Below are 114923 nucleotides of genomic sequence, written 5' to 3'. Positions count from 1 at the left end.
TTATTGGTGCCCCCTTTAATGTTGGCGCTGTTGAGCGAAGAACGCGCCATTAGCCTGGCGCCGGAACATGTGCGCGTCGAGTTTCATGAGTCAGGCCGCGCCGCCTGTTTCTGGATTGATGTTCATTCAGCAGGTACTTCCCCGACAGAGTCCGCGCAGTCCCGGATGGAAAAGCTGGTCACCACGGCTTTACAACCCGTCGTGCAGGCGCTTGAAGCCACCGGCGATATTAATGGCAAACTTATCTGGAACAATACTGGCTACCTGATTAACTGGTATCTGGGAGAAATGAAAACGTTGCTGGGAGATGAAAAAGTGGCCGCTCTGCGCCAGCGCTGCTTCTTCGAAAAACAGCTATCCAACGGCGAGGATAATCCGCTGTGGCGAACCGTGGTTTTACGTGAAGGACAGCTTGTGCGCCGCACCTGCTGCCAGCGCTATCGCCTGCCGGATGTGCAGCAGTGCGGGGACTGCACGCTGAAATGATCTTTTGATAACGACAACGGGCGGCTATTTCAGCCGCCCGTTTGCTTTTATGCCGTCTGCTGGCTCTCTTCCGCAATGCGCTGCGCCTCTTCGGCCTCCTGCGCTAACAGCTGTTTCTCATAAACCTTGAAGAAGGGGAAGTAGATAATCGCGGAAACGCACGCGAGGACAACCACCAGAATCGCCGCCCGGAAATCCCAACCCAGCGCCCATGCGCCGCCAATCGGTGCCGGGGCGGTCCACGGCACAACCGAAATCACCCGACCAATGAGATCCATCTTCATGGCAGCCCAGGCCAGTACGGCGTTAACCATCGGCGCCAGCAGGAAGGGAATAAAGAACACCGGGTTCATCACAATAGGCGTGCCAAAAATGACCGGTTCGTTGATGTTAAACAGGCTTGGCACCACGCTCAGGCGGCCAATCGACCGCAGATGCGCGGAGCGGCTACGCAGATAACAGAACACCAGCCCCATCGTCGCTCCTGAACCGCCAATCACAATAAAAAATGTCCAGAACGCTTCCATAAAGATATGCGGCAGCGGCGCCCCCTGCGCCAAAGCCTGCTGGTTCATGCCGAGGTTAGTGAGCCAGAACATCTGCAGCATGCCGGAAACAATAGCCGCACCGTGGATACCCGCAAACCACAGCAGGTGGCCCACCAGAACCGCCAATAAAATGGCGGGTAACGAGTCGGCTGCGGAAACCAGCGGTTTAAAGATAGCCATGATGGCCTGAGGGATCAGCATATCAAAATGATGCTGAATAAGCAGGCTCAGGGGATATAGCGTCAGGACGACAACCAGTACCGGGATCAGCAGATCAAATGAGTTTTTGATCATCGGCGGCACCTGATCCGGCAGGCGAATACCAATATTATGCGCTTTCAGGAAACGCATCATTTCAACGCAGTAGACCGCTACAAGAATCGCCGTAAATATCCCGGTTCCTCCTAGGCTATCTACCGGCAGGTTGCCGTTCGTTTTTGGCGCCGCCACCAGCAGGAAGGCCATAATCGACAGCATGGCGCACATAAAGGGGTCGAGCTGATCGGTTTTTTCGTAATGCTTGCCGAGGTTATAGGCGATCGCGGCGCAAATGTAGATCGACATAATACCCATCGTCATATCGAACGGCGTCAGAATTCGCCCTTCAAACTCTTTTGCCAGATCCAGCCAGGCGCGGGCAAATCCCCATGTGGTATCCGGTGAAAACGGCGGATAAGCGAATACCAGCAGAAAAGAGCCGACAATCATAAACGGCATGGCGGAGATAAAACCGTCGCGGATAGCCATCACATGGCGCTGAGATGAGATGCGCCCGGCGACAGGGCTGATGTAATTTTCTACGAAGCGAAATATCAGATTAAATGCAGCATGGTTAGCAGACATAGCAGCCCTCCTGACAGGCTAGATGAACAGGCCCAACAACGATTATCCTGCCGCTGTGATGAATCTGCTTCTGCGAGTGGGCGACCAGATTTGATAACCCGCAGGCTTTAGTGCTCAGGTACGTTCGATTCATCTTCGGCTCTTTTGTTATAGGTGACGCAGGGAAGTTACCTTGTCAGTATTCATGTCTCCATGAATAACCGCAACCGGTTACAGTAACCGGTTGCGGCGAATGTGAAGGAGATCCAGAAATTAGAAAGAATCTTGATTATCAACGAGAGATATTTACACTTTGCGAAGCTTGTGACAGATTTTTAACAAGCCTTAATCAGGAGATTCCAATGAGTCTGCAGTCCGTGCGGCAGTTTTTTGCTGAGCGCGCCCCCGATATCGAAATCATCGAACTTACTCAGAGCACGGCCACGGTAGCGTTAGCCGCAGCGGCACATAATGTTGAACCCGGCCAAATAGCCAAGACCCTGTCTTTAAAAATAAAAGAAAGGGTTGTGCTCGTTGTCGCAAAAGGCGATGCACGCCTGGATAATAAAAAACTAAAGGAGGCATTTGGCGCCAAAGCGCGCATGCTCAGCAGCGATGAGGTCATTACGCTAACGGGACACCCCATTGGCGGCGTGTGCCCCTTTGGTCTGGAAGTTCCGCTGGCGGTGTACTGCGATATCTCACTGAGGCAGTACCCGGAAGTGCTGCCAGCAGCAGGATCAATTCATAGCGCCGTTCGCATTTCACCCGAGCGGATGGCGCAGTTGACTGATGCTAAGTGGATTGATGTTTGTCTTTAATAGACCATTGGCGCTACTGAGCAAGGCGCATAACTCTGGCATCGTCATTATTCGCCGACAGGCGCATTAAAATGTCTGCCGCGCTCAGTAGTCCTATATCAGAACTGACGCCAAGCTTGGTCATGGCATTGAACTTATGGGCCCGAATCGTTTTAATATTTCTTTCCAGCTGTGTCGCTATTTCAGGTAATGAGTAGCCATAAGACATATATCGTAGGATGGTATGTTCCGTTGGGCTCAAAATTTGGCTAGAAATGTTCTGCTTTTGACATACCGATCCCTCATTAGTCTGGTAGCTATGTTCGAGAAGCTGAAGCAAATATTCCTGCAGTTGGATCCGACAGGCCGATTTATTCAGAATGCCGTGTAAACGGGAAGGCGTCAAATGGCTAACCAAACGCATTTCCGCTTCATCATTAGCCAGGACAATTCTTTGCGTTTCGGGGCAATAACGCGCGATCTCATGGAGAAAGAGCAAACTTTCAAGACGGGACCTGCGGTTCCCTGAAAGGGAAAAAATAATCGCAGAAAAATCTTCAGACTGGAACTCTCGTTTTAATGCTTTAGTATCTTTAAAAAATTGAATACGATAATTCTTACCACTTTCATTAAGTAAGATGTGGCGAAGAGCCACTTCCGTCATCGCACATTTCTCTACGATAGCGATATATCGTGTTGTGACGTCTTTTTCCATTCTGTTTGATCTCCATAGGCTGAATAAATATTCAGCTCCTTCATTCCCTGTGCACTATTAATCCAGGCATACATCTCTGCATTACTACGCAGAGATAAGCGGCGCATAGCACTATTTTTCTGCGCACTTATGGTTTTATTGCTCTTCTTCAATAAAGCAGCAATTTGATTAATTCCCCACCCTTTTGCAAGCAGCCTCAATACCTTACGCTCAGAAAGAGTCAAAATGACCATCTTTTGCTGTTCTTCACCGATGCGTTCAACTTCAGGAGAAAACAACGTCTGGCTAATACGCTCAGCGGCAAGACCACCGGCGCGAACCACTTCGATAAGGCGTTTTACCGGCTCGCTGTCTGAAATTAACGTACTTTCGGGACGCATTAATAATTGAACGGCTAACGGAAAACAGGTGCTACCTACCATAAAGACCCAGTGTATATCCCTGTATTGGGTCATTAAAGAGTAGTAGTGTTCACAAATATTTCCTGGATGCTCTATTTCACCGGAAAGATCAGCGATAACCAACACTGCGCGGCGCAATTGCAGCAGGGTTAGCTCATCCTGAGAACGACAAAAACTCAATTCATAATCAGGGAGATGCTCCCCAACGATGGCCTTCAAACCGGACTGCATCACCGGTATTCTACTGATAATAATGCCGAACTTACCCTGTCCTGGTAACATAAACCCTCCGCTTCCTGTCGAAGATTCACCGCCGGCGCAAAACAATCGGATGAATAATTTAATAGCCATCATAATTATTTTGCCAAAATGAATCTTTATCGTCCCTGGCGGGTACGCTATTTCGCACCCTAAAGCCAACTTATATAATGAGGAGTAACATATTGCTGTTATCCATGCCAATGATTAACATTAACACAGGTGGTTGTCATCAATAAATTAGAAATGGTTAACATCGTCGTTAGATACGCTAACTTAAGATATATTAAATAAAGATTTCTTTATTTTATTTTTTTCCTAAATGCTTTTGGGGATTCACCGCTATAGCGACGAAAGAAACGAGAAAAATAGGCCGCGTCATTAAACCCCAAGTAATCAGAAAGTTGCGCAATAGTCATGCTGGTATACTGCAGGTTGCGCCGCGCCTCAAGCATCAACCTTTGATGTAAAACGCCCAGCGCACTGCAGCCATAAAATTCATGGCACAAATAATTTAAATGGGTCGCGGATACCCCCACCCGACTGGCATATCCGGCTAAGGGCAGATGTTCGCGATAATGGCTTTCTATAAGACGAGAGAAATGGCGCATCACGCTACGCTTGCGTTCCGCTTTGTCCTCCGCTATCGGCTGCGGGCGATATTGCCGATTCAGCCAGACCAACAGCGCTCCCAACAGTGAATGCAGCATCATTTCACGCGCATCATATTCCTCACGGTACTCTTCTCGCAAAGCGGTAAACAGCGCCCGAATATGGCCTCGGGAGGCTTTTACCGGCACACACTGCGGCTGGCCGAGGAGATCCAACTGGCGACCAAACTGATTCTCAACCCTCCTGAGCAGGGGTAACGCCAGGGATAAAACGTATCCTTCCGTGCCCGGCGAAAATCGAAATCCATGAATACATAGCGCCGGAACAACCTGAATACAGGATTCCACCATCACGGTGGTTGTTCCTTCGATTTCAATTTCCGCCCGCCCTTTATGCAGGTACAGCAGTTGCACCAGCTCAGCATGCTGATGCACGCGGATATGCCATTCATAAAGATGGCTGCGCTGGAGTATCGACTCACAGTGCAGAAGTTCGGGCGTTGGCCAGCCCTGCTCTTCGCCATACAATTTGAAAACGGGAATGGTGCTCACTGCCTGCATCACGCCTCCTGATATTTTGGGTGTTACACCACGCGCTCCATCGGCAGACCAACATAGTTTTCAGCGATAGTGGTTAGCCCCGCGCGTGATTGCAGATAATAACGACGATCCGCCGCCTGCATTTTTCTGTCGAACTCGCTTTGCTGCGGAAAATCATGCAGCAGACGCGTCATAAACCAGCTGAATCGCTCCCCCTTCCACACCCGATCCAGCGCCAAACGCGAGTAGCTGGCTAAGAGGTCAACGCGGCCATGGTGATAATACTCGCGCAGGATCCGCCATAAATAGTTCACGTCGGACGCCGCGAGATTCAGCCCTTTTGCCCCGGTAGGCGGTACGATATGCGCCGCATCTCCCAGCAGAAATAGTTTGCCGTACTGCATCGGCTCTACCACATAGCTGCGCAGCGGCGCGATGCTCTTCTCCAGTGAGTGACCCGTTACTAACTTGCTGGACAACTCATCAGGGAGACGCCGTTTAAGCTCATTCCAGAAGCACTCATCAGACCAGGACTCTACCTTTTCGCTAAGCGGTACCTGCAGATAATAGCGGCTTCTGGTTAGTGAGCGCTGACTACACAACACAAACCCGCGTTCGTGGTGAGCGTAAATCAGCTCCGGATTTACCGGCGGCGTGTCGGCCAGCAGTCCCAGCCAGCCAAACGGCCAGACGCTCTCGTACTCTTTCAGAACCCCTGCCGGAATGCTCTGCCGGGACACGCCGTGAAAGCCGTCGCAACCGGCAATAAAATCGCACTCCAGGCGGTGGTTTTCTCCGTTACAGGCAAAAGAGACCGACGGTCTATCGCTTTTGGCATCATTAATTGTGACGTCGCTAACGCCATAAATCGTCGGGGCGCCACTTTCCGCCCGCGCCGCCATTAAATCCCGCGTCACCTCAGTCTGGCCGTATACCATCACGCTTTTGCCTTCCGTCAGCTCCGTCAGCGCAACCGGTACGCGTTTGCCTTCAAACAGAAACTCGACCCCATGATGGATCAGGCCTTCAGCATCCATTCGCCGGGCCGCCCCGGCTTCGCGCAGCAGCTCTACCGTTCCGCTTTCCAGAATGCCCGCGCGGATCCTCCCCAGTACATACTCTGGCGTCTGCCGCTCAAGGATCACGGTCTGAATCCCGGCGTGATGTAATAGCTGCCCCAACAGGAGCCCGGATGGACCCGCGCCGATAATCGCCACCTGTGTTTTCATAGGATTGCCTCAGCAAGGTTAATTATTTGTTTGTTTTTTGTTTATTAAAAGTTTGAATTTGCATTTTTGATAAGTCTGCCGGGAAAAAGAAGGGAGAAAATGGCGCAAAAATTGTACTTTTCACCAATTTTACGGAAGTGTGGCTGAGTTCAAATTTTCACGGAGCCCGCAGAGCGGGTGTTTTTTTACACATTGTTTGATCCTGACCGCTCAGAGAAAGCACGACTTCAGGTAAAAGTATCGCCAGACACTACGGCATCGGGCATCACGGACAGCAGGTATTTATGCAAGCAGATCGGGCAACCCAGCGCGCAATCACGCGCTTGTGCATTCAATGTGGTCTTTTCTTATTACAGCATGGCGCGGAAAGCGCGCTGGTTGAGGAGCTTTCAACTCGTCTGGGCCTGGCGTTGGGGATGGATAGCGTTGAAAGCGCCATCTCTTCCAATGCGATTGTGCTCACCACCATCAAAGATGGCGAATGCCTGACTTCAACGCGAAAAAACACCGATCGCGGCATCAACATGCACGTCGTCACGGAAGTTCAGCATATTGTGATTATGGCGGAGCATAAGCTGCTGGATTATAAGGATGTCGAAAAACGATTCGCGCAAATAAAGCCGCTGCGCTATCCACGCTGGCTGCTGGTGTTAATGGTCGGCCTCTCCTGCGCCTGCTTTTGCAAGCTTAACAACGGCGGCTGGGACGGCGCGCTGGTCACCTTCTGCGCCAGTACGATAGCCATGTATATTCGTCAGGTACTCACCCATCGCTCCATGCATCCGCAAATCAATTTCTGCCTCACCGCCTTCGTCGCAACGACCATCTCCGGACTGATGCTGCGCCTGCCCGCTTTCGCCAGCACGCCGACGATAGCCATGGCCGCCAGCGTACTGCTGCTGGTGCCCGGTTTTCCGCTGATCAACGCCGTTGCCGACATGTTTAAAGGGCATATCAATACCGGCCTGGCGCGCTGGGCCATTGCCAGTCTGCTCACGCTCGCCACCTGTATTGGCGTGGTGATGGCGATGACGATGTGGGGGCTACGCGGATGGGCATAATTATGTATCTCTACGCGCTGGCGCAGGATATGGCTCTGGCAGCCATCCCCGCCGTTGGGTTCGCCATGGTATTCAACGTCCCGCAGCGGGCGCTGCGCTGGTGCGCGCTACTGGGGGCTATCGGCCACGGCTCGCGCATGGTCATGATGACGGCGGGTTTTAATATCGAGTGGGCAACGTTCATGGCCGCCCTGCTGGTTGGCAGCATTGGGATCCAGTGGTCCCGTTGGTATCTGGCGCACCCGAAGATTTTCACCGTAGCGGCGGTGATCCCGATGTTCCCCGGTATCTCCGCCTATACCGCGATGATTTCAGCGGTCAAAATCAGTCATTTCGGCTACTCGGAAGAGATGATGATTATGCTGCTGAGTAACTTTCTCAAGGCTTCATCCATCGTTGGCGCATTATCGATCGGCCTTTCTATCCCGGGGCTTTGGCTGTATCGCAAGCGTCCGCGCGTTTAATTCACCGCGCCGCCGGGTTACCTGCGGCGCTCCTTCCTGAGCGACCTCTATGCTACTATGTGTGCAGCTACCCCTCTCCTTTTAGTTGTTCAGAGTTGAGATTGATTTATGTCTTCACGAATATTAACTACCGATTTTAGCGGTCTGGATGACTTCATGCAGGATCACGCAGCGGTACTGGCAAAATCGGCCGGCGGCGCCGTCGCCGTGTTTGCCAACAATGCCCCCGCCTTCTATGCGCTGACGCCGGAGCGTCTGGCGCAGCTGCTGGAGCTGGAAGCCAAACTGGCGCGCCCCAATAGCGATATCGCCCTCGACGCGCAGTTTTTTGACGAGCCGACGGCGGTTCCCGTTGCGGTACCGATGGGGAAATTCCCGATGTACGCCGACTGGCAGCCGGACGCCGATTTCCAGCGTCTGGCCGCGCTGTGGGGCATCGCCCTGAGCCAGCCCGTTACGCCGGAAGAGCTGGCCGCATTTGTCGCCTACTGGCAGGCGGAAGGTAAAGTCTTTCATCACGTCCAGTGGCAGCAGAAGCTGGCGCGCAGCGTACAGATTGGCCGGGCCAGCAACGGCGGCCAGCCGCGGCGTGACGTCAACGCAATTAGCGAACCTGAAAATCATATTCCACGAGGATTCCGAGGATGAGCATGAAAAATGTCGGCGATTTAATGAAGCGCCTGCAAAAAATGATGCCAGCCCATGTCGAACCCGCGTTTAAGACAGGTGAGGAGCTGCTGGCATGGCAAAAAGAACAGGGCAAGCTGCGGTCTGAAGCGCTGGAACGCGAAAACCGCGCCATGAAAATGCAGCGTACCTTTAACCGCTCCGGCATCCGACCGCTGCACCAGAACTGCTCGCTGGATAACTACCGGGTTGAGTGTGAAGGCCAGATGATTGCGCTGTCCCGAGCGCGCCAGTACGTCGAGGAGTTCGACGGCAATATCGCCAGCTTTATCTTCTCCGGCAAACCGGGCACCGGAAAAAACCACCTCGCCGCCGCTATCTGCAACGAACTGCTACTGCGGGGTAAGTCGGTGTTGATTATTACCGTCGCCGATATCATGTCAGCGATGAAAGATACCTTCGGCAACCGGGAAACCAGCGAAGAGCAGCTTCTCACCGACCTGAGCAAGGTCGACCTGCTGGTGATTGACGAAATCGGGATGCAAACGGAATCACGCTACGAAAAGGTAATCATTAACCAGATCGTCGATCGCCGCTCTTCGTCAAAGCGCCCCACCGGTATGCTGACTAACAGCACCATGGACGAGATGAACAAGCTGCTTGGAGAACGCGTCATGGACCGCATGCGGCTGGGCAATAGTCTGTGGGTCAACTTCAACTGGGACAGCTACCGCGATCGCGTGACCGGCAAAGAGTATTAAGATATTTCTGAACACTGCCGGCGTTATAATCAGGGCATTGTTCACTCACGGCGAAGAGTATGTCTATGAAATCGGTAAAAACGTTATTCCGCACGGCGATGGTGGCCGGCGCACTATTGACCTTCGGCGCTCACGCCACCTCCTGGCAGGATTCTCTTTCCAGCGCCGCGAACCAGCTCAGCAGCCAGAGCGGTAGCCAGCAAAGCGGCGGCATGTCCCTCTCTTCGCTGACCGGTTTGCTCAACGGCGGCAGCCAGTCGTTGACTTCCAGCAGTATGAATAATGCCGCCGGGATTATGTCTTATTGCGCGAAACAGAAACTGACCTCGGTAACCAATACCGAAAACATTAAAAATCAGGTTCTGGATAAGCTGGGTCTCAGCGCGCCGGAAAAACAAAAAGAAGACACCAACTATCTTGATGGCCTTCAGGGCTTGCTGAGTAGCAAAGACGGTCAGCAGCTGAATTTGAATAGCCTCGGCAGTAGCCCGCTGGCGGAAAAAGTGAAAACCAAAGCCTGCGACCTGGTATTAAAACAGGGCGTTAGCTTCCTCTCCTGATCCTGGCCGCATAATGCCGCGTTTGGCGCTTTACCCTGGCCAGCGCGGCCGCAACCTCTGTTTTTTAACATCTCTCCTTCTGAACCCCTGGCAGACAAGATGTGAAGCGGGTCAAAAATGGCGATTTCTAAACCAATTCTGAACCACAGCACAAATTCATGACGATACAATTGCGGCAATATTGCGCTGCAATTACAGTGTAGCGTGAAAAAAGATCTATCTGGCCAGCCGACAGCTGGCGTGAATGAGGATGAGCTGTGTCAGAGTTGTTATCCATCGCCCTGTTTGTTGCCTCGGTGATGATTTACGCGTTAAAAGCCGGTCGTAATACCTGGTGGTTCGCCGCCACGCTCACGGTGCTGGGCCTGTTCGTTATTCTGAATATTACCCTCTACGCCAGTAATTACTTCACCGGCGACGGTATCAATGACGCGGTACTTTATACGTTGACCAACAGCCTGACGGGCGCTGGCGTGGGCAAATATATTCTGCCGGGCGTTGGGCTGGTCGTGGCGCTGGTCGCGGTATTTGGCGCACTCGGCTGGGTGCTGCGCCGCCGCCGTCATCATCCTCATCACTTTGGTTACAGCCTGGTGGCGCTGGTCCTGGCGCTGGCGTCCGTGGACGCCAGCCCGGCCTTCCGCCAGATTAGCGAACTGGTCAAATCCCAGTCCCGCGATGGCGACCCTGACTTCGTGGCTTACTACAAAGAGCCGTCAAAGAGCATCGCGAACCCAAAACTGAACCTGGTGTACATCTACGGCGAAAGCCTTGAGCGCACCTATTTTGATAACGACGCGTTCCCGGATCTGACCCCGGAGCTCGGTAAAGTGAAAAGCGAGGGGCTGGATTTCAGCAATACCGCCCAGCTACCCGGCACCGACTACACGATTGCCGGAATGGTCGCTTCCCAGTGCGGGATCCCGCTGTTCGCGCCGTTCGAAGGCAACGCCTCGGCCTCGGTTTCCAGCTTTTTCCCGCAGAATATCTGTCTGGGCGATATCCTGAAAAACTCCGGTTACGAAAACTACTTCGTCCAGGGGGCGAACCTGCGCTTCGCCGGGAAAGATGTCTTCCTGAAATCGCACGGCTTCGATCATCTCTACGGCGCGGAGGAACTAAAAACCACGGTCGCCGACCCAGCTTATCGTAACGACTGGGGCTTCTACGACGATACCGTCCTTGATGAGACGTGGAAAAAATTTGAGGCGCTTTCGCAATCCGGAAAACGCTTCTCGCTGTTCGCTCTGACGGTCGATACCCATCATCCGGATGGGTTTATCTCCCGTACCTGCCAGCGCAAAAGCTACGATATGGACGGTAAAAAGAACCTCTCTTTCAGCGCCGTTTCCTGTAGCCAGGAGCATATCGCGGCGTTAATCGAGAAGATTAAAGCCTCGCCGTGGTTCAAAAATACGGTCATCGTGGTCTCATCCGATCACCTGGCGATGAAAAACAGCGCCTGGGATTATCTGAATAAGCAGGATCGCAGCAATCTGTTTTTCATCCTGCGCGGCGATCAACCCCAGCAGGATACGCTGGCCGTCAAACGTAATACCATGGATAACGGCGCGACGGTGCTCGATATTCTCGGCGGCGATAACTTTATTGGTCTTGGCCGCAGCAGCCTTTCCGGGGAGTCGCTTTCAACCGTTTTCCTCAATATGAAAGAGAAGGTTATGGCGTGGAAGCCGGATATCATCCGCCTGTGGAATTTCCCCAAAGAGATGAAGAATTTCACCGTCGATTCGCAGAAGAATATGATCTCCTTCTCCGGCAGCCATTTCCGCCTGCCGCTGCTGCTGCGCATCTCCGATAAGCGCGTTGAGCCGCTGCCGGAGAGCGAATACTCCGCGCCGCTGCGCTTCCAGCTGGCCGACTTCGCGCCGCGCGATAACTTCGTCTGGGTCGACCGCTGCTACAAAATGGGCCAGCTATGGTCGCCGGAGCTGGCGCTCTCCACCGACTGGTGCGTATCGCAGGGCCAGTTGGGCGGCGAACAACAGGTCCAGCGCGTTGACAAGGCCCTGTGGCAGGGTAAAACCGCCTTTAAAGATACCCTTATCGATATGGAACGTTATAAGGGCAACGTCGATACGCTGAAGATTGTCGATAACGATATTCGCTATAAAGCCGACAGTTTCCTGTTCAACGTGGCCGGCGCGCCGGAAGAGGTGAAGCAATTCAGCGGCATCTCTCGCCCGGAATCATGGGGACGCTGGTCTAACGCGCAGCTCGGCAGTGAAGTGAAAATTGAATATAAAGAGCCGCTGCCTGAGAAATTCGACCTGGTGATTACTGCCAAAGCCTACGGGCCGAACGCCAATAAACCGATTCCGGTACGCGTGGGCAACAGCGAACAAACGCTCACTTTGGCGAACGATGTCACCACCACTACCCTGCATTTCGATAACCCGGCGCACAGCAATACGCTAACGATTGCCCCGCCGGATCCGCAGTCGACCAACGAGGGGAATATTCTCGGCCACTCCCCACGCCAGCTCGGTATCGGCATGGTTGAAATCAAAGTGGTGAAAAGCGAAGGATAAAACAAGCGCGCCCGGCGGCTTTTTACGCCGGGCCATAGTATCAGGGGCAGGATATCAACAATGCAGCGGCTTTAATTCATCCGCCGAAAGCCCGGTGATCCGCTGTACCGTCTCTTTATCTAAGCCGTCCTGCAGCATGCTGCTGGCAATGCGTAGCGCCTCCCGTCGGCTCCCTTCCTGCAGGCCTTCCTGGCGACCTTCTTGTATCCCTTCCCGCATCCCCTCCTGCTTCCCCTCTTGCCAACCTTCCTGCTTAAGTTTTTGAGCGATAGACATCAACCTCTCCTCATACTGTGGCAGACGGCGGGCCAACCGGCGGAGAAACACGCTCGGGTCGGCGGTATTGCCGTACTGCAGCATATAGTGAAACAGCACTCGCAACTGTCTGCGGTTAGTGTATCCCAGCATCACAAGGGTCGCCAACGACTCCGTGATCCCGCTGAGATCGCGCTGGCGAATATGCTTTTGCATCAGCTCCAGCAGCGCGACCCGTCGATGCTGGACGATCTCGTCATCCGGCATCGCCGTAACGTCAATCAGCGGAAACGGGCGGCCATACAGCGTCTTAGCCATCTGCGGGTCGGCAAATTCATCCAGCCAGTTCAGGGAGAAAGGATAGGGACTGGTCGCGCCATGATAGAAAAGCATCGGCACCACCAGCGGCAGCTCTTTATGCCCGGCGTCGAGGTGGCGCTGCATCGCGGCAATCGCATAGCGCATCAGGCGAAACGCCATATGATTATCCGGCGAGCTTTGATGCTCTATCACCACATAGACATACCCCGGGCCGGAGGTGGTTTGTACCGACCACAGCACATCAGAGTACCAGGCGCGCAGATCTTCATCGACAAAGCTCGCCGACTCCAGGCGCAGGGTGGCAAAATCACACTGCTGGCGGATTTCCTCCGGCAGGTACAGCGTGAGGAAATCATTCGCCGTCTCCGGGTGGCGAAGAAATCGTTTAAACACCGCATCATGCGGCGTCGAGGTCATTCGTTTTTTCATGGCCATCCGCTTGCCTGAAAGAGAAGGAAAGCCGGACTCTACCACCGGTTTTTATCCGGTTGGGATTGGCGATGATTTTCTGGGAAGCGCCTCGGAGAATAGCGTAGCGGCCAGCCGGGCTGGCCGCTACAGGCAAGAGTTAGTAATCAAACTGACGGTAATAACGGCGGATATTCAGATCGTGGCCAGTGTGATGTTCAAAGTGGGCCGCCAGCCTGTCCACCAGCAGGGTCGACACCACGCACGGCGCCATAATCCAGCGGAAGGCGTCATCAATACCGTTCAGCGGATAGTCGCGCGGGTCGATCACCACCAGATGGTCGGTGATCTTCTCAGCGAAGCGCTCGACGCGCTCATCCAGCGCCCGGCATTTACCCTCGCCTTTGACCAGGAACAGCGGGACCTCTTTTTCCAGCAGCTCGAGCGTGCCGTGGAAAAACTCGGCCGAACTCACCGACTTGGTCCGCTTCCACTGCATCTCTTCCAGAATACACATCGAGAACAGATAAACCTCGCCCCACATTTCCGCGCCGCCAATCCACATCATGTAATCACTGGTATGATATTGAGCGGCGATTTTATCCGCCTGCGGATCGAACTGGCGTTTAGCCTGCAACAAATTTTCCGGCAGTAATTCCAGCTGGCTGGCAAAACGATCGTAATCGGCAAAGTCGCCGTGACGATAAATCACGCGGAAGAATAACCAGTACAGCAGCATATATTCATATTCCACGCCGTTCTTGTGGCACATCGGAATATGCCAGCTGGCGGCCTCGGCTAATGGCGAATCGGCATTACGGGTAATGGCCACCACGCGAATCCCCTGCGCTTTGCACCATTCTGCAATGGCTACCGACTCTTTGGTATCGCCGGACTTGGATAGCGTCACCACCACCGCATCTTTATTTAATTTTTTGTGTCCACGATGAATTAATTCCGCCGCCTGCTCAAGGTAAACCGGCACGCTGGTTAATTCTTTTGCAAACTCATTTATTGCCATCATCGGCGCCAAAGAACCGCCTACCGAGGCGAAAAATAACGCGCTACAGCCGCTGCGATAAATATCGTCGGCGACGGCTTCCGCCTGTTTGCGCGCAGCGATGATCTCGCGAGCACTGGTCAGGTACTCGTCCTGATTAAAACCCAACATAGTTTTCTCCTGAATAATCAGATTTTACTTTTTAATACGCGGTCAAAATCGTCAAATATACGTTTCGCCAGATCGATGCCTTTCAGTCCGGCAGTATGCCAGGCAAGCATCTGGACAGGGACAATCAGCAGCAGCGGCGCGAGGTGATGCTCACAAGGGCAGTTTAGCGCCAGCGTGTGCGCATTCTCTTCGTCGCTCAGCGTCAGCGTAAAGGCCCGGGCAATCGACGGCGCCATATAGTCCCGCAGCGCGCGAGTACGAATATCCGGCGCATCTTCAATAAACAGCATCACATGACGGGCATTCGCCTCCAGATAGGGGCCGTGCATATAGGCCTCAAGCTCAAAGCCGCTGGAAGGCACGCGCACCGTCTCGGTAAATTTGGTTTCGAACTCCTTCGCCACGCCAACCAGCGCGCCATAGCCGGTGGCGACAAAGCGCTCGCCGCCCCGCAGCGTTTCGCCATGCCGCTCGATAAACCGCGAGGTGCGGGCTATCACATCCGGGATCGCCGCCGCCAGCCGTTGTAATTCATCAAGATAATGCTGCTCCTCGGCCTCGCTGGCTTTCCCCTGGCTGCGGGCGATCATCAGCGCCATCAGCAGCAAATTCAGCACCGTCGCGCTAAATCCGCGGGTGACAAACCCCACGCTCTCAATGCCGGTATTGATATCCAGAACGCCATCGCAGGCCAGGGCTATCGGGCTTTGCGGGTCGGAGGTCAGGGCAAAAACCGGCAGGCTCAATGCCTGGACCTTACGCATCGCCTCCAGCGTCGAGGCGCTTTTTCCGCTTTGTGAAATCGCCACCACCAGATCGGTATGCGGATCGACCGCCTCATAATGCGTAAAGTTGTACGGCTCTTTAATCTCCACCAGCACGCCGAAACGCTGTTCAAAGAAATAGCGCGCGCACAGGGCGGCGTTGAGCGACGATCCGGTCGCCAGCAGCAGAATGCGGCGCACCGGGTGCTGGCGGGCAAAGTCCTCAATCGCCGCCAGCTTTTGCCGGTAATCGCGCAGGATCTGCGTCAGACAGGCCGACTCTTCGCTGATATAGGTCATCATCGTTGGTACCATTTTCGCCTCCCGTTAAAACAAGCCAATCCACGAACCCACAATGCCCACCAGCGCCATGCCGCCGATAATCGAGAGCGGCTTAACCTTGCGCCCCAGCAGCCAGTAGACGATGCCGAAACTCACCAGCGGCAACATGCAGGGCAGAATGTCGTTGATAATGTCCTGCACCTGGGTTTTCGCCTCCCCGGCGCCGAAGGAGACAGGAATAGTGATATCAATCATTGAGGCGGTCATCGCCCCCACCACCATCAGGCCGATAATCGACGCCCCGTAGGTCAGGCTCTCCATCATTCCGCTCTTCTGGATCCGCTGCAGCACCCCGGTGCCCAGCACATAGCCCCAGCGGGTAAAGAACCAGCGCACCAGGATATGGGGCACGTTAAACACCAGCAGAAACAAGATTGGCCCGAGAATATTGCCCTTCAGCGCCAGACTGGTGCCGATGCCGGTGGCTATAAGGCGCAGCGTGCCCCAGAAAAAGGAGTCCCCCAGCCCGGCCAGCGGCCCCATCAGCGACGCTTTAACGTTATCAATCGCGTTGGCGTCCATATTTTTCTGCTGGCTGTTTTTCTCCTCCATCGCCGTGGTGATCCCCAGCAGCAACGTGACGATATGCGGCGTGGTATTGAAGAACACCAGATGCCGTTTCAACGCTGCGGCCAGCTCCTCTTTGCGCGGATAGAGCTTTTTCAGCACCGGAATCAGCGCGTAAACAAAGGCGAGATTCATCTGCCGCTCATAGTTCCACGAGAACTCCATCTGGAAGGAGCGCCAGAACACCCGGCGTAGATCGCGCGGCGTAATGCGAGTTTCGTCCTGCTCCTGCGGCTGCAGGGTCTCTTCAGAAATCATCTTCGTCGTCATCGCTGACTCCTTGTTCTGTCGTCGTACGAGTTGCGCGCAGCGCGGTAACGTTAACCATCACCACCGCCACGATAGCGCCGAGAATGGCGATGCCGGTCACCGGGATTTTCAGGTAGGCCATCAGCACGAAGCCAAGGAAAAAATACGGCGCGACTTTCTTGTTAATCAGCAGCCTGGCGAGCATCGCGAAGCCGAGGGCCGGAATGATGCCGGTAGCGACGCTGAGCCCGTGTTTGATAAATTCCGGGATGGTATCGAGCAGGGATTTCACCGCGTTGCTGCCGACCAGGAATGAAACGGTCACCACCGTGGCCAGCATCAGCGACAGCCCGAAGCCGGCAATCAGATGCATCCGCTCAATGCCCCGCGTATCCGCCCGTTCCGCGTAGCCGTCAGCCTTCTGGCTAAGCATCGGGATAAACATCCCCAGATAAACGTTTTTCAGGATCAGCGTCAGGGTGGCGATAGGCAGGCCAAGCAGCAGCGCCGTTTCCGTTCCCGCGCCGGAGGTAATGGCGAACGCCACCCCGAGAATGCCGCCGGTCACCACGTCAGGCGGTATCGACGCGCCGACGGAGAAAGATCCGATAAACGCCAGCTCGAGCGTCGCGCCCATGATCACGCCGGTCTGCACATCCCCCAGCACCAGCCCGGTCAGCAGCCCGGTGACGATTGGCCGCGAAATCAGCGACGTCCCTAATGCATATTCCGATTGCGCGATAAACGCCACCAGACCCAGTAAGAGAGCCTCTACCATAATCTGTCCTCCGGAATTAAACGCATTCCGCAAAAAGCTGTTTGCGATCGTTAGGGACCTGGCGGATCTCAACCTCGACGCCTTTCCCGACCAGTTGCTGCAGCTGCTCTATCTCTTCCGGGAGTAAATTAATCGCCTTAGAGATATTTTTACTGCCCTCTTTAGCCTTAATCCCACCGAGATTAATGCTTTTTATTTCCGCGACGGCGCTGGCAATACGCCAAGCGTCATTCACCGACTCCACGACGATAAAGAGATTATATTTATCCGTAACGCCGCTTTTTATCGCCTCAATAGCGTCGTCAATATTTTTAATCACCAGCTTTACCGAAGGCGGCTTGGCGAGCTTAATCGTGGTTTTTCGCAGCTCATCGGTGGGGACATTATCGTTGGCAATTAAAATGCAATCGGCCCCGACATACTGGGTCCAGGAAAAGGCGACCTGGCCGTGGAGTAATCGATGGTCTACCCTTAATAGCGTAATCATGGTGTTCCCTCATTTCAGAAGTCTTTATCAACGGTCATCGCACTGGCAATCGTGTGATTGCAGTACTGAATGCTCTCTTTGGCGCTTATTAATGCTTCAGAAATTAATTTTTCGCTATTCTCTTCCCCTGCGGAAATGAGCAAATCAATAATTAGCGGCAGATTTAAACCGGACAATAAATGAAAGCGCGGACGCGATAAAAAGCGCACAAATTCATTATTGACGCTACCGGCGAAAATATCGGTAATCACGATCAGTTCATCCTCGGCGGGAAAACGCGCCAGCAGCGTCTCCACCTGCTGCGTCAGGTCGGCCTCCTCCTCCACATAGGCGCACAGAGTATGAATATCCGGCTGCTTACCGAGGATCAGCTCCACGGAGTTCAGCAGGCCGTTAGCAAAGGTGCCATGGCTGGCAAAAATATAGTGTCGTTTCATCCTTACCTCGAAAGCGCATTCCACTGCTTTCTTAATTGCAACCGGCGTGCCAGAAACAGTGGCGCGCCGGTTAGCGCAAGGACGAACGGAGGAAGGGAACTAAAACTCTTGATCTTCCTGAATAAATTCTGTTTCCCGCGTCAGGATATCGTGAATGTAATACAGCTCCACGGCGGGGATTTTGACACTATAACCGCTCTCAATGACACTAAAGGCCTCGCGCAGAATAACCAGCTCGCTCTCCGGACACTGCCTTCCGGAATAATGGGATGGCGACGCGTTGCGGATCAGGCGCTCAATCAGACAGCTGATATGCACGTACAGCGCCACCTTGCGATCGTTGGGCACGTCGCAGCCGGCCAGATGCTCATAGCGCAGTAAAAACTGCTCGACCTGATTGATCACTTTACCGGTATCAAGGATCGTCACCGACTCGATCACCCGGCGCAGCGAGAAATTTTTCAGGATCAGGTTATTGATCTCGCTGACCTGTTCAGAGGAGGCCAGCTCGCCGAAGATACGCATCAGCGGGCGGCTGCCCTGGCCGGAAATCAGCGAATCCAGCGAGATCCACGGCAGATCGGCAAGATGCGGATCGAGAGTACCGACGATAGCCAGCACCTCGTAGCGGCTGAGCATCGGCTCCCGCCGCGCGGGATCGGCGAGCGTGTCCACATCGCAGGCCACAATATCGATGCCGAGCGCTTCGGGAATACTGGCTTTTAACAGCGCCGACAGATTCGCCGCCGCCCCCAGGCCGGTGGCGCAGGTCGTGAGAATCGCCCGCGGTTTGTCCGCCTGCGGATAATAGAGCTGATGCTCAACCGCGAGGTCATCGCCAATCTCACGGACAATATCTTCCAGCATATCGCCCTGCAAAATCCGCTCCCCGACGTACATCGCCATCCCGGTCGAGACGTTATTAATAATCGCCACCGGCGTGGTCAGACGGCGGTTAAAGTGGCTGTGAATGGCGTTCAGCGATCCCATATCGACCAGGATGATCAGCCCGGAGGCCAGCGCGTGGCTCTCGATACAGGCCATCACCTGGTCGGCGATAGCCTCCGGCGTCACGTCGAGCGACATATCGAATGACTCAAACAGCTGGCTTTTCAGCAACCGGTTCGCCACGTTGGCGATGCTGCTGGCGGTGGCGTAGCCGTGGGCGAGAACGATCGCCCGGGTAACCTGCTGCTGGCTGATGGCGCCGTTTTTCTGTAACCACAGCACCAGCAGCAGCAGATCAATGCGCCGGGGTTCAATATCCAGCTTCAGCGCCAGCGCGGCGAGGATCTCTTCACAAAAGCGATACAGCAGCGGAAACTTTTGCGCCAGGAAATCCTCCAGCTGGCGGCTTTTCTCGGTGCTCATGGTGGAGTGCGCCTGACGAGAGCGATGTATCAGGTAGTGGCTAAGGGCGTAAATACAGTTGCCGTTAAACTGGATATTGAAGCGCTTTTCAAGGCGATAAAACTCTTCCCGCGCCTGATGAGTCAGCAGCAGCAGCAGATGCGAACTATTAGCATCGTGATTATCGAAAATCAGCCGATCGAAGAGGGTTTCAATCTCCTCGCCCATGCTTTTTTGCGCCTCTTCCCAGACCGTTTTTTTACTTAATACCGCTTCATATAGCGCCAGAACGCGGCACTGAGTATCGTAGATCAGCCCCTGAACCGGATCGCGCGCGCGCAGCAGCCAGACCAGACTGGTCTGCGGTTCGATAAGCAGCGGCTCCTGCTGGCCCATCGGTTCGCTGAGCGCTGGCGTCGCGGCCATGATATTTTCCGGCAGATCGTGCAGCGTGACGTTAAGCATCTCGCTGCCCGGACACCTGGCCCAGGCCGACGCAACGGCGTACTTCACCACATTCTTCAGCTCACCGACGTTACCGCGATAAACATAGTGCGTCAGCACCTGTAGCAGCCGGGGCGTCAGCTGCAGCCGGGCGGCCAACGTGCGCGCCTCCTGCCAGAAAAACTGCAGCGTTAACGCTTCTTTTTCGTGGCGGCTGCGGTTTTGTAAATCAGGCAGGCTAACGAGGATCGGAATACGGCGAATAAAGGTGGTCAGAAAAGTGCTGTGAATATCTTCGGTAGTGGCAAACACCAGCCGCAGAGAAATCGGCATCCCCTGCGCCGTTTCCCCCACCCGATAGATCTCCTTGCGATCCAGCCAGGTGAAGAGCTTCTCCTGCCCCTGCGCATCCAGACGATGGACTTCATCGAGAAACAGCACGCCGCCGTTTGCCGCCTCAAAGGCCCCGGCTTTATCCCCCTGCGCGCCGGTAAACGCGCCTTTAACGTAGCCAAACAGGTTGGCGGCCAGCAGCTCCGGATTACTGGCGTACTGGGCGCAGTTGAAGCTGACAAAGGGCGCATCGGGCGCCAGCAGTCCCTGGGCGATGGCAAACTCGTGCATCAGCTCCGCCATATAGCTCTTACCGGTACCGCTGTCGCCGGTAATCAGCAGCGGTAGGCCGCCGTTAGGATAAAACAGCGCGGTTTTCATCTGTTCGATAGGCTTGCGCAGGCTGCCGTCATGGCCGGTCAGCAATGAGAAATGATCCGCCTGCTCCGGCTGTCGGTCGCTCTCCGCCAGCAGCTCCGCCATGCTGACGTACTCGCTGCGCGAAAGAGGGAAAAACTGCTGGCAGAAGGCGGCCTTATGCAGAAAATAGACCGGCCGGGTATTGATCTTCACCAGCACATCCTGGGCCACCAGTTGATTCAGGTAGTGGCTGGCGGTGTTTCTTTGCATCGCAAAACGCCCGGCGAGATAGCTGGCGGTAAAGACCTCGCTCAGATTATCCGGATCAAAAAAATCGGTCTGATTTTGCAGAAAAGCCAACAGTTCCGTTTTACGCATCGCATCCCCCCTCTTCGCCTGTCAGGGGCTTATGATGCGGGAAATCCGCCAGGCGTTGGCGCTTAATTCATTTTTTGCGGTTCAGAGCACAAAAAAAAACGACGCCCAAATCCGCGGGCGCCGCACAACAAACCGACTACAGCCGCGACAGGGCCTCCCGCATCCCCGCGCTCAAAATCACTTCCAGATACCGCGTGACCTGTTCGGCAAGCCCCTGTATTGCCGTCAGATCCTCACCCCAGTGCGCGGTATCCTGCAAAACCTCCGTCACCAGCTCACCCAGCGGGCGGCCCTGGGCCACCTGTGCCCACCCTTCAGCAAAACGAGTTAACCAGACGTCATCATCCTGTAACGGATACGTCTGCCCGTCACGCTGGCCGCGGTAGAAGGCGATAAGCGCCGCCAGGGCGAAGGTTAAGCGCGGCGGAATGACGCCATGCTGGCGGGTATTCGCCAGCAGCTGCGGCAGGATCCGGGTGCGAAACTTGGTCATCCCGTTCAGGGCGATGGAGAGCAGCTGATGGCGGATAAACGGGTTGAGAAAGCGTCCGGTAACGGCATCAGCAAACTGGCGTAGCTCATCGGCGGGCAAATCCAGCGCCGGGATAATCTCCTCGTCGATGGTTTGCTGCACATAGTGGCGAATGGCTTCGTCGCGCATCGCTTCGCCGACGGTATCCACGCCGCACAGCCACGCCACCGGGACCAGCGCGGTGTGCGCGCCGTTAAGAATGGCGACTTTGCGCTCTTTGTAGGGCCGGATATCCTCTACGATATGAATATTGAGCGGGCAGCGGTCAAGCCGCAGCTTTTCCGCCAGCGCCCGCGGTCCCTGGATAACGAACAGCCAGAAATATTCGGCGGTATCGAGGAAAGCATCATGGTAGCCCAGCTCCGCCTCCAGCTTTTCTGCTTCATCACGCGGGTAGCCGGTGACGATGCGGTCAACCAGCGTTGAACAAAACGTATTGGCGGTCTCAACCCAGTCGCGAAAAGCCGCGGGCAATTGCCACTCTTCGGCGTAGCGCAGCACCAGCGCCTTCAGCGCTTCGCCGTTGTAGTCAATCAGCTCACACGGGATAATCGTCCAGCCCTTATCCGCTGCGCCGTTGAAATGGCGGAACCGTTCGAGCAGCAGCTGGGCCAGCTTCGCCGGGAAACTCACCGGCGGCTTATCGTCAGGCCGGTCTCCGGCGTGATAGCTGATGCCCGCTTCGGTGGTATTTGAAAATACGAACGCGATCGCCGGATTTCGAGCCAGCGCCAGATAGCTGGCAAAATCCTGCCAGGGATTAATTTCATTGTTTACGGAGCGAATAATCCGCGCCTCGCTCACCGCCTCGCCGCGTTCGTCCAGCCCACGGATCACCGTGGTGTAGAGTCCGTCCTGGGTATTGAGCGACGGCGGAAACTCGGTGTTGATCGGGCGAACGATGGTCACGCCTGCCGCCAGATCGGTTTTCTCATTCAACAGATCCAGCTGCCAGTCGATAAATGCCCGCAGGAAGTTGCCCTCGCCGAACTGAATCGCGCGCGTCGGGTACTGAGGCCCGGGAAAATCTTGTCTGTTTAACGATTTCATAAGCTTACCTGCTAAAAATGAATGACGCCTTTGATCAGCTGGCGATTATTAATCACTTCGCTTTCGTAAATGTCCGCCAGCGATCTGAAATCGTAACGGTGGGTCAGCATCATCCTGGCGGTGATTTTCCCCTCGGCCATCAGCCGCCCGACTTTGGCAAAATCCTCTTCCGTCGCATTGCGGCTGCCCATCATGGTGGTCTCTTTCTTATGAAATTCCGGGTCTGAGAACTGCAGTTCACCTTTAAACAGGCCAACGAATATGATGCTGCCGCCGTGGCGGATTAAATTCACCGTGTTGTTCATCGCATGCTGATTCCCGGTGGCGTCGATCACTTTTTGCGCCAGAGAACCGCCGAAGGCTGCGCACAGCTGTTCGATAAACTGCGGGTCGGAAGGATCGAGGGTGCTCAGGCCGAGATGCTGCGCCACGTGTTCGCGCCGCGCTGGACTGGTGTCCGCCACCACCACCTGCGCCCCGTCGGCTTTGGCGATAGCCGCCGCCCCAAGGCCGATGGGGCCCGCGCCAACCACCAGCACCTGCTCTCCCGCCCGGATAGCGGCGCGACGCACCGCGTGGGCGCTGATGGCGAAGGGTTCAATCAGCGCCGCGGCTTCCGGCTCGACGTCATCCACCACCAGCAGATTTTTGACCGGCACGCTGAGGTACTCGCTAAACCCGCCGTCCCGATGCACGCCGATAACGGAAATCTTCTCGCAGCAGTTTGTCCGGCCGCTCAGGCAGGCCGGACACTGGCGGCAGGCGACGTAGGGAATGACGGCAACCTGCTGGCCGCTTTTCAGATTAAGAATATTTTTACCAAGCCCGATTATCTCGCCGCATATTTCATGACCAAGAACGCGCGGATAGCTAAAAAAAGGTTGATTGCCGCCCCATGCGTGAATATCCGTGCCACAAATCCCCACCGTTTTTATTTTAATGAGAACCTCATCGTCACCGGGAATGGGAATCTGGCGTTTTTCCCAGTGAAATTTTTTGGGTTCTTGACACACTAGCGTATTCATCGACGTCATAATAATTGCCTCCGTATTTGTTGGCTTAGATATCGATGAAAAACAGAGGTGAGAATAAATTCATTGCAAAAATTGTGAAATCTCGCGCACAAAACTGTTTTAAATCCGGCTTTAATAGCGAAAAAACAGGAAACCTATTATGAGCCGCTCGCAAAATCTTCGTCACAACGTCATTAACCAGGTCATTAACGATATGGCGCGCGGCTTTCTCCCCTCGCCGCTACCCTCACAAAGCGCGCTGGCGGAGATGTACAACATCAGCCGCACCACCGTGCGCCACATCCTCAGCCACTTATGCGAGCGCGGCGTGCTGCACCAGGTCAAGCAGGATTACCAGATCCTCCGCCAGCCGGAGGTGCAGGACGGCTTCGATGGCGCCAGCGCCTCGCTGGCCGAACAGAATCGTCTCTTCGAACAGGCGTTTTTCACCATGATCAACCAGCGCCAACTGCGCGCCGGGGAGATGTTCTCCGAGCTACAGCTGGCGCGGGCGGCGGGCGTCAGCCCGGTGGTGGTCAGAGAGTTTTTGTTGAAATTCAGCCGCTACAACCTGATTGAAAGCGAAAAGCGCGGCCAGTGGAACATGAAGAAGTTTGAGTTATCCTGGGCCGAGCAGTTGTTCGAACTGCGGGAAATGCTGGAAACCCACGCGCTTCAGCACTTCCTCAACCTGCCGGATAACGACGCCCGCTGGCTGCAGGCCAGAACCCTGCTTGAGCGCCATCGCGCCCTGCGGGACAGCATCGGCGACAGCTTTCGTATGTTTTCGCAGCTCGATCGCGACTTTCATACGCTGCTGCTGTCCGCTGCGGAAAATATATTTTTTAATCAATCACTTGAAATTATTTCCGTGATCTTCCACTTTCACTATCAGTGGGATGAAAGCGATCTTAAACAGCGCAATATCATCGCCATTGATGAACATATGACCATCCTCAGCGCCCTCATCTGCCGCAGCGATCTGGACGCCAACCTGGCGCTGCGTAACCACCTGAACTCGGCGAAGCAATCGATGATTAACTCGCTCAAACAGAGCGAATCCCTGGCTCATTAAGTACCGATTAAAAACAGAAAATGATTATCAGCAGCACAAATCTCAAAACATAAACCAATGCCGTAAAAAAGGTTATTTATGCTGAAAACAAGTCGACTTACTTTACTGTGAAATAGGTGGGTGGTGTTTAAACCATTCGATGTCACTTGTCGTTCAAATAGAATAGCCAGGAGTCAGGCGTGGAACAACAAAATATAACTATCGACCCGCAGACAACCTTTAAAAAAGGGAAAGCGGAGACGATTTCAGTTCCGTTAGATAATACGTTAACGCGTAGCACTCGCATTAAAAAAATTCAGACAACGGCAATGATCCTGTTATTTCTTGCGGCGGTAATCAACTACCTCGACAGAAGTTCATTGTCCGTCGCGAACTTAACGATTCGCGAGGAGTTGGGGCTGAGCGCCACCGAAATCGGGGCGCTGCTGTCCGTTTTCTCGCTGGCCTACGGTATCGCCCAGCTCCCCTGCGGGCCGCTGCTGGACCGTAAAGGTCCGCGCATCATGCTCGGGCTGGGTATGTTTTTCTGGTCGCTGTTTCAGGCGGTCTCCGGAATGGTGCACAGCTTTACCCAGTTCGTGCTGGTGCGTATCGGCATGGGGATCGGCGAAGCGCCGATGAACCCCTGCGGCGTCAAGGTGATCAACGACTGGTTTAATATTAAAGAGCGCGGCCGCCCGATGGGTTTCTTTAACGCCGCGTCGACCATTGGCGTCGCCATCAGCCCGCCAATCCTGGCCGCCATGATGCTGATGATGGGCTGGCGCGGGATGTTTATCACCATCGGCTTGCTGGGGATCTTCGTCGCTATCGGCTGGTATATGCTCTATCGCAACCGGGAGGATATCGCTCTCACCGCCGACGAGCAGGCCTACCTTAACGCCGGGAGCGTCAACGTTCGCCGCGACCCGCTAAGCTTTGCCGAATGGCGCAGCCTGTTTAAAAACAAAACCATGTGGGGAATGATGCTGGGCTTCAGCGGCATCAACTATACCGCATGGCTGTATCTGGCCTGGCTGCCGGGCTACCTGCAAACGGCATATAACCTCGATCTGAAAAGTACCGGTTTTATGGCCGCCATTCCTTTCCTGTTCGGCGCCGCCGGGATGCTCATCAACGGCTACGTCACCGACTGGCTGGTCAAAGGCGGCATGGCGCCGATCAAAAGCCGCAAAATTTGCATTATTGCCGGGATGTTCTGCTCCGCCGCCTTTACCCTTGTTGTGCCGCAGGCCACCACCTCTATCGTCGCGGTGCTGTTAATCGGTATGGCGCTGTTCTGCATCCACTTTGCCGGCACCTCCTGCTGGGGATTGATTCACGTCGCGGTGGCCTCAAGGATGACCGCGTCCGTCGGCAGCATCCAGAACTTCGCCAGCTTTATCTGCGCCTCCTTTGCGCCGGTGGTGACCGGGTTTATCGTCGATACCACCCATTCATTCCAGCTGGCGCTGATTATCTGCGGCTGCGTGACCGCCCTCGGCGCGCTGGCCTATATTTTCCTGGTCCGACAGCCGATTAGCGACCCGCGTAACGGCTGAATCTTAACGCCCTGCCGACGGCAGGGCGCTCAAGGCCGCGCTCATCTCATACTGTTTTAATGCCATGGGCGTATAGCCGGCGGCGTGAAACAGCGGCGTAAAGCGCTCCGGGATGGTCACCGACGTCCCGAGGCCGGGAAAGCGTTGGGCGAGCGTCCTCAGCATTTCCTGTCCCAGCCCGCGCCCGCGGGCGGCGGGATCGACCCATAAAAACTGCAGCTGCGGCCTGCTGGATAAGGTCGCCAGCACGGCGAAAGCCTGCTGATGAAGGCTCAACGCCCGGCACGGGAGGGTGCTGAAGGTTAGCGGGTCCATCAGCCACGGCAGCTGGCCGTTAATCTCGGCGCCGGCCCTGCGCGTCAGCGCCAGCACGTCATACTCCTGCAATACGGATGACTCCCCGCTCGCGGCCTGCGCGCTCAGATAGCCGCACAGCCCGTGCCGCACCTCGAAGCCCAGCGATTGATACAGCGCCACCGCGGCATGGTTGTCGCGGATAACCTCCAGCCACATCCGCCGTACGCCCTGCGCGCGCAGCGCGTCGATAAGCGGCGTCATCAGCCGGCGGCCAACGCCCTTTCCGCGATACGCGGGCCGCACCGCGAACGCCGCCAGCCGGGCTTCATCGCCGCGTCGGGCGACGACCGCCATCGCGGCGGGGACATCACCATCCAGCCAGACGCGAGAATCCAGCAGGCTCAGCCCTTCGGCGCTAAAACGCTGGACAAAAACCTCCACCGACAGCGTGACGGGAACGAGATAATCTTCGAAACAGTCGCAGAGGATCGTCGTCAGCTGCTCAATGCTGAACTGGGTGGCGGGAACGGCGGTAAGCTCCATACATTTCTCCCGGAGGCTGCTATGCTGAGGTGATGAAAACTAACACTATAACCGCCGCCGCGACGTTACGCCTGACTGAGGAGAACGATATTCCCCTCCTGCCTGCGATTGAGCGCTCGGCGGCCCAGGCTTTTCGCCAGATCCCGGCGCTGGCATGGCTGGCGGAAAGCGATGTGATAAGCCCCGAGCGTCACCGGCTGTTTCTCGAAACGGACCACAGCCTGCTGGCCGTAGCCGATGAACACCCGATCGGCTTCGTGCTGACCGAACCGCTGGACGATGCGCTGTTTATCGTGGAGATCGCCGTCCATCAGGCGTGGCAGGGGCGAGGCGTTGGCCGCATGATGCTGGAGCAGGTTATAGCGACAGCCCGTCAGGCGGCGTATCCGGCGGTCACGCTCACCACCTTCCGCGACGTGCCGTGGAACGCGCCGTTCTACACGCGCCTCGGATTTTCAATGCTGAACGAGCTAAGGCTACCGGCAGGGCTGGCGGCGAAAAGAGATCTGGAGACGGAACACGGGCTAGCGCCGGAAACGCGCTGCGCCATGCGCTTAGCGCTGTAGCCTTCGTCGCTGCTTTCAGCGTCTGAATATGGTACAAAGTATCATTCCAAATTAACCCGTTGATACCCGTATGTCCTCGCCAATCGATATCATTTCCTGCATTACCGATCGCTTTGTTGAACTGACGGCGACCGAAAAGCGCATCGCGCAGTTTATTCTCGATGATGTCGCGGCGGCGGCGGCGCTGCCCATCGCGGAGATGGCGCGTCTGACCCATACCAGCCAGGCCTCGGTCACCCGCTTTGCCCGGGCGCTGGGCTGCAAAGACGTCCGCGAGCTGAAGATGAAGCTCGCGCAATCCCTCGCGGTCGGGCAGCGGTTTATCCTCGATGTGCCGGACCTTGAAGGCGTACAGGGGATCTACGAGTCGATCATCGGCGTGCTGGAGACCAACCGGCGGGCGCTGGATCTTGAGGCGCTGAAGCGTGCGGTGAGCTGGCTGAGCGACGCGCGGCAGATCCTCGCCCTCGGGATGGGCGGCGGCTCCACCATCTGCGCCCAGGAGATCCAGTATCGCCTGTTTCGCCTCGGCCTGCCGGTGGTCAGCCAGAATGACGGTCTGCTGGTGCGTATGATGAGCTCGGCGGTAACGCCAAAGGATGTGGTTATCGTGCTGTCCTTAGGCGGCTATACCCAGGAAATCATTGAAAGCGCGGCGATTGCCAGCCAGTACGGCGCGAAGGTGATTGCGATTACCCCTGCCGGAACGCCGCTGGCGGAACAGGCGGATCTGGTGCTGCCGCTGCTGGTGCGCGAAAACGACTATATCTTCAAGCCCAGCACTTCGCGCTATGCGATGCTGGCGATGGTTGACGTGCTGGCCACCGAACTGGCGATGGCCAACAAGACCCAGGCAAAAGGCAGGCTGCGCCGCATTAAGCTGGCGCTCGACAGCCACCGCGGCGGCGTCGACCGGCAGCCGCTGGGTGACTAAACCGCGCTGGCGGCGATAAACCTCTCCGCCTGCTGACGGGTACGCTCCACGGCCTGCCCGGCGCGATAAAGATCGCTTCCCAGACCGGCGCCGGCGCACCCCGCCCGCACCCAGCTCGCCAGATTCTCCGGCGTCACGCCGCCGACCGCCAGCACCGGTACCTTCGGCGGCAGCACCGCTTTCAGCGCCCGAATGTAGTCCGGGCCGAATGCGGAAGACGGGAAAATCTTCAGCCACTGCGCCCCGGCGTCCAGCGCGCTAAACGCCTCGGTCGCCGTGGCGCATCCGGCGCAGACCCGCATTCCGCGCGCCACCGCCCGGCGAATCACCTCCGGCTGAGTATTCGGCGTCACGATAAGCTTCGCCCCGGCGTCGGCCAGAAAATCGACCTGTTCAACCTTAAGCACCGTGCCCGCGCCAATCACCGCCCGTTCGCCAAAGCGCGCGACCATCTGCGGAATGCTCTGCCGCCAGTCCGGTGAATTAAGCGGGATTTCAATATAGCGGAAGCCCGCGCCCACCAGCGTCGCAATATGCTCCGCCGCCTCAGCGGGGCGGATGCCGCGTAAAATCGCCACCAGTTTAATCGTGTCCATGCATTATCCTCGCCATGCCGTTCAGCAATGCCTCATCGCCGCTGCAGCGGTTAACCGTCATTCCATGCGCCCTCATCGCCCGACTGTAGCGGGCGTTCAGCGCCGGGTCGCCGACCAGCGTGACGGTAGAGGGGCGGTAACGCTGGCCCATGACCGCCACCTCCGCGCCAATCAGCAAGCCGGAGAGATAGTCGCTGACCGAGGTCGCCGCCAGCGCCCCGAGTACCCTGGCGGCCCTGGCGACAAACAGTTCGCTCACCAACGACGGCTGCGCCAGCCCTTTTTCCAGCCCCCGCTCAAACGCCGCCTCGTCCGGCTGCTGGGCCGGTAGCCCTTTGCCGAGCAGCGACTGCGTCATCAGCAGATGATGCAGTTCCCCGGTCATCGCCGTGACAAAATGGCGCACCGCGCCGTCCTCCATCTGCACCCATTTACAGTGGGTGCCCGGCAGCACATAACACTCCGCCGGCGCCAGCTGCCAGGCCCCCAGCAGCTGCGTCTCTTCGCCGCGCATCACGTTGTAATCCCCGGCCTGGTCCATCTTGAGGCCGGGAATAATCCACACGTCTTCGGCCACGGCGCAAAGCTGCTGCCCCGGCGCGTCAATCGCCGCCGGGCAGGCAAGATAGGGCACCGCCTGCCAGCCGGCATCACTGCCGATCATCCCGGCCATCAGCACCGGCAGCGTCGCCGCGCCGCGCCAGGGCGCCAAATGCTCCTCGAATACGTCGGCGGGCGCCCGCCCGTTCAGGCGGGTGATGCCCAGCGGCAGCTGCTTCGTTTCGACGCACTGGCCGTTGCGAATCAGCCAGCCGCGCAGCTGGGTGGAGCCCCAGTCGACGGCAATATAGTCCCTCATTGCGCTTCTCCTGAGGCCTGCGCCACCGCTGTTTTCGCCGGCGCCGCCTGCCCTTCCCGCTCCAGGGTAATCATCTCCAGCGCTTGCTGACGGCTGATTTTGCTGGCAGGCGTCATTAACGTGACAAAAACAGCGGAAACGAAGCTGCCGACGACCGACGGTATGCACGGGTTGCCCCAGTAAGCCAGCCAGTCGGCCTTAATCAGAACCACAATAGAGACCAGCATGCCGCTCAGCAGCGCGGTTAACGCGCCCTGCCAGTTAAAGCGCAGCCAGAAGCGGCCCAGAATCGAGCAGACGAACAGCCCGGACATCAGCATGGAGATCATTTTGGTGATATAGCTGATGATATCGTTCGAGGTCAGGGCGAAGATCATCGCCAGGCCGATAACAAACGCCAGCATCCAGCGCGACAGCGTAATGGCTTTATCTGCCGGGGGCATTTTCCCGGTAACGAGGGTATAAACATCGCGCATCATAATAGCGACGGCGGCTATCGCATCGGAGCTGGCCGAAGACATGGTGGCGGAAAGCCCGGCAATCAGCACCACCAGCCCCAGCATCGCCGGCAGGAAGCTGGTCGCGAACAGGAAGGCGTAATTGCTGTTCTCCAGATGGGGGTTCATCGTCCATGCCGCCATGCCGATAATCGCCGGTAGCACCGAGAAAAACAGATACAGCACGCCGGTATAGACAAACGAGCGGCGCACCGAAGAGACGTCTTTCCCCGAGTAGATACGCTGACGATAGGAAGGGGTCGCCAGTACGCCGACGCCGATGACCATCGCCAGCGATAGCGCTGGCATCACCCCGAGCTTGTCAACGGCAAACAGGCTCATCGCCTTAGGATCCATCGCCTGAACAATGGCATCCCATCCCCCCACGTGAACCACGGCCAGAATCGCCATCAGAATAAAACCGAAAAACAGAATTAATGCCTGAATGGTATCCGTCCACACCACCGCAGAATAACCGCCGATGATGACGTAAATCGCAAAAGCCAGAGCGATAATAATTTTTGCCAGCGTCAGATTTATTCCCGTCGCCCAGGATAAATACATGCTGCCGCCAAGAATATGCGCCCCCAGCCAGCCAATCGAGGCAATAAATATCATTATGCCGACGATATTTTTAATTAAATGGCTGCCGCCGGTATAATACGACAGCTCCTCGCTCATGGTCATAAAACGGAGTTTACGCACCGGCGCAAACAGCCAGGCCACCAGCAGAATACCGATCGCCCCGCCCACGCCGTACAGCATGCCGGCCCAGCCGTTGCTGTAGCCGAAGCCTACGGCGCCCATGCTTGAACCGGTTCCCACCATGGTCGCCACGGTGGAACCCAGCGTCAGAATAAGCGGTAAGGAACGGCCGCCGAGTAAAAAATCTTCACCGCTTTTTTGATTACGCGACACGTACCAGCCAAGCCAAATCATGGCCAACGCGTAAATAATAAAGCCGACTAAAAAGATATGACTATTCATAATTCACATCCTGCCAGTTGAGTAGGTAAAAGGTAAAAGGCTACGGAGCGCTGAATGAATTCAGCGCTCAAAATTCTGTTTATATTTCTGATGAATAAATTTTTATACGCGAGCCGCGTTATAACAGGTCACATCCACTTCGACTTTACAATCCACCACCAGGTCCGCGACGCAGCAGATACGGGCAGGCGGGTTGTCGGCAAAGAACTCGCGGAACACTTTATTGAACGACTGAAAATAGCGCGAATCGGTGAGGATCACCTTGACGTGCACCACGTCGGCCAGGCTGTAGCCCGCTTCGTTCATGATATCCACACAGTTCTGAATCGCCAGCCGCGACTGCTCGACAATCCCGCCCTCCACCACTTCACCGTCCTTCATCGGCGTCTGACCGGAGACATACAGCCAGCCTCCCGCCTCCACCGCGCGCGCGAACGGCAGATGCTGCCCGCCGGTGCCGGTACCGCCTTCCACGCCATAACGTTTAATACTCATCTTTCACTCCTCAGTTCATTTGGCGGCGCAGGAAACGCCCCGCACGCCCGATAATCTTTTTATCGCTGCCGTAGCTCATCACGCCGTTGACCATCACCGCCTCAATACCGTCCGCCGGTTGTTTCGGGTCGGAGAAGCTGGCGACATCGCGCACCGTCTGCGGATCGAACAGCACCAGATCGGCGAAATAGCCCACTTTCACCAGCCCGCGATCGGCGAGCTGGAAACGCGCCGCCGACAGCCCGGTCATTTTGTGAATAGCGGTGGTCAGCGGAAACAGCCTTTCATCGCGGCTGTAGTGGCCTAATACCCGAGGGAAAGCGCCCCACAGCCGCGGATGCGGCATCGGATCGTTCGGCAGACCGTCAGAGCCGATCATCGTCACCGGATAACGCAGTACCCGCCGTACGTCCTGCTCATCCATGTTGTAGTAAATGGCCCCGGCGGGCATCAGCCGCGCCGCCGCCTCATGCAGGCTAACCTGCCAGCCGTCGGCAATCTGCTGCAGGGTTTTCCCGGCCTCTTCCGGCTGCGCTTCCGACCAGGTGATGACGATGTCGAACTCATCGGTCACCTGCTTCATATCCAGCGTCGATGAGCTGGCGGAATAGGGGTAGCAGTCGCAGGCGATCTCCTGGCGCTGGCGCATTTCATCAAAGAAGGCCAGCGTCTCACGGGTGCGACCCCAGTTTTTCGCGCCGGCGCACTTGTGGTGCGAGACCACCACCGGCACGTTGCCGTGGCGGCCAATGCGGAACGCCTCATCGAGCGCATCCAGAATCGGCTCGAACTCCGAACGCAGGTGGGTGGTATAAATTCCCCCCTCTGCCGCCAGTTCCTCGGCCAGCGCCATCACCTCTTCGGTGGTGGACTGAAACGCGCTGGCGTAGGCCAGCCCGCTGCTCAGGCCAAGCGCGCCCTGGCGCAGCGCGTCGCGCAGCTGGACGCGCATCCCGGCGATTTCGGTTTGCGTTGCCGGGCGGAACAGATCGTCCATATGATTATTACGCAGCGCGGTATGGCCAATCAGCGTGCCAACGTTCAACGACGGCTTCGCCGCCTCCACCGCGTGGGCGTAAGCGTCCACGGTGGGGTAAATAAAGTGCTCCTGCTCGCCCAGCAGGTTCATCGGGTCCGGCACGCCGTCGCGCAGGGTCGCCGTCGCCGCGCTGATCCCGCAGTTGCCGACAATCACCGTCGTCACCCCCTGGCTCAGCTTGGGCAAATAGGCCGGCATACGGATGACGTTAATGTCGTCATGGGTATGCACATCGATAAATCCGGGCGCCAGCACGCGCCCCTGCCCGTCAATCACCTGCTCCGCCGGCAGGTTTAGCGCCGGGGCCACTTCCACAATTCGATCGCCCTTCACCGCCACGTCGCCGCGAAACTGCGGTCCGCCGCTGCCGTCAATGACCGTGACGTTTTTGAAAAGCCAGTTAACTTTCATCGCAATTACTCCCTTTCAACTCTGCCGACAAGTTAACCATTTACAAGGCGGAAAAACAGTGGAAAACTACGCAAAAACCAGATCAAATTATGATACTTTTATTCATAAATAACGAAATAAAGCAAATAAATATATGTTTTTCAATTAATTATAATTGATACTCAGCTTTAATCCGAGCTTAAACCCTGAAAGGATAATGTTATGAAATACCATCAAGATACGCTGATTCCGCATAAGGCCGCCGTCATGTCCGCCCCGGCGAATCTGCTGGCGGAGGAGGTCTGCCTCCCTGCCGCGCTGCTGAAAAAAACGGCGCTGGAGAATAACATCGCCTGGATGCAGCGCTATGCCGACGCGCGCGGCGTCTCGCTGGCGCCGCACGGCAAAACGACGATGACGCCGTGGATTTTTCAGGCCCAGCAGCGGGCGGGCGCATGGGGGATCGGCGTAGGCAGCGCCTGGCAGGCTGGCGCGGCGATGGCCAGCGGGGTTGAGCGCGTCCTGATGGTCAATCAGTTGGTCGGCAGGGCGAATATGCAGGCGGTTTCGCGGCTGAAAGCGCATTACCGGGCGGCGGATTTTATCTGCTGTATCGATAGCCTCGCCAACGCCCGCGCGCTGTCGGCCTTTTTCAGCGAACGCCGGCAAACGCTGGACGTGCTAATTGAGCTGGGCGTGGCCGGCGGGCGCTGCGGCTGCCGCAGCGTTGACGATGCGCTAACCCTGGCGCAGGCCGTCGCGGGCCTTCCGGGCCTCAAGCTGCGCGGTCTCGAACTGTATGAAGGGGTGTTACACGGCGACGATCCGCAGCCGCAGGTGGAGGCTCTGCTGCGCCAGGCCGCTGATTTGGCCTGCCGGATGGAGCATCTGGTTGAGGGGGAGTTTGTGCTGACCGGAGCCGGTACCGTCTGGTACGACGTGGTGTGCAATATCTGGCTGGCGGCGAAGAAACCGGCGTGCTGCCGAATCGTTATCCGTCCCGGATGCTATATCACCCACGACCGGGGGATCTACGATATCGCGCAGAAAGCGCTGGTGGCGCGCGATCCGATCGCCTGCGATCTGGGCGGCGATTTAACCTCGGCGCTGGAGCTGATGGCGATGGTCCAGTCGGTGCCGGAAGCGGATCGCGCGGTGGTCAACTTCGGTAAACGCGACTGCGCCTTCGACGCCGGGCTGCCGCAGCCGATCGCCCGGTATCGCAACGGCGAGCGGCTGTCCGCAGAGGGGATCGAAAGCGTCGGGATCATGGATCAGCACTGTATGCTGCGCCTCGCGCCCGGCAGCGACGTGCAGGTCGGCGATATTCTGGTGTTCGGCACCTCGCACCCGTGCCTGACGTTTGATAAATGGAAAACCCTGCTGCTGGTGGATGAGCAGTATAACGTGCTGGAAGAGCTGGATACCCTGTTCTGAAGAACGCCTTCTCCCGGAGGCGGCGCGCTGCGCCTGTCCGGGCTACCAGACGGTAAACCGTAGCCCGGACAGGTGCGCCAGCACCGCCTCCGGGATGTTTTTCGCGCGGACAACGCATTACGCCTCTTCCTCGCCCCGCGTTCCATTCCCCAGGGCGATAAACTCCTCCAGCAGCGCGGTAAGCTGGCGCATTTTTTCGACGGTAAACTCGGCTTCTATCTGGCGATAGGCTTCTTCGACCTGGGCCTGGGCGCTTTCATACAGCTTCAGGCCCGCCGGGGTCAGCGAAACGTACAGCTTGCGCTGATCGTTAACCGGCTTTAAGCGCAGCACCAGGCCGTCGCGTTCCATACGGGTCAGGATGCCGGTCAGGCTCGGGCGTAAAATACAGGCGCGAAAGGCCAGGTCGTGAAAATCCATCGACGGATTTTCGGCGAGGATCCGCACGATACGCCACTGCTGCTCGGTAAGATTATGGCGTTTAACAATGGGCCGAAAGTGGGCCATCGCCGCTTCCCGCGCCTGCAGCAGCGCGATAGTTAACGAATCATGCATCACATACCTCTGAATGAAATTCCTCATCTGTTAATAAGTTAATAATTAGCCTTAATTGCCGCAGAAGGCAACCGGTTTCTGTCTTTGAAAAGTACCAGATGGTACAAAGAAATTTAATTACCAATTGATTTAAAACATAAAAATTAAAATTCTGTAAATATATTGTTAATCCGATCACAAAACATTCACTTCTGTTTGCCAAACCTTCCTGCAAAGCATAAAAGATGATCATTAACATATTAATGAAATTCGTTATTCCCAAATCTGCAGCAGAGGAGTGGTCAATGAAAGGCACCATCTTCGCCGTGGCGCTTAACCACCGCAGCCAGCTCGACGCCTGGCGCGAAGCGTTCCAACAGGCTCCCTATAAAACCCCGCCGAAGACCGCGGTCTGGTTTATCAAACCGCGCAACACCGTTATCGGCGACGGCGAGAGTATCCCCTATCCGGACGGTGAAACCGTGCAGAGCGGCGCCACCGTGGCGCTGATCGTTGGTAAAACCGCGCGCAAAGTCGCCGCAGAAGACGCTGCGGCTTATATTGCCGGGTACGCGCTGGCCAACGACATCAGCCTGCCGGAAGAGAGCTTCTATCGTCCGGCCATCAAAGCCAAATGCCGCGACGGCTTCTGCCCGCTGGGCGCCCTCGCGCCGCTCAGCAACGTCGATAACCTGACCATCATCACCGAAATCAACGGTCGCGAAGCGGACAGCTGGAATACCGCCGATCTTCAGCGCTCCGCCGCCGAGCTGCTAAGCGCCCTGAGCGAATTCGCCACCCTCAATCCCGGCGATGCGATTCTGATCGGTACGCCCCACACTCGCGTTACGCTGCGCCCCGGCGATCGCGTACGCCTTCTCGCCGAGGGCTTCCCGGCGCTGGAAAACCCGGTGGTTGCTGAAGGAGAGCTGGCATGAGACGAGCACGTATTGAGTGGCAAGGACAGCGGCACGATGTCCAGGTTAATGAACGCGGTCAGGTCAAGCTCGCCAACGGCAGTCTGCTTAAGGAAGGCGAGTTTCGCTGGCTGCCGCCCGCCAACGGCACCCTGTTCGCGCTGGGCCTGAACTACGCCGATCACGCCAGCGAGCTGGCGTTTACGCCGCCAACGGAGCCGCTGGTATTTATCAAAGCGCCCAACACCTTTATCGGCCACCGGCAGGAATCAGTGCGCCCGGATAACGTCGAGTACATGCATTACGAGGCGGAACTGGTGGTGGTGATTGGCAAAACCGCGCGTAAGGTCGCCGAAGCCGACGCTATGGCGTACGTAGCCGGCTACACCGTCTGCAACGATTACGCCATCCGCGACTACCTGGAAAACTACTATCGCCCCAACCTGCGGGTCAAAAGCCGTGACACCCTGACGCCGATCGGCCCGTGGATCGTCGGCAAAGAGGCGATCCCGGATCCGCATAACCTGGCGCTGTGCACCTGGGTCAACGGCGAACTACGCCAGCAGGGCACCACCGCCGATCTGATCTTCAGCATTCCGTTCCTGATCGCTTACCTCAGCGAATTTATGACCCTGCAGCCGGGCGACATGATCGCCACCGGCACGCCTAAAGGGCTATCGGACGTGGTGCCGGGCGATGAAGTGATCGTCGAAGTGGAGGGCGTCGGCCGTCTGGTCAACCACATCATCAGCCAGCAGGCATATGAGGAGAAGCTGTCATGAAAAAAATTAACCACTGGATCAACGGCAAAAACGTCGCCGGAAGCGACTATTTCCACACCACCAACCCGGCCACTGGCGAAGTGCTGGCGGAGGTCGCCTCCGGCGGCGCCGACGAGGTGAATCAGGCGGTGGCCGCGGCGAAAGAGGCGTTCCCGAAATGGGCCAATCTGCCGATGAAAGAGCGCGCGCGTCTGATGCGCCGGCTGGGGGATCTGATCGATCAGAACGTCCCGGAGATCGCCGCCATGGAGACTGCCGATACCGGTCTGCCGATCCACCAGACCAAAAACGTGCTGATCCCGCGCGCTTCGCATAACTTCGAGTTCTTCGCCGAGGTGTGCCAGCAGATGAACGGCAAGACCTACCCGGTTGACGACAAGATGCTCAACTATACCCTCGTGCAGCCGGTCGGCGTCTGCGCGCTGGTGTCGCCGTGGAACGTGCCGTTTATGACCGCGACCTGGAAGGTGGCGCCGTGCCTGGCGCTGGGTAATACCGCGGTGCTGAAGATGTCCGAACTGTCGCCGCTAACTGCCGACCGTCTTGGCGAGCTGGCGCTGGAAGCGGGTATTCCGGCGGGTGTGCTGAACGTGGTTCAGGGCTACGGCGCGACAGCGGGCGATGCGCTGGTCCGCCACCATGACGTGCGCGCGGTGTCTTTCACCGGCGGTACCGCCACCGGGCGCAACATCATGAAAAACGCCGGGCTGAAAAAGTACTCCATGGAGCTGGGCGGCAAATCGCCAGTGCTGATTTTCGAAGACGCCGATATTGAGCGCGCCCTCGACGCCGCGCTGTTCACCATCTTCTCGATCAACGGTGAACGCTGCACCGCCGGTTCACGCATCTTTATTCAGCAGAGCATCTATCCCGAGTTCGTTAAACGCTTCGCCGAGCGGGCGAACCGCCTGCGCGTCGGCGACCCGACCGACCCGAACACCCAAGTGGGGGCGCTGATTAGCCAGCAGCACTGGGAGAAAGTCTCCGGCTATATCCGCCTCGGCATTGAAGAAGGGGCGACCCTGCTGGCCGGCGGCGCGGATAAACCGACCGATCTGCCCGCCCATCTGAGAAACGGCAACTTCCTGCGGCCCACGGTGCTGGCGGACGTCGATAACCGCATGCGCGTGGCGCAGGAAGAGATTTTTGGCCCGGTAGCCTGTCTGCTGCCGTTTAAAGACGAGGCGGAAGGTCTGCGCCTGGCCAACGACGTGGAGTACGGCCTCGCCTCGTATATCTGGACCCAGGACGTCAGCAAAGTGCTGCGCCTGGCGCGCGGCATCGAAGCCGGAATGGTGTTCGTCAACACTCAGAACGTCCGCGACCTGCGTCAGCCTTTCGGCGGCGTGAAGGCCTCCGGCACCGGCCGCGAAGGCGGCGAATACAGCTTTGAAGTGTTCGCTGAAATGAAAAACGTCTGCATCTCGATGGGCGACCATCCGATCCCAAAATGGGGAGTCTGATATGGGAAAGTTAGCGTTAGCAGCAAAAACCACTCACGTACCGTCGATGTATCTTTCTGAACTGCCGGGTAAAAATCACGGCTGTCGTCAGGGAGCCATCGACGGGCACAAGGAAATCGGCAAGCGGTGCCGCGAACTCGGCGTCGATACCTTCATCGTCTTTGATACCCACTGGCTGGTCAACAGCGCTTACCACATTAACTGCGCCGACCATTTCCAGGGCGTCTATACCAGCAACGAGCTGCCGCATTTTATCCGCGACATGACCTACGACTACGACGGTAACCCGGAGCTCGGTCACCTGATCGCCGACGAAGCGGTCAAGCTCGGCGTCCGCGCTAAAGCGCACAACATCCCGAGCCTGAAGCTGGAGTACGGCACGCTGGTGCCGATGCGCTACATGAACGCCGATAAGCACTTCAAAGTGGTGTCGATCTCCGCCTTCTGTACCGTTCACGACTTCGCCGACAGCCGCAAGCTGGGCGAAGCCATTCGTAAAGCTATCGAGAAATATGACGGTACCGTAGCGGTGCTGGCCAGCGGTTCGCTGTCGCATCGTTTTATCGACGATCAGCGCGCAGAAGAAGGCATGAACAGCTATACCCGCGAGTTCGATCATCAGATGGATGAGCGGGTCGTGAAGCTGTGGCGCGAGGGTAAATTCAAGGAGTTCTGCACCATGCTGCCGGAGTACGCCGACTACTGCTACGGCGAAGGCAATATGCACGACACGGTGATGCTGCTGGGCCTGCTGGGCTGGGATAAATACGACGGCAAAGTGGAATTTATCACCGAACTGTTCGCCAGCTCCGGCACCGGCCAGGTCAACGCCGTGTTCCCGCTGCCGGAAACGGCTTAAGGAGAGCGCAGAATGCCGCATTTTATCGCTGAATGTACCGACAACATCCGGGAACAGGCTGATTTACCGGATCTGTTCAGCAAAGTGAACGACGCGCTGGCGGCGACCGGCATCTTTCCCATCGGCGGCATTCGCAGCCGCGCCATCTGGCTGGATACCTGGCAGATGGCCGACGGCCAGCATGATTATGCCTTTGTGCATATGACGCTGAAGATTGGCGCCGGGCGCAGCCTGGAGAGCCGCCAGGACGTGGGCGATATGCTGTTCACGCTGATCAAAGCCCATTTCGCCGCGCTAATGGAGAGCCGCTACCTGGCGCTGTCGTTTGAGCTCGATGAACTGCACCCGACGCTGAACTACAAGCAGAACAACGTGCACGCCTTGTTTAAATAGCGTGCGCCCGGCCAGTCCCCTCTCCTCGTTAGGGAGAGGGAGAAAACAAGCACTGCCACAAAACCCCAGGCCGGGTAAGACGCGCCAGCGTCGCCACCCGGCGCAGCAGCACCGAAAGACGTAACAGGAAGCGACTATGCTCGATAAACATACCCATACCCTGATCGCCCAGCGGTTGAACCAGGCGGAAAAACAGCGTGAACAGATCCGCGCCATCTCGCTGGATCACCCGACGATCACCATCGAAGACGCCTACGCCGTACAGCGCGAATGGGTAAATATGAAAATCGCCGAAGGCCGCGTGCTGAAAGGGCATAAAATCGGCCTGACCTCAAAAGCGATGCAGGCCAGCTCGCAGATAAGCGAGCCGGACTACGGCGCGCTGCTGGACGATATGTTTTTCCACGACGGCGGCGATATCCCCACCGACCGCTTTATCGTCCCGCGTATCGAAGTGGAGCTGGCCTTCGTGCTCGCCAAACCGCTGCGCGGCCCCAACTGCACGCTGTTCGACGTGTATAACGCCACCGACTACGTGATCCCGGCGCTGGAGCTGATTGACGCCCGCTGCCACAACATCGATCCGGAAACCCAGCGTCCGCGTAAAGTTTTCGACACTATTTCCGATAACGCCGCCAACGCCGGGGTGATCCTTGGCGGTCGACCGATTAAACCCGACGAGCTGGACCTACGCTGGATCTCCGCTCTGCTCTATCGCAACGGCGTGATTGAAGAGACCGGCGTCGCTGCGGGGGTGCTGAATCACCCGGCCAACGGCGTGGCCTGGCTGGCGAACAAGCTGGCGCCGTACGACGTCCAGCTGGAAGCCGGACAGATTATTCTCGGCGGCTCCTTTACGCGTCCGGTACCGGCGCGCAAGGGCGACACCTTCCACGTCGACTACGGCAATATGGGCGCGATCAGCTGCCGGTTTGTCTAGGAGAAACATGATGAATAACGCCTTTAAAGACGCCTTAAAAGCGGGTAGACCGCAGATTGGCCTGTGGCTGGGGCTGACCAGCAGCTACAGCGCCGAGCTGCTGGCCGGGGCCGGATTCGACTGGCTGCTGATCGACGGCGAGCATGCGCCAAACAGCGTGCAGACGATACTGGCCCAGCTGCAGGCGATCGCTCCTTACCCCAGCCAGCCGGTGGTCCGTCCGTCGTGGAACGATCCGGTGCAGATCAAACAGCTGCTGGATATCGGCGCCCAAACCCTGCTGGTGCCGATGGTGCAAAACGCCGATGAAGCGCGGCTGGCGGTGAAAGCCACCCGCTATCCGCCCGCCGGCATTCGCGGCGTCGGCAGCGCGCTGGCCCGCGCCTCGCGCTGGAACCGCGTCCCGGATTATCTCCATCAGGCCAACGACGCGATGTGCGTGCTGGTGCAGATCGAAACTCGCGAAGCGCTCAGCAATCTGCCGCAGATCCTCGATGTCGAGGGCGTGGACGGCGTGTTTATCGGCCCGGCGGATCTGAGCGCCGATATGGGCTTCAGCGGCAACCCGCAGCATCCGGAAGTGCAGGCCGCCATTGAGCGCGCCATCGCGCAAATTCGCGCGGCGGGCAAAGCGCCGGGGATCCTGATGGCCAGCGAGCCGCTGGCGAAGCGCTACCTGGAGCTCGGCGCGCTGTTTGTCGCCGTCGGCGTCGATACCACCCTGCTGGCCCGCGGCGCGGAAGCGCTGGCGGCGCGATTTGGCGCGGAAAAAACCGCCCAGGGTTCGTCAGGCGTCTATTAACGCCGGGTGGCGCTGCGCTTACCCGGCAACCCGCAGTACCCTACAAAATTCCCATTAGAGGAAAATGATAATGAGCGATACATCATCTGCCATCCCGGAAAAGTTCGATCCGGCTAATCAGCACAAGCAGCTGACGGCGCAGCAGCAGTCGGTTATCAACAAGCTCTTTCGCCGCCTGATCGTGTTTTTGTTCGTGCTGTTTATCTTTTCGTTTTTAGATCGCATCAATATCGGCTTTGCCGGGCTGACCATGGGGCAGGATCTGGGCCTTAACGCCACCATGTTCGGCCTTGCCACCACCCTGTTTTACGCTACCTACGTCATTTTCGGCATTCCGAGCAACGTGATGCTCAGCATCGTCGGCGCTCGCCGCTGGATCGCCACCATCATGGTGCTGTGGGGCATCGCCTCCACCGCCACCATGTTCGCAACCGGTCCGAACAGCCTCTATATCCTGCGCATGCTGGTAGGGATCACCGAGGCCGGTTTTCTGCCCGGCATTCTGCTCTATCTAACCTACTGGTTCCCGGCCTTTTTCCGCGCCCGCGCCAACGCGCTGTTTATGATCGCGATGCCGGTCACCACCGCGCTGGGGTCAATCGTCTCCGGCTATATCTTGTCGATGGACGGCCTGCTCAACCTGCACGGCTGGCAGTGGCTGTTCCTGCTGGAAGGCTTCCCGTCGGTGCTGCTCGGCATTATGGTCTGGTTCTGGCTTGATGATTCGCCGTCGAAGGCCAAGTGGCTGACCGCGGAAGAAAAAAAATGCCTGCAGGAGATGATGGATAACGACCGCCTGACGCTGGTCCAGCCGGAAGGGGCAATCAGCCATCACGCCATGCAACAGCGCAGCCTGTGGCGGGAAGTGTTCACGCCGATCGTGCTGATGTACACCCTGGCCTATTTCTGCCTGACCAATACGCTCAGCGCGATCAGCATCTGGACGCCGCAGATCCTCAAAAGCTTTAACGAAAGCAGCAGCAATATCACCATCGGCCTGCTGGCGGCGATCCCGCAGATTTGTACCATTCTCGGGATGATCTACTGGAGCCGCCACTCCGATAAATACCAGGAGCGTAAGCACCACACCGCCCTGCCGTTCCTGTTCGCCGCCACGGGCTGGCTGCTGGCCTCGGCCACCGATCACAGTCTGATCCAACTGTTCGGGATCGTGATGGCCTCCACCGGATCGTTTAGCGCGATGGCCATTTTCTGGACCACGCCGGATCAGTCGATCAGCCTGCGCGCCAGAGCGATCGGCATCGCGGTGATCAACGCGACCGGCAATATCGGATCGGCGCTCAGCCCCTTTATGATCGGCTGGCTGAAGGATATTACCGGCAGCTTTAGCAGCGGCCTGTGGTTCGTCGCCGCCCTGCTGGTCATCGGCGCGGTGATTATCTGGGCGATTCCGATGAAAGGATCGCGTCCGCGCGCGACGCCGTAAGGAGCCGCTATGTGCCAGAGCCCTGTTACCAATATCGATATGAATAAAGAGTACGATGAGAGTCTGGGGACGGAAGAGGTGCATTATCAATCGTTTGCCCGGATGGCGGAGTTCTTTGGCCGCGATATGCAGGCGCACCGCCACGACCAGTATTTTCAGATGCACTTTCTCGATACCGGGCAGATTGAGCTACAGCTCGACGATCATCGCTATTCGGTGCAGGCGCCGCTGTTTGTCCTGACCCCGCCCTCGGTGCCACACGCTTTTATCACCGAGTCCGATAGCGATGGTCACGTGCTGACGGTGCGCGAGGATCTGGTCTGGCCGCTGCTGGAGGTGCTGTACCCCGGCACCCGGGAGGCCTTCGGCCTGCCGGGCATCTGCCTGTCGCTGGCCGATAAGCCCGAGGAGCTGGCGGCGCTGGCGCACTACTGGCGGCTGATTGAACGAGAATCGACCTCGCAGCTGCCGGGGCGGGAACACACCCTGACGCTGCTGGCGCAGGCGGTGTTCACCCTGCTGCTGCGCAACGCGAAGCTTGACGACCATGCGGCCAGCGGGATACGCGGCGAGCTCAAGCTGTTCCAGCGGTTTAACCAGCTGATCGACAGCCACTACCACCAGCACTGGACGGTACCAGATTACGCCTGCGAGCTGCATCTGACCGAATCCCGGTTAACCGATATTTGCCGCCGCTTTGCCAACCGACCCCCCAAGCGGCTGATTTTCGACCGGCAGCTGCGCGAGGCCAGGCGATTACTGCTCTTCTCCGACAGTACGATCGGTGAGATAGCCTGGCAGTTGGGATTTAAGGATCCGGCCTATTTCGCCCGCTTTTTTAACCGCCTGACGGGCTGTTCGCCGAGCGCGTTCAGAACGCAAAAAGTACCGGTGTCTTAGGATCGTCCCGGAGGCGATGCCGCGCATCTGTCCGGGCTACCGGCCCGCAGACGGCGGTGAACCCGTAGCCCGGGCAAGGCGCGTCAAGCGCCGCCCCCGGGAGCAGAGCGCAGAGTCGCTGAATGTCCCGCAGGCGATGCCGCGCATCTGTCCGGGCTACCGATCCGCAGAAAGCGGTGAACCCGTAGCCCGGGCAAGACGCGTCAAGCGCCGCCCCCGGGAGCAGAGCGCAGAGTCGCTGAATTTCCCGCAGGCGATGCCGCGCATCTGTCCGGGCTACCGATCCGCAGAAAGCGGTGAACCCGTAGCCCGGGCAAGGCGCGTCAAGCGCCGCCCCCGGGAGCAGAGCGCAGAGTCGCTGAATGTCCCGCAGGCGATGCCGCGCATCTGTTCGGCTACAAATTCAAAACCCGCGCTGACTTATCGCCCGGTTCACCGGGGAGCCTGGCCGGAAAATAGAAAAACCGACCCCGATCACATAACCCAATCCCGCCTGAAAAGTACCGACCGTTGACCTAAAAGTCTCTTCACGAAAGCCGCGTTAACCGCTTCAATTGAACAACAAAAACAAAACATAAATTTAACATCGCATTCCGATTAATACTGAAGAGGTCACCTATGAAACCTGAAAACTTCCGTGCAGATACCAAGCGCCCGTTAACCGGTGAAGAGTACCTGAAGAGCCTGCAGGACGGCCGCGAAATCTATATTTACGGTGAACGCGTTAAAGACGTGACCACCCATCCGGCGTTCCGCAACGCCGCCGCCTCCGTCGCCCAAATGTACGACGCGCTGCATAAACCCGAGCTGCAGGATACCCTGTGCTGGGGCACCGACACCGGCAGCGGCGGCTACACCCACAAGTTCTTCCGCGTGGCGAAAAGCGCCGATGACCTGCGCCAGCAGCGCGACGCCATCGCCGAATGGTCGCGCCTAAGCTACGGCTGGATGGGCCGCACCCCGGACTACAAGGCCGCGTTCGGCTGCGCGCTCGGCGCGAACCCGGGATTTTACGGCCAGTTCGAGCAGAACGCCCGCGACTGGTACACCCGCATCCAGGAAACCGGCCTGTACTTTAACCACGCCATCGTCAACCCGCCGATCGATCGCCATAAGCCCGCCGATGAAGTGAAAGATGTTTATATCAAGCTGGAGAAAGAGACCGACGCTGGGATCATCGTCAGCGGCGCGAAGGTGGTGGCCACCAACTCGGCGCTGACCCACTACAACATGATCGGCTTCGGCTCGGCGCAGGTGATGGGCGAAAACCCCGACTTCGCGCTGATGTTCGTCGCGCCGATGGATGCCGAAGGCGTTAAGCTTATCTCCCGCGCCTCCTATGAGCTGGTCGCCGGCGCCACCGGATCGCCGTACGACTATCCGCTCTCCAGCCGCTTCGACGAAAATGATGCGATCCTGGTGATGGATAACGTGCTGATCCCATGGGAAAACGTCCTGATCTATCGCGACTTCGACCGCTGCCGCCGCTGGACGATGGAAGGCGGCTTCGCCCGCATGTATCCGCTGCAGGCCTGCGTGCGCCTGGCGGTGAAGCTCGATTTCATCACCGCCCTGCTGAAACGCTCGCTGGAGTGTACCGGCACCCTTGAGTTCCGCGGCGTGCAGGCCGAGCTCGGCGAAGTGGTGGCCTGGCGCAATATGTTCTGGGCGCTGAGCGATTCAATGTGCGCCGAAGCGACGCCGTGGGTCAACGGCGCGTATCTGCCGGATCACGCCGCGCTGCAAACCTACCGCGTGATGGCGCCGATGGCCTACGCCAAAATCAAAAACATTATCGAGCGCAGCGTCACCAGCGGCCTGATCTACCTGCCGTCCAGCGCCCGCGATCTCAACAACCCGCAGATCAACGAATACCTGGCGAAATACGTGCGCGGATCGAACGGTATGGATCACGTCGAGCGTATCAAGATCCTCAAACTGATGTGGGACGCGATCGGCAGCGAATTCGGCGGCCGCCATGAGCTGTATGAAATCAACTATTCCGGTAGCCAGGATGAGATTCGCCTGCAGTGCCTGCGTCAGGCGCAAAGCTCCGGCAACATGGACAAAATGATGGCGATGGTGGATCGCTGCCTGTCCGAGTACGACCAGAACGGCTGGACGGTGCCGCATCTGCACAACAATACCGATATCAACATGCTGGATAAGCTGCTGAAGTAACCGGCAGCGGGAGGTCACAATGCAATTAGATGAACAACGTCTGCGTTTTCGCGATGCCATGGCCAGTCTGTCGGCCGCCGTTAACGTCATCACCACCGAAGGCGAGGCGGGCCGCTGCGGTATCACCGCCACCGCGGTCTGTTCGGTGACCGATACGCCGCCGTCGGTGATGGTCTGCATCAACGCCAATAGCGCGATGAATCCGGTGTTTCAGGGCAACGGCAAGCTGTGCATCAACGTGCTGAACCACGAGCAAGAGGAGATGGCCCGCCACTTCGCCGGCATGACCGGGATGACGATGGACGACCGCTTCGGCCTCAGCGGCTGGCAAAAAGGCGCGCTGGGCCAGCCGGTGCTGAAAGGCGCGCTGGCGAGCCTCGAAGGCGAAATTAGCCAGGTGCAGACCATCGGTAGCCATCTGGTCTATCTGGTGGAAATCAGGAATATTACCCTGAGCCAGCAGGGCCACGGGCTGATCTACTTTAAGCGCCGCTTCCATCCGGTGATGATGGAGATGGACGTCGTGGCGTAGTTTTGCTTCCCCTCTCTCGCGGGAGAGGGGATTGTCTGTTTTCTCCGCTCGTCACAGTGAGAATATCCCTGTGATCTCAATCACATATTTAAGCCCGCCGGGATTCCTGCCCAACCGCTTACCCCCGCAAGTGACCGCTTAACCCTACATATAACCACTCACAGATTTACCCAACTTTACGCGCGCGACGTTCTGGCAAGATGGTCCCCAGCATAGCTTATCAATGCCTCCTCAAACCCTAACTAAACCCAGACGGCTTCGGCCCATTATTCATCTTATTAAGCCAGGTTTTACTATGGATACTAAAAAGTTATTCAAGCACATACCCTGGGTGATTCTTGGAATCATCGGGGCATTTTGCCTCTCGGTCGTCGCTCTGCGCCGCGGTGAGCACGTCAGTGCGCTGTGGATCGTGGTGGCGTCGGTTTCCGTCTACCTCGTCGCCTACCGTTATTACAGCCTGTATATCGCGCAAAAGGTAATGAAGCTCGACCCTACGCGCTCCACGCCTGCGGTGATTAACAACGATGGCCTGAACTACGTTCCGACCAACCGCTACGTGCTGTTTGGCCACCACTTTGCCGCTATCGCCGGCGCCGGTCCGCTGGTGGGCCCGGTGCTCGCCGCGCAGATGGGCTACCTGCCGGGTACCCTGTGGCTACTGGCGGGCGTGGTGCTGGCCGGGGCGGTGCAGGACTTTATGGTGCTGTTTATCTCCTCGCGCCGTAACGGCGCCTCGCTGGGGGAAATGATCAAGCAGGAGATGGGGCCGGTACCGGGATCCATCGCCCTGTTCGGCTGCTTCCTGATAATGATCATCATCCTCGCGGTGCTGGCGTTGATCGTGGTGAAAGCGCTGGCGGAAAGCCCGTGGGGCGTGTTTACCGTCTGCTCGACCGTGCCGATTGCCCTGTTTATGGGGATCTATATGCGCTTCCTGCGCCCAGGCCGCGTAGGCGAAGTGTCGGTGATTGGTATCGTCCTGCTGGTGGCGTCCATTTACTTCGGCGGCATCATTGCCCACGACCCGTACTGGGGCCCGGCGCTGACCTTTAAAGACACCACTATTACCTTTACCCTGATCGGCTACGCGTTTATCTCCGCGCTGCTGCCGGTGTGGCTGATTCTGGCGCCGCGTGACTACCTGGCGACCTTCCTGAAAATCGGCGTTATCGTCGGCCTGGCGCTGGGGATCGTTATCCTCAACCCGGACCTGAAAATGCCGGCGGTGACCCAGTACATTGACGGTACCGGCCCGCTGTGGAAAGGCGCCCTGTTCCCGTTCCTGTTTATCACCATCGCCTGCGGCGCGGTCTCCGGCTTCCACGCCCTGATCGCTTCCGGCACCACGCCGAAGCTGCTGGCTAACGAAACCGACGCCCGCTTTATCGGCTACGGCGCGATGCTGATGGAGTCCTTCGTGGCGGTGATGGCGCTGGTAGCGGCCTCAATCATCGAACCGGGCCTCTACTTCGCGATGAACACCCCGCCGGCGGGCCTCGGCATCACCATGCCGAACCTGCACGAAATGGGCGGTGAAAACGCCGCGCTGATTGCCGCGCAGCTAAGGGATGTCACCGCGCACGCGGCGGCGACCGTCAGCTCCTGGGGCTTTGTGATTTCACCTGAGCAAATCCTGCAAACCGCGAAAGATATCGGCGAACCGTCGGTACTCAACCGCGCGGGCGGTGCGCCGACGCTGGCTGTGGGTATCGCTCACGTGTTCCACAAAATCATCCCGATGGCGGATATGGGCTTCTGGTACCACTTCGGTATTCTGTTTGAAGCGCTATTTATCCTCACCGCGCTGGATGCCGGTACCCGCGCAGGCCGCTTTATGCTGCAGGATCTGCTGGGCAACTTCGTACCGTTCCTCAAGAAAACCGACTCGCTGGTGGCGGGTATTATCGGCACCGCGGGCTGCGTCGGCCTATGGGGCTACCTGCTGTATCAGGGCGTGGTCGACCCGCTGGGCGGCGTGAAGAGCCTGTGGCCGCTGTTCGGTATCTCTAACCAGATGCTGGCCGCCGTGGCGCTGGTGCTCGGCACCGTGGTGCTGGTCAAAATGCAGCGCACCAAATACATCTGGGTCACCGTGATCCCGGCCGCGTGGCTGCTGCTGTGCACCACCTGGGCGCTGGGCCTGAAACTGTTCAGCACCAACCCGCAGATGGAAGGTTTCTTCTTCATGGCGCAGCAGTATAAAGAGAAGATCGCCGCCGGCGGCGAACTGACCGCGCAGCAGATTGCCAACATGAACCATATCGTGGTGAACAACTACACCAACGCGGGTCTGAGCATTCTGTTCCTGGTGGTGGTCTACAGCATCATCTTCTACGGCATCAAAACCTGGCTCAACGTGCGCAACAATAAAGTGCGTACTGACAAAGAGACGCCGTACGTGCCGGTACCGGAAGGCGGCGTGAAGACCTCTTCGCATCACTAAACCTTAATGCCGGATGGCGCTACGCTTATCCGGTCTACACAAGCGAATGTTTGTAGGCCGGATGAGGCGCTAGCCGCCATCCGGCTTTATTCGTTCTCTGGGACTCACAATGTTTGGTAACTTAGGTCAGGCAAAAAAATACCTCGGTCAGGCGGCAAAAATGCTGATCGGCATTCCGGATTACGACAACTACGTCGAGCATATGCAGACCAACCATCCGGACAAGCCGTACATGACCTATGATGAATTCTTTCGCGAACGCCAGCAGGCTCGCTACGGCGGCGATGGCAAAGGCGGCGTGCGCTGCTGTTAATGGAGGTAAACATGGCACCGATTGCAGTCACCCTGCTGACCGGTTTTCTTGGCGCGGGTAAAACCACCCTGCTGCGTCATATTCTGAACGAACGGCACGGCTTTAAAATTGCCGTTATCGAAAATGAATTTGGCGAAGTCGCCATCGATAACCAGCTTATCGGCGATCGCGCCACGCAGATTAAAACCCTGACCAACGGCTGTATCTGCTGTACCCGCTCCAACGAGCTGGAAGACGCCCTGCTCGATCTGCTCGACAGCCGCGATCGCGGAGACATCGCTTTTGACCGGCTGGTGATCGAATGCACCGGCATGGCCGACCCCGGCCCGATCATCCAGACCTTTTTCTCTCACGATGTGCTGTGTGAACGCTATCTGCTGGATGGCGTGATTGCGCTGGTTGACGCGGTGCACGCCGACCAGCAGATGAATCAGTTCACCATCGCCCAGTCGCAGGTGGGCTACGCCGATCGCATTCTGCTCACCAAAACTGACGTGGCGGGCGACAGCGACAAGCTCCGCGAACGGCTGACGCGTATTAACACCCGCGCGCCGATTTACAACGTTACCCACGGCGATATCGATCTGAACCTGCTGTTTAACACCAGCGGCTTTATGCTGGAGGAGAACGTGGTTAGCAGCAAACCGCGCTTCCACTTTATGGCCGATAAGCAGAACGACGTGTCGTCTATCGTGGTGGAGCTGGATTATCCGGTGGATATCAGCGAGGTGTCGCGGGTGATGGAAAACCTGCTGCTCACCTTCGCAGAACAGCTGATGCGCTATAAAGGGATGCTGTGGATCGACGGCGAGCCCAACCGCCTGCTGTTCCAGGGGGTTCAGCGGCTATACAGCGCCGACTGGGATCGGCCGTGGGGCGATGAACGGCCGCACAGTACCCTGGTGTTTATTGGGATACAGCTTCCGGAAGATGAGATTCGCACCGCCTTTGAAAGCCTGCGCAGGTAGCCACGCAGCTCATCCCCCTCTTCAGGAGGGGGAATACGCGCATGAAAATGTAAAAATTTACTTTTATATGTAACAACAGAAACCTTTTTGGAAATAATTAGAAAGGCAATTATTGCGTTTATAACCGCTTTTTCTCGCCTGTTCAGCGAATATTTAGCCAAAAGATTCAACTCACGCTCAACGGCCAAAGATTACCCATTGACAGCGCCGTAAAAACAACTAACAAACAACACAAATAAATATATCTAATAACAAAATTAGCATAAAACAGCCATCGCTAGCTGATTTGCAGTCATAAAAATCGATTGTTAAGGTGCCCTCCGCGTAATGTAATGATGAGGCACAAACCATGAAAAAGCTGAATATCCTTCTCCTCACGGCCTTGACCGCCGTCTCGGGATCCGCACTGGCGATGGGCGGTACCGTTGAGCAGGGCAAGAACTTCACCAACCTGAATCTGGAAATGGGGAAATCCTCCTCTGGCCTGTATGTGGAAAGCAACTGGCTCAAAAATACCGATGACGGTACCCAGACAGGCGGCGTCGGCGCGGGTTATAACCTGGAACTCGGCCCGGTGATGCTCAATGCCGGCGCGAAAGCTATCTACCTGGGTCCCAAAAAAGGCGATAACGGCGTGGCCTTCCCTATCGGTGGCGGCGTCAACGTGGCCCTGACCGACAGCATCCATCTCTATGGTGAGGGCTATGCCGCGCCAGAGGGCCTGAACAACAGCGTCAAAAACTACGTTGAAGCCAACGGCGGCGTAAGCTGGACGCCCATCACCCCGGTCACGCTGAAAGTGGGCTATCGCCACGTCAGCGTCGACGGCAAAGATGGCCGCCCGGGCCACACGCTGATTGACGGCGCTTATGTCGGCGGTGGGGTTACCTTCTGATGAACGGCCGCTTCGCCGCGCTTTGCGCGCTGAGCCTCGCCGTGCTGCTGTCAGGCTGCGTCCAGTACAAATGGGTGAAACCGGGCGTCAGCGATACGGAGATGAATAAAAAGCTCACCGAGTGCGAAGCGCAGGCGCTGATCGATCTCCCCCCGGATAACGTCGTCACCGGTTCAAGCTCGGAAAAAACGGACAAAGAGAACAAGAAAAAGGATATTTCCACCAGCTATACGGTGGAGGACGCCAATGCGGGGCGCAGAGATACGCTTGTAGACAGCTGCATGTTTAAAAGCGGCTGGGATAAGATTGAAGTTCAGTGATCGCCAAAAAAACCTGCCGGATGGCAGGTTTTTGTCTTCACGCCGTTATTTATGCACGACGACCAGTTTCTGATTCACAAACTCTTTAATGCCAAGATCGGAAAGCTCGCGGCCAAACCCGGAGCGCTTAACGCCGCCAAACGGCAGCTCCGGCGCGGTATCGGTTAGCCAGTTGATATAGACCATCCCGGTTTCAATTCGCGAGGCCATACGTTTCGCCCTTTCGATATCCTGGCTGAATACGGCTCCGCCAAGGCCATAGTGCGAATCGTTGGCCAGCTTCACCGCCTCATCGTCATCTTTCACCACGTAGATTTGCGCGACCGGACCGAAGAACTCTTCGAAGTAGGCCGGGTTATCGCGGGTAATGCCGGTCAAAATGGTCGGCTCGAAAAAGCTGCCCTCCCGCTGCGCGGGTTTGCCGCCCAGGTGCAGCTTCGCGCCGTTTTTCAGCGCGTCATTCACCTGCCTGGTCAGCGTTTCCAGCGCATCTTTTGAGGAGAGCGGACCCAGCGTCGTACTCTCATCCAGCGGATCGCCGATTTTCACCTGACGGAAGGCCTCGGTAAACTGGCTCAGGAACGCGTCGGCAATTTTTTCATGCAGGATAAAGCGCTTCGCCGCGGTGCACACCTGGCCCGCGTTGTTGAGCCGCGCCTGTACACCGATCTTCACCGCCTTCGCCAGATCGGCATCGTCCAGGACCACAAAGACATCGTTACCGCCCAGTTCAAGCGTCGCTTTCTTAATGTGTTTAGCCGCCTGCGCCGCCACCACGCTACCGGCTTTTTCCGAGCCGGTCAGGGCTGCGCCCTGTACGCGATCGTCGGCGATAATCTTCGCCACCTGATCCTGAGAAATAAACAGGTTAGTCCACGCGCCTTCCGGCGCGCCGGCTTCGCGTACCAGGTGGGCGAAGGTTTCCGCACAATGCGGGACGATGCTGGCATGCTTGGCGATAACCGGGTTCCCCGCCGCCAGGTTCGGCGCCAGCACACGCATAAGCTGGTAATAAGGGAAGTTCCACGGTTCTACCGCCATCAGCACGCCGATGGGATGGTGTTCGACCCAGGCTTCACCCAGCTCGGACGGATACTTTACCGGCGCCAAAAACTGTTTGGCGTTGTCGGCGTAGTAGCGGGCAATTTGCGCGCACAGTTTCACTTCACCGCGGCTCTGCGCAATAAGCTTGCCCATCTCCTGGCTGGCGATTTCGGCCAGTTCGTCAACCCGGCTGTCGATCAGGTCAGCCAGCTTGTGCAGGATCGGTAGCCGCTGGTCAATATTTCCTTTAGCCCACTGCGAATGAGAGAGCGCATCCGCCTTCTGCAGCGCCGCTTCTACGTCCGCATCGCTGTGTGACGGGTACGCTTTGATGAGCTGATTGTTTGCAGGATTCACCGTCTGATAAGCCATATCGCATGTCTCCTTGTTATCGCTGTTAACGCAGTCATAAATACCGCACCGGTTATTAAGGGTAGTCGAGATAGCTGAGGATGCGGCCAAACTCAGAGAGATACGGAATTTTCCCGAAATGGAACGGGGAACGCTATCAGCATAAACCCCTCATAAATAACTCAAGCATATCAATAGCTTAGTGAATAGCAGCCCGGATATCTGCCTCCGACAAACCGGTAATTCTCAGCACCGTTTCCAGCGCCATCCCTTCGGCGAGCATCGTTTGAGCAATACGCAGCGCTTCGGCGCGCTGCCCCTCCTCAACGCCCTCAGGTCGACCTTCCCGCTTCCCCTGCCTGCGCCCCACTTCACGTCATCTTTCGGCGATAGTCATTAGCTTCCCCTTGTGATGCGGTACCCGCCGGGCCACTTCGCGGATAAATTTCCCCAACCGAAGCGCTTTGCCCGAGTGAATCAGATAATTAAACAGCGTTTTTAGCTGCCTGTCCTTAGCGTATCCGCTAAGCAAAATGGCCGTCAGATGTTCCACAATGCCCAGCAGATCGCGCTGACGAATATGTTTTTGCAGCAGTTCAAGTAAGGCTACTCGGCGATGCTGGACAATTTCATTCCTCGTTTGCAAGCGAGACATTTTTGTGGAAGGCGACTCGCGGTTCTTCCGCAGGCTGAAGGCATGTTATAAACAACTATCCCTCTCAGCTAAGGAGCCCACCGTGAGCCATACGCGCAATATTCAGCAAACCTTTTGGCGCGACGAACAGCTGCCCTGGCTGGAGCTGCGCAGTACCTGGAACAGCCGCCAGGCCTATAAACGTCATCGCCATCCGCAGCTCTCCATTGGGGCGATTATCGAGGGGGAAACGCGCTGTCTCTGCAATGGTCAGGAGTATCTGCTGCGGCCGGGCGATCTGATTATTATTCCCGCCCAGGCGCCCCACAGCTGTAATCCGCGCGACGGCCAGCCGCGCAGCTACCATATGCTCTATCTCGAGCTAAGCTGGTGCTGGCGACAGCTGGCAGGCGATGGGCATCATGAGCGATTGATAGCCTCCCAGCCGGTGATACGCGATGCCGAACTGTTTGCCCGGTATTTGCAGATCGTGGAATTGATGAGCCAGCAGAACACCGCCGCGTTACCCGAAAGCGTCGCCCGATTGCTGCGCGGCCTGCCGCTGCGCCCGCTCGCGCCTGCGGCGCTAAGCCAAACCAGCGCGCGTTTGTTCAGTCGTCTGGCAACCAATCTGCAGGCGCCGCCGACGCTGGATAGCCTCGCCGAGGAGTTTGCGCTGCGTAAAGAGACGCTGATCCGCGCCTTCAAGCACGATACCGGCCTGACGCCCGCCAGTTTTATCAATATCGCGCGGATTGAGTTCGCCAAATCGCGCCTGCGCGCCGGGGATACTATCGCCGATGTGGGCTACCAGGCCGGGTTTGCCGACCAGAGCCACTTTCATAAAACCTTTGTCAGCTATACCGCCGCCACGCCGCGCCAGTATGCGCAGCGCCGATCAATAACAGACAATAATTAGCGTTCGCGCTGGCGTAGGGTGACCTCAGGTTATTACTGAGGTTGCTATGGACATACTCGCTACGCTCTTTCCCTCCGCCTTCCCCGCGCTGGCGCTCTCCCATTTTGTCGCCCTGCTGAGCCCCGGGCCGGATTTTTTTCTGCTGGTGGGCTACGCCATCCGCTATCGCCTGCGCGGCAGCGTCGGCCTGTGTCTCGGTATTGCCGCCGGAAACGGTTTATATATTATTCTGGCGATTATCGGCTGGGGGATCCTGCGCCAGGCGCCGCTGCTGTTTACGGTGATTGAGCTGCTGGGCGCGGCGTATTTGCTGTGGATTGGCAGCCTGCTGCTCAGAAGCCGCCCGGCCACGCTGGCGCTGCACGGCGCCTCGGCTTCGCGCCCGTCGCTGGTGAGACAGCTTTTTCTCGGGCTGGGTTCTTCGCTGCTGAATCCGAAAAACGCGCTCTTCTACCTCGCGCTGATGACCTCCCTATTGGGACCGAACGTCACGCTGGTGCAGCAGGCCGTCAGCGGGGCATGGATGACCAGCGTGGTGCTGCTGTGGGATCTGTTGCTGGTCACGCTGATTGCGCTACCCTCGGTGCAGCGCCGCCTTTCCGCCGTCGTCTGGCGAGTCGAGCGCACGGCCGGCGCCATACTGATGGTTTTTGGCGGCTGGATTGTGTGGCAGTTTATTTTTAATTAGTATTGTCGACGACCCGATAAGGACAAAGCCTCATCATTCTCTGTACAAGAATAAACGAGGCTCTATTCTCTCTCTCTTTTAAACAATATTTATTCCGGGCTATTTGCCGTCAACATATCCATCGGCACAAATACCCACTGCTGCGCTTCCGAGCCGTTAAATTCGAAAAGAATAATCGGATTCCCCGGGTTTGTGCCGCGGTTGTAGCTGTCCATAACAAAGGTCGGATTTTGTTTGCTTTTAATAAAGCGACGTGAGCTGACTAAATCCCACCGCTGCGTCGCTTTATTCCCGCGAACCTGGAGCTCAATCGCTGCGCCTGAACCCATACGATCCTCGCGGATACCCAGCAGCAGCTCCTCACTGGCGGCCAGGACGATCTCGCCGGTCCTGTCATCAACCGACCACAGAATTTTATTTAACGGTGAGGACGCTGGTAAGATAACAGCCTTAGCCCCGGTTTGCTGATCGCTAATACCATGTCTTTTTTTGCTGTATATTTAAATATACCAATCATGATCAACTCCTTTTATAAAAGACCAGTAGCAAGAGAAATTGATTAACGTTCTCCCTGAAATAAACAATGCCTTATTTAACCTTGAGTATAATGTGATTAAGATCACTTATTAATAATTAATTTAAGAAAGAACTCATGTAAAATATATATTATGAATGTATTTAACTTTAATTATTTAAAAATAGAATTTAAGCTACGTAAATTAAATTAACCCTCCTCGTCTCTCTCGTCGGAAAAAGAGGAATCCGAATGACCAGGGCGTCAAATGGCGAAGATTTTACGCATTAGCCGTCAGGCTATATGCTTAAGACTATGGAAAAACTCGCTGAACTGAAACGCGCCAAGCTGCTGGCGCTCTCGCTGCTGCTGATTGCAGCCGCTATTTTTATCACTACCCTCGTGCTGCCGCCGACGCCATGGGTCGGTGCGCTAAAGGCTATTTCCGAAGCGGCGATGGTCGGTGCGCTGGCGGACTGGTTCGCGGTAGTGGCGCTGTTTCGCCGCATTCCGCTGCCGTTCGTTGCGCAGCATACGGCGATTATCCCGCGCAATAAGGACCGGATAGCCGATAATCTCGGCTATTTCGTGCAGGAAAAATTTCTTGATACACCGTCGCTGGTGGCGCTGATCCGCCGCTACGAACCGGCGCTGATGCTCGGTAACTGGTTCAGCCAGCCGGAAAACGCGCGGCGGGTCGGCCAGCATCTGCTGCAAGTGATGAGCGGGTTTCTCGAGCTCACCGACGATGCGCGCATTCAGCGCCTGCTGCGCCGGGCGGTGCATAAAGCAATTGATAAGGTCGATTTAACCCAAACCAGCGCCATGATGCTGGAGGGTCTGACGCGCGATAACCGCCACCAGAAGCTGCTCGATTCGCTGATTAGCCAGCTGATCGCCCTGCTCCAGCGCGACAGCTCGCGGGCGTTTATTGCCCGCGGTATCGTGCACTGGCTGGAGACCGAGCATCCGCTAAAGGCCAAACTGCTGCCTACCGAATGGCTCGGCGAGCACAGCGCTGAAATGGTTACCGACGCGGTTAACACGCTGCTCGACGAAGTGAGTCAGGATCGCGCCCATCAGATCCGCCAGGCCTTCGATCGCGCGGCGCTGAAGCTGATCGACAACCTGAAGTCCGATCCGCTGATGGCGGAAAAAGCGGACAATATCAAAGCGTATCTGAAAAACGATGAGACCTTTAACCGCTATCTGGGCGAAGTGTGGGCCGACCTGCGCGGCTGGGTTAAAAACGACGTTAATAGCGACGATTCACGCATCAAGCAGCGCATTGCCGAAGCCGGTCAGTGGTTTGGCGAAACGCTGCTCCACGATGAGGCGCTGCGCGAATCGCTGAACGAACACCTTGAGCAGGCGGCGCACCGGGTGGCCCCGGAGTTTGCCGCCTTCCTGACGCGCCATATCAGCGATACGGTCAAAAGCTGGGACTCCCGCGATATGTCGCGACAAATCGAGCTGAACATTGGTAAGGACCTGCAGTTTATCCGCATCAACGGCACGCTGGTCGGCGGCACTATCGGCCTGCTGCTGTGGCTGTTTTCACAAATTCCGGCGCTGCTGCATTTACATATTTAATTCAACTATTTGTTTTTAATGTATTTATTACACGAATATATATTAACCGCTAAAAACATATGGATATTTAGGTTGACCCTAAATTTATTGCAGTGTGAAGTGCTGAAATAGTGCGCGCATAAACGGCTATTTATGGCGTAGAGACTCAACAAGGAGCCCACCGATGTTGCAATGGATGACCCGCTTTTTTGCCCGCCATTCCGCCACCCTGTTCTTCCCGGCAGCGCTGATCCTCTATGACTTTGCCGCCTATCTGACCACCGATCTTATCCAGCCGGGTATTATCCACGTGGTGCGCGACTTTGACGCCGACGTGGCGCTGGCGCCCGCGTCGGTCAGCCTGTATATGGCCGGCGGCATGGCGCTACAGTGGCTGCTCGGGCCGCTCTCCGATCGTATCGGCCGCCGTCCGGTACTGCTCACCGGCGCGCTGATCTTTACCCTGGCCTGCTTCGCGACCCTGTTCACCACCTCAATGGAGCAGTTCCTTGCCGCGCGCTTTGTTCAGGGCACCAGTATCTGTTTTATCGCCACCGTCGGCTACGTCACCGTGCAGGAGGCGTTCGGCCAGACAAAAGCCATTAAGCTGATGGCGATTATTACCTCGATCGTGCTGATTGCGCCGATAGTTGGCCCGCTCTCCGGCGCGGCGCTGATGCACTTCGTGCACTGGAAAGTGCTGTTCGGCATTATTGCCGTCATGGGGTTTATCGCCTGGCTGGGGCTGCTGCTGAATATGCCGGAGACCGTCCGGCGCGGCGACGTCCCCTTCAGCGCCAGGGGGGTGCTGCGCGATTTCCGCGATGTTTTCCGCAACCGCATTTTTCTGTTTGGCGCCGCCACGCTCTCGCTCAGCTATATTCCACTGATGAGCTGGGTTGCGGTCTCGCCGGTTATCCTGATTGACGACGGCGGCTTAACCACCGCCGAGTTCGCCTGGACCCAGGCGCCGGTCTTCAGCGCGGTGATTATCGCCAACCTGTCGGTGGCGCGCTGGGTAAAAGATCCCACCCGCTCGCGCTTTATCTGGCGCGCGGTCCCTATCCAGATGATCGGGCTGGCGATCCTGATCCTCGGCAATCTGCTGTGGCCGAACGTCTGGCTATGGTCGGTACTCGGCACCTGCTTCTATGCTTTCGGCATCGGGCTGATTTTCCCGACGCTATTCCGCTTTACTCTGTTTTCTAACGATCTGCCAAAGGGCACCGTTTCCGCGTCGCTGAATATCGTGATCCTCAGCGTCAGCGCGCTCTCCATCGAAGCGGCGCGCTGGCTGTGGTTTAACGGCGGCAGGCTACCTTTTCATCTGCTGGGGGTGGCGGCGGGGATCGCGGCCGCGTGCTGTCTGGCAGGCTTATTAAGCCGGATACGCCAGCGACCGGAAGCCATGCTGGCGCAGGAGTAGCGCACATTGACTACTCCACGGTCCAGGCTTCGCTAAAGCTCTCGTCGGCGAACAGCTCCGTCAGGCCGCTGATCTGTTTCAGGCGCAGCACCTCATCCGCATCCATACCGAGCTCTTCGCCGATGCGCCGATCGTCCCAGCCCTGGCGATGTAAATCGCGGACGATGTCGGACATCGCCGCGATCTGGTGTTTGCCCCTGGCGCGATTATGGCGAATGGTAGCGGCGATACGCTCTTTCTGCCCTTCGCGTTCGGCATTGATGAGCGTCACCGGAAGATAACCATGCAGACGGCGGCTCAGCTCCGGGCGACTCTTACCAATCAGATGGCGGTGAAAGCCGTCCACGACCAGGTGCCGTCGCTGCTGGCGGGCTACCACTACCGGTTGGGTAAAACCATCCAGTTCGATAGAACGCTCCAGAAGTTTTTTTTCCACCGTCGCCATCACGTTAGGGTTGTAGTCATTCGCCTCAACCGTGTTGGCTTCGACCCACAGCACGCAGTCCACCGGCTCGCGGCAGAAGGGGCTGTGCTGGTGGATCAGGCTCTTCAGCTCGTTAATCGCTTTGATTTTCAAGTCAACATCGTCAAACGACTCGAGATACTCAATCACTGTCTTAGCCACATCCGGTGACATCAAAGCGTCCTCCACTCTTTACGTTTGTTACTCACCAGCCGACAGTAACGCTCATAGTGCTTAGGCTGCGTCGGGCTGAACGACAGCATCCGGCACCAGAAATCGTTTTTTAGTAGCGTCTTGCAGATACGGCGCCATGAGGGAATATCGCGATAGCCGAGATCTTTTTCCTGCTCATCGGGGATATCGTCAGGGAAACCGCGGGTCTGGTACCAGTGCAGATAAATAGCGATTTTATTGCGGTAATGCTCGGCGGTTTTCTCCGGCATGCTATCGAGCAGAAAGAGCGCATATTCGCGCCAGCTAAAATGCGCCGGTTTGCGGATTTTGGTCTTCAGCGCAAAGTAGTCGCCGCTGGCGTTGGCGTAAATCGCGCCGCTGTGCGCGCCGCATACCCGACGGCACATCCGCTCCCAGGTCTCCGGCTCAAGTATGTGATAAAGCCACAGCCCGCGCCGCTGCTCGGGGCCGAAAGGCTCGCAGACGCGCATATTTTTCAGCGGCACGCCGGCGCGATGCATCAGGTCATAGAGCGGGTTGTAGGGGAGCCGCGACTTGTGATTAAAGATCCAGATGTCGCGGGTCCGCCAGTCATAGAGGGGATAGCAGGTGTAGCTAAACCCTTCCGGCGAGGCGGTGGTCCATGGCTTATCGTCCTCAAAGCGCAGTTTGGTCGGCGAGGTAAGCGCCATGTAGCGATGCAGCGACTCGTCGGTGCGGATACCGATCAGCGAAGCGAGGCTTCTCCCGGCGGCCAGCCAGTGCGAAAAAGCCGGAACAAAGGCTTCAAACGTCATTTCAGGCTGATAAAAAGGGAAAAAACCGGCATCGGTGATGGCATCATCCGGCGGTTGCCTTACCCATTCAACCCCGGCCCGCCAGGCGACCCATTCCGGCTCGTGCTGCGATACGCCGCTCACCGTGGTCATCGGCAGCGCCACCCAGTAGAAGCGGCTTACCACGTCCTGATAGCGCTCTTTCATATTTTGCACGTGCTGGATAGTTAATAAATACTGCGCTTCCCAGTCCACGAACAATACCGCAAACTTTTTCCCTTTTTTACGCGCAACGGCCGCCGCCAGATGAAATAATACCGTCGAGTCTTTACCGCCGGAAAAAGATAAACAGACCTGCTCGAAAGTATCAAATACCCAATCCAGGCGCATCAGAGCAGCGTCAAAAACATTCATATCCAGTTTTACGCGTTTCATCCTTCACCCCTGATAAATGAATCGCCGTCAGAATGTACTTATAGAAAAAATCCGTAAGCCAGATAACCTGAAAACAGGTCTATAGATTATTCATCCAGATACCGACATGCTGAAAAAAGGCGAGCGCAACTAAATGTTATTCACATCATAAAAACCATATTATCTCATTTAAATTCATGAGGTTATGAGAATCCCTCTGATTATCTTCATTTTATCGAGAATACTGTGATCTCAGTCACAATTAGCTCCTGAGCGATTTAATCAACCTACCTCGTTGTGGCCAAAAACATCACGCCATATCACAACTGACTCCCCGCGATCGGATATAATCAGCTGCCCTGATTCACCGTAACAATATTGATTAAGGAACGCTATGAGCGATATCGATCTCAGCCCGCCGCAACGCGATCTGCTGCGCGAGAAGCTGTGTAAATACTGCGAAGAGAATTTTGAGCTGGAGCTGGAGCAATTTGACGCGGAATTCTTTGTCGACTTTATCGCGAAAGAGCTGGGTCCAATGTTTTATAACGCCGGGATTGATGCGGCCATCGCCACCCACCTTGCATTGAGCGATCGGATTCAGGAAGAGATGGATCTGAAAAAAGTCTATTAGCGGGAGATCAATAAACACACACGATAAACAGGGTTATAATGCGGCCTCTTTCATCATCTCCCGTGTACGGGGAAGGAAAACCATGTCGCTTATCACCGATCTACCCGCCATCTTTGACCACTTCTCCGCAGCCCGCCAGCAGGGTTTCCTCACGGTCATGGAGCTTAAAGAGCAAAACATACCGCTGGTTGGCACCTACTGCACCTTTATGCCGCAGGAAATTCCACTGGCCGCCGGCGCGGTGGTGGTGTCGCTGTGCTCCACCTCCGACGAGACGATTGAAGAGGCGGAAAAGGATCTGCCGCGCAACCTCTGTCCGCTGATAAAAAGCAGCTACGGTTTTGGCAAGACTGACAAATGCCCCTACTTCTACTTTTCCGACCTCGTGGTGGGCGAAACCACCTGCGACGGCAAAAAGAAAATGTACGAATACATGGCCGAATTCAAAGCCGTGCACGTGATGCAGCTGCCGAACAGCGCCAGCGATGATGCCTCGCGAGCGTTGTGGAAAGCGGAAATTTTGCGCCTGCAGAAGGCGGTGGAAGATCGCTTTGGTACGCCGATCACCGAAGCCGCCCTGCGCGAGGCGATTATCCTCAAGAACCGCGAACGGCGGGCGCTGGCGAACTTTTATCGCGTCGGGCAGCTCAACCCGCCCGCGCTCAGCGGCAGCGATATTTTAAAAGTGGTCTACGGCGCGACCTTCCGCTTCGATAAAGCGGCGCTGATCGATGAGCTCAACGACATGGCGGATCGGGTGCGCCTGCAGTGGCAAGAGGGCAAACGGCTGGAGGCGCGGCCGCGTATTCTGATCACCGGCTGCCCGATCGGCGGCGCGGCGGAAAAAGTGGTGAAGGCCATTGAGGACAACGGCGGCTGGGTGGTCGGTTTTGAAAACTGCACCGGCGCGAAAGCCACCGAGCGCTGCGTGGAGGAGACGGGTGACGTTTACGACGCCCTGACCGAGAAATATCTCGCCATCGGCTGCTCCTGTATTTCGCCAAATGACCAGCGCCTGTCCCTGCTCAGTCAAATGGTAGAAGAGTACCAGGCCGACGGCGTGGTAGACGTCATTCTGCAGGCCTGCCATACCTACGCGGTGGAGTCGCTGGCGATAAAACGCCACGTGCGCCAGCAGCACGATATCCCCTATATCGCCATTGAGACCGACTATTCGACGGCGGATCTCGGCCAGCTCAGCACCCGCGTGGCGGCCTTTATTGAGATGCTTTAGGAGCGCGCGTGACCGTTACCGTAGGGATTGATTCCGGATCGACCGCCACCAAAGGCATCCTGCTCGCCGATGGCGTGATTCAGCGCCGCTTTCTCTGTCCGACGCCGTTTCGCCCCGCCGACGCCATCGTTGAGGCGTGGGAAACGCTCCGCGCTGGCTTAAGCGAACGCCCCTTTTTAACCTTAACCGGCTACGGTCGCCAGCTGGTGGATTTTGCCGATAAGCAAGTCACCGAGATCTCGTGCCACGGGCTCGGCGCGCGGCTGCTGGCCCCGCAGACCCGGACGGTCATCGATATCGGCGGCCAGGACAGCAAGGTTATCCAGCTGGACGACGCGGGTAATCTCACCGATTTTCTGATGAATGATAAATGCGCGGCGGGCACGGGGCGCTTTCTGGAGGTGATCTCGCGTACGCTGGGGGCCAGCGTCGACCAGCTCGACAGCATCACCGAAGGCGTTGAGCCCCATGCGATTACCAGTATGTGCACGGTGTTCGCCGAATCCGAGGTCATCAGCCTGCGTTCGGCCGGGGTGCCGCCGGAGGCGATCCTCGCCGGCGTGATCAACGCCATGGCCCGACGCAGCGCCAATTTTATCGGCCGCCTGTCGGCGCAGGGCCCGCTGCTGTTTACCGGCGGCGTCAGCCGCTGCGCCGCCTTCGCGCGGAGGCTGGAGGAGCACGTGGGTATGGCGGTGCAGACGCATCCCGACGCGCAGTTTGCCGGGGCGATCGGCGCGGCGCTGATCGGTTTACGTCAGAGGAGCCGCCGGTGACGGAATATCTGTTTTTATTTCACTCAACGGTGGGGGTAGTGCGGATGCGCAAAGCCCTGCAGGCGGCGGGAGCGACCTTCCGGGTGAAGGACATTCCGCGCCAGCTGCGCGGCGGCTGCGGGCTGTGCATTTATCTGAGCTGTGAGCCGGGCGAAGAGCAGAAGTGGATTCTCCCCGGCCACACGGCAACCCTGTTTCGCGTCGCCGGGGATGATTATCAGCTGCTGGCTCAGTTTCCGCAGCAGGCGTAACCCGGCGTGAAGCGAGCACAATATCCGGGTTTAGTCCCTCACCCCAGCAGCTGGCGAACGCAGGATTTAAACACCCGCACGCCATCCGCCAGCGCGGCGCGGTCGAAGCGCATCTCCGGATGATGCAGCCCCGGCAGCAGGTCGCAGCCCAGCCCCCAGAACCCGCCCTTCACCTGTGGACGCAGGCGCAGGTAGTGGAAAAAGTCCTCGCTGCCCGGCGTACTCTTCGCTGCCGTTAAGCCGGCTTCGCCAAACGTTTCGCGAATCGCCTGGCTGACGATAGCCGTAGCCTGTTCGTCGATAATCGCGGCGGGCATCTCCTTGACGATCTGGATATCGACGGTGGCGCCGTAAGCCGCCGCGCTGCTCTCTATCGCTCGCACCACCCGCTCTTTCAACGTCGCCATGCCCTCATTTTCCGCGCTGCGCAGATCCCAGCACACGTGCGCTTTCGCCGGCACCGAGTTGGTCACTCCCGCATCGCACAGAAAGCGCGTCGCTTTAGCGCTCCAGGTCAGCGAAGGCGCCAGATGAATCCCGTTTACAGCCTGCACCGCGTGCGACGCGGCGTCCAGCGCGTTAACGCCCAGATGAGGCCGGGCGGCGTGTGCGGCTTTGCCGTGGAAATCGACCATCACCGTCGCCGAGGCGGAGTAGTACATCGCCGGCACCGCCTTGCCTTTCGGACACTCCTCCAGCGGCCTGAGATGGAAGCCGAACAGCATCTCCACGTCGTCCAGCACGCCCGCTTCCGTCAGCGCGATCGCCCCGGTGCCCAGCTCTTCAGCGGGCTGAAAGAGTATTTTCAGCTTCCCGCGCTTTACCAGCCCTTCGGTGAGGATCTCTTCCGCGGCGGTCAACACCACCGAAGAGTGACCGTCATGACCGCAGGTATGGCGAGCCTCTAAGCGGCCATCGATGATATGGCCCAGCGCATCCATATCCGCCCGCAGCGCCACGACCGGCCCCGGCTTACCGCTATCCAGCAGCGCAACAATGCCGGTGGTGCCGCCGACGTTGCGCTGCACCTGAAACCCCGCGGCTTCTAATGCATCGCCGATGTATGCCGACGTTTTGTACTCTTCAAAGCCCAGCTCCGGGATTTGATGCAGATAATTGAAATGCTCTAATGTTCGCGACACGTCTTACTCCTTGCCTTCTATTATGCAATCACGCGCATGACCAGCATGGCGATGACGGCATTGATAATGCTCACCGCCATCAGCAGCGGCCAATATTTTTTCGGGACATCCGCTACGCCGAGCAGGCGCCCCATGTACTGCAGCTGCGAACCCATGAGGAAAATCGCCGGGATCAGAATCGTGATATCCGCCACGTTGAGGGTACCTTTGCTCAACAGGCTCACCGCCACGCCGGTTCCCGCAGAGGCGGAAAGCCAGGAGGTCAGCAATACGGTAATGGCTTCCCCCGGCAGGCCGAACAGGCCCATCAGCGGCGCGCAGACGTGGCCGATGATCTGCATCACGCCGAGCAAATTGAGCATTTCAGCGATCACATAGGCCATTAATACATTCGGCATCAGATTGTTGATGGCGATATTAAATCCTTTGCGCGCGCCGATAACGAAAATATCGAACGGGTTACTGCCGACTTTTGCCGAATTATTCATTTTCAAAATCCCTTTTATAAGCGGTATTCAGAACCAGACGCGTGATTGCCGCGCCGACAAATTTCAGCACAAACATTAAAAGCAGCGGAATAATGATAGGAATGGTTAACGAAGCGAAAAGCGCTGAGCCAATTGAGAAGTAGTTATTAATCAGACCGGCCCCGGAATATTGCCAGGCGCCCATAATAACCAGATCCTTACGATTTATTTTGTCGCTGTCATACAGCTCTTTGGTCAGCGCCGCGCCGGCATCGGTACTCTGTAAATCGGTAATCAGCGCCAGGCCGGTATAGCCCGGGATCCCGAGCAGCGGGCGAAGCAGCGGGGTCAGCAGCTTATGCGCCGCGCGGATCGCCCCGTAGTGGGTAAATATCTCCAGCAGCCCCAGCGCCAGCATCACCGTCGGCACCAGCGACAGGGCAAACAGGAAACCGGCCTTGGCGCTGATGCCGCCGCTGCCGATAAAGGTGTTGGTTTCCGGCGTTTTCATGGTGCCGAACGCGCCGCCGAGGGTGGTAAAGTCAAACGCCCCCAGCCAGGCCATGCCTTCAACCTTAAACAGTAACCCGGAGAAAACTAACAATACGATGATCAGTGAAATCCAGGCTCCGGGCCCGACTTTCCACTCATTTTTCGTTTCGTCGGAGGAACATTCCAACGTTTTATTTTCACTCATACCCTATCCTCTCACATAATGAAATGTTAGTGCGATTGTTTGCAATTTGAAATTTTGTCAATTTATTGTTATTCGAATTTGTTATTTTCACTGATAAGCTTTTCCATATTCTCTTAATCAGCATCATCACCATTTCTTATTCTTCAACTTCCCGAGCATTGCCACCTTAATAGCAATCCGGGAATAAGCGATGAGAATTTTCCTCCCTGCCAGTTTTTGTCCGAATTACGATTATCTATAACTCGCCGGGATGATAAATACCTGTGAAAGGGTGTTATTGTTGACCGCAGGTCAACAAAGGAGCGAGAAACGATGTTGCATGAGAGGCCAATGAGCTATCTGTATGAAGTCGGGATTCAGGGAGGCATTCGCCGGGCCGCCGATATGCTGGGTATCAACCCGTCAGTCATCAGCCGCCAGATAGCGCAGCTGGAACGGGCGCTGGAGCTGCCGCTGCTGGAACGCCAGGGGCGAAACGTGGTGCTTACCGAAGCCGGACGTCTGCTGGCGGAGGACTACTTCGAAAGCCGTCAACGCCGGGAAAAGCTGGAAAGCCATCTGAAGGATTTACGCCACATGCGCGGCGGGACAATTTCAGTGAGGATTGGCGGCGGGCTGGTCACCACCTTTATTGAATCGGTGATGAGCACCTTTTCGCAGTCCTGGCCTAACGTGTTCGTGGATATTAGTGTCGGCAGCATGCAGGAGATGCTCAACGATATCGCCAGCGGCGAAGCGGATATGGCGGTCGCCTTCGGCCCCATCGGCAACCCGGAGCTTAAACGCCACAGCTTTCAGTGGGGCCCTATCTGCGCGGTGGTCTCTCCTGCGCATCCCATCGCAGCCCAGCGCGCCGTCACCATCGATGAGCTCACGCAATATCGCCTGATCGCGCTCACCGACAGCTTTGGCCTGCAGCGCCATATGAACGCCATGTTTAAAACCGCCGGACGGCAGTTTCATCCGGCCTATCGCTGTAACCTCTTTTCCACCGCCATGAGCCTGAGCCAGGCGGGATTGGGGATCTCTTTTATGACCGCATACGCCGCCCGGGAAGCGATCGCCCACGGTATTCTGACCGCGGTCCCCATTGACCATCCTATCGCCAGCAGCGCCCAGTGCCACCTGCTACGCAACTCCGACCGCCGCTTTTCTCCGGCGGCGCATCATATGTGGCGGCTGCTGCACAACGCTTTTCGCGACGCGCAGCGGGCGCTGGCGGCCTGAGCTTATTCAGTCACCACGAACCGGGTTGGCGCAAAGCAGTTCAGCAGCCGATGCATAAGGAAGACCATGGTCAGCGTGACGATCAGCGCCACGGTGACGGAAGTGATGCGGTACAGATCGCTGAACACCAGGTCCTGGTCGGGATGCAGGTTCTGGCCGAACATGATGCCGATGGTGGTGATGCTGGCAAAGCCAACGCCGGCACCCACTTTCTCCATCACGTGCAGGCGTGCGCTAAACGCCAGGCCGAGGCCAATCAGCGGCATCATCAGCAGCATATGGTTGCTGAAGTCGTAGATAATCAGCTGCACCACCAGAATATAAAGGCAGGCCAGCACCACCCCCACCACCCGCCAGATCGAGCTGATCACCGCGCCGCGATAGTGCATCGGGAACAGAATTAAAATCCCCGCCATCAGCGCCGACAGCGAGTCGCTCAGGTCGCAGACCTGAAAGATCACAAAGATCATTGTCGCCACGCTGCCGGAGAGCAGCGATTCATGGCGAATACGGGCAGCATCTTTTTCAATGCGCGGCGGCGGCTTGCGCGGTTCAACGTCCGGGATGAAGTAGTTAAGCAATGCGCTAAGCGCCACCGCCATCACGCAGGCCTCCATATTGGAGAACATCAGGGTGTGCCAGTTACTGGTGGGATAGCTCATAAAGTTGAGCATCGTACTTTGACACACCACGCCCATCGACCCCAGCAGAAACAGCGGCCCCTGGCTCATAAAGCGAAAGCGCATTACGTACAGGCCAAACACCACCAGCGTCATCATCACCGGCCACTGCGACAGATAGCCGACGATCAGCACCATTTCGACGCAGTTTACCGCCGCGCTGAACACAAACTGCCGCGCCACGTGACGGTTAAACACCGGCACCAGCGACAGCAGCATCAGCGGATAAACCACGAAGAAGACGCCGTACTGCACGTCGTAGAAGGTCGAAATGCTCAGCGCGATAGTGCCGGCCACGGCGATGCGCAGCGTCTGGCGAAAATCGTTGGCCGTATAGACGATGTTGCCGTGCGGGGTGAAAACCCGCGCCAGGGTATTAATAGACATAGTGCAGCATGCTCACCAGATGGATCTGCGCGCCGGCAAAGGTGCGGGCGAACGGGCCATCGCTGTTATAGAGCTGTACCGTCGCGCGGGCCCCGGTGGGAAGTGGTTTATCCAGCGGCTCATCAAGCGCGACGTGAATGCGCATGCGCTGCGCGTCGCGCACCCAGCGGGTAGACTGCTCCGGCTGCGACAGCTGGCCATTGACCTCTTCCTGTCCGGCCAGAATACCGGCATCGCTGCTGGTGACGTGCGCCCGGAAGACTTTCCCCGGCAGCGCATCAAACACCACCGCGGCATCGGTGTTGACGCCGGTGTGGCGCAGGCTCTTCTCGCGGAAATCGGCGACGATATCGGTCTGATTGCTGACCAGCGCCAGCAGCGGCGTGGCGGCGGTGGCGTACAGACCGGGGTTAAGCTGAAGGTTGCTCACCATGCCGTCGGTTTCGGCGCGCACCTTCGTCCAGCCAAGGTTAAGCTGCGCCTCTTCCAGTGCGTTGCGGTACTTCTGCAACGTGACGTTGCGCGCATCGTCGCGCTCGCCGCGCTGGATCAGCAGATTCTGGATGCTGGCGTTGAGCGCGCTGACCGACTGCTCGCTGGTCTGCCAGGTGGTGCGCACTTTATCCAGATCCGACTGAGAGACGTTCTGCATGGTGCTCAGGCGCTGGTAGCGATCGAAGGTCACCTTATCGTTGCGCGCGGTGTACTGGGCGGTGCGCAGGTTGGCGCGGGCAGAAGCGATCTGCGCGTCCAGCTGCTGGTTGCTGAGTTTCGCCTGTTCAAGGGCGATTTGCGCCGCTTCCACTTTATTGATAAACGGCGTCGGATCCAGTTCATAGAGCAGATCGCCCTTCTTCACCTGGCTGTTGTTGTGCACATAGACATGGGAGACATAGCCGGAGACGCGCGACGAGACCGGCGTGACCACGCGCATCACGGTGGAGTCCGGCGTGAGCGGGATCCAGATATCGGCAACGATAAACCAGGCGAATATGGCCAGGAAGGCGGCAATACTCACCCTTACCCAGCGGGCAAATTTCTGTTCAGGGGTCATCATAGTGTTTTAGATCTTGTTATCTTCTTCGCGGATAGTCCGCAGATTGCAGGCAATTTGATTTAACGTGGCGCTAAAGGCGGCGAGCTGCGCTTCAGGGATAGTTTCGGTGACGCGCTGTTGATAGGTCTCAATCACGCGGTTCAGCTTCTCCAGAATAGCGCGGCCTTCCGCCGTCAGCGTCAGCAGGCGGATGCGTTTGTCATAAGGCGATGTTGAACGCAGCAGATAGCCCTGCTTTTCCAGCTGCGTGAGGGTGCGCATCAGCGGCGGCAGTTCAATGCCCTGCACCTCCGCCAGCTCGCTGACCGAGACGTTATCCCCCAGCTGATGCAGCTGCATCAGCACCGTCCAGCTTGACTGGGTCAGGCCGGTGTCGGTAATGGCAGAATCAATAATCGCGCGCCACTGGCGCACGACCATCGCCATGCGCATGCCCATCGGGCGCTGGGCAAACAGATCGTCTTCGGTCATCTTATTTTCCTCACTTAGCTGCGAAGAAAATAATACTTATCACGATAAGTATCAAGAAACGAAGAATTGATAAGCATGAATTGATAAATTCTATGAATGTATCATCCCCGGTCACGCTAGTGCTTACCGGGGCTACAGTTCTCCGCGGTCTGGTAGCCCGCACAAGGCGCGTCAGGCGCCGCCTCCGGGAAACCACCTCCAGGGCAGCTGCGGTCATCTCCCCGGTGGCGGCTAACGCCTGACCGGGGCTACGGGTTGATTACCGTTTGCGGGCCGGTAGCCCGGACAGGCGCGTCAAGCGCCGCCTCCGGGGAAATGCCGGGTAAAAAATCGCACTTTTTAATTGATCTGATCCCGGCGCAGTCCGACATCTTTTAGCTGTTCGTCGCTCATTCGCTGCAATGTTCTGCGTGTTTGTTCGCGAAGCCACCATTTTTTGATTATCCGCGCCAGAAATACGAAGCCGATAAACGGCTGTCTTGTCCGATTCTCGTGAAATTCCATCCTCTACCTCCTCACCTTGCCAGAGGCTTTATCTTCACGGATCCGGGGCTAAACAATACAGATTCACAAAATACTTTTCTTTAACATACAGATTCGCTAAAACGTACAGCAGACCTCATTTTTACCGCCAATCTGTACTGGTTTATTGATCTGTATGGCGACGATCAAGGATACAGCATGACCCGCTATCAACATCTGGCCAGCCTGCTGGCAGAACGCATCGAACAGGGGCTGTATCGCCCCGGCGAAAAGCTGCCGTCGGTACGCAGCCTGAGCCAGGAACACGGCGTCAGCATCAGCACCGTTCAGCAGGCCTACCAGACGCTGGAACAGCAGCAGCTGATCGTGCCGCAGCCGCGATCCGGCTATTTCGTGGCCCCGCGTAAAGCTCAGCCGCCGGTGCCGCCGATGTCGCGGCCGGTCCAGCGCCCGGTAGAGATCACTCAGTGGGATCAGGTGCTGACCATGCTCGACGCCCGCCACGATAAATCGATTATCCCCTTCGGCGGCGGCTCGCCGGACGTCACCCAGCCAAGCCTGAAGCCTATCTGGCGCGAGCTGAGCCGGGCAATTCAGCACAACCTTAGCGAAGTGTTGAACTACGACGAGCTGGCCGGGCGTCGCGAACTGCGCGAACAGATCGCCCGCCTGATGCTCGACGGCGGTTCGGTGGTCACCGCCAACGATCTGGTGCTTACCAGCGGCTGCCACAGCGCGCTGTCGCTGGCGCTGCTGTCGGTGTGCCAGCCCGGCGATATCGTCGCCGTCGAATCCCCTTGCTACTACGGCACCATGCAGATGCTACGCGGATTAGGGCTAAAAACCATCGAGATCCCCACCGATCCGGAAACCGGGATCAGCATCGAGGCGTTAGAGCTGGCGCTCGATCAATGGCCGATCAAAGGGGTGATCCTGGTCCCCAACTGCAATAATCCGCTGGGATTTATCATGCCGGATGCCCGCAAGCGGGCGGTGCTATGCCTCGTCCAGCGCCACGATATCGTTATCTTTGAGGATGATATCTACGGCGAGCTGGCGACCGAATACCCGCGCCCGCGCACCATCCATTCCTGGGATATCGATGGCCGGGTGATGCTCTGCAGTTCGTTTACCAAAACCATCGCTCCCGGCCTGCGCATCGGCTGGATTGCCCCCGGCCGTTATTACGATCGTCTGCTACAGATGAAGTATGCCGCGAGCGGCACCAACGTCCCCTCCACCCAGCTGGCGGCCTGTAACTTTATTCGCGAAGGCCACTACCACCGCCACGTACGGCGGATGCGGCAGATCTATCAGCGTAATATGGAGATCTACACCTGTTGGCTGCGGGAGTTTTTCCCCTGCGGAATCTGCGTTACCCGCCCGAAAGGCGGCTTTATGCTGTGGGTCGAGCTGCCGGAGCAGGTGGACATGGTCTGCGTCGCGAAGCAGCTGTGCCGGCTGAAGATCCAGGTCGCGCCGGGATCGCTGTTTTCAGCATCCGGGAAGTATCGCAACTGCTTAAGGATCAACTGCGCCCTGCCGCCGATTGAGAAGCATAAAGAGGTGATGGTGCAGCTGGGCATGGCGGTGAAGGTGGCGATGGAGTGAGGTTATAGGCTGGTCCCCGGTGGCGCTGCGCTGACCGGGCTACGGGTTCACCGCCGTCTGCGGATCGGTAGCCCGGACAAGGCGCGTCAAGCGCCGCCTCCGGGGAAGACACATGAATACCCGCCAAGGCGAGCAATATTATGAAATTACATACATTTAGTGATAGCCGACCCTTCATCACTGTTTATAAAATGCCATGATGCTGTACATTGCTTTAGCGAAGGAATTGCCATGCGAAATTACAAAGTCATTACCCCATTGTTCCCGACCTACGACCAGGCCCGCGCCATGATGAAAGCCGTAGCAGGATGCTCAGTAAAATCGGTCCGTAATATGATCTCCGCCATTCAGGAACAGACCGGCACGCCACAGAACCCGGTTGACTGGTCCGAACCGGACCACTGGATTAAGGAACGACTGAGCGGTGAGGATGCCAAAATTGCCTGGCAAATCTGGAATACAGATAACCATATACTTAACCCCCGCCACAGCTATGGTTGTTATATGTTTATCAACAACCCGCTATTCGATTTGATGCAGACCGATGAGGATGGTGGCTGGCATCCCAGTGAACAAGGACGCTTATTCCTCGCTTATGATGAAGCGACGCTGCGTAAACTGGACGATATTGAAGGCATGCTGCAGCTATTGGAATTGCTCGCCGGCCGCGAACAGGCCCGGCGCGCCGATCTGCTTCCGGAATGGCAGGCTTTCTTGCATCAGCACTCTAAATTCGCCTCTCCAAGTTCAGTTAAAACAACGCTCTATGCCCGGCTGTATAACCTGGTTGAACGTAAACTGGTGGCCCGCGAAGGGATGAGCTACAAAATTACCGATACCGGTAGAAAATGGCTTGGCAAAGCGCTGCCAGAACGCCAAACCGACCCGCGCAAAGAACTTCTGGATGCAGTGAAGCGCTACAATCAACAGCAAAAAGAGCTGCTGCGTGAACAGATCTCCACTATGAATCCCTACAAATTTGAGCATCTGGTCGGCCAACTACTGGAAGCGATGGGTTATGAACAAGTCGAGGTGACCAAAGCCTCCGGCGATAAAGGCGTGGATGTGGTCGGTAAAGTGCAGGTTGGCATCACCACTATTACCGAAGTGGTGCAGGTGAAGCGGATGCAAAATACCATTACCCGCCCGTTTATCGATCAGCTGCGCGGCGCTTTGCCCTACCACAAAGCTATTCGCGGCACGCTAATCACCACTGGAAAATTTGCGGCAAAATGCGCAGAGGCGGCGTTATTCCCCGGAGCCGCGCCGATTACGCTAATCGACGGCGATCGCCTGCTGGAACTGTTGATTGAAAACAACGTCGGGATCAGACGCAGTAATGCCGTTGAATTACTGGACGTGGATTTACAACTGTTTGATGAGCTGGAGATTGAGTAGAGGGCGAACTTCACCTCTTTTACCGTTACAATAGCCAGCAAATTTTTCCAGAACGAGTTCATCATGGCCAAAGCACCAACCAAAAAAGCCAAAGCAAAGAAAGGCTTTGAAGACACATTATGGGATACCGCGAACCAGCTTCGTGGCAGCGTTGAATCCTCCGAATACAAGCACGTGGTGCTGAGCCTCGTGTTCCTCAAATTTATCAGCGATAAGTTTGAAGCCCGCCGCAAAAAGATGGAAGACGAAGGCCAGGGCGATTTCCTCGAAATGGAAGTCTTCTATCAGCAGGACAACATCTTCTATCTGCCGGAAGAGGCGCGCTGGTCGTTCATCAAGCAGCACGCCAAACAGGATGATATTGCCGTGCGCATTGATACCGCGCTCTCCACCATTGAGAAGCGCAACCCGACGCTGAAAGGCGCGCTGCCGGACAACTACTTCAGCCGTCAGAATCTGGAAACCAAGAAGCTGGCGTCGCTTATCGACACCATCGATAACATCGAAACGCTGGCCCACGAAACCGACGTGGAAGCGCTGTCGAAAGAAGACCTGGTCGGTCGCGTGTATGAATACTTCCTCGGCAAGTTTGCCGCCACTGAGGGTAAAGGCGGCGGCGAGTTCTATACGCCAAAATGCGTGGTGACGCTGCTGACCGAAATGCTCGAACCGTTCGAGGGCAAAATCTATGACCCCTGCTGCGGTTCGGCGGGGATGTTTGTGCAGTCGGTGAAGTTTGTCGAAAGCCATCAGGGGAAAAGCCGTGATATCGCCCTGTACGGTCAGGAGCTGACGGCCACCACCTACAAGCTGGCGAAGATGAACCTTGCCATTCGCGGCCTCTCCGCCAACCTCGGCGAGCGCCCGGCGGACACCTTCTTCAGCGACCAGCACCCGGACCTGAAAGCCGACTATATTCTGGCCAACCCGCCGTTTAACCTGAAAGACTGGCGCAACGATGCCGAGCTGACCAAAGACCCGCGCTTTGCTGGCTACCGCACGCCGCCGACCGGTAACGCCAACTACGGCTGGATTTTGCATATGCTTTCCAAGCTGTCGGCCAACGGTACCGCCGGTTTTGTGCTGGCGAACGGCTCGATGAGCTCCAACACCAGCGGCGAAGGAGAGATCCGCGCGCAGATGATCGAAAACGATCTGATCGACTGCATGATTGCCCTGCCCGGCCAGCTGTTCTTCACCACCCAGATCCCGGTGTGCCTGTGGTTTATGACTAAGTCGAAGGCGGCCGATCCGGCCAAAGGCTATCGTAACCGTCAGGGCGAAACGCTGTTTATCGATGCGCGTAACCTTGGCACCATGATCAACCGCACCATCAAAGAGCTGACGGCGGACGACATCGCCATCATCGCCGACACCTACCATGCCTGGCGCAGCACACCGGAAGAGCTGGTCGAGCGCGTTAAGCGCGGCGACAGCAAGCTGGCGCAGTACGAAGACCAGGCCGGGTTCTGCAAGGTCGCGACTATTGCAGAGATGAAGGCTAACGACTATGTGCTGACGCCGGGCCGCTACGTCGGTGCCGCCGAGCAGGAAGACGACGGCGTGGCATTTGAAACCAAAATGCGCGAGTTGTCGCAGACGTTGTTTGCGCAGATGAAGCAGGCGGAAGAACTGGATAAAGCCATTCGCCAGAACCTGGAGGCGTTGGGTTATGGGGAGTAAGTGGAAAGAATGTGAATTAGGCGATTTTATTGAGCTTAAACGTGGTTATGATCTTCCTAAAAGCACTCGAAACGAAGGTAGCATCCCAATAATTTCCTCATCAGGTTTTACTGATTTCCATGACAAACCAATGGTTAAGGGGCCTGGTGTAGTAACAGGTCGATATGGAACAATTGGTGAGGTTTTCTATTCTGAAGAAGATTTTTGGCCTCTCAATACAACACTTTATGTTGTTGACTTTAAGGGAAACGATCCTTTATTCGTGTATTACCTTCTTCAGACAATTTCGTATGCAGACTATACAGATAAAGCAGCAGTACCAGGAGTAAACAGAAATCATCTGCACAAGGCCAAAGTTAAAGTACCTATTTATCTAGATATCCAACAAAAAGTGGCTGCCCAGCTTTATCAATTAGAGAAAAGAGTCACGCTTGGTAAGCAAATCAACCAAACCCTGGAACAAATGTCACAAACCCTGTTCAAATCCTGGTTTGTGGATTTTGACCCGGTGATTGATAACGCGCTGGATGCGGGAAACCCAATCCCGGAAGCGCTGCAATCTCGCGCCGAACTGCGTCAAAAAGTACGCAGTAGTGCAGATTTCAAACCACTTCCGGCGGATATCCGTGCACTGTTCCCGGCTGAATTTGAAGAAACAGAGTTGGGTTGGGTGCCGAAAGATTGGTATCACAAAAATGCTGAAGAAATCGCAACAATTTCTATCGGGAAAACACCTCCACGTAATCAAAAGGAGTGCTTCAGCCACAAAAAAGACAGCAATTACACATGGGTCTCAATTAAGGATCTTGGTAATTGCAATGTATTTATTAAAGAAAGCAGTGAATATTTAACTACTGATGCAGTAAATAACTACAACGTAAAGATTGTACCTAAAGGAGCTGTTTTATTAAGCTTCAAACTGACTATTGGCCGAATAGCGATAGCAGAGAGCATATTAACCACCAATGAGGCTATTGCTCATTTTTATAATATGAAGCATGGGGTCAACAAAGAGTATCTGTATTCATACTTACAGCATTTTGATTACAATACTTTAGGAAGTACATCCTCTATTGCAACGGCTGTCAACTCTAAGATCATAAGAAAAATCCCCATTCTTTTACCTGATACTGATATACTGCATCAATATAAAATATCAACAGATATCATATTTAAAAGAATAAGCTTCAACAATCGAAATACATATGATCTAACCGCCCTTCGCGACACTCTGCTCCCCAAACTTATCTCCGGCGAGCTGTCTCTGGAGGATCTCCCGGATTTAGTGAACCAAACCGAACCCGCATAATGCATTTTGCCCCTGTTAAATCAGGGGCTTTCTGGTAAGGTTTTCTTTAGTTACAGGAACCCTTACCAGAAAACCAGCCAGGGCCGGAGCGAGATATGCATCTCTCATTCAGTGAAGCGAAGTTAGAACAAGCCATTATCGAACTGCTACAGGATCAGGGCTACCAACATCTGATCGGCGATGATGTGCCGCGTTCAAGCCTCGATCAGGTGGTTATCGAAGACGATCTTCGTCACTACTTCGCCGCGCGCTACCAGGCCGACGGCATCACCGATGAAGAGATCCAGCGGCTGATTAAGCAGTTCACTACCCTGCCCGCCTCCGATATTTACGAAAGCAATAAAACCTTCTGCGCCTGGCTGGCCAACGGTTTCCTGTTTAAACGCGACGATCGCCAGCAGAAAGATCTCTATATCGAACTGCTCGACACCCGGCATCTGCCCGCCGCACTACGTGAACTGTTCGATACCGAAGAGGTTCCGCTGCAACAGGCCGCGGAAACGCCAGCAAGTTATCATCTTACCCAACCGCTGAACCGGGTAAAAATCGTCAATCAGCTGACCATCACCGGTAAAGAAAACCAGCCGCGTATACCGGATGCCATTCTATATATCAACGGCCTGCCGCTGGTGGTCTTTGAATTTAAAAGCGCGGTGCGCGAGCAGGAAGCCAATATTGGCGATGCGTATAAGCAGCTCTGCACCCGCTATCGCCGTGATATTCCGCAGTTGTTCGTCTATAACGCGCTGTGCATTATCAGCGACGGCGTCAATAACCGCATGGGCAACCTGTTTGCACCGTATGAGTATTTCTATTCCTGGCGCAAAGTCACCGGCAATGAAAACCGCGAGCAGGACGGCATCCCTTCCCTGCACTCGATGATTCAGGGGCTGTTTCATCCGGTCCGCCTGCTGGACGTGATCAAAAACTTTATCTGCTTCCCGGATAAAGCCAAACATGAAGTGAAAATTTGCTGCCGCTACCCGCAGTACTATGCGGCGCGCAAGCTGTACTACAGCATTGAACGGGCGCGTAAACCTTTCGGCGACGGCAAGGGCGGCACCTACTTTGGCGCGACCGGCTGCGGTAAGAGCTACACCATGCAGTTCTTAACCCGCCTGCTGATGAAAAGCGTCGAGTTCGCCAGCCCGACTATCGTGCTGATCACCGACCGCACCGACCTGGACGATCAGCTCTCGGCACAGATGTGCAATGCCAAAAACTATATTGGCGACGACACCGTAGTGCCCGTCACCAGCCGCGATGATCTGCGGGAAAAACTGGCCGGTCGCAACAGCGGCGGCGTCTTCCTGACCACCATCCACAAATTTACCGAAGATACCGAACTGCTCTCCGGGCGCAGCAATATCATCTGTATTTCCGACGAAGCGCACCGCAGCCAGGTCAACCTCGATCAGAAAGTGATCGTCGATAAAGAGAGCGGCAGAGTGCGCAAAACTTACGGTTTCGCCAAATATTTGCACGACTCCCTGCCGCAGGCCACCTACGTTGGTTTTACCGGCACCCCTATCGACGCCACGATGGAAGTCTTTGGCAACATCGTCGACAGCTATACCATGACCGAATCCGTTCAGGATGAGATCACGGTGCGCATCGTCTACGAAGGCCGCGCGGCGAAGGTCATCCTCGACACCCGCAAGCTGGAAGAGGTGGAAAAGTACTACGAAGAGTGCGCTAACGCCGGTACCAATGAATGGCAAATCGACGAAAGTAAAAAAGCCAGCGCCACCATGAACGCCATTCTCGGCGACGATGATCGCCTTGAGGCACTGGCGGAAGACTTTGCTAAACATTATGAAAAACGTGTCAACGAAGGCTCCACGGTGAAAGGCAAGGCGATGTTTGTCTGCGCCAGCCGAGAGATTGCCTGGGATTTCTATCGTCAGTTAAAAGACTTTCGTCCGGAGTGGTTTGAGGTTAAACAGGCCCCGGATGACGTTGAACTGACCGAGCAGGAAGAGAAAGAGCTGCCGCCGTCCGAAATGGTCAAGATGGTCATGACGCGTGGCAAAGATGATCATGCGAAACTGTACGAGCTGCTGGGCAGTAAAGAGTACCGCAAAGAGCTGGATAAACAATTCAAAAACGCGAAGTCGAATTTCAAAATCGCCATCGTGGTGGACATGTGGTTGACTGGTTTTGATGTGCCGGAGCTGGACACCATTTATATCGATAAGCCGTTGCAAAAACACAACCTGATCCAGACCATCTCCCGCGTTAACCGCAAGCTGGAAGGCAAAAGCAAAGGGCTGGTCGTCGACTATATCGGTATTAAGCGCCAGATGAACCAGGCGCTGGCGATGTATTCCCGCATTGATGCAACGAACTTTGAAGATATCCAACAGTCAGTGATTGAGGTGAAAAATCATCTCGATCTGTTGGCGCAGGTTTTACACTATTTCGATAGCCGACCTTACTTCAGCGGAGAACCGCAGGCGCAGCTGGCATGCCTGAATCAGGCGGCAGAGTTTGTTATGCGTACTCAGAAGACAGAGCGCCGCTTTATGGGGCTGGTGAAGCGCCTGAAAGCGGCCTATGACATCTGCTCCGGCAGCGAGTCGTTGTCGCAGGCCGAGCGCGACCATATCCATTTTTATATTGCCGTGCGCTCTATCGTCTTCAAGCTGACCAAAGGCGACGCGCCGGACGTCACGCAGATGAACGCCCGTGTGCGTGAGATGATTGCCGATGCGTTAAAGGCCGACGGCGTGGAAGAGCTATTTTTCCTTGGCGACAAGAAAGCGGAGTCGATCGATATCTTTGATGAAGATTACCTGGCGCGCATTAATAAGATCAAACTCCCGGCAACCAAAATTCAGCTGCTGCAAAAGCTGCTGGAAAAAGCCATCAGCGACTTTAAAAAGGTTAACCAGCTGCAGGGGATCAACTTCACCCGCCGTTTCCAGTCGATTATGGATAAATATAACGAACGCCGGGAAGATGATGTGCTCAATGGTGAGGAATTCGATTCCTTCAGCCAGGAGATGACCGATATTATCTACGATATTAAAACCGAAATGGGTACCTATGCCGAAATGGGGATTGATATCGAAGAGAAAGCTTTTTACGACATTCTGGCGCACATGCGCGATAAGTATCAATTCACCTATGAGGATGACAAGATGCTGGCGCTGGCGAAAGAGATGAAGGCGGTGGTCGATAACACCTCGAAGTATCCGGACTGGAGCAAGCGTGATGATATTAAAGCCAAGCTGAAGGTGGAACTGATTCTGCTGCTGCACAAACATAAATTCCCACCGGTGGCGAATGATGATGTGTATATGGGCGTGCTGGCGCAGGCAGAGAATTTTAAGGCGAACATCACAACATCATGATTAACTTCAGTCAATTTTCAAACCATAATACTAAGATTAAATTATAATATTAAACTATGTATAATTTATGGACTAACTAACATGCAACTAAATTTACCAAGTAATAGATTATACGGAAATCAACAACTCATTGAATTTGAGAAGATCACAGCTCTTATTGGAGAAAATGGCGCAGGTAAATCCTCAATCCTCCAATCCATTTTTGTTAACCGCCTGGCAAAATCAATACTTTCTGATAAAAAAGTTGTTTGCTTCTCTTCTGGCCAAAATGAAAAATTTTCCGAGCATTTCTCTAACTACTTAAATCAAGAAAGAAATGCTAATAGAGGGCTAAGTTTAGACTGTTGTTATTATGATAAAACATGGTCAAAATTATTGATTTTTCTCTCAACTATTAGTAACGATAGGGGATTAGTTCGTTCATTTCTTGTGAGAAAGAATTACGTTGAATTATCAGAAAACAATCTCACCGATATTTCAAGCACTCTCACTTTTTCTGTTCAAGTTAGTCGAGCCTATGTCAATAGAGTACAAAAGGCGTTACAAGATGAAGAAGATGGAGAAATGGACACACTACGTTCGACGAGTTATCATCGTACACTTGAAAGTTTTATAAATACAATAGTTGACCATGACTATGATTTTAGTTCTCCAATGGAATCTAAATCAATACAGTTAGATTTCCAAAAGTTTAATAATCCATCATATATTAACACTGCTGAAGATTATTTTGACCCTATAATTTCCTTTTATACACAAGCTGCAGACAACGATTATTTTATATCAAAACCATCTATGAAGTTGACCTTTAAAGATGATTTGGAATTAAGCGATTTAAGCGATGGTGAGTATCAGATCTTATTTCTATATTCATTACTTGATCTATTTGATCATCCAGATACCATTTTTCTCCTTGATGAAATAGATTCACATCTTCATTATAAAAATATAGAGATCCTCTGGAAGGAATTACATGCAATAAAAGGCCATGCGATTACCTCCACACATCTTATTGATTCAATAACAGCACGAGAAAATACGTTCTCAACATTAAAAATAGTAAACAGGGGGAAAATTTGCGAACAAGATAAAATGAAAGCATTAATTCAAAGACTTTCAATGCTAACTAGAATTAATTCAGTACAGTTTGAATTATGTAATAAACTTGATAATATTGTTGTCCTTGATCATTACAATGACTGGAAAATATTCACTTCACTTGCACATAAAAAAAATTTAGACATCGCTAAATTAATCAATTTACAGCCGGTCAAACATCCTTCTGGTTACGGAAATATTACACATGACTTTGCAAAATCGAAAATAGATTGGCTCGAAAATTTGCTATCCTCAAACAGCGATAGAAAGCCTCATCGTATATTTTTAGTATGCGATAGGGATGAAGCAATCCTCACATTTAAAAGTGATGGAGTTTCTGTTGCTGTGCAGCAGCTCGAAAGGCGGATTAGAGAACTAAAAAGCAAATATAGTCCCAGAACCGAAATTTATTTACTTTCATGGCATCGTCGTGAAATAAAAAACTATCTTTTATCTTATTCTGCTATGTCTGAATATGATAAGATTGGTTGCGTAAACAATGATGATCTACCAAAAAATTCCTATTTGAAGTTAAATGACCCCGGAGATAATGATCATATAAGGGCTTTAAATGTAAAGGAATATATGACTGAGTTAATAGACTCAGAGGGCATTGGCTTGGATGAAATAAAATTAGCCAAGTATATTTCTTTCATCCCCGCAGAAGAAATAAGTATAGATATTGAAAATATGTTTAAATTTTTAGAGAGCAAACTATGAAAAATAAGAACATACTAGAAATAATGCTCAGTATTATTAAAAATGAACAAAATATAATAAATACTGAACAAGCCGTAAAAGTTATTTCATGCTTGCTGATAAAAAAATATTTATCACTTTCTCAGGAAGGAACGATAAATATCCAACGCTGTAATAGCTCACATAACAATGATATTATTGGTTGCATTGAACAAATAGAGAGTATTATAAGGAGATCAGATAGATTCCATGACCATAATAACACCACTGTTTTAACAGACCTTTCTTATCATTTAGAGGAATTAGATAAATTTATATCCACAACAAATTTAAAGAATGCTTTAGATGATATAAATTCATTATCGCACTTTTACAATTTAAGGGATGATTATGCAAAACTGTTATCTCGTATGTCTGACGAGTCAGGTAGTTCAGGTGCATACTATACTCCAACTGCAATTTGTGAACTTCTGACTCATGATATTCCAAGCTCCCCAAGTGATTATATTTATGATCCAGCATGTGGAACTTCAGGTCTTTTACTATCTGCCTTTTATAAAATAAAAAATACATATAAAAATGTCAATCTAAAAGTTTTTGGTAAGGATCTATCATCTTTTTCGTGTCTACTATCTTTATGTAATATATTACTAAACAATATAGACAACTTTTCTATCGAATGCGGTAACAGTATTCAATGCAACAATTTAGATCATAAATATAACTTAATAATATCAAACCCTCCATTCGGGAAAATAGACACATATAATAATTATTTCGCCCATAAATATCTGGAATATAATTTTTTAGAGCATATAATGCTCTCTCTCGAGAATAATGGTAATGCAGTCATTATATTACCTAACAGGTTTTTTTCAGATGAGCATCACGAAGCTATCACTCTTAAGAAGAAATTGCTGTCAGATTTCAATGTAACTAAAATAATATCATTGCCTGCTGGTGTTTTCTTACCTTACACAGCAGTTAAAACTAGCATACTATTTTTCAGTAAGAACGGACCCACAAAACAAATTTTAGTGCATGATGCTAGCACTCAATATAAAATAACAAAATCAAATCCTTTTAGTATTAGCAATACTCAGGAAATAATATCATCATTATCACAAAATAATAATTCTCAAAGCACCTGGCTTTTAAATCATGACGAATTACAATCTAATTATAATTTTCTAGAGCGTCCAGAATTTTACAGAGAGAGATTAAATTTTAATACTTCATTAGAAGATATTGATTCTCTTGATAATAATTTAAGTAATTTTGATGATGTGCTATTTTCATTAAAAAATGACATAAAGCGATTAAAAGATGATCTCGACCAAATCAGGACTAGCAATACATCAATAAAATATAACCTTGATGATATATTGATAATAAAGGCTGGTTTATTGCTACAGAAAAATAATTTTTCAGAAAAAGGGGAAGTACCCGTTTTTGGTGGGAATGGGATTATTGGTTATACTAATGAGGCAAAAGAATTTGGCGAAACTATTGTTATTGGCAAAGTTGGAGCGCTTTGTGGAAACGTGCGATATTGCAACGGAGACATTTGGGTTACAAACAACTCCATGGTTGTTAAGAATAGAAAAGACGATGTAGTCTACATGCCCTATCTTGCGAAGTTATTAAATGCAATGGAGTTAAGAAAACTTTCATCAGGAACTGCACAGCAATATATCACCGTCCGTCATATAAAATCGATAGATATAAAATTACCATCAATAGAAATTCAAATTAAAATAGATAATTTACTGCATCAAATAGAGAATAAAATTAACTCAATGATTAAACTCAGAGATAAAATAAACTCTTGCAGTATTCATATAATGAATGATATTACTTGCAATTTACAGATAATAAAATAATCAGCTCATTACAAGCGGTGATATTGTAAACGCATTGGTTATTTATAATTAAAACTAGACTTTGATTAAAGTACTGGGTAAATTTACAGGTGTTATTTTTCGCAAGACGCCCGTGCTGCAACACGAGCGCCTTGCTAATCACAACCACTATTGGAATAGGAATAGAGATCATGACTACCCCGCATTCTATTGCAGAATTCACCGATCCAGAAGTCTCCCCGGAAAATAACCGTAAAGGCACAGTCAGTTACGCGAGCCGCTTTGAAGATCATCAGCATATCCCGGCGATTATCATGAAAGGCCAGTGGCTTGCAGCCGCCGGTTTTACCACCGGCAGCAAAATCGATATCAAAGTAATGGAAGGCTGTATCGTGATCACCGCGATGCAGCCGGAGCCGGAACTGGTGGAATCGCTGCGCCAGCTGAATAAGCTGTCGGCGCGCAAGCAAAAACAGGTTCAAGCGTTAATCAGCGCGATCGCCGGGCAGAAACGTAAGCTGGCCTAAGCTAAATTCCCCGGCGGCGCTGCGCTGACCGGGGCTACGGGATTCCTGCCGTCTGCGGGCCGGTAGCCCGGACAGGCGCATCAAGCGCCGCCTTCGGGATTTCTCTTCTCCAGGCACCTAAGACCTTACAATGCGCTCATATCACCGCATATTTTAAAATCATACCGCCGCACGCTGCAGCGTAATATGCTGGATAATAACCCCATAACAGTAAACAATTAGCGAATGACAACTAAAGACAATATAACAAAAAGTTTTTTGCTAAATAACCAGCATATAAGAAAACCCCACCAATATATCTAACCGCATGATTCACCAGCAAATATATATCATTTATTTTTGAAAAACCTGACCTGATTGCCTTCCAGTAATAATCCCGATAAATTCACTCATTCCCTATACGGGAAACTCTAAATATAAAAAACACAACAATATAACCGGGATGAATGTCATGAAAATTACCAAAGATCGGGTGGTTTACGCCATGTCGCGGGATAACGCTCCTGTCGCTACCGTCAGCAGCGGAAGTGAAGTGCTGTTTGAAACCTGCGACTGCTTCTCCGACCAAATCACCTCCGCCGATGCCGTGTTCAACGAACTGGACTGGCAGCGTATTAACCCGGCGACCGGGCCGGTGTACGTCGAGGGCGCCGAGCCGGGCGATGCGCTCAAGGTCACCATCAAACGCATTACCCTAAGCAGCAATCAGGCGGTGATGGTCACCGCACCGCAGCTGGGGGTGATTGGCGACGAGCTCGATGCCCCGAAGGTCACCATCGTGCCCATTGAAAACGACCATGCCATACTGCCCGGCAACGTGCGCGTGCCGCTTAATCCGATGGTCGGCGTGATCGGCGTCGCGCCTGCCGGGGAAGCCATCTCCTGCGGCACGCCGGATAGCCACGGCGGCAATATGGACTGCAAAATGATTACCGCCGGCAGCACCCTGTGGCTGCCGGTCAACGTCCCCGGCGCGCTGTTCGGGCTGGGGGATTTACACGCCGCGATGGGCGATGGCGAAGTCTCGGTCTGCGGTCTGGAAATCCCCGGCGAAGTGCTGGTCGAACTGACGGTGGTTAAAAACCGCCGCCTGCCGCTGCCGATTCTCGAAAACAGCGAGACCCTGTTTACTCTCGCCTCGGCGCTGACCCTCGATGATGCCGCCGCTCTGGCCACCCGCAATATGGCACACTTTATCGCCGACAATACCTCCCTGACGCTGGCTGAAGCGATCAGTATTCTGAGCATCGCCGGCGACCTGCAAATCTGTCAGGTAGTCGACCCGCTGAAAACCTGCCGCTATGCCTTACCGAAATCAGTGGCTGAACAGCTCTCCCTGCGAATTGAAGGGGAGCAGGCATGAGCGTTGAACAATTTGGCTATAAGCAGGAGCTGCATCGGGCGCTGACGTTCCGCGATCTGCTGGTCTACGGCATGATATTTATGGTACCCATCGCGCCGTTTGGCGTCTTTGGCTACGTCTGGGACGGCGCGCAGGGCATGGTGGCGCTGGCCTATCTTATTGGCATGGTGGCGATGTTCTTTACCGCCATGAGCTACTGGTCGATGTCGCGCGCGTTCCCGGTTTCCGGTTCGGTATACGCCTATGCCCAGCGCGGGATTCATCCCATTGTCGGCTTTTTTGCCGGCTGGCTGATCCTGCTGGACTATATTCTGGTGCCGTCGCTGCTCTATATCGTCAGCGCGGCGGCGCTGGCGCCCATGCTGCCGGGCGTGCCGGGCTGGCTGTGGATTGTCGGCTTTATCGCGATTAACAGCCTGATTAACCTGCGCGGCATTACCTTTACCGCGCGCGCCAATAACACGATTCTGATCGCGGAGATCGTGGTGCTGTCGATGTTCGTCGTCCTCGGGCTGATTGCGCTCTACTCCGGCGCTGGGGCGGGCCATCTGACCCTCGACCCGCTCTACAACGCCGATAAGTTCAGCCTGCCGCTGGTGATGGGCGCGGTCTCCATCGCCGTGCTCTCGTTCCTCGGCTTCGACGGGATCTCCACGCTGTCGGAGGAAACGAAAGGCGGCGTAGATACCGTGGGTAAGGCGTCGCTGGGCGCGCTGATGCTGGTCGGTTCGCTGTTTATCCTGCAGACGTGGATTGCCGCCGATCTGGCGCAGGGGATGACGTTCAGCAGCCTCGATACCGCCTTCTACGATACCGCGAATCTGGCGGGCGGCGGCTGGCTGAAGTATGTCACCATGTGGTCGACGGTGATCTCGTGGGGGATTGCTAACGCCCTGGTAGCGCAGGCCGCCGTGTCGCGTATTCTGTTTGCGATGGCACGCGATAAGCAGCTGCCGCAGCTGCTGGCGAAGGTGCACCCGCGGCTGAAAACGCCTTACGTCAGCACCCTGTTTGTGGCGCTGATTTCGCTGGCTTCCGGCCTGTGGTTCTACGGCGATATCGATAACCTCAGCCGTCTGGTGAACTTCGGCGCGCTGATGGGCTTCCTGGTGCTGCATATTGCCGTGATAAACCATTACATCATTCGTCAGAAATCGCGCAATCTGGTGGTGCACCTGCTGTTCCCGGTGGTGGGCCTGTGCATTATCGGCTTTGTTATTTATGAAATGGACGCGCAGGCGAAGGTACTGGGGCTGAGCTGGCTGGCGGTTGGCGTGGTCTATTACCTGCTGATGCGCCTGGTGCTCAAGCGCAATGTGGAATTGAAGCTGGAAGGCTAACGCAATTTATCTATCCCGGAGGCGGCGCGTTGCGCCTGTCCGGGCTACCCGATCGCACGGGCCGGTAGCCCGGACAAGGCGCGTCAAGCGCCGCCTCCGGGGAAACAACGCGCAATGCCGCCTCCGCTTTTCCCCGGCTCGCGCTGCGCTCAGCCGGGCTATGGGTTCCCGGCCGTCTGTTCGTCCTCGCCAAAAAACACCATACCTTTATAGGGCTTCTCCCGGCACGCCGCCAGGCGCTGGGCGAGGCTGCCAACGTGCAGCTCCAGCTTGTGGCCGTCCGGGTCGAGAAAATAGTGCGACGCACCTTCGCTTTTATTGGTTTTCCATACCGGAACGCCAGCCGCATTCAGCCGCCCGGCAAAAAGCGCGAAATCCTCTTCCGCAATGCTGAACGCGTAGTGGGTGTAGTCGCTCTCCTCCGGCGGGGTAACGCGCCGCTGCGGGTCCAGCGACAGGCACAACCAGAGGTCGCCGCAGGAAAAATACGCGCCGTTATCCCAGCGGGCGTGCAGCGTCATCCCCGGCAGCTGCTGATAAAACGCCACGCTCGGCGCCAGTTGGCTGACCGCCAGAGTCAGATGATTTAATCCGCTTAACATGGCTTCCCCTCTAATGACGATACGATTTGCTGGCGCAGCCACCGGTGCGCCGGATCGCGGTGCCAACGCTCATGCCACAGCATCAGCATCTCAAACCCGGCGACCGCCAGCGGCGGTTCGACCACCGTCAGGCCGCCAGCGTCGCGCACCAGCCGCTCCGGCAGCACCGCCACCAGTTCGCTATTGCGCAGCGTCTCCAGCATAAACAGGAAATGTGGCACGGAAAGGACAACCCGCCGCGCCAGCCCGAGATTCGCCAGCGCGTTATCGGTCGCGGCGCTGAATCCTCCGCCGTCCGGCGAGACAATCACCTGCTCCAGCTGGCAGAACTGCGCCAGGCTTAATGGCGACTGTAGCGCCGGATGCCCGGCCCGCCCTGCCAGCACGTAGCGTTCGCGGAACAACAAACGCTGATGCAGCCCGGGCGGCGCGCCGTCGCGCGTGTGAAAAAAAAGATCCACTTCGTCGCGATCCGCCTGCTGTACCAGCCGTGCGGGCTGTAGCTCAAACAGCGCCAGGCGGCTGGCCGGAGAGGCGACGCGCAGGGTATTGAGCACCGGCAGCAAAATCGCCGACGCCATATAGTCCGTCGCCGCCACCCGCCAGGTCTGCGCCGCCGTGGCCGGGTCAAAAGGCTGAACCGGCGCTACCGCCAGCTCCAGCGCCAGCAGCGCATCGCGCAGCGGCGCGCGCAGTTCATCGGCGCGGGCGGTGGGCTGCATTCCGCGCGGCCCCGGTAGCAGCAGCGGGTCGGCGAAAATCTCCCGTAGTCTTGCCAACTGCACGCTGACCGACGGCTGCGACAAATTGAGGCGCAGCGCCGCGCGGGTGACGTTATTTTCGCTGAGCAGGACGTTCAGCGTACGCAGCAAATTGAGATCCAGCCCCTGGAGATTAATCATCACTATACCTGTCATTGCAGCAATTCATTTCTACTATAGCGTCGCTGACTCTACTCTGCAGCTCTCCATTGCTCAGAGGTGATTTCAATGAAAATATTACTGGTTTATGCCCATCCCGAGCCGCGCTCGCTGAACGGCGCGCTGAAAGATTTTGCCGTGCAGCATCTGCAAAACGCCGGTCACGAGGTGCAGGTGTCCGACCTCTACGCCATGCGCTGGAAGGCGGGATTTGATGCCGATGACAGCAGCGCCCCGCCGGTCGGTGAAAGCTGGCGGGCGACGCGGGATTCGCAATACGCCTTCGCTAACGGCACGCAAAGCGCGGATATCGTGGGCGAACAGGAGAAGCTGCTGTGGGCCGATACGGTGATTTTTCAGTTCCCGCTATGGTGGTTTTCACTGCCCGCCATCATGAAGGGCTGGATTGACCGGGTCTACGCTTACGGGTTTGCCTACGGCGTCGGCGAGCACAGCGAAACCCACTGGGGCGATCGCTACGGCGAAGGCACGTTCGCGGGGAAACGGGCGATGCTGGTCGTTACCGCCGGCGGATGGGCGGAGCACTACGCGCCGCGCGGAATTAACGGGTCTATCGACGATATCCTGTTCCCCATTCAGCACGGGATGCTGTTCTTTCCCGGCTTTGACGTCCTGCCGCCGGTGGTGTTCTACCGCACCGACAAACTCGATGAACAGCGCTTCGCCATCCTGCGCGAGGAGCTGGCCCGGCGGCTGGATACCCTCTCTGAAACGCCGCCCATTCCCTTCCGTCGTCAGAATCACGGTGACTATCTGATCCCCTCTTTGAACCTGCGTCCGGAGCTGGCGCCTGGAGAAAACGGCCTCGCTATCCACGTGAAGCCGATGTGAATCTCGGTGGGTGATATTCGCGGCGCGGCGAATATCACCACAATTCATAAGGTGAACTGTGAGCCTCCACGCAATAACGGCATCGCGCCCCGCTACGCCCCTTCGCATATTGATAGCGATCAAGAATAATCATACCGTCTGGTCGGTATGATTCGGACCATGAATATAGAAGCCCAACATCGTAAAAAAGATCCCGTCCGTCTGCATAAGCAGCTGCTGGAATCCGCGGCCACCATTGCCGGTCGGGACGGCATCGCCTCGCTGTCGCTGAACGCCGTTGCGCGCGAAGCGGGCGTCAGCAAAGGCGGTTTACTGCACCACTTCCCTAGCAAGCAGGCGCTAATTTTCGCCCTCTTTGCCCGCCTGCTGGCGATTATGGAAGAAGCGATTTCAGAGCTTATGGCCGCGGATAACGTCTCTTATGGCCGCTTTACCCGCGCCTATCTGCACTATCTGTCGGCCCCGGAACTTACGGATACTCAGGAGAGCCGCCAGCTGATGGTGCTGTCGCTGGCCATGCCGGATGAACCGGTGCTGCGAAAATGCTGGCGCGACTGGATGCTCGACCATCTGGCGAAAGGCGATGAACTGGACAATAGCCATACCGGCACGCTGGTGCGCTATGCGGCGGACGGCATCTGGCTATCGGAATTAACCGAGGGGCGCACTATGAGCCCCGGGCACCGGCAGTCGCTGGTCAGCGATCTGACGAAGATGACGCTTCCTGCGTGAAGCATGTTGAGGCCGCGATGCGCTATAACATCCATGGCCGTCTTATTTATGATGCAATGGACGGCACGCTAACGTTACCGGGAAGCGATGAGGCGGACAGCCAGCTGTCCATCACCGCCAACGCACTGCTGTGGTTCTTCCTGCGCCACACCGAGGTGGTCAGCCGCGATGAGGTGCTTAAAAAAGTCTGGGATGACAACGGTTTAACTTCATCCAACAGCAATCTCAATCAGTATCTGAGCATGCTGCGCAAAACCTTTCGCCACTACGATATCGACAACATTATCGTCACCGTGTCGCGCGGACTACTGCAGCTCAATCCCGATCTCACTATCGAGATGCTCGACGCCAGCCCGGAGCCGGAGCCGCCGCTCGCGGCAGAAGCTGAGCCAGACCCGGCCGCGGTCCCGGAAGAAAAAAAGACCGTTTCCAGCCGCCACGCGCGCGGCACCTGCTGGTATCTGGCTGGCGGCTGCCTGCTCACCATCGCCCTGCTGCTGGTGGTATGCAGCTTTCTCGGCGGCAACACTTCGCACCCCATCACCCTGACGCAAATGCGCCACAGCCAGTGCGAGCTGCTGGCCAGCGATGAGATGCTGCGCTCCGTTGCCGGAACCGCTTATGGCAAGAATTTTGATGTCGTGCGCCAGCGCCTGAAGCTGGAGTGCAAGCCCGGCGAACGCTTTGTCTTCTTCTATGGCGACCGGCTGGAAACCAACGGCCTGGGCCGGGTATTCCTCGCCCACTGCGCGATGCATGAAGATAACCCGTTCAGCTACTGCGATAACTATTTTTACTATTCATGGAAGCCGCAATGAGACTCGCCCCGCGCCCCTTTTTCGCCCTCTCCAGCCTGGTGTTTATTGCCGCCGCCGGGTTCTGCGCCTGGAAGCTGCTACCGGTCGAAAACGGCGGGGTGATGAGCTGCTCGACCAAAGCGATTATGCGCTTTGAGAACATGGAGAAAGAGAACGTCAACGGCAATATCCATTTCAATTTCGCCGCCAACGGAAAAGGGTCGATGGTCGTCGAAGGCTATACCGATTCCGCCGCCGGTTGGCTCTATCTCCAGCGCTACGTCAAATTCAGCTACACCAGCAAACGCATCTCCACCACCGAGCGCCACTATCGCATCAGCAAGTGGGAATCCAGCGCCTCGTCCATCGATGAGTCGCCGGACGTCATCTTCGACTACTTTATGCGCGAGATGTCCGACAGCCACGATGGCCTGTTCCTCAACGCGCAGAAGCTCAATGAGAAAGCCATTCTTCTCAGCTCTATCAACTCACCGCTCTACGTCTGCACGCTGAAGTCCGGCAGCAAACTTGACTAAGCTCACACCCGCTTTTCCTTCATCGCTTCCGCTTTAGTAAAACCGCACGTTTTGCATTTAGCCTGCCGAATAAAACACGATCCTCTCCACACTTCATACATCGTCAAATTACCCCTGATCTGCAATAAATTAGCAACTTATTAACATCATTTCGCTTTCGGCTAAAGGGTGAAAAAAACGCCGCAAATGTCACTCAATCCTCCTCCGTCAGGCAGCACAAACGCATAAATCGCCCGCTTTTTAAATCTAATTCACAGAGTAAAAAACTAAAAATACACATTAAGCAGATTTAAATTTCACTTCATTCGCCATTCCCTATAGTGAACCCCGAACGCCGCTTCCGCGTCCTGACGTCGTTACGCGGACGGTTTTCCCGAATCACAAAACCTGTTCTGAAGGAGAAACCATGGGTGATGCATTAGGGCTTATCGAAACCAAAGGTCTGGTGGCCTGCATTGAAGCAGCGGATGCGATGTGTAAAGCCGCCAACGTTGAGCTGATTAGCTATGAAAACATCGGCTCGGGGCTGGTGACCGTCATGGTGAAGGGCGATGTCGGCGCGGTGAAAGCGGCGGTGGATTCCGGCGTCGAATCCGCGCAGCGCATCGGTGAAGTGGTGACCTCGCTGGTTATCGCTCGTCCGCATAACGACATCAACAAAATCGTCATTAAACACAAGGCCTGATGGCCAGGAGAACGCAAATGGGTGATGCATTAGGTCTGATTGAAACCAAAGGGCTGGTGGCCTGTATCGAAGCGGCGGATGCGATGTGTAAAGCCGCCAACGTTGAACTGATTGGCTATGAAAACGTCGGCTCCGGCCTCGTCACCGCGATGGTGAAGGGCGACGTCGGCGCGGTGAAAGCGGCGGTGGATTCCGGCGTCGAATCCGCGCAGCGCATCGGCGAAGTGGTGACCTCACTGGTTATCGCTCGTCCGCATAACGACATCAACAAAATCGTCTCGCATTACAAAATCATGGATTAACCGGAGAAAAACCTGATGAAAGAAGCGCTTGGTCTTATCGAAACCAAAGGTCTGGTGGCCTGTATCGAAGCCGCGGATGCGATGTGTAAAGCCGCCAACGTGGAGCTGATTGGCTATGAAAACGTCGGCTCCGGCCTCGTCACCGCGATGGTGAAAGGCGACGTCGGTGCGGTGAATGCCGCGGTGGATTCCGGCGTGGAAGCGGCAAAACGCATCGGCGAAGTCGTCACCTCTCGCGTCATCGCGCGTCCGCATAACGACATCGAAAAAATCGCGGCGCAGCACAAAGCATGACCTGACAGGGCGCGCCCCGTCTCCACTCTTTTAGTCTGATGAAGGATAGACTCATGATTGAACTGGATAACGATTTGCAGTCCCGGCAGAACGCCCGGGAACTGGTGCGCAATGCCAAAAAGGCGCAGGCGATTCTGGCCACCTTTTCGCAGCAGCAAATCGACGCCATCGTGAAGAACGTGGCCCAGGAAGCGGCGCATCATGCCGAAGCGCTGGCGAAAATGGCCGCGGAAGAAACCGGTTTTGGCAACTGGCAGGACAAAGTGCTGAAGAACCGCTTCGCCTCGCTGCGCGTCTACGACGCCATCAAAGATATGAAGACCGTCGGCATCATTCATGACGATCAGGTACAAAAAGTGATGGACGTGGGCGTGCCGCTGGGGGTGATTTGCGCGCTGGTGCCGTCGACCAACCCGACCTCCACCGTCATCTATAAAACGCTGATCGCCCTGAAGGCCGGCAACGCGATTATCTTCTCCCCGCATCCCGGCGCCCGTCAGTGCAGCTGGAAAGCGATTGAAATCGTGAAGCGCGCGGCGGAAGCCGCAGGGGCGCCTGCCGGTAGCGTCGACGCCATTAGCCAGCTGACCCTCGAAGCCACCTCAGAGCTGATGCACAGCAAAGACGTGTCGCTGATCCTGGCGACCGGCGGCGAAGGTATGGTGCGCGCCGCCTACGCGTCCGGCACGCCGACCATCAGCGGCGGCCCGGGTAACGGCCCGGCGTTTATCGAACGCAGCGCCGATATCCCCCACGCGGTGAAAGATATCATCACCAGCAAAACCTTCGATAACGGCGTGATCTGCGCCTCCGAGCAGTCGATTATCGTCGAGCGCTGCATTTACGACGAGGTGCACCGCGAACTGGAAGCCCAGGGCGCGTACTTCATGAACGAAAGCGAAGCGGCAAAAATGGCGGCCCTGCTGCTGCGCCCCAACGGCACCATCAACCCCAAAGTGGTCGGTAAAACCGCGCTGTATCTGAGCCAGATGGCCGGTTTCTGCGTTCCGGCCAGCACCCGAGTGCTGATTGCCGAGCAAACTACGGTATCGCATACCAACCCCTACTCGCGGGAAAAACTGTGCCCGGTACTCGGCCTGTACGTCGAAGAGGACTGGAAAGCCGCCTGCCACCGCGTGGTAGAGCTACTGACCAACGAAGGCCTCGGCCACACGCTGGTGATCCACACCCGTAATCAGGACGTCATCCGCCAGTTCTGCCTCGAAAAACCGGTTAACCGCATTCTGATCAACACCCCGGCGGCGCTGGGCGGCATCGGCGCGACCACCAACATCACCCCGGCCCTGACCCTCGGCTGCGGCGCGGTCGGCGGCGGCTCCAGCTCGGACAACGTCGGGCCGATGAACCTGCTCAACATCCGCAAAGTGGGCTACGGCGTGCGCTCCATCGATGAGCTGCGCGCGCCGGGCAGCCGCCCGGAACCGCAGCCGATCATCGTCAGCCCGGCAGCCGGCCCGAACCGCAGCATCTTCGACGATGAGCGCTTTAACGCCCCGGCGGCCGCCGCCACTGCAGCCCATCCGGCCAGCGCCGACGATCGCTTTGCGACTGCCGCCGTCGGCGCGGAAAGCGAAATTAATGAGCAAAACGTGGAACGCGTCATCCGCCAGGTGCTGGAACGCCTTGGTAAGTAACACATTGATATAAGGCGATAAAAACAATGATTCTCGCAAAGGTAGTCGGACATGTCGTCGCCACGCAGAAATGCGATGAGCTACGGGGCAGCAACCTGCTGCTGATCGTCAAATTGGATGATGACCAGCAGCCGATGAAAGACCACACCTGGGTTGCCGTTGACAGCGTCGGCGCCGGTATGCACGACATCGTGCTGGCCGAAGAGTACCTGGCGCTCAACAAAGAGCGCTACAAGGCCATGTCGGTGGTCGCCATTGTCGAGAACGTGTTTCGGGACGCTTAAGGAGTCAATAACCCAATGAGTGAATTTTTGCTGAAACCCCGGATTCGCTTTGGTCAGGATGCGCTTGCCATCCTGAACGAGCTGCCCGCCCGCAACGTGCTGCTGGTCACTGACCAGGCGATGGTTAAGTTTGGCCTCGCCGATCGCGTCACGCAGATCCTCAATGCGCGCGGCATCGCTTTCCAGGTCTGGGACGACGTGGTGGCCGACCCGGATATCGCCACCGTAGTGCGCGGTATGAAGCGGATGGATAGCAGCTATCCGGATCTGGTTATCGCGCTGGGCGGCGGTTCGGTGATTGATGCAGCCAAAGCGGTTATTTTCGCCCTGGCGCAAACCCGTCCGGACGCTCACCGCGAGCCGCCCTGCTTTGTGGCGATCCCCACCACCAGCGGCACCGGCTCGGAAGTCACCGCCTTTTCGGTGGTGAAGGCCCACGCCGAGAAGCTGGTGCTGGTGGACCCGTCGCTGCTGCCGGATATCGCCATTCTTGACCCGGCTCTGGTGGCCTCGGTGCCGCCGGCGATCACCGCCGATACCGGGATGGACGTGCTGTGTCACGCGCTGGAAGCCTATGTCTCCCGCGCCGCCAGCGACTTTTCCGATGCGCTGGCGGAGAAAGTGGTGCAGCAGGTGTTTAGCTACCTGCCGACCTGCTGGCGTAACGGCGGCGACCTGCTGGCGCGCGAAAAGATGCACAACGCCTCCTGCATGGCGGGTATGGCCTTCACCAACGCCTCGCTCGGCATCACCCACAGCCTCGCCCACGCGCTGGGCGGCGTTTTCCGCGTGCCGCATGGTCGCGCCAACGCGCTACTAATGGCGGAAGTGGTGGCGTGGAACGCCGATTATCAAGGGCAGTGCGCTACCGATGCCGCCCGCAAATATGCCCGATTAGCCCGTCTGCTGGACCTGCCTGCGGCCAATACCCGCCAGGGCGTCGCCAGCCTGCTGGTCGCCATTCAGGCGCTAAAAGACGAAATGAGCATGCCGACCGGTATTCGCGACACCGGCATCGATGCTGCCGATTTTGAACAACGGCTGACGGAGATGGTCGGCCAGGCGCTGCGCGACAGCTGTACGCCGACGAACCCACGCGCGCCGGACGCTCACGCATTAACCGAACTCTATCGCCGGGCGTGGACCGGTAACGCCTGATAACAAGAACTGGAGAACCTTACCCATGGCACACTACAGCTTAACGCCGCGCGTCAAAGTGTTGGCAGAACGTTTACTCTCACAAAAAAGCACCCTGTGCACCGAACATGCCACCACGCTGAGCGCCCTTGATGGCGATATCGTCGGGGTTCCCGCCGCCGTCAAACCGGCGCGCCGCTTCTATGAACTGATGCGCCAGCTGCCGCTGAGCATCAGCGCCGACGAACTGATCGTCGGCAACCAGACACGCAAGCCGCACGGGGCGATTTTCCACGACGAAAGCGCTACGCATCGCCCGTCCGCGTTCCAGTTTCTTAATCTGAACAGCGACCTCGACTCCCCGGACTATAAGCTGGTAGTGGAGAAAGGCGTGCTGGCGATAAAACATCAGCTGGAAGAGAAAACCCGCGCGCTGGGCAACGCCGTCAGCCGCAGCGGCATGGACGAAGTCAACGGCTGCCGCGCGGCCATTTACGCCTGCGATGCCCTGCTGGCGCTGGCGCAAAACCTGGCCAACAGCGCGGAACAGCTGGCTGCCGCGGAAACCAACGCTTACCGTCGGGCGGAACTGCTGGACAGCGCCGCCATTCTGCACCACGTTCCGGCGCATCCGGCGCGCAGCTTCAAAGAGGCGTGTCAGGCCTTTTATCTGTTCCAGCTGGCGCTTCAGCTGGATAACGGCAGCTACGCCGTCAACCCGGAAGGCGCCGACAAAGCCCTGCTGCCGTACTACCAGCACGATATCAACAACGGCGCGCTGTCCCCGCAGCAGGCGTATGAAATCGTCGAATCTCTGTGGTTCAAGCTGGCGGAACTGAGTGAAGTCCGCGCCGCCTGCGCTATCGACGGTTATCCGATGTTCGACGCCCTGCTGCACGGCGCAAGCCTCGAGAACGCGCGCATCAACGAACTCTCCGACATGTTCCTCAGCGCGCAGCAAAACCTCAGCGCCCTGCATCTGCCGGTGCGTCTGTTCAGCGGCGCGAAGCCAGTTTCCGCCGCGCCGTTCGCTGCCTGTAGCGAAACGCCAGCGGCAGAAGGTTTAACCCCGCGTATGCAGCGCCTGCGCAACCACTACCTGACCGTGCGCCCGAGCGTCTCCATTTACCGCGCGCTGGCCTTTACCGAAGTGGTGAAAGCCAATCCGGGGATGCCGACGATTCTGCTGCGCGCCAAAGCCTTCCGCCACGCCTGCGAAACCGCGCCGATTCTGATTCAGAACGATGAGCTGATCGTCGGTCATCCGTGCGGCAAGCCGCGCGCGGGCGCGTTCTCGCCGGATATCGCCTGGCGCTGGGTGCGCGACGAACTCGATACCATGAGCACCCGTCCGCAGGATCCGTTTGAGATCAGCGAAGCAGATAAAAAAACCATCCGCGAAGAGATCGTACCGTTCTGGGAAGGCCGCTCGCTGGACGAAATCTGCGAAGCCCAGTACCGCGAAGCGGGCGTATGGGCATTCAGCGGCGAAACCTTCGTCAGCGACCTCTCCTACCACCAGATCAACGGCGGCGGCGACACCTGCCCGGGCTACGACGTGCTGCTGTTCACCAAAGGGATGAACGGCATTAAGGCCGACGCCGAGGCGCATCTCGCCAGCCTGAGCATGGAAAACCCGGAAGATATCGACCGTATCTACTACTACAAGGCGGCGATTGAAACCTGCGAAGGGGTCATTAACTACTCCCACCGCATCGCCGCCCACGCCCGCGAACTGGCCGCGATTGAGCAGAACGCCCAGCGCCGCGCCGAGCTGCTGACTATCGCCGAGGTGAACCAGAACGTCCCGGCGAATCCACCGAAAACCCTGCAGGAAGCGCTGCAAAGCATCTGGACGGTCGAGTCGCTGTTTGAAATTGAAGAGAACCAGACCGGCCTGTCGCTGGGTCGCGTTGACCAGTACTGCTACCCGATGTTTGAAGCCGATATCCGCGAAGGCCGCCTGACCCACGATAGCGCGCTGGAGCTGCTGCAGGCGTTTATTATCAAGTGCGCCGAATTGATGTGGATGTCCAGCGAGCTGGGGGCGAAATATTTCGCCGGCTATCAGCCGTTTATCAACCTGACCGTCGGCGGCCAGAAGCGCTCCGGCGGCGATGCCTGTAACGACCTCACTTATCTGATTATGGATGCCGTGCGCTTCGTGAAGGTTTACCAGCCGTCGCTGGCCTGCCGTATTCACAACCAGTCGCCGCAGAAGTACATGGAAAAAATCGTTGACGTGGTGAAAGCGGGGATGGGCTTCCCGGCCTGCCACTTCGACGACTCCCATATCAAGATGATGCTGCGTAAAGGCTTCGATTTCGAAGACGCCCGCGATTACTGCCTGATGGGCTGCGTCGAGCCGCAAAAATCCGGCCGTATCTACCAGTGGACCTCTACTGGCTATACCCAGTGGCCGATTGCCATCGAGTTCGTGCTCAACCGTGGCCGGATGGTGCTGTTTGATAGCTATCAGGGGCTGGATACCGGCGACCTGCGCGACCTGCGCACCTTTGAAGAATTCGATGCGGCGGTGAAACAGCAGATCGCCCATATCGTGCGTCTGTCGGCGATTGGTACGGTCATCAGCCAGCGCGTACATCGCGACGTAGCGCCGAAGCCGCTGATGTCGCTACTGGTAGAAGGCTGCATGGAAAAAGGTAAAGACGTTGCCGCCGGCGGCGCGATGATCAACCACGGCCCGGGACTGATCTTCTCCGGTCTGGCGACCTACGTCGACTCCATGGCGGCGATTCGTAAGCTGGTATTTGAAGAGAAGAAATACACCCTCGAGCAGGTGCGCGACGCGCTGCTGGCGAACTTCGAAGGCTTCGAAGGCCTGCGCCGCGACTGCCTCAACGCGCCGAAATACGGCAACGATGATAACTACGTTGACCAGTATGCGCTGGATATCACCGAGTGGACCGAGCGCGAGTGCCGTAAGTACAAGATGCTCTACTCCACCCTGAGCCACGGCACCCTGTCTATCTCCAACAACACGCCGATCGGCGAGCTGACCAACGCCACGCCGAACGGCCGCCTGGCGTGGATGCCGCTCTCCGACGGCATCAGCCCGACTCAGGGCGCGGATAAGCAGGGTCCGACGGCGATCATCAAGTCGGTGAGCAAGATGAACGTCGAAACCATGAACATCGGCATGGTGCACAACTTCAAGTTCCTCAAAGGGCTGCTGGATACCCCGGAAGGTCGTCACGGCCTGATTACCCTGCTGCGCACCGCGTCGATTCTCGGCAACGGCCAGATGCAGTTCAGCTATGTCGATAACGAAGTGCTGAAAAAAGCCCAGCAGGAGCCGGAAAAGTACCGCGACCTGATCGTCCGCGTGGCGGGCTACAGCGCCTACTTCGTTGAACTGTGCAAAGAAGTTCAGGACGAAATCATCAGCCGCACGGTGATTGAGAAGTTCTGATAAAGACACGGACGTTGGTGGACAAGGATGTCCAGGCTATTTTTGTGGGGGCAAATGTGAATAAAGAATTAACCGGGCGAATTTTCAATATTCAGAAATATTCGATCTATGACGGCGATGGTATTCGCACGCTGGTTTTTTTCAAAGGCTGCAATATTCGCTGCCCGTGGTGCGCCAACCCGGAAGGGCTGGCCAGCCAGTTTCAGGTGATGTTCTCGCAGGATAAATGCATTAACTGCGGCGACTGCGTTAACGTCTGCCCGGCGGGTATTCATTATCGGGCGGAAGAAAACGGCGAAATGAAGCATTTCGTCAATCGTAATAAAGACTGCATCGGCTGCCGCAAGTGCGAAGAGATCTGCACCCAGAACGCGCTGGATATTATGGGCAAAGATGTCACCGTCAGCGAACTGATGGACATCATCATGCAGGACTACGACTTTTATATCTCCTCCGGCGGCGGCGTGACCATCGGCGGCGGTGAAATGAGCCTGCAAACCGATTTTGCCGTCGCGCTCTTTAGCGAATGCAAAAAGATGATGCTCAATACCGCCGTGGAAACGCAGGGCACCACGCCGCTGGCCAATTATCAAAAGCTGGCGCCGGTGACCGACACCTTCTTATTCGATATTAAGCAAATTAACAGCGAGCAGCATAAAGCGTTATTTGGCATCGGTAACGAAGGCATTCGCCGCAACCTGGAGTGGCTGGTCGATTCTGGCGCTAACGTCATTATCCGCATGCCGCTGGTTCGCGGCTATAACGACTCGTTCGATGCCATTACCGGGGCCATTGATTACGTACAAAAGCTGGCGAAGCGCGGAAATATCCGCCGCATCGATATGCTGCCGTACCACCAGCTCGGGCGCAAAAAATATGAGCGTCTCGATATGCCCTATCCCATTACCCGGGACCCAACGTATTCCGCCGCAGAGTTAGACCGGCTGGAAACGTTCTTCACGCAGTTTGATTTTGATATTCGCTTAGTCCGCCATTAACAGGAGCCGACAATGAAAAGTTTAGGCGTAATTGAAACGCGAGGATTAGTTGCCGCCGTTCAGGCCGTGGATGCCGCCTGTAAAAGCGCAGGCGTGTCCTGCATTGGCTACCGCAAAGTCGGTTCGGGGCTGGTGAGCGTCTGCTTTGAAGGTGAGATCAGCGCGATTCACACCGCTATCGAACGCGGCGTCGCCGTCGCCGCGCTCATCGACCCGCAGGTTAAATCCCTGACGATCGCCCGTCCGGAGCGCAGCATCGTGGACGCCCTCAGCGCCCTTAAAGGCCGTCCGCCGCGCGCGGAAGCTGCCGCTGCCGCGCCGCTTGAGGCTGAAGCCGTCGCGCCCGCCGCTGTGGAAACAAGGGAACCCACTGAACCCGCCGCCGCGCCTGCGCCGACGGAAGATAAAAACGCGGCGATGAGGAAAGGGAAGAAGGCATGATCGACACCCTGCTCCATGAAAAAATCGCCGCCCGCCTGAGCCACGTTGCTCCGGCTATTCCGGTCGGCATCTCTAACCGCCACGTCCATCTGGCGCAGCAGGACGTCGAAGCGCTGTTTGGCAAGGGCTACGTCCTGACGCCGTTTAAACCGCTGCGCCAGCCGGGGCAGTTCGCGGCCCAGGAGTGCGTCACCGTGGTCGGTCCGAAGGGCTCGCTCACCCAGGTGCGCGTCCTCGGCCCAACCCGCCCGGTATCGCAGCTGGAAATCTCCCGCGCCGACTGCTTTACCCTCGGCATCAAAGCGCCGGTTCGTGAATCCGGCCAGTTGGAGAACGCGGGCAGCGCGCTGCTGATCGGTCCGGCTGGCCACGTTGAGCTGCGATCTCAGGTGATCTGCGCCTGGCGGCATATCCATATGTCGCCGCAGGACGCCCGCCAGTTGAACGTCGCCAACGGCCAGAAGGTTAGCGTACGCAGCGATGGCGAACGCCAGTTGACCTTCGATGAAGTGGTGGTGCGGGTGCGCGAAGACTTCGCGCTGGAGTTTCATATCGATACCGAAGAGGCCAACGCCGCCGGCTTGAAAAACGGCGCGCAGGTCACGCTCATCGGCTAACGGAGGCTCGCCATGACCAACCAACAGATGGAAGACCTGGTTGAACGCATTATTCAGCGTCTGCGGCCGCCGGTACTGGTGATGGTGACCGCCGCGGCGGGCTACCGGCAAGCTATTCGCCAGCGGCTGGCCGGCTGCGGCGAGAGCCTACACCTGGCGCTGGAGAGCGGGATTGACGACGGCGAGCAGTGGCAGGCTATCGGTAAAACGCTGGCGGCGGCGGACTGGCAACATGCGCTGCCTTCGGCCTCGTATAAGGCGCTGCTGCTGCCGTTTCTCGACTACCCGCTGGCGGCGGATCTGCTGAAGGGTTCCCTGCACAGTCCCGTTGCCCGCCGCGTGCACGATGCCCTGCTGAGCGGCCTGCCGGTGCTGGCGCTGCGCTATCACTGCGATCCCGCTAGCGAGCTTAACCAGCTGCGGGGCGCGCAGCCTGATACCGCTTACGCCGGGCATATGCAGGCCACGCTGGCCCGCCTGGCCGAATGCGGCGTCACGCTGTGCACCATGAACGAATTGCTGGAGAAGCTGGCGTCGGGTCGCGAAGCGACGGCGGCGCCGGCGAGCAGCCCGCGGCGTTATCTCACTGTCACAGACGTGGTGAATAATCCGGCGCTGGCCTGTACCCCTGAAGCGCAGTTGACCGATGCCGCTAGCGATTTTTTAAAAAACAGAAAAAAGAACCTTACCTTAAATAGTAAACCCGGAGTTTAACTTATGTCTTCAAAAACAAAGTGTTGGCTATGGATGCTGCTGGTTATCGTTTCCGAAACCTCAGCCACCTCCACCCTCAAAATGTTCGGCAGCAGTGAAGGGATGACCAAAATGCTGCTGCTCGGGCTGCTGGTGCTGCTGTACTGCACCTGCTACTACTCGCTGTCCCGCGCGGTGAAGGATATTCCCGTCGGTCTGGCCTACGCCACCTGGTCCGGTACCGGCATCCTCGTGGTGTCGACGCTGGGAATGGCGTTTTACGGCCAGCACCCGGACACCGCCGCCATTATCGGTATGGCGGTTATCGCCAGCGGTATCGTGATCATGAACCTGTTTTCCAAAATGGGTAGCGAAGAGAGCGAGGAAGCGCCCGCGCAACCGGCCGCTGCCGCTGCATCTCTGGACAAAAAAGTCGCCAACTAACAAAAAAGGAATGACCTATGTTTAACCTCGGATTTTTATGGCTGGCGCTGTCTATCGGCTCCGAAATCACCGGCACGTCGATGATCAAAAAGACCAACGGCTTCAGCAAGCTGGCGCCGTCGGTGCTGGTGGTCTGCGCCTACGGCCTGTGCTACTTCGCCCTCACCCGCGCGATGAGCACTATTCCGGTCGGCGTTGCCTACTCGCTGTGGTGCGGCTTTGGCATCGTCGGCGTCACGATTTGCTCGATGATCCTCTATAAGCAAAAACCGGATATCCCGGCCATCCTCGCCATGGTGCTGATCATCTCCGGCGGCATCATTATGAACGTCTTCTCCAGCATGTAAGCTCCGCCAGCGCCTTCATTGATTGCGGTGAAGGCGCTAAAAACCTCACTTAATAAACCGTTATTGGCGTAATAAAAAAACAAAAAACCATCGCCTGCTAATCAATAACGCTAAAAAGACGACAAGCGTCAAATTTTTATACTCCGCTTATCGATAAATAATTTTTTGTGATTTTAATCGTGGTTATTTTCTCATTTTACCTTATTTTTATGGCATCCCTTCACCCACAGAGGACGATGTCATGACGCAAAAATCGATTTATCGTCTCATTGCCCAGGGCGGCCTGGACGACTGGTATAATTTAGATCACCGCATCTCCAACGACTTCCCTCGTTAATTCTCCGCTGCTGTTCACTCTCTAAAAAAATTAATTCAGCACTGCGTTTAGTCGCTATTTGTTGCGCTTTTTATTTGTCGCCAAATAGCCAAACGCGGCACAGCATCCCCATGGAGAAAATAAATGAAACGTATCCCTGAGCCGTTCCGCATTAAAATGGTCGAAAACATTCGTATGACCACTTTTGACGATCGCGTCAAAGCGCTGGAAGAGGCGGGCTATAACCCGTTTTTGCTCAATAGCCAGGACGTGTATATCGACCTGCTGACCGACTCCGGCACCGGCGCGATGAGCGACCATCAGTGGGCCGGGCTGATGATGGGCGACGAAGCCTACGCCGGGTCGCGTAACTATCAGCATCTGTGCGAAAAGGTCAAAGAGATTATCGGCTATCCCTATACCATTCCCACCCACCAGGGGCGCGGCGCGGAGCAGATTCTGTTCCCGAGCCTGATTGCTCGCCGCAAGTCGGCGCATCCGGTGTTTATTTCCAACTTCCACTTCGATACCACCGCCGCGCACGTGGAGCTCAACGGCGCGAAAGCCATTAACGTGGTGACGCCGAAAGCCTTCGACACCACCTCGTGGTACGACTGGAAAGGCAACTTTGATATTGATTTGCTGAAAGCGACCATCGCCGAACACGGCGCGGAAAACGTGGCGGCGATTATTACCACCGTCACCTGTAACAGCTCCGGCGGCCAGCCGGTATCGCTGGCGAATATGCGCGAGGTGTATCAGATTGCGCGTCAGAATAATATTCCGGTGGTGATCGACTCCGCCCGCTTCTGCGAAAACGCCTGGTTTATTAAACAGCGCGAAGAGGGCTACGCCGATAAATCGGTGAAAGAGATTATTCTTGAGATGTACCAGTACGGCGATATGCTGACCATGTCCGCCAAGAAAGACCCGATGGTGAATATTGGCGGCCTGTGCTGCTTCCGCGATGACGAAGATCTCTTCAACGAAGTGCGCATCCGCTGCGTGCCGATGGAGGGTTTTGTCACCTACGGCGGCCTGGCGGGACGCGATATGGAGGCGCTGGCTATCGGCCTGGAAGAAGGAACCAACGAGGATTACCTCGCTTATCGCATCAATCAGGTGGAATACCTCGGCGAACGCCTGCGCGAAGGCGGCATTCCGATTCAGTATCCGACCGGCGGCCATGCGGTGTTCGTCGATGCTAAGCTGCTGCTGCCGCATATCCCACCGGAGCAGTTCCCGGCGCACGCGCTAAACAACGAGCTGTATCTGGAAGCGGGCATCCGCAGCGTGGAAATCGGCTCCCTGCTGCTGGGCCGCGATCCGCAAACCGGCAAACAGAAGGCGTCGCCGATGGAGCTACTGCGCCTGACCATTCCGCGCCGGGTTTATACCAACGATCACATGGACTATATCGCTGATGCGCTGATCGCCGTTAAGGCGCGCGCCGCCACGATTAAGGGTCTGACCTTTACCTATGAGCCGCCGGTACTGCGCCACTTCGTCGCCAGACTGAAACCGGTGAAATAAATAACGTCCTGGCGCTCTCGCAACGGGAGCGCCATTAATTTAAATCCATCTCTTTAAGCTCAATCATTCGGGTTGCGCCGGGTAGCCGTTTGCCCGCAGCCCGTTATTTACTATATAGCCACGTGAGGAATGCACCTTATGGCTACATTATCAGTCTCAAAAGCGGTCTCAACTAATACACCATCGCTGATTGGCGGAGCGATGATTATCGGCGGCACGATTATTGGCGCCGGCATGTTTTCTTTACCGGTGGTGATGTCCGGCGCCTGGTTTTTCTGGTCGCTGCTGGCGCTCATCTTTACCTGGTTTTGTATGCTGCACTCCGGGTTAATGATCCTCGAAGCCAATCTTAATTATCATATTGGCGCCAGCTTCGACACGATTACCAAGGATTTACTCGGAAACGGCTGGAATATTATTAACGGCCTGACCGTCGCCTTCGTATTATATATCCTGACCTACGCCTATATTTCCGCCAGCGGTTCAGTTATTCAGCATACTTTTGCGCAAATGGATCTCGCGGTACCGGCGCGCTTAGGCGGCCTGGCGTTCGCGCTGGTGGTCGCCTTTATCGTCTGGCTAAGTACGAAAGCGGTAAGCCGGATGACGACTATCGTACTGGGCGCTAAAATCCTCACCTTCTTTATGACCTTCGGCGGACTCATGTGGCACGTGGAGCCCGCGATTCTGTTTAACCGCGCGGAGGGCAATGCATCATCCTATCTACCCTACGTTCTGATGACGCTGCCGTTCTGCCTGGCTTCATTTGGCTATCACGGCAACGTCCCCAGCCTGATGAAGTACTACGGTAAAGATCCGCTTACCATTCGCCGCTGCCTGCTGCTCGGCACGCTGATGGCGCTGGTGCTGTATATCATCTGGCTGGTCGGCACGATGGGCAATATTCCGCGCCCGGCGTTTATCGCTATCGCCGAAAAAGGCGGCAATATCGACGTGCTGGTGCAGACCTTAAGCGGCCTGTTGAACAGTTCGACCCTCGATTTATTGCTGACCGTCTTTTCCAACTTCGCCGTCGCCAGCTCGTTCCTGGGCGTGACTCTCGGCCTGTTTGATTATCTGGCGGATCTGTTTAAGTTTGACGATAGCCGGCTGGGGCGGTTTAAAACCGCGCTGGTGACCTTTCTGCCGCCGATCGCCGGCGGGCTGCTGTGGCCTAACGGTTTTATCTACGCTATTGGCTTCGCCGGTCTCGCCGCCACCGTCTGGGCCGCTATCGTCCCCGCCCTGCTGGCGCGCGCCTCACGCAGGCGTTTCGGCAGCCCGAACTATCGGGTATGGGGCGGCAATGCCATGATTATCCTGATTTTGTGCTTCGGCGGCGCCAACGCAATAATTCATATCTTATCCAGCTTTAACCTGCTGCCGGTTTATCGCTGAATGAAAAAGGGCTTTTACTGCCGCGGCTTTTCGTGGCAGGATAAAAAGATGAACAGAAACGTTGTCATTTCTCACCTCCGCCGTTGGTGGCTGCCTGCATAACAGGCGGCAAGATGTCACGTTTCCTCTATTCAAAGCCGCCGGAAGGCGGCTTTGTTGTTTTTGAGTGTCGCCCTTCGGCCTGATAGCATCCTAAGGAGTCACTCATGAGCACCAGCCAAACTATTCTGACCGGCGACCGTCCTACCGGCCAGCTGCACCTCGGACACTACGTCGGTTCCCTGCGCCAGCGCGTGCAGCTCCAGCATGACCACCAGCAGTTTATCCTCGTCGCGGATCTCCAGGGACTGACCGACAACGGCAGCAATCCGCAAAAAATCAGCAGCAATATCCTTGAGGTGATGGCCGATTATCTCGCCGTCGGCATCGATCCGCAGAAGACCACCATTTGCCTGCAATCCGCCCTGCCGGCGCTGGCCGAACTCAGCGCGCTGTATATGAATATCGTCACCGTCGCCCGGGTTGAACGTAATCCGACGGTAAAAAATGAAATCGCTCAGAAGGGGTTTTCCCGCTCGCTGCCGGTGGGATTTTTAGCCTATCCCATTAGCCAGGCCGCCGATATCACCGCCTTTAAGGCCGAACTGGTGCCGGTCGGCGACGATCAGCTACCGATGATTGAACAGACCAACGAGATCGTGCACAAAATGAATAGCCTGACGACGACGCCGATCTTACGGCACTGCAAAGCGCTGCTCAGCGACGTCAGCCGCCTGCCGGGCATCGATGGCAATGCCAAAATGTCGAAATCGCTGGGGAACACGCTCACCCTTTCGGCCAGTGAAGAGGAGATCCATCGTGCGGTCAGCGCCATGTACACCGACCCGAATCACCTGCGGGTCGCCGACCCGGGTCAGGTAGAAGGCAACGTGGTGTTTACTTATCTTGATGCCTTCCATACCGATAAAACCTTCGTGGCCGAGATGAAAGCCCACTATCAGCGCGGAGGGCTGGGAGACAGGCAGTGCAAAAACGCGCTGGAGACCTGCTTACAGGAGCTGCTGGCGCCGATACGCGAACGCCGGGCGACCTATATTCAGGATAAAGGCATGCTGCTGGCGCTGCTGCGCCGGGGAAGCGAGCGGGCGCATCTGCTGACACAACGGACGCTGCATGAAGTGAAACGCGGCCTGGGGCTGCCGGTGCTGTTCTGAGGCACGGAGATCTCGCCGCATTGAAATCCGCTGCCGCATCTCTCCCGGGGGCGGCGCTCGACGCGCTTTGCCCGGGCTACAGGTTCACAGCCGTCTGCAGCCAGGTAGCCCGAACAGGCGCAGCGTGCCGCCTCCGGGATGGCGCCCGACCGGAAGATATTCTGCGGTTTATTCCCCAGTGGTGGCTGTCGCCTTACCGGGCTACGGGTTTACTGCCGTCTGCGATCAGGTAGCCCGGACAGGCGCAGCGCGCGCCTCCGGGAAGGGCTCGGCAGATTAATTCCCGTCGCCTTCATGCAGCTTCACGCAGTTGCGCCCATCGCGCTTGGCGACGTACAGTGCGCTGTCGGCGTCGCGCAGCAGAAGATTGTAGTCCGGGTGACCGGTGTGGACGGCGTAGCCGATGCTGGCGGTAATCGAAATCTCATTGTCAGCGCCAACGCTAAACGCCAGCTGGCTGATTTTTTTACGCAGCCGTTCAAGGATAGTAAAAGCTTCCGCCGCGCCGGTCTCCACCAGTACCAGCAGAAACTCCTCGCCGCCGTAGCGGAAGATATAATCGCTGGAGCGAATATTATCGCTGAGCAGCTCCGCAACGTGCTTGATGGCCCGGTCGCCGACCATATGGCCCCAGCTATCATTGATCTCTTTAAAGTGGTCGATATCGATAATCGCCACCGTCATCGGCAGCTCATACTCCATCGCAAGCGTCACTTCATGCTTGAGGACAACCGGCAGATAGCGACGGTTCAGCAGGCTGGTCAGCGAATCCTTACCGCTTTGCATCTGCGACAGGCTGCTAAAGAGTACTCCCAGCTGGCTGCCGATCTGCTGGCAATGGATATGAATCCCCTGCAGCAGAGCCTGCGTATTTTTATACTCAGAACCGTCCGACGAGGATTTCCAGGCAGATAACAGCGCATCCACCTTGCTAATTAAGTCGGCGATCTCCTCCATTTGCGGATTTTTGTTAAAATAACGCACGCATTTATGGCGGAACCACAGACCAAATTCCGAATCAGATAATAACGCGCCGTTAATATCTGTCTTATTATCGCTAACGATATTAAAAATAGCGCTATTTTCCCATCCGGAGAGCGAGGCCTGCTGCTTGCCATATTCCAGCGGCACGTTATCCATCAGGCTATACAGGCGGTAGGCCTCTTCATTTTTTGTCGCCCGATAGTGCGACAGGGTATAGGCGTGGCACATCATCTCTACCGCCATGTTAATGGCCATGATGGCGTAGTAGATGGCGGCGACGCTGGTTTCGCGATCGAGGTGACTATCGCGGATATTTTCAATCAGCCCGGCTTTCAGCTGGCGCGCGCCGCGAAGCACGGCCTCTGCCGGGATACCGATACGCGAATGGATGCTGCCGATCAGGTACTGCCGCTCCGCCAGCGCCTGCAAATTTTCTTTCTCACACATCAGGATATCTTTCACCCACCCGGCCAGCGAGCTGCTGAGCCGCTCCTGGACTAAATCATAGGTAAGATGCCTGGCGATATCCGGGTCCTGAAAAATAAAGTCATAGAAACGGGTCGCTAACGCCTCCGCCTGCTGCCCGGCTATATTTTTAAGTACCGCCTTCACCTCCGGCGTCAGGCTGTCGTACAGCGGCAACCATTCCTTAAAAATAATTGAGATATATTTTTGGCTTTCATCTTTCATTGAATAAAGCGCTCGCCTGGCGTGAGTGTATTTTCAGGGCCGGAGATCATACAACAGTTCTCCTGGAGCAACCAGATTAAAAATGCGCCAGTTCCCCACCAATAATATCCTCAGGTTATTAGCGTTGTGCGGTAGCTTATAAGTATGATGATTTAATGAAGCGCTATGAGATTGTACGAGCGAGTACCCGAGGCATTAAACCCAAATAGTATTATGGGTAATATTGGCGTATCGGTCCGCGGCTGTTTTTATGTTAACCCAGCGACAAGTCCATGTTTTGTATATGGACATAATTAGTGCGGGTGTTAGTATTGCATTGACGGTAGCAATAAATATGCGTGTTTCATTTAAGGCGAGGATTGCTGATGATGACCACATTAATCGCACCTCTTTCCGACCGGTTCGCCGCGCAGCAGAATTCACGCGCCGGTTGGCCTTGCCCCCCATTCCTCCCTTTCCTGAAGAGACGATACTTCGCTACGCGGAGGAGAAGCGCGCACCACTCAGCCTATGGAACAAAGCGAGTCGCGTATGGACAAAATCAAACGGCGTTGGGTTGGATACGTTATTGGTTTAGCGGTGATGATTGCCGCGGCGGCATGGTGGATGCTGCGCCCGCCGGGGATTCCAGCGGGCTTTGCCAGCAGCAACGGTAGAATTGAAGCCACGGAAGTCGATATCGCCACCAAAACCGCCGGACGTATCGAGACGATCCTGGTCAAGGAGGGGCAGTTTGTTCGCCAGGGCGACGTCCTGGCCCGCATGGATACCCGCGTGCTCAACGAACAACGGCTGGAGGCCGCCGCGCAAATCAAGGAAGCAGAGAGCGCGATTGCCGCCGCGAAAGCCCTGCTCGACCAGCGCCAAAGTGAAATGCGCGCTACGGAAGCGGTGGTGAAGCAGCGGCAGGCGGAGCTGAACTCCTCGGCTAAACGACACGTCCGCTCCAGCACGCTCTCGCAGCGCGGCGCGGTCTCCGCGCAGCAGCTGGATGACGACCAGGCGGCGGCAGAAAGCGCCAGGGCGGCGCTGGAATCCGCCAAAGCGCAGGTCTCTGCCGCCAGGGCCGCGATTGAGGCGGCGCGAACCAGTATCATTCAGGCGCAAACCCGGGTCGAGGCCGCCCAGGCGACCGAACGGCGGATTATCGCCGATATCGACGATAGCGAGCTGAAAGCACCGCGCGATGGTCGTATTCAGTACCGCGTCGCCGAACCGGGAGAGGTGCTGGCGGCGGGCGGCCGGGTGCTGAATATGGTCGACTTATCCGATGTCTATATGACCTTCTTCCTGCCGACCGAGCAGGCGGGCCTGCTGGCGCTGGGCAGCGAAGCGCGAATTATCCTCGATGCCGCGCCGAATCTGGTGATCCCCGCCAATATCAGTTTTGTCGCCAGCGTGGCGCAGTTTACGCCCAAGACGGTGGAAACCAGCGACGAAAGGCTGAAGCTGATGTTCCGCGTGAAAGCCCGCATTCCGCCGGCGCTGCTGGCGGAGCATCTGGAGTATGTGAAGACCGGGCTGCCCGGGATGGCCTGGGTTCGTCTGGATAACCAGCAGACGTGGCCTGAAGCGCTGACGGTGAGGTTACCGCAATGAAAACCGTCGCCCGCCTGGAAAACGTCAGCCAGCGCTTTGGCGCAACCGTCGCGCTGAAGGACATTACGCTGAGCATTCCCGCCCGCTGTATGGTGGGCCTGATCGGGCCAGACGGCGTGGGCAAGTCCAGCCTACTATCGCTGATTTCCGGCGCGCGCGTGATTGAGCGCGGCAACGTCATGGTGCTCGGCGGCGACATGCGCGATGTGCGTCACCGCCAGGACGTTTGCCCAAAAATCGCCTGGATGCCCCAAGGGCTGGGGAAGAACCTCTACCACACCCTATCGGTCTATGAAAACGTTGATTTCTTCGCCCGTCTGTTCGGCCATGATAAAGCCGAACGCGACATCCGTATCAATGAACTGCTCCAGAGTACCGGCCTGGCGCCGTTTCGCGACCGTCCGGCGGGGAAACTCTCCGGGGGGATGAAGCAGAAGCTCGGCCTGTGCTGCGCGCTTATTCACGACCCGCAGTTGCTGATCCTCGATGAACCTACCACCGGCGTCGATCCCCTCTCGCGGGCGCAGTTTTGGGATCTGATCGACAACATTCGCCAGCGTCAGCCGGAGATGAGCGTACTGGTCGCCACCGCTTACATGGAAGAGGCGGAGCGCTTTGACTGGCTGGTAGCCATGAACGCGGGGGAAGTTCTGGCGACCGGCAGCGCCGATGAGCTTAAAGCGCACACGGCAAGTCAGACGCTGGAGCAGGCGTTTATCGCCCTGCTTCCCGACGCTCAACGCCTGGCGCATAAAGAGGTGATCATCCCGCCGCGCCATACGGATGAAGGCGAAATTGCGATTGAAGCGCGCGGGCTCACCATGCGCTTCGGTAATTTTGTCGCCGTTGACCACGTGAATTTTCGTATCGCCCGCGGCGAGATTTTCGGCTTCCTCGGCTCCAACGGCTGCGGCAAATCAACGACCATGAAAATGCTGACCGGGCTGCTACCGGCCAGCGAAGGCGAAGCGTGGCTGTTTGGCCAGCCGGTCGACCCCAGGGACATCGAGACCCGCCGCCGCGTCGGCTATATGTCGCAGGCCTTTTCCCTCTACAGCGAACTGACCGTGCGGCAAAACCTCGAACTGCATGCGCGCCTGTTCCATATCCCGAAGGCGGAAATCCCCGGACGGATCGCCGAAATGAGCCAGCGCTTTATGCTGGAAGAGGTAGAAGACACTCTACCCGCTTCGCTACCATTAGGTATCCGTCAGCGGCTCTCGCTGGCAGTCGCGGTGATCCACCGTCCAGAAATGTTAATCCTTGATGAACCCACCTCCGGCGTCGATCCGGTAGCCCGGGATATGTTCTGGCAGCTGATGGTCGATCTAGCCCGCCAGGACCGGGTAACGATTTTTATCTCCACCCACTTTATGAATGAAGCGGAACGCTGCGATCGCATTTCGCTGATGCATGCCGGAAAAGTGCTGGCCAGCGATACGCCGCAGGCGCTGGTCGAACAGCGCGGATCGGCCAGCCTTGAAGAGGCGTTTATCGCCTGGCTGCAGGAAGCAGCAGATACCGCCCAGCCGCCTGATGCGAAAGCCGCGCCGGTTCCCGCGATAGAACACAAAACCGAAAGCGTGGCGCCGCGCCAGACGTTTAGCCTGCAGCGCTTGTTTAGCTACAGCCGCCGTGAAGCGCTTGAGCTGCGCCGCGATCCGGTGCGATCGACCCTGGCCCTGCTCGGCACCGTGATCCTGATGTTCATCATGGGCTACGGGATCAGTATGGACGTCGAAGATCTGCGATTCGCGGTGCTCGACCGCGACCAGACCGTCAGCAGCCAGGGCTGGTCGCAAAATATCGCCGGTTCGCGCTACTTCATCGAACAGCCGCCGCTGCAAAGCTATAGCGAACTGGACAGAAGAATGCGCAACGGCGAGCTGGCGGTGGCTATCGAAATTCCGCCCAATTTTGGCCGCGATATCGCCCGGGGAACGCCGGTGCAAATTGGCGTGTGGGTGGACGGCGCCATGCCGAACCGCGCGGAGACGGTGCGCGGCTACGTCCAGGCCATGCATCTGGCCTGGCTGCAGGAGATGGCCGGTCGCCAGTCCAGCCCAAACCGCGATACGTCACTGATTTCCATCGAAACCCGCTACCGCTATAACCCGGATGTGAAAAGCCTGCCGGCGATTGTCCCGGCGGTAATTCCGCTGCTGTTGATGATGATCCCGGCGATGCTCAGCGCGCTTAGCGTGGTCCGCGAGAAAGAACTCGGCTCAATTATCAATTTGTACGTGACGCCAACCACCCGCAGCGAATTTCTGCTGGGTAAACAGGTGCCATATATCGTGCTGGGGATGTTCAACTTCTTCCTGCTCTGCGCGCTGTCGGTGTTTGTCTTTGGCGTACCGCATAAGGGGAGTTTTCTGACGCTCACCCTCGCCGCGCTGCTCTACGTCACTATCGCCACCGGGCTTGGCCTGCTGATCTCCACCTTTATGAAAAGCCAGATTGCGGCGATTTTCGGCACCGCGATCATTACGCTTATCCCGGCGACGCAGTTCTCCGGGATGATCGACCCCGTCGCCTCGCTGGAAGGGCCCGGCCGCTGGATTGGCCAGATTTATCCAACCAGCCACTTTCTGACCATCGCGCGCGGAACGTTCTCCAAAGCGCTGAATCTGACGGACCTGTGGGGATCCTTTATTCCGCTGCTTATCGCGGTTCCGCTGGTGCTGGGCCTGAGCGTGTGGCTGTTGAAAAAACAGGAGGGATAATGCGTGGATTACGCAATATTTATAATTTGGGGATGAAAGAGCTACGCAGCCTGCTGGGCGATAAAGCGATGCTGACGTTAATTGTCTTTGCTTTTACCGTCTCGGTGTACTCCTCCGCAACCGTGATGCCGGGTTCACTACATCTGGCGCCCATCGCTATTGCTGACATGGATAAGTCGCAGCTTTCATCGCGTATTATCAATGGTTTTTATCGGCCCTGGTTTTTGCCGCCGGCGCTGATCACCGCTGATGAGATGGACGCCGGGCTGGATGCGGGACGCTATACCTTCGCCATCAATATTCCGCCGGATTTCCAGCGCGACGTTCTGGCCGGACGCCAGCCCGAGCTGCAGGTTAACGTCGACGCGACGCGTATGAGCCAGGCGTTTACCGGCAATAGCTATATCCAGAATATCGTCACCGGCGAGGTGAACAGCTTTGTCACCCGCTACCGGGATAACGGCTCGCTGCCGGTTGAGCTGGCCGTCAGAATGCGTTTTAACCCGAACCTGGAACAGGAGCGTTTCGGCGCCGTCATGGCAATTATCAACAATATCACCATGCTGGCGATCGTGCTGACCGGCTCGGCGCTGATACGCGAGCGAGAACATGGCACCGTAGAGCACCTGCTGGTTATGCCGGTCACGCCGTTTGAGATCATGATGGCGAAGATATGGTCAATGGGGCTGGTGGTGCTGGTGGTTTCCGGACTCTCCCTGATCCTGATGGTTCAGGGCGTGCTGCAGGTACCGATAGAGGGCTCAATTCCGCTCTTTATGCTTGGGGTCGCCCTGAGCCTGTTTGCCACCACCTCGATCGGCATTTTTATGGGTACGGTGGCGCGTTCCATGCCGCAGCTGGGGCTGCTGATGATTCTGGTGCTGTTGCCGCTGCAGATGCTTTCCGGCGGCTCCACACCCCGGGAAAGTATGCCGCAGGCTGTACAGGATATTATGCTCACCATGCCGACAACCCACTTTGTCAGTCTGGCGCAGGCCATTCTTTATCGCGGCGCGGATTTCTCCATCGTCTGGCCGCAGTTTCTGACGCTGCTGGCTATCGGTGGGGTATTTTTTACTGTCGCGCTACTGCGTTTTCGCAAAACGATCGGTGAGATGGCCTGAGTCAACGCCGGTGCCGCTCCCTGCGGTCGCAGCATCGGCGTTATTTATTTCGATTCATAAAGCGCCGCAAAGCCCAGGTGAACCCCATCGCCATGCTGAACAGGATAAACAGCAGCAGCACCCAGCTGACGGAAATTCTCAGTAGCGCGCTTAGCGTCATAAGTGGCTGAAGATACACGGTAAAGGAGTGATCGATAGGCTTTCCCAGCAGAACCATCAGTCCATCTGTTAACCAGACAAGCGCCCGACAAACCAGCCAGATGATCGCTGGCCAGCAGAGCAAGACCAGAAAGGTAAAACGCTCCCGGATATAATTTATTAGTTGGCGCAGAGGAGGCCAGTTAATCAGAATTTTCATTTATATTCTCATATTGCCAGCCGGTAACATGCATTATCCGTCGAAGGACGTTACCGGGTTAGCTTCCATACAGGCAATGCACTCTATGTTTTTAGCAAATTTGAATTAACTTAAACCAGATCGAGTTAACAAAGTGTTAAGGACACTAAGTCATTTCGCAGAAAAAGTCCAGCGGTTATACCTTCTGCCCGGCATGATGAGGAGGTTTCGTATCTATTTGTTAACCTGATTACATTAGAGTAACTTAATAATTAAGCTGGAAATATTCTTAATATAATTCATATTAAATATTAAGAAACGATTTTATATACATTTTTATTTTCATATAAAACATATATCAATATAAAAACCGCCTTCATAAAGTTATTTTATTCAGAAAATAAATTCCTTGCAGGCTATTTCTCAATAAAAAAGGGTTGAAAGAGCACTATTTTTTTCGTCATCGCTGCTGATAATCATTTCCCCTGACGGCTCGCCTCAATATTCATCGTTCTCGTTGCGAGTCCAGACAAAACATGAAAACCACTTTATTTTCAATGGGATATCAATCAATGCTGTTTTAATACGGCGGATACCTCATCACAATAGCCGTTCGGCTGATGCGTTCGGTAATGTTAGGTATTGCTGTATATCAGCTGCTGAAACGGCCGAAATCGTCCCATAAGGTAAACTAAAGAAACAGCCCGCTGCGTCATTTTTATACCTTAGCCACGCTTTAACCGGAGGGAGGGCGTATGACCAGCTTCAGGCTGGAATACATCAGCGCTGTCGGTAACGTGATAGCACTCTCCGTAATTTCTCAGGCCACGAAAACGCAAAAAGCCCATCCGTCAGGATGGGCTCTTCACTTAATTTGATGCCTGGCA

109 protein-coding genes and 3 pseudogenes (1 of these 112 running past the window's edge) are annotated in these 114923 nt (G+C 56.0%); 73 read left to right on the top strand and 39 right to left on the bottom strand.

Features of this window, described 5'->3' with window-relative positions:
• Nucleotides 1-486 carry the 3' portion of a siderophore-iron reductase FhuF gene (fhuF, locus tag KOSB73_RS06290; RefSeq protein WP_004132120.1) on the top strand. 303 nt of this gene lie to the left of the window's left edge, so the window shows 486 of its 789 coding nt (coding positions 304-789); the start codon falls outside the window, past its left edge; it ends in the stop codon at nt 484-486.
• Between the two features lie 47 nt (nt 487-533).
• Here the strand turns inward: fhuF and KOSB73_RS06285 are convergent, their stop codons facing one another.
• Nucleotides 534-1877, bottom strand: a complete 1344-nt coding sequence (locus KOSB73_RS06285) for a PTS sugar transporter subunit IIC (protein WP_004132118.1) — start codon at nt 1875-1877, stop codon at nt 534-536.
• Nucleotides 1878-2218: 341 nt separating this feature from the next.
• On the opposite strand from KOSB73_RS06285, the gene KOSB73_RS06280 reads away from it, so the two are divergent.
• Nucleotides 2219-2677, top strand: coding sequence for a YbaK/EbsC family protein (locus KOSB73_RS06280; protein ID WP_004132117.1), 459 nt, complete (start codon nt 2219-2221; stop codon nt 2675-2677).
• A gap of 13 nt (nt 2678-2690) precedes the next feature.
• On the opposite strand, the gene bglJ is transcribed toward KOSB73_RS06280, so the two are convergent.
• From bglJ to pobA, 4 genes are all read right to left on the bottom strand, one after another.
• On the bottom strand, nt 2691-3371 hold the full coding sequence (gene bglJ / locus KOSB73_RS06275; RefSeq protein WP_024360404.1) for a DNA-binding transcriptional activator BglJ: 681 nt from the start codon (nt 3369-3371) through the stop codon (nt 2691-2693).
• Complete coding sequence (locus KOSB73_RS06270; protein WP_004132115.1) at nt 3332-4054, bottom strand: helix-turn-helix transcriptional regulator; 723 nt, start codon at nt 4052-4054, stop codon at nt 3332-3334. The genes bglJ and KOSB73_RS06270 overlap by 40 nt, the downstream gene beginning before the upstream one ends.
• Before the next feature lie 278 nt (nt 4055-4332).
• Nucleotides 4333-5202: a helix-turn-helix domain-containing protein gene (locus KOSB73_RS06265; RefSeq protein ID WP_024360405.1), complete on the bottom strand. Its 870-nt coding sequence runs from the start codon at nt 5200-5202 to the stop codon at nt 4333-4335.
• A gap of 23 nt (nt 5203-5225) precedes the next feature.
• Nucleotides 5226-6410 (bottom strand): 4-hydroxybenzoate 3-monooxygenase, encoded by a 1185-nt coding sequence (gene pobA, locus KOSB73_RS06260; RefSeq protein ID WP_049086519.1) that lies wholly within the window; start codon nt 6408-6410, stop codon nt 5226-5228.
• Nucleotides 6411-6694: 284 nt separating this feature from the next.
• Between pobA and KOSB73_RS06255 the strand changes: the two genes are divergently transcribed.
• From KOSB73_RS06255 to opgB, 6 genes are all read left to right on the top strand, one after another.
• A complete protein-coding gene (locus KOSB73_RS06255; RefSeq protein WP_004128660.1) occupies nt 6695-7471 on the top strand; it encodes a threonine/serine exporter family protein in 777 nt (258 codons plus the stop codon).
• Nucleotides 7462-7935, top strand: a complete 474-nt coding sequence (locus tag KOSB73_RS06250; RefSeq protein ID WP_004134228.1) for a threonine/serine exporter — start codon at nt 7462-7464, stop codon at nt 7933-7935. The genes KOSB73_RS06255 and KOSB73_RS06250 overlap by 10 nt, the downstream gene beginning before the upstream one ends.
• A gap of 108 nt (nt 7936-8043) precedes the next feature.
• Nucleotides 8044-8583 (top strand): primosomal protein DnaT, encoded by a 540-nt coding sequence (gene dnaT, locus KOSB73_RS06245; RefSeq protein WP_004134226.1) that lies wholly within the window; start codon nt 8044-8046, stop codon nt 8581-8583.
• Between the two features lie 2 nt (nt 8584-8585).
• Nucleotides 8586-9323, top strand: a complete 738-nt coding sequence (gene dnaC / locus KOSB73_RS06240) for a replicative helicase loader DnaC (protein WP_014227813.1) — start codon at nt 8586-8588, stop codon at nt 9321-9323.
• A 65-nt stretch (nt 9324-9388) separates the two neighbouring features.
• On the top strand, nt 9389-9883 hold the full coding sequence (locus KOSB73_RS06235; RefSeq protein WP_024360407.1) for a YjjA family protein: 495 nt from the start codon (nt 9389-9391) through the stop codon (nt 9881-9883).
• Between the two features lie 257 nt (nt 9884-10140).
• A complete protein-coding gene (gene opgB / locus KOSB73_RS06230; protein ID WP_049088576.1) occupies nt 10141-12432 on the top strand; it encodes a phosphatidylglycerol--membrane-oligosaccharide glycerophosphotransferase in 2292 nt (763 codons plus the stop codon).
• 54 nt (nt 12433-12486) lie between these two features.
• On the opposite strand, the gene KOSB73_RS06225 is transcribed toward opgB, so the two are convergent.
• From KOSB73_RS06225 to KOSB73_RS06180, 10 genes are all read right to left on the bottom strand, one after another.
• Nucleotides 12487-13443: an Rpn family recombination-promoting nuclease/putative transposase gene (locus KOSB73_RS06225; protein ID WP_165774987.1), complete on the bottom strand. Its 957-nt coding sequence runs from the start codon at nt 13441-13443 to the stop codon at nt 12487-12489.
• A gap of 133 nt (nt 13444-13576) precedes the next feature.
• The gene (locus KOSB73_RS06220) at nt 13577-14587 is read right to left on the bottom strand and encodes an SIS domain-containing protein (protein ID WP_165774986.1); all 1011 of its coding nucleotides are present in this window, start codon (nt 14585-14587) and stop codon (nt 13577-13579) included.
• A 17-nt stretch (nt 14588-14604) separates the two neighbouring features.
• Complete coding sequence (locus tag KOSB73_RS06215) at nt 14605-15666, bottom strand: SIS domain-containing protein (protein ID WP_049088580.1); 1062 nt, start codon at nt 15664-15666, stop codon at nt 14605-14607.
• A 12-nt stretch (nt 15667-15678) separates the two neighbouring features.
• Nucleotides 15679-16530, bottom strand: coding sequence for a PTS system mannose/fructose/sorbose family transporter subunit IID (locus KOSB73_RS06210; RefSeq protein WP_049088581.1), 852 nt, complete (start codon nt 16528-16530; stop codon nt 15679-15681).
• Complete coding sequence (locus KOSB73_RS06205) at nt 16508-17287, bottom strand: PTS mannose/fructose/sorbose/N-acetylgalactosamine transporter subunit IIC (RefSeq protein ID WP_098140327.1); 780 nt, start codon at nt 17285-17287, stop codon at nt 16508-16510. Before KOSB73_RS06205 ends, KOSB73_RS06210 begins: the two co-directional genes overlap by 23 nt.
• A 16-nt stretch (nt 17288-17303) precedes the next feature.
• Entirely contained in the window at nt 17304-17774 is a 471-nt protein-coding gene (locus tag KOSB73_RS06200) for a PTS sugar transporter subunit IIB (RefSeq protein WP_024360411.1), read from the bottom strand.
• Between the two features lie 14 nt (nt 17775-17788).
• Nucleotides 17789-18211 carry a PTS sugar transporter subunit IIA gene (locus KOSB73_RS06195; RefSeq protein WP_049088586.1) on the bottom strand — a complete coding sequence of 141 codons (423 nt, stop codon included), beginning with the start codon at nt 18209-18211 and terminating at the stop codon, nt 17789-17791.
• Between the two features lie 99 nt (nt 18212-18310).
• A complete protein-coding gene (locus KOSB73_RS06190; protein WP_049088587.1) occupies nt 18311-21076 on the bottom strand; it encodes a sigma-54-dependent transcriptional regulator in 2766 nt (921 codons plus the stop codon).
• Nucleotides 21077-21212: 136 nt separating this feature from the next.
• Nucleotides 21213-22658 carry a tagaturonate reductase gene (locus tag KOSB73_RS06185; RefSeq protein ID WP_049088588.1) on the bottom strand — a complete coding sequence of 482 codons (1446 nt, stop codon included), beginning with the start codon at nt 22656-22658 and terminating at the stop codon, nt 21213-21215.
• Nucleotides 22659-22669: 11 nt separating this feature from the next.
• Entirely contained in the window at nt 22670-23692 is a 1023-nt protein-coding gene (locus tag KOSB73_RS06180; RefSeq protein ID WP_004134210.1) for a zinc-binding alcohol dehydrogenase family protein, read from the bottom strand.
• A 139-nt stretch (nt 23693-23831) separates the two neighbouring features.
• Here KOSB73_RS06180 and KOSB73_RS06175 point away from each other — a divergent pair, with 139 nt between their 5' ends.
• A complete protein-coding gene (locus KOSB73_RS06175) occupies nt 23832-24746 on the top strand; it encodes a GntR family transcriptional regulator (protein WP_004134209.1) in 915 nt (304 codons plus the stop codon).
• Between the two features lie 179 nt (nt 24747-24925).
• Nucleotides 24926-26287 (top strand): MFS transporter, encoded by a 1362-nt coding sequence (locus tag KOSB73_RS06170; RefSeq protein ID WP_004134208.1) that lies wholly within the window; start codon nt 24926-24928, stop codon nt 26285-26287.
• A gap of 3 nt (nt 26288-26290) precedes the next feature.
• Here the strand turns inward: KOSB73_RS06170 and KOSB73_RS06165 are convergent, their stop codons facing one another.
• Nucleotides 26291-27127: a GNAT family N-acetyltransferase gene (locus tag KOSB73_RS06165; RefSeq protein ID WP_049088592.1), complete on the bottom strand. Its 837-nt coding sequence runs from the start codon at nt 27125-27127 to the stop codon at nt 26291-26293.
• A gap of 32 nt (nt 27128-27159) precedes the next feature.
• Between KOSB73_RS06165 and KOSB73_RS06160 the strand changes: the two genes are divergently transcribed.
• Entirely contained in the window at nt 27160-27693 is a 534-nt protein-coding gene (locus KOSB73_RS06160; protein ID WP_004134206.1) for a GNAT family N-acetyltransferase, read from the top strand.
• A gap of 70 nt (nt 27694-27763) precedes the next feature.
• On the top strand, nt 27764-28627 hold the full coding sequence (locus KOSB73_RS06155) for a MurR/RpiR family transcriptional regulator (RefSeq protein ID WP_004134204.1): 864 nt from the start codon (nt 27764-27766) through the stop codon (nt 28625-28627).
• Here KOSB73_RS06155 and KOSB73_RS06150 read toward each other — a convergent pair.
• From KOSB73_RS06150 to KOSB73_RS06130, 5 genes are all read right to left on the bottom strand, one after another.
• Nucleotides 28624-29223 (bottom strand): 2-dehydro-3-deoxy-6-phosphogalactonate aldolase, encoded by a 600-nt coding sequence (locus KOSB73_RS06150; protein WP_098140326.1) that lies wholly within the window; start codon nt 29221-29223, stop codon nt 28624-28626. The two genes, KOSB73_RS06155 and KOSB73_RS06150, sit on opposite strands and share 4 nt — an antisense overlap.
• Entirely contained in the window at nt 29210-30082 is an 873-nt protein-coding gene (locus KOSB73_RS06145; RefSeq protein ID WP_098140325.1) for a 2-dehydro-3-deoxygalactonokinase, read from the bottom strand. Before KOSB73_RS06145 ends, KOSB73_RS06150 begins: the two co-directional genes overlap by 14 nt.
• Entirely contained in the window at nt 30079-31566 is a 1488-nt protein-coding gene (locus KOSB73_RS06140; RefSeq protein WP_098140324.1) for a sodium:solute symporter family protein, read from the bottom strand. Before KOSB73_RS06140 ends, KOSB73_RS06145 begins: the two co-directional genes overlap by 4 nt.
• Nucleotides 31567-31668: 102 nt before the next feature.
• The gene (locus tag KOSB73_RS06135) at nt 31669-32061 is read right to left on the bottom strand and encodes a RidA family protein (RefSeq protein ID WP_004134199.1); all 393 of its coding nucleotides are present in this window, start codon (nt 32059-32061) and stop codon (nt 31669-31671) included.
• 10 nt (nt 32062-32071) lie between these two features.
• Complete coding sequence (locus KOSB73_RS06130) at nt 32072-33511, bottom strand: N-acyl-D-amino-acid deacylase family protein (RefSeq protein WP_049088595.1); 1440 nt, start codon at nt 33509-33511, stop codon at nt 32072-32074.
• A gap of 201 nt (nt 33512-33712) precedes the next feature.
• Here KOSB73_RS06130 and KOSB73_RS06120 point away from each other — a divergent pair, with 201 nt between their 5' ends.
• On the top strand, nt 33713-34927 hold the full coding sequence (locus tag KOSB73_RS06120) for an amino acid deaminase (protein WP_098140323.1): 1215 nt from the start codon (nt 33713-33715) through the stop codon (nt 34925-34927).
• Nucleotides 34928-35044: 117 nt separating this feature from the next.
• Here KOSB73_RS06120 and hpaR read toward each other — a convergent pair whose 3' ends face one another.
• Complete coding sequence (gene hpaR, locus KOSB73_RS06115; protein ID WP_004133165.1) at nt 35045-35482, bottom strand: homoprotocatechuate degradation operon regulator HpaR; 438 nt, start codon at nt 35480-35482, stop codon at nt 35045-35047.
• 153 nt (nt 35483-35635) lie between these two features.
• Between hpaR and KOSB73_RS31475 the strand changes: the two are divergent.
• The 5 genes and pseudogenes from KOSB73_RS31475 to KOSB73_RS06085 all read left to right on the top strand — a co-directional run.
• A pseudogene (locus KOSB73_RS31475) lies at nt 35636-35710 on the top strand (hypothetical protein); the annotation flags it as partial.
• A 56-nt stretch (nt 35711-35766) separates the two neighbouring features.
• Nucleotides 35767-37160, top strand: a pseudogene (locus tag KOSB73_RS31470) (fumarylacetoacetate hydrolase family protein).
• Complete coding sequence (gene hpaE / locus KOSB73_RS06095; RefSeq protein ID WP_024360422.1) at nt 37157-38623, top strand: 5-carboxymethyl-2-hydroxymuconate semialdehyde dehydrogenase; 1467 nt, start codon at nt 37157-37159, stop codon at nt 38621-38623. The pseudogene KOSB73_RS31470 and the gene hpaE overlap by 4 nt, the downstream one beginning before the upstream one ends.
• A 1-nt stretch (nt 38624) precedes the next feature.
• A complete protein-coding gene (gene hpaD, locus KOSB73_RS06090; RefSeq protein WP_004133172.1) occupies nt 38625-39482 on the top strand; it encodes a 3,4-dihydroxyphenylacetate 2,3-dioxygenase in 858 nt (285 codons plus the stop codon).
• A gap of 12 nt (nt 39483-39494) precedes the next feature.
• Entirely contained in the window at nt 39495-39875 is a 381-nt protein-coding gene (locus KOSB73_RS06085; protein WP_049086533.1) for a 5-carboxymethyl-2-hydroxymuconate Delta-isomerase, read from the top strand.
• Nucleotides 39876-39903: 28 nt separating this feature from the next.
• On the opposite strand, the gene KOSB73_RS31310 is transcribed toward KOSB73_RS06085, so the two are convergent.
• Nucleotides 39904-40026: a hypothetical protein gene (locus KOSB73_RS31310; RefSeq protein ID WP_256660743.1), complete on the bottom strand. Its 123-nt coding sequence runs from the start codon at nt 40024-40026 to the stop codon at nt 39904-39906.
• Here KOSB73_RS31310 and hpaH point away from each other — a divergent pair.
• The 12 genes from hpaH to KOSB73_RS06030 all read left to right on the top strand — a co-directional run bounded on the left by hpaH (nt 40012) and on the right by KOSB73_RS06030 (nt 51619).
• Nucleotides 40012-40815 (top strand): 2-oxo-hept-4-ene-1,7-dioate hydratase, encoded by an 804-nt coding sequence (hpaH, locus tag KOSB73_RS06080; RefSeq protein WP_024360424.1) that lies wholly within the window; start codon nt 40012-40014, stop codon nt 40813-40815. The two genes, KOSB73_RS31310 and hpaH, sit on opposite strands and share 15 nt — an antisense overlap.
• Nucleotides 40816-40825: 10 nt before the next feature.
• The gene (gene hpaI / locus KOSB73_RS06075; RefSeq protein ID WP_004133176.1) at nt 40826-41617 is read left to right on the top strand and encodes a 4-hydroxy-2-oxoheptanedioate aldolase; all 792 of its coding nucleotides are present in this window, start codon (nt 40826-40828) and stop codon (nt 41615-41617) included.
• 70 nt (nt 41618-41687) lie between these two features.
• The gene (hpaX, locus tag KOSB73_RS06070; RefSeq protein ID WP_098140321.1) at nt 41688-43064 is read left to right on the top strand and encodes a 4-hydroxyphenylacetate permease; all 1377 of its coding nucleotides are present in this window, start codon (nt 41688-41690) and stop codon (nt 43062-43064) included.
• Between the two features lie 9 nt (nt 43065-43073).
• Nucleotides 43074-43964, top strand: a complete 891-nt coding sequence (hpaA, locus tag KOSB73_RS06065; RefSeq protein ID WP_024360426.1) for a 4-hydroxyphenylacetate catabolism regulatory protein HpaA — start codon at nt 43074-43076, stop codon at nt 43962-43964.
• Between the two features lie 16 nt (nt 43965-43980).
• Nucleotides 43981-44478 (top strand): hypothetical protein, encoded by a 498-nt coding sequence (locus tag KOSB73_RS30400; protein WP_106426856.1) that lies wholly within the window; start codon nt 43981-43983, stop codon nt 44476-44478.
• 104 nt (nt 44479-44582) lie between these two features.
• Entirely contained in the window at nt 44583-46145 is a 1563-nt protein-coding gene (hpaB, locus tag KOSB73_RS06060; protein WP_004133179.1) for a 4-hydroxyphenylacetate 3-monooxygenase, oxygenase component, read from the top strand.
• 19 nt (nt 46146-46164) lie between these two features.
• On the top strand, nt 46165-46677 hold the full coding sequence (locus KOSB73_RS06055) for a 4-hydroxyphenylacetate 3-monooxygenase reductase subunit (protein WP_004098296.1): 513 nt from the start codon (nt 46165-46167) through the stop codon (nt 46675-46677).
• Between the two features lie 295 nt (nt 46678-46972).
• Nucleotides 46973-49123 carry a pyruvate/proton symporter BtsT gene (gene btsT / locus KOSB73_RS06050; protein WP_024360427.1) on the top strand — a complete coding sequence of 717 codons (2151 nt, stop codon included), beginning with the start codon at nt 46973-46975 and terminating at the stop codon, nt 49121-49123.
• A 109-nt stretch (nt 49124-49232) separates the two neighbouring features.
• On the top strand, nt 49233-49436 hold the full coding sequence (locus KOSB73_RS06045; RefSeq protein WP_004098292.1) for a YbdD/YjiX family protein: 204 nt from the start codon (nt 49233-49235) through the stop codon (nt 49434-49436).
• A gap of 11 nt (nt 49437-49447) precedes the next feature.
• On the top strand, nt 49448-50404 hold the full coding sequence (gene yjiA / locus KOSB73_RS06040; RefSeq protein ID WP_098140320.1) for a GTPase: 957 nt from the start codon (nt 49448-49450) through the stop codon (nt 50402-50404).
• 349 nt (nt 50405-50753) lie between these two features.
• Nucleotides 50754-51299, top strand: coding sequence for a YfaZ family outer membrane protein (locus tag KOSB73_RS06035; RefSeq protein ID WP_004133182.1), 546 nt, complete (start codon nt 50754-50756; stop codon nt 51297-51299).
• Nucleotides 51299-51619, top strand: coding sequence for a hypothetical protein (locus KOSB73_RS06030; protein WP_004133183.1), 321 nt, complete (start codon nt 51299-51301; stop codon nt 51617-51619). The genes KOSB73_RS06035 and KOSB73_RS06030 overlap by 1 nt, the downstream gene beginning before the upstream one ends.
• 45 nt (nt 51620-51664) lie before the next feature.
• Here KOSB73_RS06030 and KOSB73_RS06025 read toward each other — a convergent pair whose 3' ends face one another.
• Nucleotides 51665-53035, bottom strand: coding sequence for an NAD-dependent succinate-semialdehyde dehydrogenase (locus KOSB73_RS06025; RefSeq protein ID WP_049085493.1), 1371 nt, complete (start codon nt 53033-53035; stop codon nt 51665-51667).
• Nucleotides 53036-53213: 178 nt separating this feature from the next.
• Nucleotides 53214-53648: pseudogene (locus KOSB73_RS06020) on the bottom strand (Rpn family recombination-promoting nuclease/putative transposase); the annotation flags it as partial.
• Nucleotides 53649-53751: 103 nt separating this feature from the next.
• On the opposite strand from KOSB73_RS06020, the gene KOSB73_RS06015 reads away from it, so the two are divergent.
• A complete protein-coding gene (locus KOSB73_RS06015; protein WP_064371498.1) occupies nt 53752-54567 on the top strand; it encodes an AraC family transcriptional regulator in 816 nt (271 codons plus the stop codon).
• 46 nt (nt 54568-54613) lie between these two features.
• The gene (locus KOSB73_RS06010; protein ID WP_024360430.1) at nt 54614-55255 is read left to right on the top strand and encodes a LysE family translocator; all 642 of its coding nucleotides are present in this window, start codon (nt 54614-54616) and stop codon (nt 55253-55255) included.
• A gap of 89 nt (nt 55256-55344) precedes the next feature.
• Here KOSB73_RS06010 and KOSB73_RS31080 read toward each other — a convergent pair whose 3' ends face one another.
• Nucleotides 55345-55584 (bottom strand): RICIN domain-containing protein, encoded by a 240-nt coding sequence (locus KOSB73_RS31080; RefSeq protein ID WP_241185264.1) that lies wholly within the window; start codon nt 55582-55584, stop codon nt 55345-55347.
• A gap of 488 nt (nt 55585-56072) precedes the next feature.
• Here KOSB73_RS31080 and KOSB73_RS06000 point away from each other — a divergent pair, with 488 nt between their 5' ends.
• Both KOSB73_RS06000 and mdtM read left to right on the top strand, forming a co-directional pair.
• Nucleotides 56073-57362, top strand: a complete 1290-nt coding sequence (locus KOSB73_RS06000; RefSeq protein ID WP_074168711.1) for a DUF445 domain-containing protein — start codon at nt 56073-56075, stop codon at nt 57360-57362.
• A gap of 163 nt (nt 57363-57525) precedes the next feature.
• Nucleotides 57526-58767 carry a multidrug efflux MFS transporter MdtM gene (mdtM, locus tag KOSB73_RS05995; RefSeq protein ID WP_024360432.1) on the top strand — a complete coding sequence of 414 codons (1242 nt, stop codon included), beginning with the start codon at nt 57526-57528 and terminating at the stop codon, nt 58765-58767.
• Nucleotides 58768-58777: 10 nt separating this feature from the next.
• On the opposite strand, the gene KOSB73_RS05990 is transcribed toward mdtM, so the two are convergent.
• Nucleotides 58778-59404 carry an IbrB-like domain-containing protein gene (locus tag KOSB73_RS05990; protein ID WP_004133192.1) on the bottom strand — a complete coding sequence of 209 codons (627 nt, stop codon included), beginning with the start codon at nt 59402-59404 and terminating at the stop codon, nt 58778-58780.
• On the bottom strand, nt 59404-60615 hold the full coding sequence (locus KOSB73_RS05985) for a phosphoadenosine phosphosulfate reductase (protein ID WP_004133194.1): 1212 nt from the start codon (nt 60613-60615) through the stop codon (nt 59404-59406). Before KOSB73_RS05985 ends, KOSB73_RS05990 begins: the two co-directional genes overlap by 1 nt.
• Before the next feature lie 373 nt (nt 60616-60988).
• Here KOSB73_RS05985 and KOSB73_RS05980 point away from each other — a divergent pair, with 373 nt between their 5' ends.
• From KOSB73_RS05980 to KOSB73_RS05965, 4 genes are all read left to right on the top strand, one after another.
• The gene (locus KOSB73_RS05980; protein WP_004133196.1) at nt 60989-61228 is read left to right on the top strand and encodes a DUF2164 domain-containing protein; all 240 of its coding nucleotides are present in this window, start codon (nt 60989-60991) and stop codon (nt 61226-61228) included.
• A gap of 82 nt (nt 61229-61310) precedes the next feature.
• The gene (locus KOSB73_RS05975) at nt 61311-62462 is read left to right on the top strand and encodes a double-cubane-cluster-containing anaerobic reductase (protein ID WP_024360435.1); all 1152 of its coding nucleotides are present in this window, start codon (nt 61311-61313) and stop codon (nt 62460-62462) included.
• An 8-nt stretch (nt 62463-62470) separates the two neighbouring features.
• Nucleotides 62471-63238 (top strand): putative 2-hydroxyacyl-CoA dehydratase activator YjiL, encoded by a 768-nt coding sequence (gene yjiL / locus KOSB73_RS05970; RefSeq protein ID WP_004133200.1) that lies wholly within the window; start codon nt 62471-62473, stop codon nt 63236-63238.
• Entirely contained in the window at nt 63235-63489 is a 255-nt protein-coding gene (locus tag KOSB73_RS05965; protein WP_049086901.1) for a putative Se/S carrier protein, read from the top strand. Before yjiL ends, KOSB73_RS05965 begins: the two co-directional genes overlap by 4 nt.
• 38 nt (nt 63490-63527) lie before the next feature.
• Here the strand turns inward: KOSB73_RS05965 and KOSB73_RS05960 are convergent, their stop codons facing one another.
• The 3 genes from KOSB73_RS05960 to KOSB73_RS05950 are packed head-to-tail and all read right to left on the bottom strand — an operon-like array spanning nt 63528 to nt 65795.
• Complete coding sequence (locus KOSB73_RS05960; protein WP_024360437.1) at nt 63528-64631, bottom strand: M20 peptidase aminoacylase family protein; 1104 nt, start codon at nt 64629-64631, stop codon at nt 63528-63530.
• Nucleotides 64632-64651: 20 nt separating this feature from the next.
• Entirely contained in the window at nt 64652-65119 is a 468-nt protein-coding gene (locus KOSB73_RS05955) for a YjiG family protein (RefSeq protein WP_004128539.1), read from the bottom strand.
• The gene (locus KOSB73_RS05950) at nt 65112-65795 is read right to left on the bottom strand and encodes a nucleoside recognition domain-containing protein (protein WP_064342130.1); all 684 of its coding nucleotides are present in this window, start codon (nt 65793-65795) and stop codon (nt 65112-65114) included. Before KOSB73_RS05950 ends, KOSB73_RS05955 begins: the two co-directional genes overlap by 8 nt.
• Before the next feature lie 312 nt (nt 65796-66107).
• Between KOSB73_RS05950 and KOSB73_RS05945 the strand changes: the two genes are divergently transcribed.
• On the top strand, nt 66108-67022 hold the full coding sequence (locus KOSB73_RS05945; protein ID WP_064411470.1) for a LysR family transcriptional regulator: 915 nt from the start codon (nt 66108-66110) through the stop codon (nt 67020-67022).
• A gap of 2 nt (nt 67023-67024) precedes the next feature.
• On the opposite strand, the gene KOSB73_RS05940 is transcribed toward KOSB73_RS05945, so the two are convergent.
• The 4 genes from KOSB73_RS05940 to KOSB73_RS05925 form a co-directional block, all read right to left on the bottom strand.
• Nucleotides 67025-68089: a DUF2955 domain-containing protein gene (locus KOSB73_RS05940; RefSeq protein WP_004133209.1), complete on the bottom strand. Its 1065-nt coding sequence runs from the start codon at nt 68087-68089 to the stop codon at nt 67025-67027.
• Nucleotides 68079-69146 carry an HlyD family secretion protein gene (locus tag KOSB73_RS05935; RefSeq protein ID WP_049132032.1) on the bottom strand — a complete coding sequence of 356 codons (1068 nt, stop codon included), beginning with the start codon at nt 69144-69146 and terminating at the stop codon, nt 68079-68081. Before KOSB73_RS05935 ends, KOSB73_RS05940 begins: the two co-directional genes overlap by 11 nt.
• A 6-nt stretch (nt 69147-69152) precedes the next feature.
• Complete coding sequence (locus KOSB73_RS05930) at nt 69153-69617, bottom strand: MarR family winged helix-turn-helix transcriptional regulator (protein ID WP_004133212.1); 465 nt, start codon at nt 69615-69617, stop codon at nt 69153-69155.
• Between the two features lie 339 nt (nt 69618-69956).
• Complete coding sequence (locus KOSB73_RS05925; RefSeq protein WP_098140319.1) at nt 69957-70121, bottom strand: DUF1127 domain-containing protein; 165 nt, start codon at nt 70119-70121, stop codon at nt 69957-69959.
• A gap of 177 nt (nt 70122-70298) precedes the next feature.
• On the opposite strand from KOSB73_RS05925, the gene KOSB73_RS05920 reads away from it, so the two are divergent.
• The 10 genes from KOSB73_RS05920 to KOSB73_RS05870 all read left to right on the top strand — a co-directional run bounded on the left by KOSB73_RS05920 (nt 70299) and on the right by KOSB73_RS05870 (nt 86346).
• Complete coding sequence (locus KOSB73_RS05920; protein ID WP_098140318.1) at nt 70299-71711, top strand: aminotransferase-like domain-containing protein; 1413 nt, start codon at nt 70299-70301, stop codon at nt 71709-71711.
• A gap of 231 nt (nt 71712-71942) precedes the next feature.
• Nucleotides 71943-73109: a restriction endonuclease gene (locus tag KOSB73_RS05915; RefSeq protein WP_004137261.1), complete on the top strand. Its 1167-nt coding sequence runs from the start codon at nt 71943-71945 to the stop codon at nt 73107-73109.
• Between the two features lie 63 nt (nt 73110-73172).
• Nucleotides 73173-74792, top strand: coding sequence for a type I restriction-modification system subunit M (locus KOSB73_RS05910; RefSeq protein WP_049086903.1), 1620 nt, complete (start codon nt 73173-73175; stop codon nt 74790-74792).
• Nucleotides 74782-76101 (top strand): restriction endonuclease subunit S, encoded by a 1320-nt coding sequence (locus KOSB73_RS05905; protein WP_004137257.1) that lies wholly within the window; start codon nt 74782-74784, stop codon nt 76099-76101. Before KOSB73_RS05910 ends, KOSB73_RS05905 begins: the two co-directional genes overlap by 11 nt.
• Before the next feature lie 95 nt (nt 76102-76196).
• Nucleotides 76197-79457 (top strand): type I restriction endonuclease subunit R, encoded by a 3261-nt coding sequence (locus tag KOSB73_RS05900; protein ID WP_098140317.1) that lies wholly within the window; start codon nt 76197-76199, stop codon nt 79455-79457.
• Between the two features lie 81 nt (nt 79458-79538).
• A complete protein-coding gene (locus tag KOSB73_RS05895; protein WP_049100142.1) occupies nt 79539-81275 on the top strand; it encodes an AAA family ATPase in 1737 nt (578 codons plus the stop codon).
• A complete protein-coding gene (locus KOSB73_RS05890; protein ID WP_074181236.1) occupies nt 81272-83137 on the top strand; it encodes an N-6 DNA methylase in 1866 nt (621 codons plus the stop codon). Before KOSB73_RS05895 ends, KOSB73_RS05890 begins: the two co-directional genes overlap by 4 nt.
• Before the next feature lie 170 nt (nt 83138-83307).
• The gene (gene symE, locus KOSB73_RS05880; RefSeq protein WP_004137249.1) at nt 83308-83643 is read left to right on the top strand and encodes an endoribonuclease SymE; all 336 of its coding nucleotides are present in this window, start codon (nt 83308-83310) and stop codon (nt 83641-83643) included.
• 451 nt (nt 83644-84094) lie between these two features.
• Nucleotides 84095-85006, top strand: a complete 912-nt coding sequence (locus KOSB73_RS05875; protein WP_098140316.1) for an acetamidase/formamidase family protein — start codon at nt 84095-84097, stop codon at nt 85004-85006.
• Nucleotides 85003-86346, top strand: coding sequence for an APC family permease (locus KOSB73_RS05870; protein WP_082236793.1), 1344 nt, complete (start codon nt 85003-85005; stop codon nt 86344-86346). The genes KOSB73_RS05875 and KOSB73_RS05870 overlap by 4 nt, the downstream gene beginning before the upstream one ends.
• A 158-nt stretch (nt 86347-86504) precedes the next feature.
• Here the strand turns inward: KOSB73_RS05870 and KOSB73_RS05865 are convergent, their stop codons facing one another.
• Together KOSB73_RS05865 and KOSB73_RS05860 are read right to left on the bottom strand one after the other, a co-directional pair.
• Complete coding sequence (locus KOSB73_RS05865; protein WP_098140315.1) at nt 86505-86948, bottom strand: FosA family fosfomycin resistance glutathione transferase; 444 nt, start codon at nt 86946-86948, stop codon at nt 86505-86507.
• On the bottom strand, nt 86942-87850 hold the full coding sequence (locus KOSB73_RS05860) for a LysR family transcriptional regulator (protein ID WP_098140314.1): 909 nt from the start codon (nt 87848-87850) through the stop codon (nt 86942-86944). Before KOSB73_RS05860 ends, KOSB73_RS05865 begins: the two co-directional genes overlap by 7 nt.
• A gap of 87 nt (nt 87851-87937) precedes the next feature.
• Here KOSB73_RS05860 and KOSB73_RS05855 point away from each other — a divergent pair, with 87 nt between their 5' ends.
• The 21 genes from KOSB73_RS05855 to trpS all read left to right on the top strand — a co-directional run bounded on the left by KOSB73_RS05855 (nt 87938) and on the right by trpS (nt 106576).
• The gene (locus tag KOSB73_RS05855) at nt 87938-88720 is read left to right on the top strand and encodes an NAD(P)H-dependent oxidoreductase (RefSeq protein WP_024360444.1); all 783 of its coding nucleotides are present in this window, start codon (nt 87938-87940) and stop codon (nt 88718-88720) included.
• Between the two features lie 147 nt (nt 88721-88867).
• Nucleotides 88868-89452, top strand: coding sequence for a TetR/AcrR family transcriptional regulator (locus KOSB73_RS05850; RefSeq protein WP_049099937.1), 585 nt, complete (start codon nt 88868-88870; stop codon nt 89450-89452).
• Between the two features lie 17 nt (nt 89453-89469).
• Nucleotides 89470-90270: a winged helix-turn-helix domain-containing protein gene (locus tag KOSB73_RS05845; protein WP_024360445.1), complete on the top strand. Its 801-nt coding sequence runs from the start codon at nt 89470-89472 to the stop codon at nt 90268-90270.
• Nucleotides 90267-90785: a FidL-like protein gene (locus KOSB73_RS05840; protein WP_004098240.1), complete on the top strand. Its 519-nt coding sequence runs from the start codon at nt 90267-90269 to the stop codon at nt 90783-90785. Before KOSB73_RS05845 ends, KOSB73_RS05840 begins: the two co-directional genes overlap by 4 nt.
• 406 nt (nt 90786-91191) lie before the next feature.
• Nucleotides 91192-91470, top strand: coding sequence for a BMC domain-containing protein (locus KOSB73_RS05835; RefSeq protein ID WP_004098239.1), 279 nt, complete (start codon nt 91192-91194; stop codon nt 91468-91470).
• A gap of 17 nt (nt 91471-91487) precedes the next feature.
• Nucleotides 91488-91772, top strand: coding sequence for a BMC domain-containing protein (locus tag KOSB73_RS05830; RefSeq protein WP_004098238.1), 285 nt, complete (start codon nt 91488-91490; stop codon nt 91770-91772).
• Nucleotides 91773-91787: 15 nt separating this feature from the next.
• Nucleotides 91788-92066, top strand: a complete 279-nt coding sequence (locus KOSB73_RS05825) for a BMC domain-containing protein (protein ID WP_002442217.1) — start codon at nt 91788-91790, stop codon at nt 92064-92066.
• A gap of 53 nt (nt 92067-92119) precedes the next feature.
• Nucleotides 92120-93721: an acetaldehyde dehydrogenase (acetylating) gene (locus KOSB73_RS05820; RefSeq protein WP_053086563.1), complete on the top strand. Its 1602-nt coding sequence runs from the start codon at nt 92120-92122 to the stop codon at nt 93719-93721.
• A gap of 26 nt (nt 93722-93747) precedes the next feature.
• On the top strand, nt 93748-94005 hold the full coding sequence (locus tag KOSB73_RS05815) for a EutN/CcmL family microcompartment protein (RefSeq protein WP_004133057.1): 258 nt from the start codon (nt 93748-93750) through the stop codon (nt 94003-94005).
• A 15-nt stretch (nt 94006-94020) separates the two neighbouring features.
• Entirely contained in the window at nt 94021-95163 is a 1143-nt protein-coding gene (locus tag KOSB73_RS05810) for a 1-propanol dehydrogenase PduQ (protein WP_098140313.1), read from the top strand.
• Nucleotides 95164-95188: 25 nt separating this feature from the next.
• Nucleotides 95189-98575, top strand: coding sequence for a choline trimethylamine-lyase (gene cutC / locus KOSB73_RS05805; protein ID WP_098140312.1), 3387 nt, complete (start codon nt 95189-95191; stop codon nt 98573-98575).
• A 44-nt stretch (nt 98576-98619) separates the two neighbouring features.
• Entirely contained in the window at nt 98620-99573 is a 954-nt protein-coding gene (gene cutD, locus KOSB73_RS05800; RefSeq protein WP_369816539.1) for a choline TMA-lyase-activating enzyme, read from the top strand.
• A gap of 12 nt (nt 99574-99585) precedes the next feature.
• Complete coding sequence (locus tag KOSB73_RS05795; RefSeq protein WP_004133064.1) at nt 99586-100014, top strand: BMC domain-containing protein; 429 nt, start codon at nt 99586-99588, stop codon at nt 100012-100014.
• Complete coding sequence (locus tag KOSB73_RS05790; protein ID WP_014837302.1) at nt 100011-100631, top strand: phosphate propanoyltransferase; 621 nt, start codon at nt 100011-100013, stop codon at nt 100629-100631. The genes KOSB73_RS05795 and KOSB73_RS05790 overlap by 4 nt, the downstream gene beginning before the upstream one ends.
• Nucleotides 100632-100643: 12 nt before the next feature.
• Complete coding sequence (locus KOSB73_RS05785) at nt 100644-101345, top strand: hypothetical protein (RefSeq protein WP_004133066.1); 702 nt, start codon at nt 100644-100646, stop codon at nt 101343-101345.
• 3 nt (nt 101346-101348) lie between these two features.
• Nucleotides 101349-101768: a DMT family transporter gene (locus KOSB73_RS05780; protein WP_004133067.1), complete on the top strand. Its 420-nt coding sequence runs from the start codon at nt 101349-101351 to the stop codon at nt 101766-101768.
• Nucleotides 101769-101785: 17 nt separating this feature from the next.
• Nucleotides 101786-102115 carry a DMT family transporter gene (locus KOSB73_RS05775; RefSeq protein ID WP_004108688.1) on the top strand — a complete coding sequence of 110 codons (330 nt, stop codon included), beginning with the start codon at nt 101786-101788 and terminating at the stop codon, nt 102113-102115.
• A gap of 241 nt (nt 102116-102356) precedes the next feature.
• Entirely contained in the window at nt 102357-102452 is a 96-nt protein-coding gene (tnaC, locus tag KOSB73_RS05770) for a tryptophanase leader peptide (protein WP_004098218.1), read from the top strand.
• A 123-nt stretch (nt 102453-102575) separates the two neighbouring features.
• Entirely contained in the window at nt 102576-103964 is a 1389-nt protein-coding gene (gene tnaA, locus KOSB73_RS05765; RefSeq protein WP_004128455.1) for a tryptophanase, read from the top strand.
• Nucleotides 103965-104102: 138 nt separating this feature from the next.
• Nucleotides 104103-105362 (top strand): tryptophan permease, encoded by a 1260-nt coding sequence (mtr, locus tag KOSB73_RS05760; protein ID WP_098140311.1) that lies wholly within the window; start codon nt 104103-104105, stop codon nt 105360-105362.
• A 206-nt stretch (nt 105363-105568) separates the two neighbouring features.
• Nucleotides 105569-106576 (top strand): tryptophan--tRNA ligase, encoded by a 1008-nt coding sequence (gene trpS / locus KOSB73_RS05755; RefSeq protein ID WP_024360452.1) that lies wholly within the window; start codon nt 105569-105571, stop codon nt 106574-106576.
• Nucleotides 106577-106852: 276 nt separating this feature from the next.
• Here the strand turns inward: trpS and KOSB73_RS05750 are convergent, their stop codons facing one another.
• Nucleotides 106853-108250 (bottom strand): GGDEF domain-containing protein, encoded by a 1398-nt coding sequence (locus KOSB73_RS05750; protein ID WP_024360453.1) that lies wholly within the window; start codon nt 108248-108250, stop codon nt 106853-106855.
• A gap of 531 nt (nt 108251-108781) precedes the next feature.
• Here KOSB73_RS05750 and KOSB73_RS05745 point away from each other — a divergent pair.
• Genes KOSB73_RS05745 through KOSB73_RS05735 form a run of 3 tightly spaced genes read left to right on the top strand, consistent with a single transcriptional unit; the run spans nt 108782 to nt 113699 of the window.
• Entirely contained in the window at nt 108782-109849 is a 1068-nt protein-coding gene (locus KOSB73_RS05745; RefSeq protein ID WP_098140351.1) for an HlyD family secretion protein, read from the top strand.
• Entirely contained in the window at nt 109846-112575 is a 2730-nt protein-coding gene (gene rbbA, locus KOSB73_RS05740; RefSeq protein WP_098140310.1) for a ribosome-associated ATPase/putative transporter RbbA, read from the top strand. The genes KOSB73_RS05745 and rbbA overlap by 4 nt, the downstream gene beginning before the upstream one ends.
• Nucleotides 112575-113699 (top strand): ABC transporter permease, encoded by a 1125-nt coding sequence (locus tag KOSB73_RS05735; RefSeq protein WP_049087257.1) that lies wholly within the window; start codon nt 112575-112577, stop codon nt 113697-113699. The genes rbbA and KOSB73_RS05735 overlap by 1 nt, the downstream gene beginning before the upstream one ends.
• A 40-nt stretch (nt 113700-113739) precedes the next feature.
• On the opposite strand, the gene KOSB73_RS05730 is transcribed toward KOSB73_RS05735, so the two are convergent.
• On the bottom strand, nt 113740-114057 hold the full coding sequence (locus KOSB73_RS05730) for a hypothetical protein (RefSeq protein ID WP_004133081.1): 318 nt from the start codon (nt 114055-114057) through the stop codon (nt 113740-113742).
• Nucleotides 114058-114923: the final 866 nt, after the last annotated feature.

The sequence above is a fragment of the Klebsiella grimontii genome, from assembly GCF_900200035.1.
Taxonomy (GTDB): Bacteria; Pseudomonadota; Gammaproteobacteria; order Enterobacterales; family Enterobacteriaceae; genus Klebsiella; species Klebsiella grimontii.
This window is presented reverse-complemented; position numbering and strand designations above follow the sequence as displayed.

Bases quoted from the DNA above. Each gene is read 5' to 3' on its own strand.
- KOSB73_RS06285 (WP_004132118.1), bottom strand. From the start codon at position 1,877: ATGTCTGCTAACCATGCTGCATTTAATCTGATATTTCGCTTCGTAGAA.
- KOSB73_RS06280 (WP_004132117.1), top strand. From the start codon at position 2,219: ATGAGTCTGCAGTCCGTGCGGCAGTTTTTTGCTGAGCGCGCCCCCGAT.
- bglJ (WP_024360404.1), bottom strand. From the start codon at position 3,371: ATGGAAAAAGACGTCACAACACGATATATCGCTATCGTAGAGAAATGT.
- KOSB73_RS06270 (WP_004132115.1), bottom strand. From the start codon at position 4,054: ATGTTACCAGGACAGGGTAAGTTCGGCATTATTATCAGTAGAATACCG.
- KOSB73_RS06265 (WP_024360405.1), bottom strand. From the start codon at position 5,202: ATGCAGGCAGTGAGCACCATTCCCGTTTTCAAATTGTATGGCGAAGAG.
- pobA (WP_049086519.1), bottom strand. From the start codon at position 6,410: ATGAAAACACAGGTGGCGATTATCGGCGCGGGTCCATCCGGGCTCCTG.
- KOSB73_RS06255 (WP_004128660.1), top strand. From the start codon at position 6,695: ATGCAAGCAGATCGGGCAACCCAGCGCGCAATCACGCGCTTGTGCATT.
- KOSB73_RS06250 (WP_004134228.1), top strand. From the start codon at position 7,462: ATGGGCATAATTATGTATCTCTACGCGCTGGCGCAGGATATGGCTCTG.
- dnaT (WP_004134226.1), top strand. From the start codon at position 8,044: ATGTCTTCACGAATATTAACTACCGATTTTAGCGGTCTGGATGACTTC.
- dnaC (WP_014227813.1), top strand. From the start codon at position 8,586: ATGAAAAATGTCGGCGATTTAATGAAGCGCCTGCAAAAAATGATGCCA.
- KOSB73_RS06235 (WP_024360407.1), top strand. From the start codon at position 9,389: ATGAAATCGGTAAAAACGTTATTCCGCACGGCGATGGTGGCCGGCGCA.
- KOSB73_RS06225 (WP_165774987.1), bottom strand. From the start codon at position 13,443: ATGGCCATGAAAAAACGAATGACCTCGACGCCGCATGATGCGGTGTTT.
- KOSB73_RS06220 (WP_165774986.1), bottom strand. From the start codon at position 14,587: ATGTTGGGTTTTAATCAGGACGAGTACCTGACCAGTGCTCGCGAGATC.
- KOSB73_RS06215 (WP_049088580.1), bottom strand. From the start codon at position 15,666: ATGGTACCAACGATGATGACCTATATCAGCGAAGAGTCGGCCTGTCTG.
- KOSB73_RS06210 (WP_049088581.1), bottom strand. From the start codon at position 16,530: ATGACGACGAAGATGATTTCTGAAGAGACCCTGCAGCCGCAGGAGCAG.
- KOSB73_RS06205 (WP_098140327.1), bottom strand. From the start codon at position 17,287: ATGGTAGAGGCTCTCTTACTGGGTCTGGTGGCGTTTATCGCGCAATCG.
- KOSB73_RS06200 (WP_024360411.1), bottom strand. From the start codon at position 17,774: ATGATTACGCTATTAAGGGTAGACCATCGATTACTCCACGGCCAGGTC.
- KOSB73_RS06195 (WP_049088586.1), bottom strand. From the start codon at position 18,211: ATGAAACGACACTATATTTTTGCCAGCCATGGCACCTTTGCTAACGGC.
- KOSB73_RS06190 (WP_049088587.1), bottom strand. From the start codon at position 21,076: ATGCGTAAAACGGAACTGTTGGCTTTTCTGCAAAATCAGACCGATTTT.
- KOSB73_RS06185 (WP_049088588.1), bottom strand. From the start codon at position 22,658: ATGAAATCGTTAAACAGACAAGATTTTCCCGGGCCTCAGTACCCGACG.
- KOSB73_RS06180 (WP_004134210.1), bottom strand. From the start codon at position 23,692: ATGACGTCGATGAATACGCTAGTGTGTCAAGAACCCAAAAAATTTCAC.
- KOSB73_RS06175 (WP_004134209.1), top strand. From the start codon at position 23,832: ATGAGCCGCTCGCAAAATCTTCGTCACAACGTCATTAACCAGGTCATT.
- KOSB73_RS06165 (WP_049088592.1), bottom strand. From the start codon at position 27,127: ATGGAGCTTACCGCCGTTCCCGCCACCCAGTTCAGCATTGAGCAGCTG.
- KOSB73_RS06160 (WP_004134206.1), top strand. From the start codon at position 27,160: ATGAAAACTAACACTATAACCGCCGCCGCGACGTTACGCCTGACTGAG.
- KOSB73_RS06155 (WP_004134204.1), top strand. From the start codon at position 27,764: ATGTCCTCGCCAATCGATATCATTTCCTGCATTACCGATCGCTTTGTT.
- KOSB73_RS06150 (WP_098140326.1), bottom strand. From the start codon at position 29,223: ATGGACACGATTAAACTGGTGGCGATTTTACGCGGCATCCGCCCCGCT.
- KOSB73_RS06145 (WP_098140325.1), bottom strand. From the start codon at position 30,082: ATGAGGGACTATATTGCCGTCGACTGGGGCTCCACCCAGCTGCGCGGC.
- KOSB73_RS06140 (WP_098140324.1), bottom strand. From the start codon at position 31,566: ATGAATAGTCATATCTTTTTAGTCGGCTTTATTATTTACGCGTTGGCC.
- KOSB73_RS06135 (WP_004134199.1), bottom strand. From the start codon at position 32,061: ATGAGTATTAAACGTTATGGCGTGGAAGGCGGTACCGGCACCGGCGGG.
- KOSB73_RS06130 (WP_049088595.1), bottom strand. From the start codon at position 33,511: ATGAAAGTTAACTGGCTTTTCAAAAACGTCACGGTCATTGACGGCAGC.
- KOSB73_RS06120 (WP_098140323.1), top strand. From the start codon at position 33,713: ATGAAATACCATCAAGATACGCTGATTCCGCATAAGGCCGCCGTCATG.
- hpaR (WP_004133165.1), bottom strand. From the start codon at position 35,482: ATGCATGATTCGTTAACTATCGCGCTGCTGCAGGCGCGGGAAGCGGCG.
- hpaE (WP_024360422.1), top strand. From the start codon at position 37,157: ATGAAAAAAATTAACCACTGGATCAACGGCAAAAACGTCGCCGGAAGC.
- hpaD (WP_004133172.1), top strand. From the start codon at position 38,625: ATGGGAAAGTTAGCGTTAGCAGCAAAAACCACTCACGTACCGTCGATG.
- KOSB73_RS06085 (WP_049086533.1), top strand. From the start codon at position 39,495: ATGCCGCATTTTATCGCTGAATGTACCGACAACATCCGGGAACAGGCT.
- hpaH (WP_024360424.1), top strand. From the start codon at position 40,012: ATGCTCGATAAACATACCCATACCCTGATCGCCCAGCGGTTGAACCAG.
- KOSB73_RS31310 (WP_256660743.1), bottom strand. From the start codon at position 40,026: ATGTTTATCGAGCATAGTCGCTTCCTGTTACGTCTTTCGGTGCTGCTG.
- hpaI (WP_004133176.1), top strand. From the start codon at position 40,826: ATGAATAACGCCTTTAAAGACGCCTTAAAAGCGGGTAGACCGCAGATT.
- hpaX (WP_098140321.1), top strand. From the start codon at position 41,688: ATGAGCGATACATCATCTGCCATCCCGGAAAAGTTCGATCCGGCTAAT.
- hpaA (WP_024360426.1), top strand. From the start codon at position 43,074: ATGTGCCAGAGCCCTGTTACCAATATCGATATGAATAAAGAGTACGAT.
- KOSB73_RS30400 (WP_106426856.1), top strand. From the start codon at position 43,981: ATGCCGCGCATCTGTCCGGGCTACCGGCCCGCAGACGGCGGTGAACCC.
- hpaB (WP_004133179.1), top strand. From the start codon at position 44,583: ATGAAACCTGAAAACTTCCGTGCAGATACCAAGCGCCCGTTAACCGGT.
- KOSB73_RS06055 (WP_004098296.1), top strand. From the start codon at position 46,165: ATGCAATTAGATGAACAACGTCTGCGTTTTCGCGATGCCATGGCCAGT.
- btsT (WP_024360427.1), top strand. From the start codon at position 46,973: ATGGATACTAAAAAGTTATTCAAGCACATACCCTGGGTGATTCTTGGA.
- KOSB73_RS06045 (WP_004098292.1), top strand. From the start codon at position 49,233: ATGTTTGGTAACTTAGGTCAGGCAAAAAAATACCTCGGTCAGGCGGCA.
- yjiA (WP_098140320.1), top strand. From the start codon at position 49,448: ATGGCACCGATTGCAGTCACCCTGCTGACCGGTTTTCTTGGCGCGGGT.
- KOSB73_RS06035 (WP_004133182.1), top strand. From the start codon at position 50,754: ATGAAAAAGCTGAATATCCTTCTCCTCACGGCCTTGACCGCCGTCTCG.
- KOSB73_RS06030 (WP_004133183.1), top strand. From the start codon at position 51,299: ATGAACGGCCGCTTCGCCGCGCTTTGCGCGCTGAGCCTCGCCGTGCTG.
- KOSB73_RS06025 (WP_049085493.1), bottom strand. From the start codon at position 53,035: ATGGCTTATCAGACGGTGAATCCTGCAAACAATCAGCTCATCAAAGCG.
- KOSB73_RS06010 (WP_024360430.1), top strand. From the start codon at position 54,614: ATGGACATACTCGCTACGCTCTTTCCCTCCGCCTTCCCCGCGCTGGCG.
- KOSB73_RS31080 (WP_241185264.1), bottom strand. From the start codon at position 55,584: ATGGGTTCAGGCGCAGCGATTGAGCTCCAGGTTCGCGGGAATAAAGCG.
- KOSB73_RS06000 (WP_074168711.1), top strand. From the start codon at position 56,073: ATGCTTAAGACTATGGAAAAACTCGCTGAACTGAAACGCGCCAAGCTG.
- mdtM (WP_024360432.1), top strand. From the start codon at position 57,526: ATGTTGCAATGGATGACCCGCTTTTTTGCCCGCCATTCCGCCACCCTG.
- KOSB73_RS05990 (WP_004133192.1), bottom strand. From the start codon at position 59,404: ATGTCACCGGATGTGGCTAAGACAGTGATTGAGTATCTCGAGTCGTTT.
- KOSB73_RS05985 (WP_004133194.1), bottom strand. From the start codon at position 60,615: ATGAAACGCGTAAAACTGGATATGAATGTTTTTGACGCTGCTCTGATG.
- KOSB73_RS05980 (WP_004133196.1), top strand. From the start codon at position 60,989: ATGAGCGATATCGATCTCAGCCCGCCGCAACGCGATCTGCTGCGCGAG.
- KOSB73_RS05975 (WP_024360435.1), top strand. From the start codon at position 61,311: ATGTCGCTTATCACCGATCTACCCGCCATCTTTGACCACTTCTCCGCA.
- KOSB73_RS05955 (WP_004128539.1), bottom strand. From the start codon at position 65,119: ATGAATAATTCGGCAAAAGTCGGCAGTAACCCGTTCGATATTTTCGTT.
- KOSB73_RS05950 (WP_064342130.1), bottom strand. From the start codon at position 65,795: ATGAGTGAAAATAAAACGTTGGAATGTTCCTCCGACGAAACGAAAAAT.
- KOSB73_RS05945 (WP_064411470.1), top strand. From the start codon at position 66,108: ATGTTGCATGAGAGGCCAATGAGCTATCTGTATGAAGTCGGGATTCAG.
- KOSB73_RS05940 (WP_004133209.1), bottom strand. From the start codon at position 68,089: ATGTCTATTAATACCCTGGCGCGGGTTTTCACCCCGCACGGCAACATC.
- KOSB73_RS05935 (WP_049132032.1), bottom strand. From the start codon at position 69,146: ATGATGACCCCTGAACAGAAATTTGCCCGCTGGGTAAGGGTGAGTATT.
- KOSB73_RS05930 (WP_004133212.1), bottom strand. From the start codon at position 69,617: ATGACCGAAGACGATCTGTTTGCCCAGCGCCCGATGGGCATGCGCATG.
- KOSB73_RS05925 (WP_098140319.1), bottom strand. From the start codon at position 70,121: ATGGAATTTCACGAGAATCGGACAAGACAGCCGTTTATCGGCTTCGTA.
- KOSB73_RS05920 (WP_098140318.1), top strand. From the start codon at position 70,299: ATGACCCGCTATCAACATCTGGCCAGCCTGCTGGCAGAACGCATCGAA.
- KOSB73_RS05915 (WP_004137261.1), top strand. From the start codon at position 71,943: ATGCGAAATTACAAAGTCATTACCCCATTGTTCCCGACCTACGACCAG.
- KOSB73_RS05910 (WP_049086903.1), top strand. From the start codon at position 73,173: ATGGCCAAAGCACCAACCAAAAAAGCCAAAGCAAAGAAAGGCTTTGAA.
- KOSB73_RS05905 (WP_004137257.1), top strand. From the start codon at position 74,782: ATGGGGAGTAAGTGGAAAGAATGTGAATTAGGCGATTTTATTGAGCTT.
- KOSB73_RS05900 (WP_098140317.1), top strand. From the start codon at position 76,197: ATGCATCTCTCATTCAGTGAAGCGAAGTTAGAACAAGCCATTATCGAA.
- KOSB73_RS05895 (WP_049100142.1), top strand. From the start codon at position 79,539: ATGCAACTAAATTTACCAAGTAATAGATTATACGGAAATCAACAACTC.
- KOSB73_RS05890 (WP_074181236.1), top strand. From the start codon at position 81,272: ATGAAAAATAAGAACATACTAGAAATAATGCTCAGTATTATTAAAAAT.
- symE (WP_004137249.1), top strand. From the start codon at position 83,308: ATGACTACCCCGCATTCTATTGCAGAATTCACCGATCCAGAAGTCTCC.
- KOSB73_RS05875 (WP_098140316.1), top strand. From the start codon at position 84,095: ATGAAAATTACCAAAGATCGGGTGGTTTACGCCATGTCGCGGGATAAC.
- KOSB73_RS05870 (WP_082236793.1), top strand. From the start codon at position 85,003: ATGAGCGTTGAACAATTTGGCTATAAGCAGGAGCTGCATCGGGCGCTG.
- KOSB73_RS05865 (WP_098140315.1), bottom strand. From the start codon at position 86,948: ATGTTAAGCGGATTAAATCATCTGACTCTGGCGGTCAGCCAACTGGCG.
- KOSB73_RS05860 (WP_098140314.1), bottom strand. From the start codon at position 87,850: ATGATTAATCTCCAGGGGCTGGATCTCAATTTGCTGCGTACGCTGAAC.
- KOSB73_RS05855 (WP_024360444.1), top strand. From the start codon at position 87,938: ATGAAAATATTACTGGTTTATGCCCATCCCGAGCCGCGCTCGCTGAAC.
- KOSB73_RS05850 (WP_049099937.1), top strand. From the start codon at position 88,868: ATGATTCGGACCATGAATATAGAAGCCCAACATCGTAAAAAAGATCCC.
- KOSB73_RS05845 (WP_024360445.1), top strand. From the start codon at position 89,470: ATGCGCTATAACATCCATGGCCGTCTTATTTATGATGCAATGGACGGC.
- KOSB73_RS05840 (WP_004098240.1), top strand. From the start codon at position 90,267: ATGAGACTCGCCCCGCGCCCCTTTTTCGCCCTCTCCAGCCTGGTGTTT.
- KOSB73_RS05835 (WP_004098239.1), top strand. From the start codon at position 91,192: ATGGGTGATGCATTAGGGCTTATCGAAACCAAAGGTCTGGTGGCCTGC.
- KOSB73_RS05830 (WP_004098238.1), top strand. From the start codon at position 91,488: ATGGGTGATGCATTAGGTCTGATTGAAACCAAAGGGCTGGTGGCCTGT.
- KOSB73_RS05825 (WP_002442217.1), top strand. From the start codon at position 91,788: ATGAAAGAAGCGCTTGGTCTTATCGAAACCAAAGGTCTGGTGGCCTGT.
- KOSB73_RS05820 (WP_053086563.1), top strand. From the start codon at position 92,120: ATGATTGAACTGGATAACGATTTGCAGTCCCGGCAGAACGCCCGGGAA.
- KOSB73_RS05815 (WP_004133057.1), top strand. From the start codon at position 93,748: ATGATTCTCGCAAAGGTAGTCGGACATGTCGTCGCCACGCAGAAATGC.
- KOSB73_RS05810 (WP_098140313.1), top strand. From the start codon at position 94,021: ATGAGTGAATTTTTGCTGAAACCCCGGATTCGCTTTGGTCAGGATGCG.
- cutC (WP_098140312.1), top strand. From the start codon at position 95,189: ATGGCACACTACAGCTTAACGCCGCGCGTCAAAGTGTTGGCAGAACGT.
- KOSB73_RS05795 (WP_004133064.1), top strand. From the start codon at position 99,586: ATGAAAAGTTTAGGCGTAATTGAAACGCGAGGATTAGTTGCCGCCGTT.
- KOSB73_RS05790 (WP_014837302.1), top strand. From the start codon at position 100,011: ATGATCGACACCCTGCTCCATGAAAAAATCGCCGCCCGCCTGAGCCAC.
- KOSB73_RS05785 (WP_004133066.1), top strand. From the start codon at position 100,644: ATGACCAACCAACAGATGGAAGACCTGGTTGAACGCATTATTCAGCGT.
- KOSB73_RS05780 (WP_004133067.1), top strand. From the start codon at position 101,349: ATGTCTTCAAAAACAAAGTGTTGGCTATGGATGCTGCTGGTTATCGTT.
- KOSB73_RS05775 (WP_004108688.1), top strand. From the start codon at position 101,786: ATGTTTAACCTCGGATTTTTATGGCTGGCGCTGTCTATCGGCTCCGAA.
- tnaC (WP_004098218.1), top strand. From the start codon at position 102,357: ATGACGCAAAAATCGATTTATCGTCTCATTGCCCAGGGCGGCCTGGAC.
- tnaA (WP_004128455.1), top strand. From the start codon at position 102,576: ATGAAACGTATCCCTGAGCCGTTCCGCATTAAAATGGTCGAAAACATT.
- mtr (WP_098140311.1), top strand. From the start codon at position 104,103: ATGGCTACATTATCAGTCTCAAAAGCGGTCTCAACTAATACACCATCG.
- trpS (WP_024360452.1), top strand. From the start codon at position 105,569: ATGAGCACCAGCCAAACTATTCTGACCGGCGACCGTCCTACCGGCCAG.
- KOSB73_RS05750 (WP_024360453.1), bottom strand. From the start codon at position 108,250: ATGAAAGATGAAAGCCAAAAATATATCTCAATTATTTTTAAGGAATGG.
- KOSB73_RS05745 (WP_098140351.1), top strand. From the start codon at position 108,782: ATGGACAAAATCAAACGGCGTTGGGTTGGATACGTTATTGGTTTAGCG.
- rbbA (WP_098140310.1), top strand. From the start codon at position 109,846: ATGAAAACCGTCGCCCGCCTGGAAAACGTCAGCCAGCGCTTTGGCGCA.
- KOSB73_RS05735 (WP_049087257.1), top strand. From the start codon at position 112,575: ATGCGTGGATTACGCAATATTTATAATTTGGGGATGAAAGAGCTACGC.
- KOSB73_RS05730 (WP_004133081.1), bottom strand. From the start codon at position 114,057: ATGAAAATTCTGATTAACTGGCCTCCTCTGCGCCAACTAATAAATTAT.